The organism is Streptomyces sp. NPDC002537 (genome assembly GCF_053594975.1).
On record NZ_JBSFWT010000004.1, the window covers coordinates 57,672 to 173,014 of the forward strand.

The following is a 115,343-nucleotide window of genomic DNA, read 5'->3' on the forward strand; positions in this document are numbered from 1 at the left end:
GAGGAAGACGATGGGGTTGGGGGAGTACCCGCCGTATCTGCGGAAGTAGTGCTCGACGATGCGTACGTGCTGGAATCCGAGCCGGTCCCCGAGTTCGACGAAGTCGAGGCACCGCGCGAAATACTCGGCCGCGCCCCGGTCGCGCTCGTCGACATCGGGGAAGAAGGCCAGGCCAATATCGATCATGTCACTCCTTTCGTGTGAGGCTCGTGCGAGGCCGTCTTTGTGCGAGGCCGTCGCTCATTTCCTGGCGGCGATCACGCCGTGCGGCGTCCACGTCTTCCCGGGGAGCCGCACCACCTCGGAGAATCCGGCGTCGGTCAGCCACTCCTCGTACTGCGCCCAGTGGTAGATCATGCTGCTGCCCGTCGGGAGCGTGGCGAAGTAGACGTTGTCGAGGGCCGCGTACAGCGGGCCGTCGCCGGTCTCGTCGGACATGGCGCTGAAGATCAGGACCCGTCCGCCGTCCGGGAGCGCCTCGTAGGCCTTGCGCAGCAGGAGGCGGTTCTCCTCGGGGGACCAGATGACGAGCTGGTTGGCGAACAGCAGGCAGTCGTGGCCCTCCGGGAAGGCATCGGCGAACATGTCGCCCTCGGCGACGCCGATGCGGTCGCTCAGACCCCGGTGCCGGATCTTGTCCCGCGCGATGGCCACGGCCCCGGGCAGGTCGAACACGGTGAACGAGACACCGGGGTTGGCGGCGGCGAGCGCGATCGAGTTCACGCCGTCACCGCCGCCGACGTCGAGGACGTTCCCGACCCCGGAGAGGTCGGCGTTCTCCACCAGGATCGGGTTCGACAGCGTCGACCAGGACTTCATGCAGCGGTAGAAGAGCTGCTCCAGTCCGGGGTCGCCGGCCAGCCGCTGGTAGAGGTCGTCGGCGTCGCCGGGGATGTGCCGCAGGCCGACGTTGGTGTTCTGCCGGAGGGACGCCGCGAAGTCGAGGCTCGCGGGGCCGGTGACCTTCTGCTGGAACTCGACGAGGTCCTCGATGACGTCCCAGGCGCCTTCCCGGAACAGCCCGTCGACCAGCTCGCCGTTGCGGTAGCGGCCGTCCGTCCGGACGGTCAGGCCGAGGGCGGTCGTGCCCAGCAGCAGGATCTGCACCGGCCGAGCGGCCAGGCCCAGTTCCTCGGCCACCTGCGCCGGGGACAGCGCGGGCTGCTTCTGCAGCAGCCTGAACAGCCCCAGCTCGCAGCCGGCGTTCAGCATCTGGAACGCGCCTCCGCCGAACAGGATGCCGACCAGGTCGTCCTTCGTCAGTGGGCTCTCGGCAGTCACTGATCATTCCTCTCAGGTCACGCGGGTTGTCGCGACGGGCAGTTGTGCGTAGTCGCGGTTCTCGACGAGGGCACGCAGGCGGTCGAGGCCGTCCCGGACGTCGGTGAAGCGGGTGTAGAGCGGAGCGAGCCCGATCCGCAGCCGGTCCGGGGGCCGGAAGTCGCAGATCACCTTCATCTCCGAACGGAGCGCCCGGCAGACGAGCGACGCCTCGGGGTGGGCCAGCGCGATGTGCGCGCCACGCCGGGCCGGGTCGCGCGGGGACGCGAGCCGGAAGCCGTGCGGCGCCAGCCACTCGTCGGCCAGCCCGACCGCGAACTCGCCGAGCCGCACCGACTTCTCCCGCAGAAGACCGATCGGCACCCGCTCGACGACGTCCAGGGCGGGCTGGACCGCGGCCAGCGAGAGCAACGGGGGAGTGCCCACCAGGAACCGGTCGATGTCGCCCACCGGTTCGTACGTCTCACCCATCCCGAACTGGTCACGCTGTCCGTACCACCCCCAGACCGGCTGCCGGAGCCGCCGCTGGAGGTCCTTCCGCACATACAGGAAGGCGGGCGAACCCGGGCCGCCGTTCAGGTACTTGTACGTGGCCCCCACGGCCAGGTCCGCCCCGGTCGCGCCGAGCCGCACGGGGACCACCCCGGCCGCGTGGCTGAGATCCCAGAGGACGAGTGCCCCGGCCTGCTCGGCGGCGCCGTTGACCGCCGCCATGTCGAGGAGCGCCCCGGAGCGGTACGAGACGAGCGACAGCACCACGAGCGCGACGTCGTCGCCGAGCGCCTCGCCCAGCACGTCCAGGCCGAGCCCGTGGTCGGGATCGGAGCGCAGCGTCACCAGACGGAGCCCCCGCTGCTCGGCGAGGCCCTGCAGGATGTAGCGGTTGGTGGGGAAGTCGTCGGCGTCGGCCAGGATCGTCCCGCGCCCCGGCCTGGCGTCCAGCGCGGCGGCGGCCAGCTTGTACAGGTTCACCGACGTGGAGTCGGAGAGCACCACCTCACCCGGCCCGGCGCCCAGGGTGTGGGCCGCGAGCCGGTCGCCGAGGCGCCGGCTCCAGCCGATCCACGTCTCCCAGGACTCCACCAGCCCGCCGCCCCAGCCGTCCCGTACGGTCCGGCCCAGGAAGTCGGCCGTGGCGGCCGGCAGCCGGCCGAGCGAGTTCCCGTCGAGATAGACCGTCTCCGGGTCGTCGCAGACGAACTCGCGCCGGAACTCCCGCAGTGGATCGGCGGCATCCAGTTCCTCGGCCGTGCGGCCTTCCGCCGTGGCCCGCGCCCTCGTGTCCGCCGTACCTCCGCCGCTCACAGGGCGGACCTGATCGACCAGAGTTCGGGGAAGAACCGGTGCTCCGCGATGGCGCCGAGCCAGCTCGATCCCTCGGTACCGCCGGTGCCCGGCTTGTCGCCCAGCATCCGTTGCACGGTCAGCAGGTGGGTGTAGCGCCAGCGCGCGAACGCGTCGGCCGTGTCCGTGAGCGCCTCGGCGAGCAGGAACAGATCGCGGTACCGGGTGGGCTGCTCGTATATCAGGCGCCAGGCCGCCGCGACCTTCCCGTCCGGCCGGTACGGCAGCGAGACGTCCCGGTCTGTGTGCTCCGGCGGGATGTCCAGGCCGCGCCGGGCCAGCAGCCGGACGGCCTCGTCGTAGAGGCTCGGCTCACGCAACTGGGCCAGCACCTCGCCGTACTTCGCCGTGTCCCGGTGCGGCTCCACCAGCTGCGGGTTCTTGTTCCCGAGCAGGAACTCGAGCTTGCGGTACATGACGGACTGGAACCCGGACGCGGTACCGAGCACATCCCGGAACGAGGCGAACTCCCCCGGCGACAGGGCACTGAACGCGTCCCAGCAGGACAGCAGCGTCTGCTGCACGCGGCCGGCGCGGCGCAGCGTCCAGAGCGCGTCGTCGACACGGTCCGCCGCCAAGTGGCCGCGAGCGGTGCCGAATTCCGTGTGCAGCAGCTTGAACAGCAGTTCCTTGACCTGGCTCAGGATGATGAAGCCGGGCTCGGTCTCCGCGTCGGTCCGGGGATGCTGCAGCGACAGCAAGGTGTCCATGCAGGCGTACGCCGCATAGGGGGTGCTGCCCGGTGGGACCTGCTGTTCGCCGGACGCGTACGGGCACCCCCCGCTTCCGGACTGTGTTCCGGGCTGCGTTCCGGACTGCTGGGTGTTCGTGGGCACGTCATCCCTCCTCGGTGGACGCGGTGTCGGATGCCTGTATCTGCGCTGCCTGTGTCTGCGATGCCTGTATCTGCGCGAGCACGGCCCTGCCGAGCGCGGTGCGCGGATTCCCCAGGTCGTAGGGGAGGTCGAAGTGGTTCCGCGCCGGGCAGGTGAGCTCGGTGACCACGGCGCGCTGCCGGAGCAGCGCGGCCATGGTGTCGTGCTGGCGGACGAACTCCCCCGTCTCGCCCCCGCCGCGCGCGATGACGACCGGCGGAAGCCGCTTCGGCAGGTGGTGGACCGGGCTGTTGCGCAGTGCGGCGTCGGCATCCAGCCCCAGGACGTCGTTCACATAGGTGTGCCGCAGGGGCTCCAGGTCGTAGACGCCGCTCAGCAGAGTGGCGCCCGCGATCCGCCGTGCCTCGTCCCGGACGAGTGCCATCGCCACCAGCTGCGCGCCCGCGGAGCTCCCACTGAGATGGATGCGCCGTGGATCGATCCCGAAGCGGGCGGCGTTGGCATGGAGCCAGGCCACGGCCTCACCCACCATGGCGACGATGCCGTCGAGGGAGTACGCGGGCGCCAGTCCGTAGTCGAGCGCCGCGAACGCCGTGCCCGCGGCGATGAAGTCCGGGGCCGCGAAAGCGGATTCCTCTTTCGTGACCTCCTGCCAGTAACCGCCGTGCACGAAGACCTGGAGAGCCGACGCGCCGCCCGCCGGTGCCGCCACGGGAAACAGGTCGAGCCGCGCCTCGGGAGACGAACCGTAACGGAGGCCGGAGAGCGGTCGGTGCTTTTCCCGCGCGGCGGCGCTGAGTTCGGCGTACTCGCGCAGGTGGAGCGGCAGGCTGGGGACGACGGAACTGGGCGAGTACTCCCGGTCGAGATCCGCTCTGCTGAATCCCAGATAGCCGGTATCACCGCTCATGCGTCGACACCGTGTGCTGTACATGCACGTTGGAACAGTTCGGTGAACAACGGCTCCATGGAATCCCTGCCGGGTTTGTAGTAACCGCCGAAACGCCGACGGTACTCCAGGAACCATTCCTTCTGATTGTTGAGGAAAAGGATGTCGTGCAGGGCCATGGGGCGTATCGCCACCAGCGGCACCGGTGAGCGGCTGACAGGAAAACCGGGATTCCTGATGGCCGGCTCCTCGCACAGCGGGTGGAACTGCCCGATCATCATGCCCCGGTGCACCGCCGTCGGCTTGACCTCCCGGTGCGCGTCGTCGAGCAGACGGCACTCGGACGGCTCCAGATCGGGCAGGGCCACCAGCAGGCTCCGCAGCGCCGGGTTCGCGCCCTTCCAGTCGATCAGATCGTAGGTGTCGAGCCCCTCGAGGATCGTTTTCGCGATACTCGCGACACTGGGGTCCGGGCCGGCCGCGCACACCCGTATCTCCAGCGATCCGGCCCGTTGTGACGGCAGCACGAACGGGCAGACGGCCCCGCCGCGTCCGAGGCGGTCGTGCGGCTGGGTGATGTAGTCGCTCAGCCAGTCGTCGATCTTCGCTTCCGTGGTCATCGCTTCCGTCCTGTCGTGCGACGGGAGACCCCGGAGGCCGGGACGAGCGGTGTCGTCCGGCGCCCGGCAGTTCGCACCGGACCGGTTTTTCGCGGCCCGGTCTCCGGACTCCGCGCCGCGGAGATCGAGATTGTCGGACCGGATGTGAAATGCCGTGCGATATATGCGGCCGAGGGCTGGATGCCCGAATGAAGAGGCGCTGTGCATGAGGGGACGCGAACGCTGATCGGAGTTAAGTCTTCGTGCAGCCGTTCCTGAATACGAGCAAGTCCGTCGTCGATAGGAGATTCTCTTGCGATCCGAGCTGGAATGTACTCCATCGCACTTCCTTCAGTTACGACACCCTGGAAGTTGCTCGACAGGTTACGGGAGATCAACAAAGCGACGCCAGACCGATGATCAATGAATTCCGGAGGAACAGGAGTTACCGCATCCGCTTTAACTGACCGTGTGGAACATCCGGGCATAGGGGGCGCGAGAGGGGGGACGGACGCAACGCTTCGTCGTTCATCCAAATCTATGCGTGTCCCAGATCACATCAGGCAATCGCTTCGCGTGCGCCACAGGCGTCACATACGCAACATGCGCCACAGAGGTAGGGGGATTCAACACCCCTTACGGCGGCCCCTGATGAACGAACAACACCCGGAAGGGACGGGACATGCGGCGGAAGGGGACGGGACACGCGGCCGCGCACCCACCGCGGCCGCACCGAACCAAAAGGTCAGGACTGCCCGTAACACAGACAGAACGGATGCCCCGCAGGATCCGCGAACACCCGGAACCCGCGCACCTTCCCGCCACTGTCGTGCAGGAACACCGCCCCCAGCGCCTCCACCTCACGCTGCGCCCGCTCCACGTCCGCGATCGTGTCCACCTCGAAGTCGAGGTGGAACTGCTGCGGATGCTCCGGATCCGGCCACCGCGGCGGCCGGTGACCGGCCACCTTCTGGAAGGAGAACCGGCGCCCGTCCGGCGCGTACAGCTCCACCCACTCCGGATCGCCGTCGTCCACCCGGCCGCCGAGGATTCCCGCGTAGAAGGCGGCCAGACCGGCAGGATCAGGACAGTCGATCACCGTGCTCAGAAGTTTCGCAATCATGGTCGAATCCTGCCGCCCGGCGGCCGATAGTCCAATACCCGCCGCCCCTTTGTCCATGGTCGTCCGCACCGCACGCACCGCAAGGTGACGCCGTGCGCGGCCGCACGGACCGGCGCGGAAGGGAGAGCGGCACCATGAACCCCGCCAGCCCGCAGCCCCACCCGGCGGACCCCGGCCCCACCCGGCGGGCCGTCGTCCTCACCGCCACTGCTACCGCCGCCACTGCCCTCGTCACCACCACCGCCCTCACCGGCGGCACCGCGCACGCCGCGACAGGGGAAGCCGTCCTGCGCTCCACCGCGCTCGACGTCCGCGTCGACACCGCCTTCCCCCGGATCGTCTCGTACACCGACCGCACCACCGGCGCCGTCCTGCACGGACAGGACGAACCCGCCACCACACTCCTCGTCGACGGCACCGCCCACACCCCCGCCGTCACCGCCACCATCCGGGCCGACCGCGCCCGCTACACCCTCACCCTCACCGGCGGCGCCCGCGTCGACATCGAGATCCACGTCGACGCCTGGCTCGTCCACTGGCGCGTCACCCGCATCGCCGACACCCCCGACCTGCGCATCGGCACCCTGCAACTCCCCGGGCTCGCCCTGCTGAGCGTCCGCAGCACCCAGCCCGGGGCCGCCCTCCTCGCCGCCCGCGTCCAGCTCGACAAGAACAAGAACGGCGACACCCTCGTACACCCCGCGCCCGGCACCCCCGCCGACACCGCCCCGACCGGCTGCGCCTACGCCGTCGTCAGCACCGGCGAACTCGCCGCCGCCATCGAGACCAACACCGTGTACGACCGGCCCGACGCGGCCACCGCCTGGGAGAACGGCCGCCTGTGGTGGCAGACCCTCCGGCGCGGGACCCGCACCGAGACCCGGCTCGCCTGCGGCCAGTGGACCCACCGCGCCGCCGGGGCGGCCACCGGGGACACCGAGCCGCTGCCGTACGCGACCGTCGTCGTCACCCGCGACCGCAACGGCGACGGACGGGCGGACTGGCAGGACGCGGCGATCGCCTTCCGCGACATCATGACCGACCCGCCCGGCGCCGACGAACAGCACCTCCGCGTCGTCCCGCACATCCCTTTCAACTTCGCCAGCCAGGCCACCAACCCGTTCCTGGCCACCCTCGACCACGTCAAACGCATCGCCCTGGCCACCGACGGACTACGCCAGTTCACCCTCCTCAAGGGCTACCAGTCCGAGGGCCACGACTCCGCGCACCCCGACTACGGAGGCAACTACAACGAACGCGCCGGGGGACTCGACGACCTCAACACGCTCCTGCGCGCCGGAAAGAAGTGGAACAGCGACTTCGCCGTCCACGTCAACACCACCGAGTCCTACCCCGTCGCGCACGCCTTCTCCGAGACACTCGTCGACAAGAACGACAGACAGTGGGACTGGCTCGACCAGTCCTACCGCATCGACGCCCGCCGCGACCTCCTCTCCGGCGACATCGCCCGCCGCTTCCGGCAGCTCCGCGACGAGACCGACCCCGCACTCACCACCCTCTACATCGACGTCTTCCGCGAATCCGGCTGGACCTCCGACCGGCTCCAACGCGAACTGCGCGCACAGGGCTGGCAGATCACCACCGAATGGGGACACGGGCTGGAACGCTCCAGCCTCTGGTCGCACTGGGCCAACGAGACCGACTACGGGCCCGACACCTCACGCGGCATCAACTCCCGGCTGATCCGCTTCATCCGCCACCACCAGAAGGACGTCTTCGCCGACAAATGGCCCCTCCTGGGCACCGCGAAACTCGGCACCTTCGAAGGCTGGCAGGGCAAGACCGACTGGGCCCCCTTCTACCGGCAGCTCTGGACCGAAAACCTTCCCGCCAAGTACTTGCAGGCGTTCCCGATCCACACCTGGGAAGACCACCGGATCACCTTCGCCGGACCCACCCGCACCACCGTCACCGGCACGGCTGACACGACCGGCACCCGCCGCATCACCACCGACGGCCGCACCGTCTACGACGACGGCACCTACCTCCTGCCCTGGGAACCCCGCGAGGCCACCGACCCCGCCAAGCTCTACCACTACAACCCCCGGGGCGGCCGCACCCGGTGGACCCTGCCGCGCGGCTGGTCCCGGCAACGCACCGCCGTCCTCCACCGCCTCACCGACCAGGGCCGCACCGACCCCCGGGAACTCCCCGTACGGGACGGGAGGATCACCATCGACGCGGCCGCCGGACAGCCCTACGTCCTCACCCGGACCCGGACCCGGGACACCGCCCACGGCCGAACCGACCCCGACTGGGGCGAGGGCACCCCCCTCCACGACCCCGGCTTCCACTCCGGCACCCTCGACGGCCGGCACGTCACCGGACCCGCCACCGTCACCCTCAGCCCCCTCGGCGACCACGAACTCGTCATCGGCGCCGGAGGCCCCGCCTCCGTCAGCCAGCGCCTCACCCGCCTCACCCCCGGCGACTACGCCGCCTCCGTCCAGGTCGAGGTCGGCGCCACCGCGGGGGAGCGCCGCCGGGCCGCCCTGGAGATCCGCACCGCCGACGGCATCACCGCCGTCAACTGGACGGACACCTCCACAGCCGTCAACCACATCGCCGCCGACCGCAAACACGGCACCCGCTTCCAGTGGATGACCACCCGCTTCACCGTGCCCGCCACGGGCGGCCCCACGACCCTCGCCCTCACCGCCGCCGCGGGCGGCGCACGCATCCGGTTCGACAACATACGCGTCGTCCGCAGCCCACGACCCCGGACCGAGGACGCTCCGCTCCACCAAGACGCCCTGCTCCACGAGGACTTCGAACACGTCCCCCAAGGGTGGGGACCCTTCGTCAAAGGCGACGCGGGCGGCACCACCGACCCCCGCACCCACATCGCCCGACGGCACGCCCCCTACACGCAACGCGGCTGGAACCACAAGGCCGTCGACGACGTCATCGACGGTACCCAGTCCCTCAAATCGCGCGGCGAAAACGAAGGAGTCGTCTACCGCACCGTCCCGCACACGGCGCGCTTCACCCCCGGACACCGCTACCGGGTGACCTTCCGCTACGAGAACGAGACCGCCGGACAGTACGCCTGGATCACCGCCGTCGACACACCCGGAACCCGGGAGATCCGGCGCACACCCCTGCCGCAGGCCACCGAACCCGCCACCCACAGCTACGAGTTCACCGCACCACCCACCGGCGACACCTGGGTGGGCCTGCGCAAGACCGGCGACAACGGCACCGCGGAATTCACCCTGGACGCCTTCACCGTCCACGAGATCGGCACGTAGGCCCCACCGGCCCCGCCCCGTTGGTCACCGTCATCGGCCGGTGATCAGCGGGGAACGGGGCCGCCGTCCGCCCACGGGCACCGTCCGCCCACGGCCACCGTCCGCCCACGCGAACCATCCGGCCCACTGGCGGCCGGACACCCCATCCACGAAGATCAGTCCTGGACGAAGCCGACACGGCGGGAGGCCCGGACACATGTATCGCGCATGGATGAGGTACTTCACCCCCGGCCCGGCCCACCACCGACTCGGACTCGTCTGCCTCGGCGTCGGACTCCAGCACGGCGCACTGCCCCCCGTCGGCCCCCGCACCCTCGACCACCACGTCGCCGTCGTCATCAGCGCCGGCACCGGCTGGCTCCGCACCCCCGACGGCCGCACCCACCCCGTCACCGCCCCCGCCCTCATCTGGCTCACCCCCGGCACCCCCCACCACTACGGGGCCGCCGCCGGCACCGGCTGGGACGAGAGCTTCGTCGACTTCACCGGCCCCGCCGTCGCCGCCTACACCGAACTCGGCTGCATCGAACCCCACCGCCCCCTCGTCCCCCTCACCGACACCGTCGACGCCCGCGCCGCCATCGGCCGCATCGTCCGCGCCGCCCGCCGCGGCAACCCCCTCCTCGAACTCGAGACCTCCGCCGCCGTCCACGAACTCCTCGTCGCCCTCCGCCGCGCCCGCGCCGACACCGGACCCGGCACCGACCCCGTCCTGGCGGCCCTCGCCCGCGACGCCTTCCTGCCCCTCTCCGTCGCCCAGCACGCCGCCCGCCACGGCATGACCCCCACCGAACTGCGCACCGCCGTCCGCCGCGGCGCCGGCTGCAGCCCCAAGGACTACCTCCTGCACATCCGCCTCGGCCGCGCCAAGGAACTCCTCGCCGCCACCGAACTGCCCATAGCCGCCGTCGCCCGGCGCGTCGGCTACGACGACCCCGCCTACTTCAGCAGGCTCTTCACCCGAAGGGTCGGCACCGCCCCCGTCCGCTTCCGCCAGCGGCAGGGCCGCACCGTACCCGGCGGCTGGAGCGACCGCGTCCCCGATCCGGAGCACCCTCCGGTCATCGGACCTCGTTCTTCCGCATAGGGTCGGGGAGCATGAGTGACAGTGCCAACGACGAGTCCGTCAGCGCCGAGCTGGGACGGCTGCGCGACAGCATCGACAACATCGACGCCGCAGTGATCCACATGCTCGCCGAGCGGTTCAAATGCACCCAGCAGGTCGGCCACCTCAAGGCCGCCCACAAACTGCCCCCCGCCGACCCCGCCCGCGAGGCCCGCCAGATCGCGCGGCTGCGCGAACTGGCCACCAACGCCAAACTGGATCCCGCCTTCGCGGAGAAGTTCCTCAACTTCATCATCGCGGAAGTGATCCGCCACCACGAGACGATCGCCCGCGCATAGGTTCCCGGGGGCGCTTTCTCACCCAGGGGGCGCCCCCTGTGACCCCCGTCTGCCGCCTGCGGCGGGGGCGGCCTGCGGCCGCGTCCTCAAACGCCGGACGGGCTGGATGTGCGGGCGTTGTCCGCAGCCTGCGGGCCGCAGGCCGAAGAGCCACGGTCCGCAAATCCAGCCCGTCCGGCGTTTGAGGACAACGCGGCGAAGCCGTGTTGCGGGGCCCGGGGCGCAGCCCCGGTTCCGGGAAGGGGCGGGGTGGGGGAAGGCCCGCCGCAGGTGGAGACGGCGCCGCAAGTGGGGGACGGGACGCAGCCCCACAGGGGCGGCCGCGGGCAAGGAGCCGGGCGGCACTCTCAGCAGGTGACACGGACAAGGACCCGGGGCGCAGCCCCAGCAAGCGCCGCAGGAGGGGCCGGGGGCGCGAGCCCCGGTGGGTGGTCGTGGGCGGGGGCCGGGGAGCAACCCCGGAGGCAGGGCGAGCCCAGGAGCACAGCGCCCGCAAACCACTTCGGCACAGCGCCAGCGTTGCGGCACGATGATCCCCATGCCCGCACTGACACGCGAAGAAGCCCGGACCCGAGCCCACCTCCTCGACGTCCACCGCTACGAAGTCGACCTCGACCTCACCCACGGCGACGAGACCTTCGGCTCCACCACCGTCATCCACTTCTCCACACGCACCGCGGGCGACACCTTCGTCGAACTCCGCCCCGCCACCCTCCACCGGGCCACCCTCGACGGACACCCCCTCGACCCCACCACCCTCGACGACAACCGCCTCCCCCTCACCGGCCTCACCCAGGGCGCCCACGAACTCCGCGTCGAGGCCGACATGCGCTACTCCCGCACCGGCGAGGGCATGCACCGCTTCACCGACCCCGCCGACGGCGAGACCTACCTCTACAGCCAGGCCTTCCTCGAAGACGTCCAGCGCATCTTCGCCGCCTTCGACCAGCCCGACCTCAAGGCCCTCTTCGACGTCACCGTCACCGCACCCCCCACCTGGACCGTCCTCGGCAACAGCATCGCCACCCACCACGGCGAAGGACACTGGCGACTCGCCACCACCCCACCCCTGAGCACCTACTTCGTCGCCTTCGCCGCAGGCCCCTGGCACTCCGTACACACCGAACACGCGGGCCTGCCCTTCGCCCTGCACTGCCGCCGCTCCCTCGCCCCCCACCTCGACGCCGACGCCGAGGAAATCCTCGACATCACCCGCCGCTCCTTCGACCGCTTCCACGAGATCTTCGACGAGCCCTACCCCTTCGACTCCTACGACCAGGCCTTCGTCCCCGAATTCAACGCCGGCGCCATGGAGAACCCCGGCCTCGTCACCTTCCGCGACGAATACGTCTTCCGCTCCGCCGTCACCGACACCGAACGCCAGACCCGTGGAGTGACCATCGCCCACGAAATGGCCCACATGTGGTTCGGCGACCTCGTCACCCTCCGCTGGTGGGACGACATCTGGCTCAACGAGTCGTTCGCCGAGTACATGGGCTACCAGGTCCTCGCCGACGCCACCCGGTTCGACGGCGCCTGGACGGAATTCGCCTGTGCCCGCAAGGGCTGGGGCTACGACGCCGACCAGCGCCCCTCCACCCACCCCGTCGCCCCCACCCCCGGCGACGTCACCGACACCGCCTCCGCCCTCCTCAACTTCGACGGCATCTCCTACTCCAAGGGCGCCTCCGCCCTCCGCCAACTCGTCGCCTGGCTCGGCGAGAAGGACTTCCTCGCCGGCATCAACGACCACTTCACCCGCCACCGCTTCGGCAACGCCACCCTCGCCGACTTCATCGACTCACTCGCCCGCGCCTCCGGCCGCGACGTCCACACCTGGGCCGAAAGCTGGCTCCGCACCAGCGGCGTCGACACCCTCATCCCCACCCTCACCACCCCCGACGACAACCCCGACACCTGGCAGGCCGACCTCCACCACGACGGCACCCGCCCCCACCACCTCACCATCGGCCTCTACGACCACCACCCCCACGAACCCGGCACCCTCGTCCTTCGCGACCGCATCGCCACCGACCTCCCCGCGGGCGGCGGCCACCACACCCACACCCATCCCGGCCCCCGCCCCGCCCTGCTCCTCCTCAACGACGGCGACCTCACCTACGCCAAGGTCCGCCTCGACCCCACCTCCTGGAACACCGCCCTGCACACCCTCTCCGGCCTCCCCGACGCCCTCGGCCGCGCCGTCGTCTGGAACGCCGCCCGCGACATGGTCCGCGACGCCGAACTCGCCCCCGCCGCCTACCTCGACGCCGCCCGCGCCCACCTCCCGCACGAGACCGACACCTCCATCGCCCGGAGCGTCCTCACCTTCGCCCGCCGCGAGATCGCCGACCGCTACACCGACCCCACCGCCCGCCCCATCGCCCTCGCCACCCTCACCGAGCTCTGCCACGACCTGCTCGACCGCACCACCGACGAGCACACCGGACCCGACACCCAAGGCCTCCGCCTCACCGCTGTACGCACCCTCATCGACAGTGCCACCACCCCCGACACCCTCCGGGACTGGCTCCACCACGGCACCGTCCCCGGCGGACCCGCCCTCGACCCCGAACTCCGCTGGCGCACCCTCACCCGCCTCGCCGTCCTCGGCGCCACCACCCCCGCCGACATCGACGCCGAACTCGCCCGCGACCCCAGCGCCACCGGCCGCGAAGGCGCCGCCCGCTGCCACGCCGCCCTCCCCGACCCCGCCGCGAAAAAGGCCGCCTGGCAGGCCATGTACGACCGCGACGACCTCTCCAACTACCTCTTCATCGCCACCGCCCAAGGCTTCTGGCAGCCCGAACAGCTCGACCTCGTACGCCCCTACCGCGACCGCTATTACACCGACGCCACCGTACTCGCCACCCGCCGCGGCGCGGCCCTCGCCGACGCCGTCGGCCGCCACGGCTTCCCCCTCCCCTTCGTCGACCCCGACACCCTCCGCCTCGGCGAGGAATGCCTGCGCACCGCCGGCCTCACCCCCGCACTCCGCCGCAAACTCGTCGACCAGCTCGACGACCTCCGCCGCGCCCTGGCCGTCCGGACCGCCCGCCCGTAGGGGCCGCAAACACAACGAGGCTCCCGTGACCCTCAAGGGTCACGGGAGCCTCGGCACACTCCACGGCGGCGCACCCGCGCCGCACCGCGTCAGTCGCGCTTGTCGCCCACCACGTCCGACGGCTCGGCCGTCCGCAGCTCCTCCATGAAACGGTCGACCACACCGGTCTCCCGCGCGTGCTCCGCGACCGACTCGCCGACGATCCGGCCCGCCAGCTCCGTCGCCAGCACACCGACCTGCTCCCGCAGCTCGGCCTCCGCGACCGCCCGCTCCGCGTCGATCACGGCGTGCCCGGCGGAGATGATCTCCTCGCGCTGACGCTGGCCCTCGGCACGCAGCTCCGCGATGATCGCGGTGCCCTGCTCCACCGACTCCTGCCGCAGCCGCGCGGCCTCGTGCCGCGCCTCCGCCAGCAGCTCCTGGTACTCGGCGTGGATCCGCGCAGCCTCCGCGCGCGTCGCCTCCGCCTCGTCGAGACGCCCGTCGGTGGCCTCCTCGCGCTCCACGAGGACCTTGTTGATCCGGGGCAGCAGCACCTTCGCCATGAAGGCGAAAAGGATGAAGAAGAGGACAGCCCCGAGGATGAGCGGCGCGGGCTCGGGCTTCAGCGGCCCTACGTCGAGAGCGAGAAAGTTCATGGCCATGGGGTGCAGATTAGTCGAAGCCGCGCCCGAAGTCCGCCCCGCACCCCATTAGCAGACTCAACTCGCCGCCGCCCCACGGCATACCACCATCGGGCGAAAGCCTTCCGGACCCCGGTCACCGAGTGTGCGGCGCCAGTAACTTGATGCAGTTACTGCCTGCCCGCGCCCGCCCACAGCAGACCCGAAAAGGGACCCCGCCTTGCCCGTGGCCGACACCCACCTCCCACCCCTCACCGGCGGCACCCAAGGGCCCCACGCCCTCCGCCCCCTCCCCGACACCACCCTCGCCCACGGCGCCACCACCCGGGCCGGACCCCTCCCCACCGGCGGCCCCGACACCGCCACCGCCCGCATACGAGCCGCCGCTGGCACCGGCCCCCACGAAGCCTTCCGCACCCTCGTCCAGGCCCTCGCCGAAGGCACCGCCGACCCCCACCTCCACTGCCCGCCCCTCGCCCTCGCCACCGCCGCCCTCAACCCCTCCTTCGACTCCTGGGACCAGGCCCCCGCCGCCTCCACCCTCGAAACCCTCGCCGCCACCGGCGGCACCGAGTCCAACCACCTGGCCCTCCTCCTCGCCCGCGAAGCCGCCACCGGGCGCGGTGTGCGCGGGACCGAGAACAAGGCCCGGCGTGCCGCCGGACGGAGGGGCGGGCACGCCCCCGGACACGAGACCGCTCCCAGCGGCCCCACCCCCGGAGAACCCAGCCCCCCACGAGAACCACCAGCCCCGAAAGAGCCCCCCACTTCCGAACGGGGCGGCACCCCTGAAGGGGCACCTGCCCCTGAAGGGCTATCCGTCCTCGGGGGAGCCCTTGCCCCTGAGGGGTCACCTGCCCCTGAAGGGTCACCCGCCCCTGAAGAGGGCTTCACCCCCGCAGGGGAATCTGCCCCAGCAGGGTCACCCGTCCCCGAGTGGGCACCTGTCCCCGGAGGATCACCCGCCCCCGGAGGGGAATCTGCCCCAGCAGGGTCACCCGTCCCCGAGTGGGCACCTGTCCCCGGAGGATCACCCGTCCCCGGAGGGGAACCTGCCCCAGCAGGGGCACCCGTCCCCGAGTGGGCACCTGTCCCCGGAGGATCACCCGTCCCCGGAGGGGAACCTGCCCCAGCAGGGGCACCCGCCCCCGAGTGGGCACTCGCCCCCGGAGGGGAAGCCCGCCCCCGCAGGGGAGCCCGCCCACGAAGGGGCACCCATTCCCCGAGCGGCACCCGCCAAGGGACGGGCACCCGCCAAGGGACGGGCACCCGCCCAGGGAGCGGCACCTACCCAAGTACGGTCACGCACCCCCGGAGGGTCACGCACCCCACGCCACCCCCGACCACCTCCGCACTCTCCTCAACCTCGTGGAAGGCCACACCGATCGATGAGCAGCAGTAGCGCCAACCCCTCCAAGAAGGCCGCCGACGCCAACCCGGACATCACCCCCGAGCCCGGCCCCCGCACCACCCCCGACCAGCCCCTCGATATCGCGGGCATCGGCATCGGCCCCTTCAACCTCTCCCTCGCCGCCCTCGCCCACGGCCTCCCGGGGCTCCGCACCGCCTGCTACGACCAGACCCCCACCTTCCGCTGGCACCCCGGCCTCCTCATCGACGGCACCGCCCTCCAAGTCCCCTTCCTCGCCGACCTCGTCACCCTCGCCGACCCCACCAGCCCCTGGACCTTCCTCAGCTACCTCAAGTCCCGCGAACGCCTCTACCCCTTCTACTTCGCCGAGCGGTTCCACATCCAGCGCGCCGAATACGACGCCTACTGCCGCTGGGTCAGCCAGTCCCTCCCCGGCCTCCACTTCGGCCACCAGATCGACGCCCTCCGCTGGAACCCCGAACGCAACCTCTTCGAAATCGACTACACCCAGCTCGACGCCGAAGGCGAAGCCGAGGCCCTCGGCCGCGCCTACGCCCGCAACCTCGTCCTCGGCGTCGGCACCACCCCCCACATCCCCGAACCCCTCCGCCCCCTCGCCGAGGCCCCCGCCGTCCCCGTCATCCACTCCGCCGACTACCTCGACCACCGCGAGAAGATCCTCGCCGCCGAGCACATCACCGTCATCGGCTCCGGCCAGTCCGGCGCGGAAGTCTTCCTCGACCTCCTCCGCAACCGCCCCGTCGGCCGCGAAAAACTCCACTGGCTCGCCCGCACCCCCGGCTTCGCCCCCATGGAACACAGCAAGCTCGGGCTCGAACACTTCACCCCCGACTACACCCGCTACTTCCACGCCCTCCCCGAAGGCGTACGCAATCAACTCCTGCCCCAGCAATGGCAGCTCCACAAGGGCATCGCCGCCGAAACCCTCGCCGACATCCACGACGAGCTCTACCGCCGCAGCCTCCACGGCGGCTGGCCCGACACCGTCCTCACCCCAGGAGTCTTCGTCCGCACCGCGGGCCGCGTCGGCACCACCCGCGTCGAACTCCACCTCGAACACGCCCAACAGGGCACCCGCTCCCGCATCACCACCGACGCCGTCGTCCTCGCCACCGGCTACCGCGAACGCCGCACCGACACCCTTCTCGCCGCCCTCGACCCCTATATCCGCCGCGACCACAGCGACCGCCCCCGCATCGACGAGGACCACCGCCTGGTCCTCGACCCTCTGGTCAAGGGCGCCATCCACGTCCAGAACGCCGAACGCCACACGCACGGCATCGGCACCCCCGGCCTCGGGCTCGCCGCCTGGCGCAGTGCCGTCATCCTCAACGCGATCATGGGCAAGACCGTCTATTCGCTGCCGGAACGCACCGCCTTCACCACCTTCGGCCTGGAGCCGCGCCCCCAGCCCCGCCCCCACACCCCTACGGACGACCGCCGCCCCATCCCCCGCCAACTCCCGGTGCACTGACCCTCCGGGCAGGGCCGTCCGCGCCTGCGGCGGGCTCCGCCCCGGACCCCGAACCGCGCTCCGCGCGGTGTCCTCAAACGCCGGACGGGCTGAATTTCGCGGACCGTGGCAGCGAAACGGCGGCCCGTGGAATCAAGGACGTGGCCGGGCACAACCAGCCCGTCCGGCGTTTGAGGACGCGGCCGCTGGGGGCACCCCGGACGGAGTCTGGGGGACGCTCCCGCCGCAGGTGCAACGGACCCGCAGTCGGGAACGGAGCCCGCCGCAGGCGAAGACGTAGGCGAGGGCGCGGCCTGAGACCCTGGCCCCATGACCACACCGGCCCTCCCCTACGGGACCCCCGAAAGCCCCCGCGTAGCCGTCCGCGGTGAATCCCGCCTCGAAGTCGACCCCGAGATCGCCCATATCGGCATCACCATCAGCGCCCGCGGCACCGACCGCACCACCGCCCTCAACGACCTCACCCGCCGCAACAACCACGCCCTCGATCTCCTCAAGTCCTACGGCGACACCGTCGAAAAACTGGAGACGGGAACCTTCACCATCACCCCACAGCTCACCGAGAAGGGCCGCCACGAGCGGGTGCACGCGTACCACGGCAGCGTCCACCTCACCGCGACCCTCGGCGACTTCACCACCCTCGGTGAACTCACCACCCGCCTCGCCACCCTCGACCTCACCCGTGTCGAAGGCCCCTGGTGGGCACTCCGCCCCGACTCGCCCGCCCACCGTGAGGCCCGCCAGCAGGCCGTACGGGAAGCGGTCCAGCGGGCCCGCGAGTACGCCGGCGCGCTCGGCGCCCAGCTCGTCGCCCTGGTGGAACTCGCCGACCTCGGCGCGGAGAACACGCTCCCCGTCGCCCCGCCCCCCGCCCCCGGCGGCATGATGCGCGCCGCCGCGTACGGAGGTGCGGCCCCCGCTCCCGCGCTCGACCTGGAACCCCAGCGCCAGATGGTCTACGCGCAGGTCAACGCCCGCTTTACGATGACGCCGCCCGCGCTGTGAACCGTCGCGCGGGGAGTGCGCCGCATGCTCATCAGAGCACCCCCGCGCACGTTTCACTAATTGTCAACAACCTTTTACTCAACGGACGTTGGGCTGTGGTGGCCGACCAATTCTCTACCCGCCGGTAGGCCATATGGTCGTGCCATGCGCCGAGCGAAAATCGTCTGCACCCTGGGACCGGCCACCGACTCGTACGAGCAGATCAAGACACTCGTCGAGGCCGGAATGGACGTCGCCCGCTTCAACCTCAGTCATGGCACCCACGCCGACCACGAGGTGCGGTACCAGCGCGTACGCAAAGCCGCCGAGGAGTCCGGCCGCAGCATCGGCGTCCTCGCCGACCTTCAAGGCCCGAAGATCCGCCTGGGCCGATTCCGCGAAGGCCCCGTACTTCTTGAACGCGGCGATGAATTCACCATCACCGTCGAGGAGATCGAGGGCGACCGGCACACCTGCGGCACCACCTACGGCGGCCTCGCCGCGGACGTCGCCAGGGGCGAACGCATCCTCGTCGACGACGGCCGCGTCACCCTGGAGGTGACCGCGGTCGACGGCCCCCGCGTACGGACCGTCGTCGTCGAAGGCGGCATGGTCTCCGACCACAAGGGCCTCAACCTCCCCGGCGTCGCCGTCTCCGTCCCCGCCCTCTCCGACAAGGACGTCGAGGACCTCCGCTGGGCGATCAGGACGGGCGCCGACATCATCGCCCTCTCCTTCGTCCGCAGCGCCCGCGACATCGTGGACGTGCACCGCGTCATGGACGAGGAAGGCCGCCGTCTCCCCGTCATCGCCAAGATCGAGAAGCCGCAGGCCGTCGAGAACCTCGACGGCATCGTCGACGCCTTCGACGGCATCATGGTCGCCCGCGGCGACCTGGGCGTCGAAATGCCCCTGGAAACGGTCCCGATCGTGCAGAAGCGCGCGATCAAACTGGCCAGGCGCAATGCCAAACCGGTCATTGTCGCCACTCAGATGCTCGACTCCATGATCGACGCCTCGCGGCCCACGCGCGCGGAGGCGTCCGACGTGGCCAACGCCGTGATCGACGGCACCGACGCGGTCATGCTCTCGGGCGAGACCAGTGTCGGGAAGTACCCGATCGAGACGGTCAAGACGATGGGCCGCATCCTGCGGGCGGTGGAGGAGGACGTCCTCGCCAAGGGCCTCCCACCCCTGACCGAACGCGGCAAGCCCCGCACCCAGGGCGGCTCGGTCGCCCGTGCCGCCGCGGAAATGGGCGACTTCCTCGGGGCGAAGTTCCTGGTGGCCTTCACCCAATCCGGTGATACGGCGAGGAGGTTGTCGCGGTACCGCTCACCGATCCCGCTGCTGGCCTTCACCCCGGAGCCGGCGACGCGGGCCCAACTCAGCCTCACGTGGGGTGTGGAGACGTTCCTGGGGCCGATGGTCCAGACGACCGATGAAATGGTGAAACAGGTGGACGAACACCTGCTGAAGATCGGCCGCTGCCGGAAGGGGGACATGGTCATCATCACCGCGGGGTCCCCGCCGGGGGTGGCGGGGACGACCAATTTGGTGCGGGTGCACCACATCGGGGAGGAGTAGGTCAGTACTTGGGGCCTATGTGGGCGTCCATGAGGGCGACGGATTCTTTGCGGGCGACCGAGATGTTCTGGGCTCTCCGGCTCTGCCGGGCGGTCTTCCACTCCACGCCGACCTTGTCGAGGGTGTCGGTGAAGAGCCGGATGATGTCTTCCGACGTGTTGGTGAAGAAGTACCGCGGGTACTCGTAGCGCTTGCGCTCGCCTTTGACCAGGCGGGTGGCCCAGTTGGTGATGCGACAGCCGTCGGAGTGGATGAGACCACGGACGAACTCCCAGGGATGGGCGTCCACCAGCTGCTGTTGCCATGGCTCCAAGGCGATGAGGCGGTCGTGCTTCTTGCCGGGGCCGTGTTGGGGGAACAGGCACGGAAGGTGCTTTGAGTAGGTCTTCACGTAGATGCAGCCGACGCTCTGCACTCGGCAGACCTTGTTGTCCGGGAAGACGGTCCCCAGTGCACTTGCAGCGGCTTCGATCAGACCCGGCCAACTATCGCCGCAGGCGATGGAGAGGCTCGGTACGCGATGCTTCCGGTAGTGGACGATGTGGCCGTCGCCCAGATATAGGCCGAGCAGGTAGACGTAGGCAGCCCCCTCGCGGGGGAGGTGTGGCGCGGAGCAGCAACGCGGGCACTCAGTGGTGCGGGAGAACGGTTCGATTCTTGTTTGCCAGCTCCGGATCGCATACCGGGATATGCCGGTCTGCTTGCTCACGGAGTTGAGGCTGCGGCCTTGGTCGACGAGTGCGAGGGCGCGTTTGCGCGTATCGAGGTCGTACACGCAGCCGAGCCTGATCAGGTTTTTGCTGCCGTGAAGCTAAAACGAAGCCACGTTCACCGAGGCGAGTGAAGATCGCCAACTGTTGGCGGACCTTAGAAATGAAGGTAAAGTGCCCTGGGTGGGATTCGAACCCACGCTGTCGGTGGTTTGAGCACCGTGTCTCTCCCGCTGGACTACCAGGGCTGGCCTATGAAACCAAGGTTAGCGGAAACCCGCCGTGCATCAAACATACCGCAGCTAGGTACGCTCATGGGGCACCACCTGTCCCGATCGAGGAGACCCGTGACCGCCGCCGAGCCCCAGCCGCCCGTCGACGACGAGCAGCCGCACACCCCGCCGCACATCACCCGTGTCGTGATCGCCGAGGACGAGGCCCTCATCCGGCTCGATCTCAAAGAGATGCTCGAGGAAGAGGGCTACTCCGTAGTCGGCGAGGCGGGCGACGGCGAGACCGCGGTCGCGCTCGCCCGGGAGCACAAGCCGGACCTGGTCATCCTCGATGTGAAGATGCCGGTCCTCGACGGGATCTCCGCCGCCGAGCAGATCGCCGCGGACTCCATCGCGCCCGTGCTGATGCTCACCGCCTTCTCGCAGCGCGAGCTCGTGGAGCGGGCCCGGGACGCCGGGGCCATGGCGTACCTGGTGAAGCCGTTCAGCAAGAGCGACGTCGTGCCCGCCATCGAGATGGCGGTGTCCCGGTTCACCGAGCTGAAGGCGTTGGAGCAGGAGGTCGCCGACCTCTCCCAGCGGCTGGAGACGCGGAAGCTCGTGGACCGCGCGAAGAGCATTCTGCAGACGCAGTACGGGCTGACCGAGCCGGCCGCTTTCCGCTGGATCCAGAAGACGTCGATGGACCGTCGGCTGTCGATGCAGCAGGTCGCCGAGGCGGTCATCGAGGACGCCGAGGAGAAGAAGGCGGCGAAGGGGCAGTAGCCCGCCCCCGCCAATGCAGCAGCGAAGGGCCCGCGCCGATCCGGCGCGGGCCCTTCCGCGTATCTCCGTCCTCGCTCAGTCCTCGCCCAGGTACGCCTTGCGTACCGACTCGTCGTGCAGGAGTTCCGTGCCCGTTCCGGAGAGGACGATGCGGCCGGTTTCCATGACGTGGCCCCGGTCCGCGAGGGAGAGCGCGGCCTGGGCGTTCTGTTCGACGAGCAGGATGGTGGTGCCGGTGGATTTGAGTTCGGCGATGGTCTCCATGATTTTCTGCATCATGATCGGCGAGAGGCCCATGGAGGGCTCGTCGAGCATGAGGAGTTCGGGGCGGGACATCAGGGCGCGGCCCATGGCGAGCATCTGCTGTTCGCCGCCGGAGAGGGTGCCCGCGGCTTGTTTCGCCCGTTCGCCGAGGATGGGGAAGAGCTCGTAGGCGCGCTGGATGTCCTGCTGGATTCCGTCCGGGTCCTTGCGGAGGAATGCGCCGAGCTGGAGGTTCTCCGCGATGGTGAGGCGGGGGAAGATATGGCGGCCTTCGGGGGAGTGGGCGAGTCCGAGGGCGACGATCCGGTGGGCGGGTGTGCCGACGATGGGCTTTCCGCCGAAGAGGACGGTGCCGGCGAGCGGTTTCAGGAGTCCGGAGATCGTGCGGAGTGTGGTGGTCTTTCCCGCGCCGTTGGTGCCGATGAGGGTGACGACCTGGCCGGTTTCGACGGTGAAGCTGATTCCTTTGACGGCCTCGATCTTGCCGTAGGCGACGCGGAGGTTCTCGACCTCCAGGAGGGCGGTCATCGGTCCTCCTCCGCGCGTGCGGCGTCCGCTTCGGCGGCTTCGACTTCGGCGATTTCCTCCTGGCCGGGCGCTCCTTCGAAGGGGGTGCCGAGGTAGGCGGCGATGACGCGTTCGTCGGCCTGGACGGTCTCCGATGTTCCTTCGACGAGTTTTTCGCCCTGGACGAGGACGGCGACGCGGTCGCAGAGGTTGAAGATGAAGCGCATGTCGTGCTCGATGACGAGGACGGCGGTGCCCTGTTCCCGGATGGCGCGGACGAGGGTTTCGGTGGCGCGGGTCTCCTGGGGGTTCATTCCGGCGGTGGGTTCGTCGAGGAGGAGGAGTCCGGGGTCGCTGGCGAGGGCGCGGGCGATTTCCAGCTTGCGTTGTTCTCCGTAGGGGAGGTTGCGGGCGAGCTGGTCGGCCTTGCGGGTGAGGCCGGTGAATTCGAGGAGTTCCATGGCGCGTTGGGTGGAGGCTTTTTCGGCGCGGTGGAAGCGGGGGCTGCGGAGGAGTGCGGCGAAGAGGCCCTCGTGGGTGCGGGTGTGGCGGCCGACGAGGACGTTTTCGAGGACGGTCATATTGGCGAAGAGGCGGATGTTCTGGAAGGTGCGCGCGATTCCGGCTCGGGTGACGAGGTGGGGTTTGGGCGGGAGGACGGTGTCGCGGTAGGCGACGGTGCCTTCGGTCGGCCGGTAGAGGCCGGTGAGGCAGTTGAAGAAGGTGGTTTTTCCCGCCCCGTTGGGGCCGATGAGACCGACGATCTCGCGGTGCCGGACGGTGAGGTCGACGGCGTGTACGGCGGTGAGTCCGCCGAAGCGCATGGTGACGCCGGTGGCGGCGAGTACGGGGGCGTCCTGGGTGGTGGGCATGGTGGTCTACGCCTCCGCCTTGATGATGCCGAGGGTGCCGGGTCCGGGGTCGGTGCCGGGACCGGTTCCGGTGGTGTCCTCGTGGAATTCGAGTTGTTGCCGGCGGCTGGGGACGATTCCTTCGGGGCGGAATCGCATGAGGAGGATCAGGGCGGCGCCGAAGGCGAGGAGTTGGTAGTCGTGGAGGAATTGCAGTTTGGCGGGGATGAGGTAGAGGAGCGCGGCGCCGAGGAGGGGGCCGCGGATGGTGCCCATGCCGCCGAGGATGACGGCGGCGAGCAGGAACGCGGAGTTGGGCGGTACGGGTCCGGCGAAGACGTACTGCTCGGGCACGACGGTGTAGGCGACGTGGGCCTGTACGGTGCCGGCGAGTCCGGCGAGGGTGGCGCCGAGGGCGAAGGCGAGGAGTTTGAGGCGGAAGCTGTTGATGCCCATGGCGCCGGCGGCGGTCTCGTCCTCGCGGATGGCGATCCAGGCGCGGCCGATGCGGGAATTCCCGGCGCGGTGGAAGACGAGGACGACGAGGATCGTGATGAGGAGCATCAGGAGGTAGTAGTTGGCGAAGGGGTTGAGGGTGATTCCGGCGAGGGTGTGGGTGGCGCCGAATTTGTAGCCGAAGAGGACGAGGTCGGGGATGTTGGGAATGCCGTTGGGGCCGTTGGTCAGAGAGGGGCCGGTTATCCCGTTGAGGTTGCCGACGGTGATGCGGAAGATCTCGCCGAAGCCGAGGGTGACGATGGCGAGGTAGTCGCCGCGGAGGCGGAGGGTGGGGGCGCCGATGACGATGCCGAAGACGAGTGAGGCGGCGGCTCCGGTGAGGACGGCTGCCCAGAAGGGGAAGTGCACGCCGAGGGTGGAGGAGGCGGAGCCGGATACGAGGGCGGCGGTGTAGGCGCCGACGCCGAGGAAGGCGACGTAGCCGAGGTCGAGAAGGCCGGCGAGGCCGACGACGACGTTGAGACCCAGGGCGACGGTGGAGAAGATCAGGATGTTGACGGCGATCAGGGTGTACTGGTCGGTCGACTGGGTGAGGGGGAAGAGGGCGGCGGCGACGAAGGAGGCGGTGATGGCGATGTTGCGGTGTTTGCGGGTGAGTTGGGTGAGCCGGGTGACGAGGCCGGCTTTGCGGAGGGCGAGGGCGCCGAAGCCGGTGAGGATGAGGAAGCCGGTGAAGAGTTCGCCGTAGGCGGTGCCGATGCCGTACGTGACGAGGTAGAGGGCGAGGCCGAACGCCGCGGCGATGATGAGGATTTCGGCCCATGACGGGAGGGGCCGGGGGCTGGGGAGCTGCCGTTCGGTGCGGCCGGGTCGGATGGTGCGGAGGGTGCCGCGGAGCGTCCGGGCGAGCGGGTCGGGGGCGCCGAGGCGGCTGTTCGGGGGGTAGGAGTCGGTGGTGCGCCGGTCGATGGGGAGGCCGAGGGCGCCGGTGAGGGTGAGCAGGGTGGTGAGGGCGGCGATATAGCCGCCGGGTTCGAGGTTGGCGAGCCCGCCGAGTTGTACGGCGATGGCGATGAGGGTGTACCAGGTGGTGGCGAGGGTGCCCGCGGCGAGGTGGGCGGTGGCGTCGTGGCCTCCGGCGGGGTTGAGCCAGCGGAGTCCGGGGATGTGGGCGGCGAGGGTGTAGGCGAGGGTGAGGAGGGCGCCGGTGAGGGTGAGGAGTTGGAGTCCGCCGGGGTAGCCGTTGACGGTGAGGTTGCCGGGGAAGGCGGTGGTCCAGGTCCAGGAGAGGAAGGTGGAGGCGGCGCTGAGGACGGCTCCGGTGGCGGTGAGGGCGCGGGCCGCGCCCGGCGACAGCGGGAGGACGGGGGTGGTCTCGATGCCGGGGCGGGTGGTGTCGGTGTGTTCGTCGGTGTGTTCGGTGTGTGGGGTCATGGTGGTCACGCCCGATCCGCGACGCGTTCGCCGAGCAGTCCTTGGGGCCTGATCAGCAGGACGAGGATGAGGAGGACGAAGGCCCAGACGTCCTTCCAGCCGCCGCCTCCGAGTTGGTGCATGCCGGGGATGTTCTGGATGTAGGTGGTGGAGGCGGCTTCGGCGATGCCGAGGACGACTCCGCCGAGCATGGCGCCGTAGATGTTGCCGATGCCGCCGAGGACGGCGGCGGTGAAGGCCTTGAGGCCGAGGATGAAGCCCATGTCGAAGTTGACCTGTCCGGAGCGGAGGCCTTGGGCGACGGCGGCCACGGCGGCGAAGGCGCCGCCGATGGCGAAGGCGAGGACGATGATGCGGTCGGTGTCGATGCCCATGAGCTTCGCGGTGTCGGGGTCCTGGGCGGTGGCCTGCATGGCGCGGCCGGTGCGGCTCCTGGAGACGAAGAAGCCGAGGGCGATCATGCAGAGGGGGGCGGCGACGAGGACGAAGAGGTCGTCGCGCTGGAGGTGGATGTTGCCGGCCAGCTGGAAGGAGTCGCCGTGGAACTGGGGGAAGGAGCGGGCCTTCTTGGCGTCGGGGTAGAAGGCCCAGACGAGCTGCTGGAGGGCGAGGGAGAGGCCGATGGCGGTGATGAGCGGGGCGAGGCGGGGGGCGTCGCGCAGGGGGCGGTAGGCGAAGCGTTCGGCGGCGGTGGCGGTGGCCACGGCGGCGAGGGCGCCGCCGATGAGCATGAGGGGGAGGGCGGCGGCGAGCGGGGTGCCGCCGGGCAGCCAGAGGTGGACGGTGAGGGCGCCGAAGCCCCCGATCATGACGATCTCGCCGTGGGCGAAGTTGATGAGCTGGACGATGCCGTAGACCATGGTGTACCCGATGGCGATGAGGCCGTAGAGGGCACCGAGGGCGAGACCGCTGACCAGCGTTTGCGGCAGTGCGTGCACCGCGGTCCTCCGATGTGGTGTCGGAATGTGGGTCCGCGCGAGGGCGTGGTGGGTGTCCTCGCGCGGGGTCCTGTGGGTGCGGGGCGTGGTGCGGGTGCCCGGTCGGTCAGTCCTTGAAGGTGGCGCTCTTCTTGGATTTCCAGGTGTCGTGCTGGACTTCGTAGACCGTCAGTTGTTTGTTGGTGGTGTCGCCGAATTCATCGAAGGAGACCTTGCCGGTCACTCCGTCGAAGGAGACTTTGCCCATGGCTTCGGTGACTTTTTTGCGGGCGTCGCCGGGGAGTTTTCCGTTGTTGTCCGCGACGACCTTCTTGACGGCCTGGACGATGGCCCAGCCGGCGTCGTAGGAGTAGCCGCCGTAGGCGGCGTAGGGGTCCTTGTATCCGGCGGCGGCGTAGTTCTTGACGAAGGTCTTGGCGGAGTCGAGCTGGTCGACGGGGTAGCCGACGGAGGTGGCGAGGTCGCCGTCGTTGCTCTCGCTGGAGGCGGTGATGAAGGCGGGGTCGTAGATGCCGTCGCCGCCCATGGTGGGGATGTGTGCGCCGGCTCGTTTGACCTGGTCGGAGAGGAGGCCGCCTTCGGGGTACTGGCCGCCGAAGTAGACGATGTCGGCGCCGGAGTTCTTGACCTTGTTGGCGATGCTGGAGAAGTCGGTCTCCTTGACGGTGATGTGGTCGGTGCCGACGACCTGGCCGCCGAGGTGTTTGAATTCCTCGGCGAAGATGGAGGCGAGGCCGACGCCGTAGGTCTGTTTGTCGTCGACGACGAAGGCCTTGGTCTTCTTGGCGTCGTTGTGGGCGTACTGGGCGGCGAAGCGGCCTTGGATGATGTCGGTGGTGGCGGTGCGGAAGTAGGTGGGGAAGGGGCGTTTCTTCTGGCCCGTGAGCCAGTTGGCGCCCTGGCTGAGTTCGGGGCTGGTGTTGGCGGGGGAGACCTGGGTGAGTCCGGCCCTGGCGAAGACGCCCTGCATGGACTGGGAGACGCCGGAGTTGAGGGGGCCGACGACGCCGAGGACGTTCTGGTCGGCGACGAGGGCGGTGGCGTTCTGTTCGCCGGAGGCGGGGACGGCCTGGTCGTCGAGGGCTTCCACCTTGAAGGTGACGCCCTTGACTTCCTTGGTGTCGTTGGCGGTTCGGACGGCGAGGTCGACGGAGTTCTTGATGCCCTGGCCGAGGGCGGAGAGCGAGCCGGTCAGGGGGGCGTCGATGCCGATGGTGACAGTGGCCTTGGCGTTATCGCTGTTGTCGCTCTTGTCGCGGGATCCGCATGCGCTCAGGGTGAGTGCCCCGGTGGCTATCGCGGTGGTGAGGACGAGCAAGGATCGATGGCGCACGGTGAGTCCTTTCCCTGGCGCGGCCTCCGCCGGGCGGCGTGGAAAGGTGGTGGGTCGGGTGCGGGCCGCCCGGGGTGGTGACTGGCCGTGACTCTAGGGGTGTGCGGCGGCGGCGGGCAGAGGTACAGGCCATGATGTGACTGTCTTGTTATGGCGGGCGTCACGTCTGGGGTGTCGGTGTAGCAGTGGTGCGCAGACAGTCCGCACTTATCGGGTGAACCTCACCATCCAGATAGCGCGAAGGTTCAGTTCCGCTTATGGGTCGCCCCTCCGCGGGGCATGCGGGGGTGCGTGCCGGGTGCCGTATCTCCGGGGGGATCCCATGGGTTCTGCTTGGGGTGGGGCGCTACGCAGTGTTATGTGGGCGGTCGCCAGTTCTCCGAGCTGTGGGTCGCGCCGCCGGCGGCCGTGCAGCGCTGCTCCGTCTGACGCTCTATCAGCTTCCGTGCGGCGTCGGTGCCGTGCTGCCGCTGCTCGGTGCGGGCCGTCCGCACGATGTCGTCGAAGATGGCGAACTGGTCGTTGGAGAGGCCTTTCTGTTCCCAGTCGAGCCCGGCCCAATGGCCGCCGGTGATCGTCTCCTCGGCCCAGTAGGAGATCAGCCGGGTGCAGGTGCGGATGTCCGAGACGGCCGGTGCGGTGGTGGTGGCGGTGGCGCTCGCGCCCTCGTGCCGGGAGTCGGAGCAGCCGGAGACGAGGGCGGTCGCGACGAGCAGGGTGCAGATGGCGGCCGTTCGCCGCCGGGGCGTGGTGCGGGGCGGGTCCTTCATGGCCGAAAGGTAGGGCGGGTCGGCCGGGTGGGGAAGGGCCCGGGAAGGGTCCGGGAAGGGGGGACCGGCCCGGGTGCCGGGCCGGTCGGTTCAGGCGGTGGGGCCGGTTTCGCGGATGAGGCAGGTGAGGCGTGCGCTGCAGACGCGCCGGTCCTGGTCGTCGGTGATGACGACCTCGTACGTGGCGGTGGAGCGGCCCCGGTGGACGGGGGTGGCGGTGCCGGTGATCAGCCCGGAGCGTACGCCGCGGTGGTGGGTGCAGTTGAGGTCGACGCCGACGGCGATCCTGCCGGGGCCGCCGTGCAGCATGGCGCCGACCGAGCCGAGGGTCTCGGCGAGCACGGCGGAGGCGCCGCCGTGGAGGAGGCCGTACGGCTGGGTGTTGCCCTCGACGGGGAGGGTGCCGACGACGCGCTCGGGGGAGGCCTCGACGACCTGGAGACCCATGCGGTCGCCGAGGTGCCCGGCGGAGAAGAGGGTCGGCAGGTCGTGTCCGCTGTCGGCCCATTGGTCCAGGACCTGTTGCGGGAAGGTGGTCTGGCTCCGCTCGCCCATGTGTCCGGCTCCGATCGTCCTTGGTCGTCCTTGGTCGTTGCGTGGTGAACGTCTTATCAGGTGACCCGGCCGGCCGGGTCGGCCGGGTCGGCCGGGTCAGGCCGGACGGGCCGGTTCCACTCTGATGACCAGGGACTTGCTGGCGGGGGTGTTGCTGGTGTCGGCGGTGTGGTCGAGAGGGACGAGGACGTTGGTCTCGGGGTAGTAGGCGGCGGCGCAGCCGCGGGCGGTGGGGTAGTGGACGACGCGGAAGCCGGGTGCGCGGCGTTCGCTGCCGTCGGTCCATTCGCTGACGAGGTCGGCGTAGGAGCCGTCGGCCAGGTCGAGTTCGCGGGCGTCGTCGGGGTTGACGAGGACGACGCGGCGGCCGTTCTTGATGCCGCGGTAGCGGTCGTCGAGGCCGTAGATGGTGGTGTTGTACTGGTCGTGGGAGCGGAGGGTCTGGAGCAGCAGGCGGCCTTCGGGCGCGTGGGGGTGTTCGACGGGGGCGGCGGTGAAGTTGGCCTTGCCGGTGGTGGTGGGGAAGCGGCGTTCGTCGCGGGGGGCGTGCGGCAGGGTGAAGCCGCCGGGGCGGGCGACGCGGGCGTTGAAGTCCTCGAAGCCGGGGATGACGCGGGCGATGCGGTCGCGGATGGCGGCGTAGTCGCGTTCGAAGGTTTCCCAGGGGGTGGTGCTGGTGGTGCCGAGGACGCGGCGGGCGAGGCGGCAGACGATGGCGGGCTCGGAGAGCAGGTGGGGTCCGGCGGGCTTGAGGCGGCCGCGGGAGGCGTGGACCATGCCCATGGAGTCCTCGACGGTGACGAACTGGTCGCCGCTGTCCTGGCGGTCGCGTTCGGTGCGGCCGAGGGTGGGGAGGATGAGGGCGCGGGCGCCGGTGACCACGTGCGAGCGGTTGAGCTTGGTGGACACGTGGACGGTGAGGCGGGCGCGGCGTACGGCGGCTTCGGTGACGTCGGTGTCGGGGGTGGCGGAGACGAAGTTGCCGCCCATGGCGAAGAAGACCTTGGCCTGGCCGTCGCGGAGTGCGCGGATGGCGCGGACGACGTCAAGGCCGTGTTCCCGCGGTGGGGTGAAGCCGAATTCCTTTTCCAGGGCGTCGAGGAATTCGGGGGCGGGGCGCTCGAAGATGCCCATGGTGCGGTCGCCCTGGACGTTGCTGTGGCCGCGGACGGGGCAGACGCCGGCGCCGGGGCGGCCGATGTTGCCGCGCAGCAGGAGGAAGTTGACGATCTCCCTGATGGTGGGCACGGCGTGCTTGTGCTGGGTGAGGCCCATGGCCCAGCAGACGATGGTGCGGCGGGAGGCGAGGACCATCTCCAGGGCGCGCTCGATGTCGGCGCGTGACAGGCCTGTGGCGCGGAGGGTCTCGTCCCAGTCGGCGGCGCGGGCGGCGCGGGCGAAGTCGTCGAAGCCGTGGGTGTGTTCGGCGACGAAGCCGGTGTCGACGGCGCCCTCGGTCTCCAGGATCAGGCGGTTGAGGAGGCGGAAGAGCGCCTGGTCGCCGCCGAGGCGGATCTGGAGGAAGAGGTCGGTGAGGGGGGTGCCGACGCCGGAGAGGCCGCGGGCGTTCTGCGGGTTCTTGAAGCGTTCCAGGCCCGCTTCGGGGAGCGGGTTGACGGTGATGACGCGGGCTCCGCCGGCCTTGGCCTTTTCGAGGGCGCTGAGCATGCGGGGGTGGTTGGTGCCGGGGTTCTGTCCGGCGACGATGATGAGGTCGGCCTTGTAGAGGTCTTCGAGGAGGACGCTGCCCTTGCCGATGCCGATGGTCTCCGAGAGTGCCGAGCCGGAGGACTCGTGGCACATGTTGGAGCAGTCGGGGAGGTTGTTGGTGCCGAATTCGCGGGCGAAGAGCTGGTAGAGGAAGGCTGCTTCGTTGCTGGTGCGGCCCGAGGTGTAGAAGACGGCTTCGTCGGGTGAGGAGAGGGCGTCGAGTTCCTCGGCGATGATGTCGAAGGCGCGCTGCCAGGTGACCGGTTCGTAGTGGTCGGCGCCTTCGGCGAGGTGCATGGGCTGGGTGAGGCGGCCCTGCTGTCCGAGCCAGTAGCCGCTGCGTCCGGTGAGGTCGGAGACGGGGTGGGCGGCGAAGAACTCGGGGGTGATGCGGCGGAGGGTGGCTTCTTCGGCGACGGCCTTGGCGCCGTTCTCGCAGAATTCGGCGGTGTGCCGCTTGTCGGGCTCGGGCCAGGCGCAGCCGGGGCAGTCGAAGCCGTCCTTCTGGTTGACCTTGAGCAGGGTGAGGGCGGTGCGCCGGACGCCCATCTGCTCGTTGGCCATGCGCAGGGAGTGGGCGACGGCGGTCAGCCCGGCCGCGGCGTGCTGCGGGGCGGTGACGTCGGGTGCGTCCTGGACCGGGTCACTGGTGGGCGGCTTGCCTGCCATGTCGCTCCCCCTCGAGCGGTCGGTGGTCGCGGATCCGTGCGTGGGTGTGGTCCGCGGATGTCCGTGCGTGCTGATCCTGTCACGGGGCACTGACACGGGTGTCGCCGAGGCGGGGGCCGTGGACGTGTGGCCGGGATTGTCAGTGGGCCGTGGCAGGATCGGGGGCGTGGCAGCAAAGGCGACGAAGGCAGCGGAGATGAGCGCAGTGACCGGGTCCGAAGCGGTGGAGGGGGAGCGTCCCCGGCTGCTCCTGATGGACGGGCATTCCATGGCGTACCGGGCGTTCTTCGCGCTGCCCGCGGAGAATTTCACGACGGTCGCCGGGCAGCCGACGAATGCGGTGTACGGCTTCGCGTCGATGCTGGCGAACACGCTGCGTGATGAGAAGCCTTCGCATTTCGCGGTGGCGTTCGACGTGTCGCGGAAGACGTGGCGGTCGGACGAGTTCCCGGAGTACAAGGCGACGCGGTCGAAGACGCCGGACGAGTTCAAGGGGCAGGTCGAGCTGATCGGCGAGCTGCTCGACGCGATGCGGGTGCCGCGGTTCGCGGTGGACGGCTTCGAGGCCGACGATGTGATCGCCACGCTGGCCACGCAGGCGGAGGCGGAGGGGTTCCACGTCTCGATCGTCACGGGTGACCGTGACTCGTTCCAGCTGGTCTCGGACGATGTCACGGTGCTGTATCCGACGAAGGGCGTGTCGGAGCTGACGCGTTTCACGCCGGAGAAGGTGCAGGAGAAGTACGGGCTGAGCCCGTCGCAGTATCCGGATTTCGCGGCGCTGCGCGGTGACCCGTCGGACAACCTGCCGGGCATCCCGGGCGTCGGGGAGAAGACGGCGGCGAAGTGGATCAATCAGTTCGGTTCGTTCGCCGAGCTGGTGGAGCGGGTCGAGGAGGTCAAGGGCAAGGCCGGGCAGAATCTCCGTGACCACCTGGAGGCCGTGAAGCTCAACCGCCGGCTGACCGAGATGGTGCGGGACGTGGCGCTGCCGATGGGCCCGGAGGGTCTGGTCCGGGAGGCGTACGACCGGACGGCGCTGATCGCGTTCCTGGAGGGTCTGGAGATCCGCAACCAGGGGCTGCGGGACCGGCTGCTGGCGGCCGATCCGGGTGCGGAGGCCGAGGAGGAGGCGGCTCCGGCCGCCGGTGCCGAGGTCGACGGTGTGGTGCTCGCCGCGGGCGGGCTCGCTCCGTGGCTGGCGGAGCACGCGTCGGGGCCGCTGGGTCTTGCCATGGTCGACTCGTGGTCGCAGGGGAGCGGCCGGGTCGCCGAGATCGCTCTGGCGTCGGGCGAGGGCCCGGCGGTGTGGTTCGATCCGGCGGAGCTGGACGAGGCCGACGAGCGGGCGTTCGCGGCGTGGAGCGCGGATGCCGGGCGGCCGAAGGTGATGCACGACGCGAAGGCCGCGATGCGGGTCTTCGCCGAGCACGGCTGGTCGGTCGCGGGGGTGTCGATGGACACCGCGCTGGCCGCGTATCTGGTGAAGCCGGGGCGCCGTTCCTTCGCCCTGGACGCGCTGTCGGTCGAGTATCTGGGGCGTGAGCTGGCGACGGCCGCCGCGGCCGACGGGCAGTTGGCGTTCGGCGCGGACGAGCAGGCGGAGGCGGATGCCCTGATGGGCCGGGCCCGTACGGTCCTGGACCTGGGTGTCGCGTTCACGGGCCGGCTGCGGGAGGTCGGCGCGGCGGAGCTGCTCACGGATGTGGAGCTGCCGACGAGCGCGCTGCTGGCGCGGCTGGAGCGGGCGGGCATCGCCGCGGACCGCGGCTGGCTGGAGCAGATGGAGCAGCAGTTCGCGGCGGCGGTGCAGCAGGCCGTCACGGAGGCGCACGCGGCCGCGGGGCACGAGTTCAATCTGGGCTCGCCCAAGCAGTTGCAGGAGGTTCTCTTCGGCGAGCTGGGCCTGCCGAGGACGAAGAAGACCAAGACCGGTTACACGACGGACGCCGACGCGCTGGCGTGGCTCGCCTCCCAGACGGAGAACGAGCTTCCGGTGATCATGCTGCGGCACCGTGAGCAGTCCAAGCTGCGGTCCACGGTGGAGGGGCTGATCAAGGCGATCGCGCCGGACGGCCGGATCCACACGACGTTCAACCAGACGGTGGCGGCCACCGGGCGGCTGTCGTCCACGGAGCCCAATCTGCAGAACATCCCGGTGCGTACGGACGAGGGCCGGGCCATTCGCCGGGGCTTCGTGGTCGGTGCGGGCTTCGAGTCCCTGATGACCGCCGACTACAGCCAGATCGAGCTGCGGGTGATGGCCCACCTCTCGGAGGACGAGGGTCTGATCGAGGCGTTCGCCTCCGGTGAGGATCTGCACACCACGGTGGCCTCCCAGGTCTTCGGCGTGGCGAAGACCGAGGTCGACGCGGAGATGCGGCGGAAGATCAAGGCGATGTCGTACGGCCTGGCCTACGGTCTGTCGGCGTTCGGCCTGTCCCAGCAGCTCAATATCGCGCCGGACGAGGCGCGGCGGCTGATGGACACATTCTTCGAGCGGTTCGGCGGGGTGCGCGACTATCTCCAGCGGGTGGTGGAGGAGGCGCGTGCGACCGGTTACACGGAGACGATGCTGGGCCGTCGCCGCTATCTGCCGGATCTGAACAGCGACAACCGGCAGCGCCGTGAGATGGCGGAGCGGATGGCGCTGAACGCTCCGATCCAGGGCACGGCCGCGGACATCGTCAAGGTGGCGATGCTGCGGGTGGCGGAGGCCCTGGAGGCGGAGAAGCTCGCGTCCCGGATGCTGCTCCAGGTGCACGACGAAATCGTGCTGGAGATCGCGCCGGGCGAGCGCGAGGCGGTCGAGGCGCTGGTGCGCCGGGAGATGGCCGGTGCGGTGGAGCTGCGTGCTCCGCTGGACGTGTCGGTCGGTGTCGGCGGGGACTGGGAGTCGGCGGCGCACTGACGCCGCGCTCGCCTGTACGGGGCGGGGTTTCCGGGCGGTTCCGTGCCGCCCGGGGCTCCGCCCCGAGCGTTGCTGTCCGGTCGGGTGCGGTCCGGGGTCCGTCGCGAGCCTGCGGGCCGGTGGGGGCTGGTCGCGCCCACGCGGCGGAGCCGCAGAACAACGCTGCCCCGCGCCCCTGACGGGGCGTGGGGCAGGCGGAGCCCGGTGCAGGACCTCCGGGCGGGCCGGTATTCCGGCCCGCCCCGTTCTCATCTGCCGCTCGCGTTGCTACCGTGCCCCAGCCCTGACGTACTGTCAGTTTGGAGGCGGACGCATGCGCGCACTGGCCGCCGCGGCCATCGGAGTGGCCGCCGCCCTCGCCCTCGTGTTCACCGTCACCACGATCGGCCCGCCGGGCGGCAGCACCTCGCCGGAGCCGCTCCTCACCGCCGCCCCCGCCCACCCCTGAACGCGGGGCCGTACCGTGCGCCGCAGAGCGAGCCTGGTCCTCCTCGCCTTCGCCGTCTTCTTCGCCGTCCTGTCACCGCTGCTGCGCTGGTACGCCTTTCCCCGGCTGGCGAAGGTCCCCGCGGGCCGCTATCAGAGCGTCGTCCTGGAGGCGAAGGACGCCACCCTCATCGACTACAGCACCCTGGAACCCAAGAAGGTCCCCAGGCTCACGATGATCGAGACCCTCAAGGGCAATGTGGAGCAGGCCCGTAAGGTCAAGGACGAGACGGGGCGCGACGTCGTCGTCTGGGACGCCCTCACCTATGTCGCCGGGCCCGACGGCGCCATGGTCTCCAGGATCCCCGAGCGCTACGTCTTCGACGCCCACAGTCAGCAGCCCGTCCATGCGGGCGGCGAGCACGTCGACGGCGCACCGGTGCGCCGCGACGGCATCGAGTACAAGTGGCCCTTCCTGGTACAGAAGCGCGACTACCGGTACTTCGACATGCAGACCCGGACCTCCGCGCCGATCCACTACGGGGGGACGCGCAGCTTCCACGGCCTGAGCGTCTACTACTTCGAGCAGACCATCCCCTGGACCCGCGTGCCCGTGCCGCGCGCACTGCCCCTCGGGCTCACCCCCGACGCCGTCCGGCAGATCGGACTGGAGCGCTGGTACACCACCAAGCGCATGTTCTGGGTCGACCCCACGACCGGTGCCCCCGTCAACGGGGAGGAGATCCACCGGGAGGAGATGCGCTGGATCGACCACCCGGAGAAGAAGCCGATCACGGCCTTCGCCGGGCATGTGCGGATGCGGCCCGACTACGTCGACTCCACGGTCGCCCTCGTCACCTCCCAGCGACGCCTGGTGCTGCTGCTCACCAGTTGGCTGCCCTGGGGCTTCCTCGGGCTCGGCGCCGGACTGGCCGCGCTGGCACTGGTCCTGGAGGCCCGCTCCCGCCGTGGCCGGCCCGTCCATACCCCACTGGGAGATCGGCGTGCGCTTGCACCGGAAATGTCACACGATGGGGGGAAACCCAAACTGCCGCCCCCGGCAGGGGCCGGCCGCTGAGCAGAGGAGGCCCACCGTGAAGGAGAGCCCCGAGGACAAAACCGCCGCGTCCGGACCGAGCCGGCTGTACACCGGCGGTGAGCGGCCCTTCGACCCCGAGGACCTGGTCATGGCCTCCGGCCGGGACATCACCCCGGAGCGGGTGGAAGCGGCGAAGCGCCTGATGGAGGAGGAGGGCGCGGCCGCGATCGAGCGTTATCTGCCCTGACGGGTCCTCGCCGGACGGGCTTGCCCCGCGTCCTCGGCCCGACCCCGGCTGCGGGCAGGCTCGCCGCCTGCGGCGGGGCTTTGTTCCCAGCCCCGCCCCTTCCCGCTGTGCCGATGTGCGGCTCTGCCGCGTGAGGAGGGGAGCCGCCCGGACCCCCCAAAGCGGCTGCGCCGCTTGTCCTCAATCGCCGGACGGGCCGAAATCAGGCCGTCCGGCGATTGAGGCAGCCGCCGCCGCAGGCGGCAACGGCTCCCGGGGCGCACACCCGGTATCCCGGTTCGGGCGGAGGGAGAACTACCGGCGCGCGTTCGTCCGCCGCGTCGCCGTCGCGGTCGACGGGTCCTCCGGCCAGGGATGCCGCGGGTAACGCCCCCGCAGCTCCGCCCGGACGGCCCGGTAGCCGTCCTGCCAGAACGAGGCCAGGTCGGCGGTGACGGCCGCGGGCCGCCCCGCCGGTGACAGCAGGTGCACGAGCACGGCCACCCGCCCGCCCGCCACCCGCGGCACGTCCCGCCACCCGAAGAGCTCCTGGAGCTTGACCGCGAGCACCGGCTGCCCGCCGCCGTAGTCCACCCTGATGCGGGACCCGCTCGGCACCTCGATCCGCTCGGGGGCCAGCTCGTCCAGGCGCGCGGCGTCCCCCGACGCCCAAGGGAGCAGCCGCTCCAGCGCCTTGCCCGCGTCCAGCCGCTCCAGGTCGGCCCGCTTCCGGGCGCGGTCGAGATCCCAGCCCAGCCAGTCGTCCGTACCCGTCAGCAGCGCCTCGTCCGACATGTCGGGCCAGGGCGCGCCCAGTTCGCGGTGGAGGAACGCCAGCCGCTGCCGCAGACCGGTCGCCTCGGGCGTCCAGCGGAGCAGCCCCAGCCCCTCCCGCCGCAGCCCCTCGCGGAGGGCCTCGCGCACGAGCGCGGGGTCCGGGGCGGTCAGCGGGCGGGCGGCGAGTTCCACCGCGCCCAGGCGCTCGACCGACCGCGCCACCACGTCGCGCCGCTCCTCGGACCAGCCGACCTCCTCGCCCTTGCGGAAGAGGGCTCCGGCGGCGGCGCGGGCCGTGTCCTCGTCGATCAGCGCGCCCAGCGTCACCCGCGCCGACGCGGCCGTCACCGGCCGGTCCGCCACGGCGATCGCCAGCCACTGGCCGCTGCGCAGCCGCGAACCGTCGCCCAGCTCGGCGCCCGTACCGGACACCATGAGGTACGCGCCCTCGCCGCGCGCCCGCGCGACGCGTTCGGGGAAGGCGAGCGCGGCGACGAGCCCGGCGACGGCGTCGTCGCCCCGCGCGGACGCGGTGCCGTCGGCCCCGGCCGCCCCCCGTACCGCGCTCTCCAGCCTGCGGGCCTCCGCGCGCCAGCGGGTGGCGTACGCGTCGCCGCCGCGCCGTGCCGCGCGCCAGGCGGCGGCCAGGTCGTCGCCGTAGTCGCGCGGCGGTTCCTCGCTCAGCAGGGCCACGGCCTCGGCGGCCCGGCGCGCGCCCACCTCGTGCGCGCCGTCCAGCAGGGCGCGCGCCAGCCGGGGGTGCAGGCCGAGCCGGGCCATGCGGCGGCCCCGGTCGGTGGCCCGGCCGTCGGCGGTGACCGCCCCGGTGGCCGTGAGGACGTCGCGCGCCGCGGCCATGGCCCCGGCGGGCGGCGGGTCGAGCAGCGCGAGCCCGGACGCGTCGGGGTCGCCCCAGCACGCGGCCTGCAGGGCGAACGCCGTCAGGTCGGCGACCGTGATCTCCGCCGCCGGGAAGCGGGGGAGGCGGGTGTCGTCGGCCTCCGTCCAGCAGCGGTACACCGTGCCCGGCGCCTCGCGCCCCGCCCGGCCCGCCCGCTGCCGGGCACTGGCCCGGGACGCCCGTACGGTCGTGAGGGCGCTCAGCCCGCGCGCGTGGTCCGTGCGCGGCTCGCGGGCCAGGCCCGCGTCGACCACGACGCGCACGCCCGGGACGGTCAGGCTGGACTCGGCGACCGCGGTCGCCAGGACGACCCGGCGCGTCCCCGAGCCGCCCGCCAGCACCGCGTCCTGCACGGCGGCCGGGGCGCGCCCGTGCACCTGGAGTACCTCGGCGCCCAGCGTCTCCGGCCCGCCCAGCCGCCCGGCCACCCGCGCGATCTCGCCGACGCCCGGCAGGAAGCACAGGACATCCCCCTGGCGCTCCCGCAGGGCCTGCCGCACCACGTCCGCGACGTGCTCCAGCAGGGCGGGGTCCACCCGCATCCCGTGCGGCGGCCGGACCGGGCGCCGGGGCGGGGCCCATACGACCTCCACCGGGTGCGAGGTGCCCCGCGCCTCCACCACGGGGGCGTCGCCCAGCAGCCGTGCCCAGCCCTCGGCGTCGGTGGTCGCGGACGCCGCGACCAGCCGCAGTTCGGGCCGGAGCGCGGACCGTACGTCCAGGAGGAAGGCGGCGGCCGTGTCGGCGTCCAGGTGCCGTTCGTGGCACTCGTCGAGGACGACCGCGTCGACGCCCGCCAGCTCCGGGTCGCGCTGGAGCCGCTGCAGCAGCACACCCGTGGTGACCACCTCGACGACGGTGCCGGGCCCGGCCTTCCGCTCGCCGCGCACGGTGAAGCCGACCCGGTCGCCGACGGACTCGCCCAGCAGCCATGCCATGCGGCGGGCGGCGGCCCGCGCGGCGATCCGCCGGGGTTCGGCGACGAGGACGCGCCGCCGTGGCGCGCCGCCCCCCACGAGACCGGCTAGGACCAGGGGGACCAGCGTCGTCTTGCCGGTGCCGGGGGGCGCGCACAGGACGGCCGCGCCGTGGCCTTCGAGCGCCTCGGTGAGGGCGGGCAGGGCGGCGCGGACGGGCAGCCGGTCGAGGGCGTCGGTGTGGATCACGCGCTCCAGTCTCGCTCAGGCCGGCGGGTGCCCCGGGGTTCCGCCTTCGTGGACCGGTGCGTGGACCGGTGCGTGGTTCAGTCCCGTTCGCAGACGAAGATCGCCGTGCCCGGGATGAGGTTGCCGCGGAGGGGGGACCAGCCGCCCCACTCCTGGGTGTTCCAGGCCGGCCACTCCGGCTCGACCAGGTCGACCAGCCGGAAGCCGCCCGCGACCACGTCGCGCACGCGGTCGCCGATCGTGCGGTGGTGCTCCACATAGACGGCCCGCCCGGCCTCGTCCTGTTCGACGTAGGGCGTGCGGTCGAAATAGGAGGCGGCGACGGACAGTCCCTCCGGCCCCGGCTCGTCCGGGAACGCCCACCGGACGGGGTGCGTGACCGAGAAGACCCAGCGGCCCCCGGGCCGCAGCACCCGGTGCACCTCGCGCATCACCCGCACCGGGTCCGCGACGAACGGCACCGCGCCGTAGGCGGAGCACGCCAGGTCGAAGGAGCCGTCCGCGAAGGGCAGCGCGCCCGCGTCGGCCTCCACCAGCGGCACGTCGTCGCCGATCCGCAGGGCGTGCTGGAGCTGGCGGTGGGAGAGGTCGAGGGCCACGGGCCGGGCGCCCTGCGCCGCGAGCCAGCGCGAGCACTGCGCGGCGCCCGCGCCGATCTCCAGCACGTCGCGTCCCTTGAGCCCGCTCGCGGGTCCCAGCAGTGCGGCGTCGGCCTCGTCCAGCCCCTCCGGCCCCCAGACGAAGCGGTCGTCGCCGAGGAAGGCGCCGTGCTCGTTCTGGTACTCGTCGGCGTTGCGGTCCCACCAGCCGCGGCTGGCCCGGCTGCTCTCCGCTTCGCCGGTCGCCCGTCGGGTCGCTTCCGGCTCGTACTCTTGGATCATTTAGACCGTCGTGCCCTCGGCAGTAGTGTTCATCAGGGTTCGTCGTATCTTCTGTGCGTTCGTTCGACGCCTGAGCGTAAAGCTACGGGGTGCGGCGGGGCCCTCGTGGCCTCGCAAAACAGAAGTTGTGCCCGATATGAGGGTTTCGTCCCGGCTGGGCGTCTTCGCGCATTGACCGTGCCTCGCTGCCCCCGTATGCTACAAGTTGCGCTGCGGGCCTGCGCTCCTCAGACATAGCAGGTCGCGCTCGCACTTGTTGTATGTCCCCTCGGTTGTCGAGGCGCTTTCGATCTTCTTCGGGAGCCTTCAGGGGTCTTCGGACCTTCTGGGGCTTTCGGAAGGTGCGCCTCCAAGGCTGTCCGGCTTCGGCGGTGCGATACGGGTTCTCGGCGTAGCAGTACCTACGACTCACTGTCCGTACCGGAGCCTTTACCCACATGACGAGCAGCACCGAGACCACCGCCACCACCCCGCAGGTTGCGGTCAACGACATCGGTAACGAGGAAGCCTTCCTCGCCGCGATCGACGAGACGATCAAGTACTTCAACGACGGCGACATCGTCGACGGCGTCATCGTGAAGGTCGACCGGGACGAGGTCCTGCTCGACATCGGTTACAAGACCGAGGGTGTCATCCCCTCCCGCGAGCTCTCGATCAAGCACGACGTCGACCCGAACGAGGTCGTCAAGGTCGGCGACGAGATCGAGGCCCTGGTTCTCCAGAAGGAGGACAAGGAAGGCCGCCTGATCCTCTCGAAGAAGCGCGCCCAGTACGAGCGCGCCTGGGGCACCATCGAGAAGATCAAGGAAGAGGACGGGATCGTCACCGGTACCGTCATCGAGGTCGTCAAGGGTGGTCTCATCCTCGACATCGGCCTCCGCGGCTTCCTCCCGGCCTCCCTGGTCGAGATGCGTCGTGTCCGCGACCTCCAGCCCTACGTGGGCAAGGAGCTCGAGGCCAAGATCATCGAGCTGGACAAGAACCGCAACAACGTGGTCCTGTCCCGCCGTGCCTGGCTGGAGCAGACCCAGAGCGAGGTCCGTCAGACCTTCCTCACCACCCTGCAGAAGGGTCAGGTGCGCTCCGGCGTCGTCTCCTCCATCGTCAACTTCGGTGCCTTCGTGGACCTGGGCGGCGTCGACGGTCTCGTCCACGTCTCCGAGCTGTCCTGGAAGCACATCGACCACCCGTCCGAGGTTGTCGAGGTCGGCCAGGAAGTCACCGTCGAGGTCCTCGACGTCGACATGGACCGCGAGCGCGTCTCCCTGTCCCTCAAGGCGACGCAGGAAGACCCGTGGCAGCAGTTCGCCCGGACCCACCAGATCGGTCAGGTCGTCCCGGGTAAGGTCACCAAGCTCGTTCCGTTCGGTGCGTTCGTCCGCGTCGACGAGGGCATCGAGGGCCTGGTGCACATCTCCGAGCTGGCCGAGCGCCACGTGGAGATCCCGGAGCAGGTCGTCCAGGTCAACGACGAGATCTTCGTCAAGGTCATCGACATCGACCTCGAGCGCCGTCGCATCAGCCTCTCGCTGAAGCAGGCCAACGAGTCCTTCGGTGCCGACCCGTCCGTGGTCGAGTTCGACCCGACCCTGTACGGCATGGCCGCGTCCTACGACGACCAGGGCAACTACATCTACCCCGAGGGCTTCGACCCCGAGGCCAACGACTGGCTCGAGGGCTACGAGAAGCAGCGCGAGGAGTGGGAGCGCCAGTACGCCGAGGCGCAGCAGCGCTTCGAGCAGCACCAGGCGCAGGTCATCAAGTCCCGCGAGGCCGACGAGCAGGCCGCTGCCGAGGGCGCTGCCGCTCCGGCCGCCGCCTCCACCGGTGGCACCGTCTCCGGCGGCTCGTACTCCTCGGAGTCGGCCGACAACTCCGGCGCCCTGGCGTCGGACGAGGCGCTCGCCGCGCTCCGCGAGAAGCTGGCCGGCGGCCAGAGCTGAGGCTCCGACCGACAGCTGACAGCTGACAGCTGACTGAGGAAGGCCCGTTCCCCTCCGGGGGAGCGGGCCTTCCTCATGCCCGCACGGCCCCGCGGAGTGTGTCCGTACTGTGTCGTGATGCGGCCGCCGGGAATGAGCCGGGCCGCCATGGACGTTCCCCCGTACGGAACATGAGGAGGAGCGGTCACTGTGTTGGATCCGCAGGGTTTGTACGAATGGGAGCCCAAGGGGCTCGCCGTAGCCGACCTGGCTCTGGCCCAGGACTCGGCGGGCCTGGTCATGCTCTACCACTTCGACGGTTACATCGACGCGGGCGAGACCGGCGAACTGATCGTCGACCGGCTGCTGGACGGCCTGCCGCACCAGGTCGTCGCCCGCTTCGACCACGACCGGCTCGTCGACTACCGGGCACGCCGCCCCCTGCTCACCTTCCAGCGCGACCGCTGGAGCGCCTACGAGGCCCCGAAGATCGAGCTGCGGCTGGTGCAGGACGCCACCGGGGCCCCCTTCCTGCTGCTCTCCGGCCCCGAGCCGGACGTGGAGTGGGAGCGCTTCGCCGCCGCCGTACGGCAGTTGGTGGAGCGGCTCGGCGTACGGCTGTCCGTCAACTTCCACGGCATCCCCATGGGCGTGCCGCACACCCGGCCGGTCGGCATCACCCCGCACGGCAACCGCATCGACCTGATGCCCGGTCACCGCGGCTACTTCGACGAGGCGCAGGTGCCCGGCAGCGCCGAGGCGCTCGTCGAGTACCGGCTCGCCGAGGCGGGCCACGACGTCCTCGGCGTCGCCACGCACGTCCCGCACTACGTGGCCCGCTCGCCGTACCCCGACGCCGCCCTGACCGCCCTGGAGGCGATCACCGCGGCCACGGGCCTCGTCCTGCCGAACACCGCGCACGCGCTGCGCACCGAGGCGCTGCGCACGCAGGAGGAGATCGAGCGGCAGATCGCCGAGGGGGACGAGGAGCTCGTCGCCCTGGTGCGCGGTCTTGAGCACCAGTACGACGCGGTGGCCGGTTCGGAGACGCGCGGCAACCTCGTCGCCGAGCCCGTCGAGCTGCCGTCGGCCGATGAACTCGGCGCCGAATTCGAGCGCTTCCTCGCCGACCGGGAGGGCGACGGCGGCCACTGAACCACCGCCCGCTACCGTGGGGTCCATGGTGACGGTGGGTCTCACGGGTGGAATCGGCGCGGGCAAGAGCGAGGTGTCACGGCTGTTCGCCTCGTACGGGGCGGTGGTCGTGGACTCCGACCGGATCGCGCGGGAAGTGGTCGAGCCGGACACGCCGGGGCTGGCGGCGGTCGTCGCCGAGTTCGGGGACGGGATCCTGACGCCCGAGGGCGCGCTCGACCGGGCCCGGCTGGGCTCGCTGGTCTTCGCCGACCCGGACCGGCTCGCCGCCCTCAACGCCATCGTCCACCCGCTCGTGCGGGCACGCTCCGCCGAGCTGTCGGCGGCGGCCGCACCCGACGCGGTCGTCGTCCACGATGTGCCCCTCCTCGTCGAGAACGGCCTGGCGCCCCTCTACGACCTGGTCGTCGTCGTCGACGCCGGCACGGAGACCCGCCTCGACCGGCTCGTACGGCTGCGCGGCATGCGGCCCGAGGAGGCGCACGCGCGGATGGCCGCGCAGGCGACGCGCGAACAGCGCCTGGCCGTGGCCGACTTCGTCATCGACAACGACGGCCCGCTGGAGGCGCTGGCCCCCCAGGCCGAGAAGGTCTGGGCCCGGCTGCGGGAGCGGTCGGCCGGGTAGGAGGACAACTCCCCTTTCGGGTGAGGGAGTTCCGCGGCGGGGTCCGTGACTGCGCTAGCATGCGGCCGCGTTGACCACCGGCGACGGAAGCGAACCCTCCACATGGTGTTATCTGTACCCGCGACGGCACTGCACGACTTCGCGGACCTGCTGCGCCGGGCCGCGGACGACACCGCCGAGGCGCGCGGCTACGTACGGCGGTACGGCACCGTCACGGCCGCGGAACAGGGCCTGCTGACGCGGATCATCGACCTGCACGGCGAGCTGGCCGACACCGTGACGACCGCCATGGAGCGGCTCGAAACCTCCCTGCGGGCGTCGGCCGACGACGTCGACGCCTCGGCTGGCCATTACCGGGCGTCGGACCTGCGGGAGGCTTCCCGTATGCGTGCCGCCGAGCTGAAGGCGCGGCAGTGACGGACGGCGGCGCGGATTTCAAGGCCGCGGATTTCAAGGACGTGGGCTTCAAGGCCGCGGATTTCAAGGACGTGGTGCGGCCCACCGATCAGCTGAAGCCCCCGCGCGAACCCGAGGGTTTCGCCTCCCCGATCGACACGCTCAATGACGCCGGGGATCTGATCAGCCCGTCGTTCTGGGTGTCCGAGGTGCTGGATTTCGCGCTTTCCTTCGACCCTTTGGAGGAAGGCAGGAAATACTTCGCCGGGGACTGGGAGGCCTACGCGCGGAGTGCCGAGACCTGGGACCGTCTCGCCGCGTTCTGCGAGGGACTCGCGACCAATGTCGAGTCCGGCAACCGCGCGCTGGGCGAGGCGTGGCAGGGCGAGGGCGGCACCGCCGCGGCCGCCTATTTCACCTCTCTTTGCGGACGGCTCCGCGACATCAAGAGTTCGCTGGAGTGCATGCACCGGGAGTATCTGGTGGCGGCCCACGGCGTCTCCCTGACGGGCGAGGCCGTGGCCCAGCTCATGGGCCTGATCGGCGATGCCGCGGCGACCGCCGCGATCGCCTGGGCGGCCGGTTCGGCCACGGCGTGGACGGGCTGGGGCGCGGGCGTCGGCTACGGCCTGGCGGCCACCGAGGTCCTGCGGATCTGCGAACTCTGGGCCGAGGTGACCGAGACGGTCAACACGCTGCAATTGAGGATCGACGCCGTGTACGGGCAATTGGCGGACGTCGGCGCCGAATTGGCGAGCGTACTGCAAGGCTTTCCGCAGCCGCCCGCCTATCCCGGCCACGCGGCGATCCGGTCGGGGGCGACAGGACATGGGTGAACAGCGTGGGTGAACGGGAAGTCGGCTACGAGGAATTCCTGACCCCCGGCCGCGACCGGGCGCAGGCGCGCGCCGTTCGCGAGGCCCTCCAGGCCATGGCGAAAGGCGGCGCGGGGGAAGTGCTCCAGGAAATGGCGCGCGACATCCTCTCCGGCCGGACCGGCCTCCGGGAAGCCCTGCGCGTCGGCCCGTACGCCACCGCGCTCACCGAACGGGTGCGGGCCGCCCATGCCGAATGGCGCCGGATGCCCGCCGCCGACCGCGAGCGGCACATGGCCGAGGCCCGCCGTCTCCTCGCCGCCCGGAACGAGCAAACGCCGTGACCGCCGTTCCCCGCGTCCCAAAGGGGCGCGGGGAAGCGTCGATCTGCGGCTCCGCCGCGTGGGCGCGACCGGCCACCGACGGCCCGCAGCCGAATAACCGCACTTCCAGCGGAGCGCTCCCGGTATCGCTCCGGATCGTCGGCGAGCTCGCCGGGATCTCCGGCGCGGACTGCGGCCTCCCGGTGGCGAGCCGGCCCGTTACGGCCTGCGGTCGCGTCGCACCGGTTCGTACGGTGGCACGTCCCGGCCCGGCTGGAAGTGCGGTCCCTGCCGTATCCGCCGGATGACCACCGCGAGATCGACGGCCGTCATGACGACGAGCACCCCGCAGGCGATCGCCCACCCCGGGTGCCCGGCCAGGACGAACAGCACCGTCCCGCCGATCGCCCACGCGAGCCCCCACGCGGCGAGCCCGCACCGCAGCCGCAGCGGGCTCCGGGCGGTCATGGGTTCATTGCCGGTACGCATCGCACAACATCTCCTGCTACCAGCATCCACCCGTCGCCGCCGCGGTGGGAGGTGCCGGAGCGGGCGGCCGCGAAGACGTAGCGGCCGCCCGGCGGTGGCTAGAAGAGCGGTTCGGGAAGCACTCCTTCGAGGGACAGCAGAGCCCGTTTGATCTCCAGACCACTGCCGAATCCGCCCAGGCCGCCGTTGCTCTCGATGACGCGGTGGCACGGCACCACGACCGGCAGGGGGTTGCTGCCCATCGCCGTGCCCACGGCACGCGCGGCACCGGGTTCGCCGACGCGGTCGGCGAGGTCCTGATAGCTGACGACCTTGCCGTACGGGACGCGGTCGGCCAGTTCGCGCAGCACGCGCCGGTTGAATCCGGAGGTCAGCGACCAGTCCAGGGGGACGGAGAAGGTCTCCCGGCGGCCCGCGAAGTACGCCTCCAGCTCGGCGGACGCCTCGGCGAGGAGGTCGTGCGCGCGGGAGGGGCCGGGCGCGGGGCCGGTGCCGAGGCGGCGGGTGAGCCGGTCGACGGTCTCCGCCGCCCGCTTCCCGTCGGCACGGAAGTCGACTTCGAGGAGTCCGTCCGCCGTCGCCGCGAGGCCCAGGGGGCCGATGGAGACCTCCACCGTCGTCCAGGCCCAGTCCCGTGCTCCGGGCTGCGGGCCCGGCCGCTCCACGTCCGTCACGCCGTCCAGCCTAGGGCGTTCGCGTCACACGGGCCACGGGCGTTTCACGCCATCTCCATGGCTCGCGGGCAGGGGCGCCAAGCGCTCCGCCGACCTCGCCGGGCCCGCTCAGAGGAAGTCCAGGGTGCCCAGGAAGGAGAGCGGCAGCCCCGGCGTCGCGTAGTCCTCCTCGTCGGCCAGCGCGGCCTCGACGACCTGCGGGGCGTTGCTGATGACGGCGTCCACTCCCATCCGGGCGAGCGCGACGGCCCGGTCGCCGTCGTCGACGGTCCACGCGGAGACCTCCAGCGGCCTCCCGTGCGGTCCCCGAACCGCGTGCACGGCGCGGACCCAGGCGGCGGTGACGCCCCGCTGGCTCGGGTTGATCTGGTCGGCGAACGCCGCGTACGCGCGCAGCTGCCCGGCTCTCGGCGCGCCCAGGAAGCCCGTCTTCACGTCCGGGCGCAGTCCGTGGAACGTGCGCAGGGAGCCCACGCTGAAGCTCTGGACGACCAGGCCGTTCCGGACGTGCGGCGCGTCGAGCCACCCGGCGCGCCGCAGCTCGGCGACCAGCTGCCGTTCGATGCCCGGATAGAGCTCGGGGGCCTTGACCTCCAGCAGCAGCCGCTGGTGGTTGTGGTCGACCCGGCCGAGGTAGCGCCCGAGCGTCGGCACCCGCTCCCCGGCGAACCGGCGGTCGAACCAGCTCCCCGCGTCGAGTTTCTCGATCTCGGCGAGGGTGAAGTCCGCGACCTTCCAGGGCGCGCGGCCCGGGAAGCGCCGTCTGACGTCGGTCGTGCGCTCCAGCGTGGTGTCGTGCACGACGACCAGGGCCCCGTCCTTGGTGCGCTGGACGTCGTTCTCCACCCAGCGGACGCCGAGCCCGGCGGCCCGGTCGATCGAGGCCAGGGTGTTCTCCGGGGCCCGCACAGGGACGCCCCGGTGACCGATGGTGACGGGCACCCGGGCCCCCTCGTCGGCCCGCGCGGGCGTCGTCGCGAGCAGGAGCGCCGCCAGCCCGAGGAACACACCGGTCACGGCAGGGACGGAACGGACGCGCATACGGGCTCCTCGCGGCATGGGTCACCGGTCCCCGCGGGCGCGCGGCGGCGGGCCGGCCCCCGGCGTACGGGACGGTGCGGACAGCCAACGAATACGCGATCATGCCGGGGCAGGTACACAGGCTCCACGGTCCCCCATACCGTTCCGCGCCGCCCGCCGGCCCGGGAAAGCGGGTGGCGGCGCCGGCGGGCGGCCGTTGTCAGTGGTGCGCCGTACGGTGGTGCCATGCGGCCCGTATCGAAGATCGAACGCAAGGTGGCGCCTTTCGAGGTCGTCAGCCCCTTCCAGCCCAGTGGTGACCAGCCGACGGCCATCGCCGACCTGGAGCGGCGCATCCGCGCGGGCGAGAAGGATGTCGTCCTGCTCGGCGCGACCGGCACCGGCAAGTCGGCGACCACCGCGTGGATGATCGAGAAGCTCCAGCGGCCGACCCTGGTGATGGCGCCCAACAAGACCCTCGCGGCCCAGCTCGCGAACGAGTTCCGCGAGCTCCTGCCGAACAACGCGGTCGAGTACTTCGTCTCGTACTACGACTACTACCAGCCCGAGGCGTACGTCCCCCAGTCGGACACCTACATCGAGAAGGACTCCTCGATCAACGAGGAGGTCGAGCGGCTCCGCCACTCGGCGACGAACTCGCTGCTCACCCGGCGTGACGTGGTCGTCGTCGCCTCGGTGTCCTGCATCTACGGCCTCGGTACGCCGCAGGAGTACGTCGACCGGATGGTGCCCCTCAAGGTCGGCGAGGAGATCGACCGGGACCAGCTGCTGCGCCGCTTCGTGGAGATCCAGTACACCCGCAACGACCTGGCCTTCACCCGCGGCACCTTCCGGGTGCGCGGCGACACGATCGAGATCTTCCCGGTCTACGAGGAACTCGCCGTCCGGATCGAGATGTTCGGCGACGAGATCGAGGCACTCTCCACGCTCCACCCGCTCACCGGCGAGGTCATCTCCGACGACCGGGAGCTGTACGTCTTCCCCGCCAGCCACTACATCGCCGGCGCCGAGCGCATGGAGAAGGCCATCGCGGGGATCGAGCGCGAGCTGGACGAGACCCTCGCCCGCATGGAGAAGCAGGGCAAGCTCCTGGAGGCGCAGCGGCTCCGGATGCGCACCACGTACGACATCGAGATGATGCGGCAGATCGGCTCCTGCTCCGGCATCGAGAACTACTCGCTGCACATGGACGACCGCGAGCCCGGCTCCCCGCCCAACACCCTGCTCGACTACTTCCCCGAGGACTTCCTCCTCGTCATCGACGAGTCGCACGTCACCGTCCCGCAGATCGGCGCGATGTACGAGGGGGACGCCTCCCGCAAGCGCACGCTCGTCGAGCACGGCTTCCGGCTGCCGTCGGCCATGGACAACCGGCCGCTGAAGTGGGAGGAGTTCGTGGAGCGCATCGGGCAGACCGTCTACCTCTCGGCGACGCCCGGGAAGTACGAGCTGTCGCGCTCCGACGGCTTCGTCGAGCAGATCATCCGCCCCACCGGCCTGGTCGACCCCGAGGTCGTCGTCAAGCCGACCGAGGGGCAGATCGACGACCTGGTGCACGAGATCCGCAAGCGTACCGAGAAGGACGAGCGCGTCCTGGTCACCACCCTCACCAAGAAGATGGCGGAGGACCTCACCGACTACTTCCTGGAGCTGGGCATCCAGGTGCGCTATCTGCACAGCGACGTCGACACGCTGCGCCGCGTCGAACTGCTCCGGGAGCTGCGTGCCGGCGAGTACGACGTCCTGGTCGGCATCAACCTGCTGCGTGAGGGTCTCGACCTGCCGGAGGTGTCGCTGGTCGCCATCCTCGACGCCGACAAGGAGGGCTTCCTCCGGTCGGGGACCTCGCTGATCCAGACCATCGGCCGTGCCGCGCGCAACGTCTCCGGCCAGGTCCACATGTACGCGGACCGGGTCACCCCGGCGATGGAGAAGGCCATCGAGGAGACCAACCGCCGCCGCGAGAAGCAGGTCGCGTACAACAAGGAGCGGGGCATCGACCCGCAGCCGCTGCGGAAGAAGATCGGCGACATCGTGGCCTCCCTCGCCCGGGAGGAGATCGACACCCAGGAACTGCTGGGCACGGAGTACCGCAAGGACCAGAAGAAGGGCAGGGCCCCGGTCCCCGCGGCGTCCTCGGGCAAGGCCGGTGCGAAGGGCAAGGGGAAGACCAAGGCCAAGGCCGTGGTGGCGACGGACCGCCCCGCCGCCGAACTCGCCGAGCAGATCGAGGAGATGACGGACCGTATGCGGGCCGCCGCCGCGGAGCTCCAGTTCGAGATCGCCGCCCGGCTGCGCGACGAGGTGGGCGAACTGAAGAAGGAGCTGCGGCAGATGAAGGAGGCCGGGCTCGCCTGACGGCGGGCACCGTACCGGGCCCGGGGGCGGGTGGGGTGGATTGTCGCAGGACCGCCACAAAAGCCCGCCCGGGTGCGGGAGGCGTCCGCGGCTCTGCTTAGGGTCGGTCGTGGAGGCCGTGCGGACGCGCGGCCACGGGGAACGAACGTCACGAGAAGGGACTGCGCGTGACAGTCAACTTGTCCAAGGGTCAGGGCATCAGCCTGCAGAAGGCCGACGGGGGCACCCTGACCGCGGTGCGGATGGGGCTGGGCTGGCAGTCCGCTCCCCGCCGCGGACTGTTCGGGTCGCGCACCAAGGAGATCGACCTCGACGCCTCGGCGGTGCTCTTCGCCGGTGACCAGCCGGTGGACGTCGTCTTCTTCCGTCATCTGGTCAGCGACGACGGCTCGGTCCGGCACACCGGGGACAACCTCGTCGGCGGCGCGGGCCAGGGCGGCGACGACGAGGCGATCCTCGTCGACCTCCAGCGCGTTCCCGTGCACGTCGACCAGATCGTGTTCACGGTGAACTCGTTCACCGGCCAGACCTTCGCCGAGGTGAAGAACGCGTTCTGCCGCCTGGTCGACGAGACCACCGGCCAGGAACTGGCGCGCTACACCCTCGACGGCGGCGGCCCGTACACCGCGCAGATCATGGCCAAGGTGCACCGCGCGGGCGCGGGCTGGCAGATGACCGCGATCGGTACGCCGTCCAACGGCCGGACCTTCCAGGACCTCATGCCGGCGATCCTGCCGAGCCTGTGATCCTGCCGGGTCCGCGGGGAGCCGCCGGGCCCGGGGCACACCTTCACGAGGGGGAAGCGAGCGCATGACCGCCGAGCTGGTGCGGGGCCAGAACCATCCACTGCCGGACAGCCGGCTGGAGATCCGGGTCTCGGCGGCCGTCGCGGTCGTGGCGGGCGCCACGCTCGGCGGCGCCGACGGCAGGGTGGCGGGCGCGGAGAGCGTCGCGCACCCCGCCTCGCCCCTGCTGCCCGGCCTGGAGGTGCCCCGGCGGGCGGCCGCCGACCATCGGCTGGCCGTCGACCTGGCGGCCCTCCCGGAGTCCGTGCACCGCGTCAACGTGCTGCTCGCCCTTCCGGACGGCGTGGACGGCCCGGACCGCTTCGGCGCCGTGGCCGCCCCGTCCGTCGCCGTCACCGGGCCGGACGGCACCGGCATCGCGGGCTACACCATCACCGGCCTCGACGCCGAGTCGGCGGTCGTCGCCCTGGAGCTGTACCGCAGGCAGGGCGCCTGGAAGGTGCGCGCCGTCGGCCAGGGTTACGCGGGCGGCCTCGTCGCGATGCTGCGCGACCAGGGGCTGGAGGGCGCGGCGGCGACGGCGGCCGCGATCAACGCGGCCGTCACGAAGAGCACGACCCGGCCGCCGGCGCCCGAGCACGGTGACGGCGGAGCCCGTACGGCACCGGCCGCGGCCGGCCCGCCGCCCACGTCCCCCGGCGGCCCCGTCAGCTATCTGCACCCCGGCCGGACCCGGGCGCCCGGACCGGCCGCCGCCCTTCCGCCCATGGAACCGCGGGCGGAACAGCGGGCGGAACCCCAGGCGGAAGCGCCGGAGCCGGACCGGCCCGCGCCGCCCGTGGCCGGTGACGCCACCGGCTGGACGATGGACGAGCGGCTCTACAACCAGGTCTGGGGCATGTTCGAGGATCTGGCCCGTTCCGCGGCCGCGTACCGGAGCGCGGCCGACTTCGCGGAGTCCCGCCTGGAGCGCGAGCTGGACGAGGTGCTCTCCGACCCGCGGAACCGCGTCGGCCCCGGTGCGGAGGCCGCCGGCGCGGAGGCGCATGCCAGGCGGGACGACCTGGTCGGGCGGGCCCGCACCGTCCTCGACCGGGATCTCGACCGGCTGGAGGCGGAGTCCGAGGTCGTCGAGCACGCCCTGCCGCCCGCCTTCGCCCGCTGGGACAGCCCCGCCTGGCACGGGTACCAGATCCCGCTGGAGCGGCCCATGGCGCTGCGCCTGGGCGATCTGCACCTGCCGGAGCGCCCGGAGCTGCGGATTCCGCTGCTGGTGCGGCTGCCGCTGGAGCGCGGGCTGTGGATCGACAGCGGACGGCCGTCCGGCGGCCCGGGGGCCGGCCCGGTGGACGCGGCGGAGCTGCGCGGGCTCGCGATGGACACCGCGGTCGCCCATGCCGCCCGGCTGCTGGCCGTCCACCCGGTCGGCGACTTCACGGTGCACGTCGTCGACCCGGCGGGGGCGGCCGGGGAGGCGCTCGCGCCGCTGCTGCGGTCCGGGGCGCTGCGCGAGCCGCCCGCCGCCGGGGCCAAGGGCGTGTCCGCGCTGCTGGACCGGCTGACGCGGCACGTCGACCTGGTGCAGATGGCGGTCCGCAGCGGCGCCACGGACTCCCTCCCGCCCGACCTCGACACCGGGGAGCAACTGCTGCTCGTCAACGACTTCCCGCACGGTTTCGACGACCGGGCCGTGACTCAACTGCGCTACCTCGTGGACGAGGGGCCGTCCGTCGGGGTGCACCTGATGATGGTCGCCGACCGTGCCGACGCGCGGGCGTACGGACCGGTGCTCGACCCGCTGTGGCGCGCCCTGCTGAGGGTCCCCCCGGTCACCGACGACCACCTCGCCGACCCGTGGGTCGGGCACGCCTGGACGTACGAGCCGTCGAGGGTGCCGCAGGGGAGCGACGTGCTGCGGCAGGTGCTCCGGCGGGTGGGCCAAGCACGTCAGGCATACGACATCTGACCTGCACTTTTGGTGTTTTCTTTACCGTTACTTGGGGTTTCCTGTACTGTTTTTGGTACGGAGGCGGACCGCGGTGCGCCCGTGGGCTCCTCCGGCAGCGACGACGCTGACCAGTTGCCGTACGACATGCCGGAGGACGAGTGGACGTCTCCTTGACCCTGTGGGTGCTGACCATTCTCGGTCTGTGCGCCCTCGTGGCCGCCGACTTCTTCATCGGCGGCCGTAAACCGCACGAGGTCTCCCTCAAGGAAGCCGGGATCTGGACGGTCGTCTGGGTGGCCCTGGCCGGGCTGTTCGGGCTCGGACTGCTGGTCTTCGGCGGCGGACAGCCGGCGGGCGAGTTCTTCGCGGGCTTCATCACCGAGAAGTCGCTGAGCGTCGACAACCTCTTCGTCTTCGTCCTGATCATGGCGAAGTTCGCGGTGCCGACGATCTACCAGCAGCGCGTCCTCATGGTCGGCGTGCTCATCGCCCTCGTCCTGCGCGCCGTCTTCATCGGCGCCGGCGCGGCGATCATCGCCAACTTCTCCTGGGTCTTCTACATCTTCGGCGCCTTCCTCATCTGGACCGCCTGGAAGCTCATCCAGGAGGCGCGGGCCGATGAGGAAGAGGAGGAGTTCGAGGAGAACCGCTTCCTCAAGATGGTCGAGAAGCGCTTCCCCTCGACCGACCGCTACCACGGCACCAAGCTGTTCGTCGTCGAGAACGGCAAGCGCCTGCTGACGCCGATGCTCATCGTCATGCTGGCGATCGGCACCACCGACGTGCTCTTCGCCCTCGACTCCATCCCGGCGATCTTCGGCCTCACCCAGGACCCGTACATCGTCTTCACGGCCAACGCCTTCGCCCTCATGGGCCTGCGGCAGCTGTACTTCCTGATCGGCGGGCTGCTGAAGAAGCTGGTCCACCTCTCGTACGGCCTGTCGGTGATCCTCGGCTTCATCGGCGTCAAGCTCGTGCTGCACGCGCTGCACGAGAACGGCGTCGGGGTCCCCGAGATCAGCATCCCGGTCTCGCTCGGCGTCATCTGCGCGGTGCTGGTCGTCACCACGGTCACCAGCCTCCGCGCCTCGAAGAAGCAGGCGGCCGCCGAGGCCGTCGCCGCCGGCGACGACGCCGCGCGGGTCTGAGCCCCGGCGGCCCGCCCGCTCCCGTCAGGCGGGCGCGCCCTCGGCGACCGGCTCCGGGCCGGTCGCCGGGCGCGTCTCCGGCAGCAGCGCGAAACAGCCCAGGCTGAGCAGCGCGAGGGCGGTCAGATAGGCCGCCACCCCCCAGGGCGGGCCCTCGCCGCGGGCCACCGCCGTCGCGACGAGCGGGGTGACGGCGCCGCCCAGCACCCCGGCGAGGTTGTAGCCCACGGCCGCGCCCGTGCAGCGCACCCGGGGCTCGTACAGCTCGGGGAGATAGGCCGCGATGACGGCGAACATGGCCGTGAACGCCAGCGTCGCGACCACGAAGCCGAGCACCATCCACACCGGCCGCCCCGTGTACAGCAGGGCGATCAGCGGGACCATCCACAGCGCCACGGCGAGGCAGCCCGCGAGGCACAGCGGGCGGCGCCCGTAACGGTCGCCCAGGAGGGCGAACACCGGGGTGACCACCCCCGACACGCTGACCGCCGCCATGATGCAGCCGAGCATGACGGTCCGGTCGACGCCGAGCCGGTCGGTGGCGTACGCGAGGGACCACGTGGTGATCGTGTAGTAGACGGCGTACGCGACGGTCAGCCCGCCCGCGGTGAGCAGGACGAGCCGCCAGTGGTCGCGCACGACCTCGGCGAAGGGCAGCTCCGCCCGGTCGCCGCGGTCCGCCAGCGCACGGAACTGCGGGGTCTCGGACAGCCGGACGCGCAGCAGCAGCCCGCCGACCGCCAGCACACCGGCGAACCAGAACGGGACCCGCCAGCCCCACGACAGGAAATCCGCGTCGGAGAGCGTGGCCGACAGCGTGAGCGTCAGACCGTTGGCGAGGAGGAAGCCCACGGGCGGGCCGATCTGGGGCACGCTCGCCCATAGGGCGCGCCTGCCCGCGGGGGCGTGCTCGGCGGTCAGCAGCACCGCGCCGCCCCACTCGCCGCCCAGCCCGAAGCCCTGGGCGAACCGCAGCACGACCAGCAGGCACGGCGCGGCGACGCCGATGCTGCCGTAGCCGGGAACGAGGCCGACCGCGACGGTCGCGAGGCCGGTGAGCAGCAGGGACATGATGAGGACGGGGCGGCGGCCCCGCCGGTCGCCGATGTGCCCGAAGAACACGGAACCGAGCGGGCGGGCGACGAACCCGGCGCCGAAGGTGCCGAAGGCCGCGAGTGTGCCGACGAGCGGGGAGACCGTGGGGAAGTACAGCGGCCCGAGAACGAGGGCCGCCGCGGTGCCGTAGGCGAAGAAGTCGTAGAACTCGATGGCGGTGCCTGCCAGGGACGCGGCTGCCAGGCGGAACATGGCCGGTGGTCGGTCGTCCGGGGAACGGTCGCGTTGCATGGAGGACACAACTTCCCACGGACGCGGCAGGCAACGGGGCGTACGGGGGTGCGGCCGGGGGCGCGCGGGGAGGCCGGCGGAGCCGCGCCGTGACGTGCCGCGCAACGGGGTCCGGCCTGTGGGGGGCCGGGGAATCGGGGGCCGGGAGCCGGGGAAAGAGTAAGGACCGTCGGCCATGGCCGACGGTCCTTACCGGTCGTGTTCCCGCGCGGGTCGCCGTGCGGCTGCCGCGCCGGTGTCACCAGCCGCGTTCGCGCCACTCCGCGAGGTGCGGGCGCTCGGCGCCGAGCGTGGTGTCGGCGCCGTGCCCCGGGTAGACCCAGGTCTCGTCCGGGAGCTGCCCGAAGAGCTTGGTCCCGACGTCGTCGAGGAGGCGCGCGAACGCCTTCGGGTCGCCGTGGGTGTTGCCGACGCCGCCCGGGAAGAGGCAGTCGCCGGTGAACAGGTGCGGGTGGCCGTGCGGGTCGTCGTAGACCAGGGCGATGCTGCCCGGGGTGTGGCCGACGAGGTGGCGTGCGGTGAGCTCGACGCGGCCGACGCGGATCGTGTCGCCGTCCTCGACCGGTACGTCCGTCGGCACGGGGATGCCCTCGGCGTCGTGGCGGCCCGCGTAGGTGCGGGCGCCGGTGGCGTCCACGACCTCGCGCAGCGCCTGCCAGTGGTCGCCGTGCCGGTGGGTCGTGACGACCGAGGCGATGCCGCTGTCCCCGATCAGGGAGAGCAGGGTGTGCGGCTCGGCGGCGGCGTCGATCAGCAACTGCTCGTCCGTCGCGCGGCAGCGCAGCAGATAGGCGTTGTTGTTCATCGCCCCGACCGCGACCTTCGAGATCATCAGGTCGGTCAGCTCGTGCACATCCGCCGGGCCGCCGACCTTCACCGCTCCGCTGTACGTCATGGCTTCAGCCTATTCCTTCCGACGATCTACAGCGGGGGGAGTGCCGGGAGCGGGGCTCCGCCGGTGTCCAGGCCCGCCCCCTTGTCGCCGCGGCCCGCGAGCCAGCCGAGCAGGGCGGGGGCGGTGCCCGTGACGGTGACCGCCGGGCCCTCCGTGCCGCCCGTGTGCCACTGGCGGCCGTCGGTCGCCGTCACGGTGACGGGCGGCAGTCCGGCGCCGCCGGAGAAGCGCTTCGCGAGGTAGGTGATCTGGCGGCCGGTGAACTCCTCCGGGAGGTCCGCCAGCTCGTAGCCGATGTCCAGGTCGACGTGGTGCAGTTCGAGCTCGATCAGGCGGCGGAAGGGCACGGCGGAGGCCGTGTCGGTCACGCCGTTGCGCAGGGTGACGGTACGGGTCCAGTCGGCGCCGGGGTCGGCCTCGACGGCGGCCAGGAAGCGGGCGGCGCTCTCGCGGAGGTCGGTGAGCTGGACGTCCAGGGGCCGGGGGGCGCCGTTCTCGATGTCCTGGTCGCGGGCCTCGGCGCTCGCGTACATGGGCCGGCCGTGGAGGACGTTGGCCAGGGCGTCGGCGTTGCGGGCGAGGTGGGCCAGCAGGTGGCCGCGGGTCCAGCCGGGAAGGCGTGACGCTTCGGAGACCGCGCCGTTGTCCAGTTTCCCGGCCGAGGTGAGGAGTCGGCTGGTTGCCTCACGTACAGATGCCAGGTCGTGCACATGATCAATCATGCGGCGACGATAGCGCCGCCACTCGTCCGGGTGAAGTCCATCGACTCCGGCCATTATTCGAATGTGCGTGCTATAGGCTCGTGTGTGGCATCGCATCCGACATCCGCGTCGCGCCCCCCATACCCTGGGTCGGGGGTGCGACGCATCCCATCGTTCTCAAGAAAGGTGCCGACCGGCGTGGCTGACCGTCTCATCGTCCGTGGCGCTCGCGAGCACAACCTCAAGAACGTCTCGCTCGACCTCCCGCGCGACTCCCTCATCGTGTTCACGGGGCTCTCCGGGTCGGGCAAGTCGTCCCTCGCGTTCGACACGATCTTCGCCGAGGGGCAGCGTCGCTACGTCGAGTCGCTCTCCTCCTACGCACGGCAGTTCCTGGGGCAGATGGACAAGCCCGATGTGGACTTCATCGAGGGTCTGTCCCCGGCCGTCTCCATCGACCAGAAGTCGACCTCGCGCAACCCGCGTTCCACGGTCGGCACCATCACCGAGGTCTACGACTACCTCCGCCTGCTCTTCGCGCGGATCGGCAAGCCGCACTGCCCCGAGTGCGGCAGGCCCATCTCCCGCCAGTCGCCGCAGGCCATCGTCGACAAGGTGCTGGAGCTGCCCGAGGGCAGCCGCTTCCAGGTGCTGTCCCCGCTGGTGCGCGAGCGCAAGGGGGAGTTCGTCGACCTCTTCGCCGACCTCCAGGCCAAGGGCTACAGCAGGGCCCGCGTCGACGGCGAGACGATCCAGCTCTCCGAGCCGCCCAAGCTCAAGAAGCAGGAGAAGCACACCATCGAGGTGGTCGTCGACCGCCTCACCGTCAAGGACAGCGCCAAGCGCCGGCTCACCGACTCGGTCGAGACCGCGCTCGGTCTCTCCGGCGGCATGGTGATCCTCGACTTCGTCGACCTCGCCGCCGACGACCCCGAGCGCGAGCGGATGTACTCCGAGCACCTCTACTGCCCGTACGACGACCTGTCGTTCGAGGAGCTGGAGCCGCGCTCCTTCTCCTTCAACTCCCCCTTCGGCGCCTGCCCGGACTGCACCGGCATCGGCACCCGGATGGAGGTCGACCCGGAGCTGATCGTCCCCGACGAGGACAAGTCCCTGGACGAGGGCGCGATCAACCCCTGGTCGCACGGCCACACCAAGGACTACTTCAGCCGCCTCGTCGGCGCGCTGGCCGACGAGCTCGGCTTCCGCACGGACATCCCCTGGGCGGGGCTGCCGCTGCGGGCCAGGAAGGCGCTCCTCAACGGCCACAAGACGCAGATCGAGGTGCGCTACCGCAACCGCTACGGCCGTGAGCGCGCCTACACCACGGCCTTCGAGGGCGCGGTGCCGTTCGTCAAGCGGCGGCACTCCGAGGCGGAGAGCGACTCCAGCCGGGAGCGCTTCGAGGGCTATATGCGCGAGGTGCCCTGCCCCACCTGCGAGGGCACCCGGCTCAAGCCGATCGTCCTCGCGGTCACCGTGCAGGGGCGGTCCATCGCCGAGGTCGCCGCGATGTCGATCAGCGAATGCGCCGACTTCCTGCGGGACATGAAGCTCACCGGCCGCGAGAAGAAGATCGCCGAGCGGGTCCTCAAGGAGGTCAACGAGCGGCTGCGGTTCCTGGTCGACGTCGGCCTGGACTACCTCTCGCTCAACCGCGCCGCGGGCACCCTCTCCGGCGGCGAGGCCCAGCGCATCCGGCTTGCCACCCAGATCGGCTCCGGCCTCGTCGGCGTCCTCTACGTCCTGGACGAGCCGTCCATCGGCCTGCACCAGCGCGACAACCACCGCCTCATCGAAACCCTCGTCCGCCTGCGGGACATGGGCAACACCCTGATCGTCGTCGAGCACGACGAGGACACCATCAAGGTCGCCGACTGGGTGGTGGACATCGGCCCGGGAGCGGGCGAGCACGGCGGCAAGGTGGTGCACAGCGGTCCCCTCAAGGAGCTGCTGCGCAACAAGGAGTCGATGACCGGGCAGTACCTGTCCGGCAAGAAGGCCATCGCCACGCCCTTCGAGCGCCGCCCGGTGGACCTGGACCGGCAGCTGACGGTGCGCGGGGCCCGGGAGAACAACCTCCAGGACATCGACGTGTCCTTCCCGCTCGGCGTGCTGACGGCCGTCACCGGTGTCTCCGGCTCGGGCAAGTCCACGCTGGTCAACGACATCCTCTACACCCACCTCGCCCGCGAGCTGAACGGCGCGAGGGCCGTCCCCGGACGGCACACGCGCGTGGACGGCGACGCGCTCGTCGACAAGGTCGTCCACGTCGACCAGTCGCCCATCGGCCGTACGCCGCGCTCCAACCCCGCGACGTACACCGGGGTCTTCGACCACGTCCGCAAACTCTTCGCGGAGACGATGGAGGCGAAGGTCCGCGGCTATCTGCCCGGCCGCTTCTCCTTCAACGTCAAGGGCGGCCGCTGCGAGAACTGCTCCGGCGACGGCACCATCAAGATCGAGATGAACTTCCTGCCGGACGTGTACGTGCCGTGCGAGGTCTGCCACGGCGCCCGCTACAACCGGGAGACCCTGGAGGTCCACTACAAGGGCAAGTCCATCGCCGAGGTGCTGGACATGCCGATCGAGGAGGCTCTCGGCTTCTTCGAGGCCGTGCCGACCATCGCCCGGCACCTGCGCACCCTGCACGAGGTCGGGCTCGGGTACGTCCGCCTCGGGCAGTCCGCGCCGACGCTCTCCGGCGGTGAGGCGCAGCGGGTGAAGCTCGCCAGCGAGCTGCAGAAGCGCTCGACCGGCCGCACCGTCTATGTGCTCGACGAGCCCACCACCGGGCTGCACTTCGAGGACATCAGCAAGCTGATCTCCGTGCTGTCCGGTCTGGTCGACAAGGGCAACAGTGTCATCGTCATCGAGCACAACCTCGATGTGATCAAGACGGCGGACTGGGTCGTCGACATGGGCCCGGAAGGCGGCAGCGGCGGCGGCCTCGTCATCGCCGAGGGCACGCCGGAGGCGGTCGCCTCCGTCCCGGAGAGCCACACGGGCAAGTTCCTGCGGGAGCTGCTGGGGGATCGCGTGAGCGACTCGCCTCCGGCGGGGGCGCGGGCGAACAAGGCGCCGGCGAAGAAGGCTGCCGCGAAGAAGGCGGTGGCCAAGAAGACGGTGGCCAAGAAGGCCACCGCTCGGGCGCGGCGCGCGTAGGGGCAACCGGGGCTCGCGCCCCGGGCCCCGGCTTCCCACCGTTGCCGCCTGCGGCGGGAGCGCCCTTCGGGCGCGTCCTCAATCGCCGGACGGGCTGAATTGTTACCCGGACGGGCCGCAAGGTGTGGGCGAGGCTGCGGACTCGCTGCCACGGTCCGTGAATCCAGCCCGTCCGGCGATTGAGGACACCGCGCGCCAGCGCGGTTCGGGGTCCGGGGCGGAGCCCCGGTCAGGGGAGGGACGGAGCCCCGGTCAGGGGAGGGACGGAGCCCCGGTCAGGGGAGGGACGGAGCCCCGGTCAGGGGAGGGGCGGAGCCCCGGTCAGGGGAGGGGCGGAGCCCCGGTCAGGGGAGGAGATCCGCCGGCCACGGCGGTTCCGCTCCCGCGCGCGTGCACGTGAGTGCCGCCGCGCGGGCCGCGAAGCGCAGGAGGTGTGGCCAGTCCACCGTGGCCAGTGACCCTGGCGACAGCGCGCCGCATGCCGCCAGCCCGTGCAGCAGCGCGGCGTTCACCGTGTCGCCCGCCCCGATCGTGTCCACGACCTCCACCGCCGCCGCGGGCACGGCGTGCCGGGCACCGTCCCGGGTGTGTACGGACAGTCCCGCCGCCCCGTGGGTGACGACCACCGCGGCGGGTCCCGCCGCGAGCCACTCCCCGGGGCCGCCGCCCAGCCACCGAGCGTCCTCCGCCGACAGCTTCAGCAGCGTGACGTGCGGCAGCCAGGTGCGGAACCGGGCGCGGTAGGCGTCCGCGTCCGGGATCAGACCGGCCCGGATGTTGGGGTCGAGGAGTGTGAACACCCCGCGCCCCGCCTCCCGGCGCAGCAGCGCCTCGTACGCGGTCGCGCCCGGCTCCAGTACGAGCGAGCACGTGCCCAGGCACAGTGCCGAGACCGTCCCCGGCAGCGGCCCGGGGAGCTCGAACAGCCGGTCCGCGGTGCCCTCCGCGTAGAAGCCGTAGCCCGCGGAGCCGTCCGCGCCGACGTCGGCCACCGCGAGCGTCGTCGGCTCCGGCCCGCGCCGCACCAGCGAGACGTCGACCCCAGCCGCCCGCAGCCCGTCCAGCAGCGCCTCGCCGAAGCCGTCCGCCGACACCCGCGAGCAGAAGGCGGCCGGAGACCCCAACCGCCCCAGCGCCACAGCGGTGTTGTACGGGCCGCCGCCGCGCCGGGGGAGCAGCGGGGGCAGTGCGCCGCCCCCGCTCCCGCCGTCGGCGGGCACAAGGTCGATCAGGGCTTCACCGGCTACGACGATCACGAAGGCGTCCTCTCTGGGAAGGGCCTCAGCCTGTCATGCGGCCGCCGTTCCCGGAGGGCCCGCAAACGGAATACGGGGTGCCGGTAGGGTCGACGCGTCGTATCCGCAGTTCACCGTTGGAGCACTCATGACCAGCCCCGCCCCCGAGGCCTCTGCCACGTCTCGCCGTACCGTGCTGCGGGGAGCCGCGCTGGCCGGTGCCGCCGGGCTCGGTGTCACGGCGTGCTCCGGCGGCGGTACCAAGGGCCCGGCCACCCCCACGGCCCCGGTGGAGCTCGGGGCCCCCGCCGACGTCCCGGTCGGTGGCGCCCGGCTCTACCGGGAGCAGCGCCTGGTCGTCGCGCAGCCCGCCAAGGGGGAGTACAAGGCGTTCAGCGCGGTGTGCACGCACGCGGGCTGCGTCGTCGACAAGATCGAGGACGGGAAGATCAGCTGCCCGTGCCACGGCAGCAAGTTCGAGGCGACCACCGGAAAGGTGCTGCAGGGCCCGGCCGGCGCCCCGCTGCCCGCCGTCCAGGTCAAGCTGGCCGACGGCAAGCTGATCGCGGGCCCGGACGCCTGAGTCGCGTGGCCGCTCCAGCCCGAGCCGCGTGACCACTCCCGCCTGAGGCGCGCGGCCGGTCCGGCCCGAGCAGTGCGGCCGCTCCGGCCCGAGCCCCACGGCCGCTCCCGTCCGAGCCCCACGGCCGCTCCCGTCCGAGCCCCACGGTCGGCCGTCCGACCGTCCGACCGTCCCCGCCCGGGACCGGGACCGGACCGTCCGGGTTTCGTGATCGGTTCCGGCCTCATGACCAGTCCCAGGCGATCCCCAGGATGCCCGGACGTACCCCTTGTTCCACCAGGTGCACCCCGCGGTGCCGTCCCGCCAGTGTCAGCTCCTGCTGGCCGGCGCGGGGTGCCCCCGCGGAGCTCTGGGCGAACCGGCGGCAGCGGACCGGCAGCGCGGCGCTGTCGAAGCGGACCTGCAGGACGTACTGCCCGCCCGCGAAGCTGAACCCCCGGACGTACTCGCTGCTCGGTCCGGCGGTGCCGTCGTCGAAGCCGTAGCCGAAGACGTAGGTCTCCCCGGCCCGCAGCCGTGCGTCGAAGAGCAGTTCGGCGACGAGGACGCCCGCCTTCGCGTGCCACCGCACGCGCCCGACACGGCAGTTCTCCGTGGCCCTGACCGCCACCTGCCCGGGGTCGCACCCGAAGTCCCCGCGGTGGATGGCCACATAGCGGTCCACACCGTCCCGGTGGGCGCGCACGACGTGCTGCGAGTCGCGCTCCCGGAGTTCGCGTCCGGCGCCGATCAGGACCCGCTCCAGGTGGCAGACCGTGTGCAGCCCGCCGTCGGACGGTGACTCCAGTTCCGCCAGCAGCCGTTCCAGCGCGCGCGGCTCCTCGACCAGGGAACGGTACGAGCGGGTGGCGGGCCGTACCGCCCCGGTGCGCGGCTCCGGTGGTTCGAGCAGCCGGGTCAGGGCGTGCGGGGGCAGTTCCAGAATCTCCTCCAGCACCCTCACCGCCCGCAGGGACTCCGGCCGTCGGGGCCGCCGCGCGCCCTGCTGCCAGTAGCTGAGGCTCGTCACCCCGACCCGTACGCCGCGCTGCGCGAGCCGGTGCTGCACCCGGTGCAGGGCGAGCCCGCGCACCGTCAGGGCGGTCCGCAGGGCCAGGTGGAACGGGCCGGTGCGCAGGGCCTGTGCCAGCTCGGCCCCGCCCGCGTCCTCCGGTGCGCCACTCCGTGCCATCGCTCGCCCCTCTGTGAATATTCACCGGCGGCGGGAGCGGACCGGGCTCCCGGACCGTCGTGATCCTCTTGGCCGGGCACACGCCGTTCACATCCGGTACGCGTCGTTCACACCGGCGGCTCACCCAGCATTGAAACCTGTTGACCGAGCACTGACAACACCCGATGCTCCTGATCAGCGTCCGGACGCGCTCCTCCGTAACAACCCCCCGCCTCGGGAGGAACGTCCATGTCCCGTGCATCGGCACACCAGCAAGAGACCGGAAAGACCCGCATACGCGGCAGACGGCTCTCCGTCGCCGCACTCGTCGCCGCGGCACTGCTCGCCGTCCCCACCACGGCCAGCGCAGCCACCGGCGACCACACCACCCTGCGTGCGGCGAAACAGCTCGACATCACCATGCAGGCGCAGCAGAAGACCAACTGGTGCTGGGCCGGCTCCGGCAACACCATCGCCACCTGGTTCGGGCGCAACTACAGCCAGAACCAGTTCTGCAACGCCGCCTTCAACCGGCAGCAGGGCACGACGTGCCCCAACAACCAGGCCACCCTGGGCAATGTGCAGAATGCCCTCGACTGGGCGGGCATCAACTCCGGCTCGTACGTGTCGGGCTGGCTGCGCTACTCGACCGTGCAGAACGAGATCAGCAACAACCGCCCCGTGGAGACCCGCATCCAGTGGGCCTCGGGCGGCGGCCACATGCACGTCCTCTACGGGTACGACGACTCCAACAGCTGGGTCTACTGGGGCGACCCGTGGCCGTCCAACGACCGCTACAACTGGGCGTCGCACAGCTGGTACGTCAACAACGACCAGTTCTCCTGGACGCACTCGCTCTACGGGATCGGGGCGTGAGGACGTGACCGCACACATCAGGAGGACCGCGGCGGTCGCCGGCACCCTCACCGCCGCCCTCCTCGTACTCGCCCCCCTCGCGCACGCCGACGGGACCCCGGTCCCCGCCCCCGTCGCCCCGCCCGCCGCCGGGATCGCCGCCGCCCACGACGCGGCGGCCGCCCCCGCGACGCTCGACACGCTGTCCCGCTTCTTCGCCCGCGACGGGGCCGTCGCCGAGGCGAAGGCGCAGCCGAGGATCGACGGCGCGGCCGTGCCGGTCTACACGCTCGCCCCGGAGTTCGTGGCGGGCAAGGCGGGCGCCCCCGTGGCCGACCTCGAATTCCTCGCCAGCAAGGCGGTGTCGGCCGACGGACAGAAGGCGTCCGTATGGACGGTGAAGTCCGGGGGCACCTGGAAGGTCGTCAACATCGCCACCGGTGACGACGAGACGCGCTACGCCGCCGAGGGCGCGCGGAAGCTCGGCGGGGGCACCGTCTTCCGCGAGCCGCAGATCAACGCCTGGTACGTACAGCGCGGCGACCGGGTGCTGCCGCTCGGCGCCGACGCCACCCGCGCGATAGGGGCCGACGGCACGACCGTCGAGAAGTACCGGGCGCGCGTCCACAAGGCGTACGGCGACAAGCTGCCGGGCTCCGCCTACGCCAAGCAGGGGCTGGCCGGCGGATACGCGGAGCAGCCGGCCGCCGGGACGGCGGAGAGGTCCGCAGGGGACGGCACGGCGTCCGCGGCGCGGACCGGCGCGGGGAGCCCGCTGGACGCGGCCTCCGCCGCGACGGCCACGGGCGCGGTCCTGGCCCTCGGCGCCTCCGCCCTGGTGGTCCGCCGCAAGCGGCGCCGCGGCTGACCACCCGCACCAGAGGGGGCGGCCCCACAACGCTCCCGCTCCGGCCCCGGCGCGCACTCGCCGGGGCCGGAGGCACGACCGGCCCGGGAGCCCCCGGGAACCGCCTCCCGGCCCGCGCCCGCCGCGGTCGGGCGATGGAGTTGTCACTGCCCGCAAGTAGGGTGTGTGACATGGCCGACCCCAGCAGCTACCGACCCAAGCCGGGACAGATCCCCGACTCGCCGGGGGTCTACAGGTTCCGCGACGAGCACGGCCGCGTGATCTACGTCGGGAAGGCGAAGAGCCTGCGCCAGCGGCTCTCCTCGTACTTCCAGGATCTCGCGGGCCTGCACCCGCGCACCCGCACCATGGTCACCACCGCCGCCTCCGTCGAGTGGACCGTGGTCTCCACCGAGGTCGAGGCGCTCCAGCTCGAATACTCCTGGATCAAGGAGTACGACCCGCGCTTCAACGTCAAGTACCGCGACGACAAGAGCTACCCCTCCCTCGCCGTCACCCTGAACGAGGAGTTCCCGCGCGTGCAGGTCATGCGCGGCCCCAAGAAGAAGGGCGTGCGCTATTTCGGCCCGTACGCCCACGCCTGGGCGATCCGCGAGACCGTCGACCTGATGCTCCGGGTCTTTCCCGTACGCACCTGCTCCGCCGGGGTGTTCAAGCGCTCCGCCCAGATCGGCCGCCCCTGCCTGCTCGGCTACATCGGCAAGTGCTCCGCCCCCTGCGTCGGCCGCGTCACCCCCGAGGAGCACCGCGAACTCGCCGAGGAATTCTGCGACTTCATGGCCGGACGTACCGGTGCGTACATCCGCCGTTTGGAACAGCGGATGCATGATGCCGCCGAGGAGATGGAGTACGAGAAGGCGGCCAGGCTCCGCGACGACATAGAAGCGCTCCGCCGCGCGATGGAGAAGAACGCGGTGGTGCTCGCCGACGCGACCGACGCCGACCTGATCGCCGTCGCCGAGGACGAACTGGAAGCCGCCGTGCAGATCTTCCACGTGCGCGGCGGACGGGTGCGCGGCCAGCGCGGCTGGGTGACCGACAAGGTCGAGGCCGTCGACACCGCGGGCCTGGTCGAGCACGCCCTCCAGCAGCTCTACGGCGAGGAGACGGGCGACGCGGTCCCCAAGGAGGTCCTCGTCCCCGCCCTGCCCGACCCGGCGGAACCGGTCGTCCAGTGGCTCACCGGGCGCCGCGGCTCCCGGGTCGACCTGCGCATCCCGCAGCGCGGCGACAAGAAGGACCTGATGGCCACGGTCCAGCGCAACGCCGCACAGGCCCTCGTGCTCCACAAGACCAGGCGCGCCTCCGACCTCACCACCCGCTCCCGGGCCCTGGAGGAGATCGCGGAGGCCCTCGGGCTGGACTCCGCGCCGCTGCGCATCGAGTGCTTCGACATCTCCCACCTCCAGGGGCAGGACGTGGTCGCGTCCATGGTCGTCTTCGAGGACGGCCTCGCCCGCAAGAGCGAGTACCGCCGCTTCCAGATCAAAAGCTTCGAGGGGCAGGACGACGTCCGCTCGATGCACGAGGTCGTCGGCCGCCGCTTCCGCCGCTATCTGCTGGAGCAGCAGAAGGCGGGCGAGTGGTCCGAGGAGAACGCCGTCGAGGACACCGGGAACACCGGGAACGGAACCGCCGCCGCGGACGACAGGCCCAAGCGCTTCGCCTACCCGCCGCAGCTCGTCGTGGTCGACGGCGGACAGCCGCAGGTGGCCGCCGCCCGCAGGGCCCTCGACGACCTCGGCATCAGCGACGTGGCCGTCTGCGGCCTCGCCAAGCGCCTGGAGGAGGTCTGGCTGCCCGGCGACGACGACCCCGTCGTCCTGCCGCGCACCAGCGAGGGCCTCTACCTCCTCCAGCGCGTCCGCGACGAGGCACACCGCTTCGCCATCTCCTATCAGCGCAGCAAACGCACCAGGACCATGAAGGCCGGACCGCTCGACGCCGTCCCCGGCCTCGGCGACACCCGCAAGAAGGCACTGCTCAAGCACTTCGGGTCGGTCAAACGGCTGCGCGCCGCGACGGTCGAGCAGATCTGCGAGGCGCCCGGTATCGGCCGCAAGACGGCGGAGACGATCGCCGCCGCGCTCGCCGCGGCGGCACCGCCCGCCCCTGCCGTCAACACCGCGACAGGCGAGATCATGGACGATGCGGAGGAATGATGGACGTGGACTCCGGCGGACGGGATCGACGGTGCACGGGCACCCGGCGACGGCCGTCCGCGGCACGGACACAGGAAGACCGCAGCAGTATGGAAGACGGCGCCGCACCCGCGGCACCGTCCGCAGAACGGGGGTAGCAGCATGACCGGGACCGATCGAGACGGAGCACAGGTGAGTACGGGCACGACGGCGGACGCGGCGGGCGAGGCGGCGGGCATCCCCGAGCTGGTGATCATCTCCGGCATGTCGGGGGCGGGCCGCAGCACCGCCGCCAAGTGCCTGGAGGACCTCGGCTGGTTCGTCGTGGACAACCTGCCGCCCGCCCTGATCCCCACCATGGTGGACCTCGGCGCCCGCTCACAGGGCAACGTCGCCAGGATCGCCGTGGTCGTGGACGTCCGCGGCCGGCGCTTCTTCGACAACCTCCGCGAGTCCCTCGCGGACCTCGCCGCCAAGAAGGTCAAGCGGCGCGTGATCTTCCTGGAGGCCTCCGACGACGCCCTGGTGCGCCGCTTCGAGTCCGTCCGCCGCCCGCACCCGCTCCAGGGCTCCGGCCGTATCGTCGACGGCATCGCCGCCGAGCGCGACCTCCTGCGGGAGCTGCGCGGCGACGCCGACCTGGTGATCGACACCTCCAGCCTCAACGTCCACGAGCTGCGCGCCAAGATGGACGCCCAGTTCGCCGGCGAGGAGGAGCCCGAGCTCCGCGCCACCGTCATGTCCTTCGGCTACAAGTACGGCCTGCCCGTCGACGCCGACCTCGTGGTGGACTGCCGCTTCCTGCCCAACCCGCACTGGGTCCCCGAGCTGCGCCCCTTCACCGGGCTCAACGAGGAGGTCTCGGGCTATGTCTTCAACCAGCCGGGCGCCAAGGAGTTCCTCGACCGCTACACCGAGCTGCTCCAGCTGATCGCCGCGGGCTACCGCCGCGAGGGCAAGCGCTATGTGACCATCGCGGTCGGCTGCACCGGCGGCAAGCACCGTTCCGTCGCGATGTCCGAGAAGCTCGCCCACCGCCTGGTCTCCGAGGGCGTCGAGACCGTCGTCGTCCACCGGGACATGGGGCGCGAGTGACCGGCCGCGCGTTCCGGCTGCGCCGGGGCCGCAGGCTCGCCCCCGCCCGTGCCGACGGGCGGGGGAACGGCCGCGCGCGCCGCGGCGCGCAGCCCAAGGTCGTCGCACTCGGCGGCGGCCACGGCCTGTCCGCGTCGCTCGCCGCCCTGCGCCGGATCACCGGCGACCTCACCGCCGTCGTCACCGTCGCCGACGACGGCGGCTCCAGCGGGCGGCTCCGCGACGAGCTGGGCGTGCTGCCCCCGGGCGACCTGCGCAAGGCGCTCGCCGCGCTGTGCGGCGACGACGACTGGGGCCAGACCTGGGCCCGGGTCGTCAAGCACCGCTTCGCCAGCGAGGGCGACCTGCACGGCCACGCCGTCGGCAATCTGCTGATCGTCGCCCTGTGGGAGCAGCTCGGCGACCACGTACAGGCCCTGGACCTGGTCGGCAAGCTGCTCGGCGCGCACGGCCGGGTGCTGCCCATGTCCGCGGTGCCGCTGGAGCTCCAGGCGCTCGTCCGGGGCCACGACCCGGCCGAGCCGGACGCGGTCACCACCGTGTGCGGCCAGGCCACCGTGGCGCTCACCCCGGGCGAGGTCCAGTCCGTGCACGTCGTCCCGGAGGGCCCGCCCGCGGTGCCCGAGGCCGTCGAGGCGGTGCTCGACGCCGACTGGGTGGTGCTCGGTCCAGGCTCCTGGTTCTCCTCGGTGATCCCGCACCTCCTGGTGCCCGAGCTGCTCGACGCGCTCCAGGTGACCAAGGCCCGCCGGGTGCTCTCGCTGAACCTCGCGCCGCAGCCCGGCGAAACCGATGGCTTCTCCCCGCAGCGTCATTTGGAGGTTTTGGCCCGACACGCCCCTAAACTCGCCCTGGACGTGGTGCTGGCCGACGAGGCCGCCGTGCCCGACCGGGAGAGCCTCATCGAAGCCGCGGAGCGGCTCGGGGCCGCGGTCGAGCTGGCGCCGGTCGCCGCGCCCGACGGCTCCCCGACCCACGACCCGGAGCTGTTGGCCGCCGCGTACGACCGTATTTTTCGGATGCATGGAAGGATCGGCCCATGGCGATGACGGCAGCGGTGAAGGATGAAATCTCCCGGCTCCCCGTCACCCGGACCTGCTGCCGGAAAGCGGAGGTCTCGGCGATCCTGCGGTTCGCGGGCGGGCTGCACCTGGTCAGCGGACGCATCGTGATCGAGGCGGAGCTGGACACCGGGATCGCGGCCCGGCGGCTGCGCAAGGACATCCTGGAGATCTTCGGGCACACCTCCGACCTGGTGGTGATGGCCCCCGGCGGGCTGCGCCGCGGCAGCCGGTACGTGGTGCGGGTGGTCGCGGGCGGTGATCAGCTGGCCCGCCAGACCGGCTTGGTCGACGGCCGCGGGCGCCCGATCCGCGGGCTGCCGCCGCAGGTCGTCTCCGGTGCCACCTGTGACGCGGAGGCCGCCTGGCGCGGTGCCTTCCTGGCCCACGGCTCGCTCACCGAGCCCGGCCGCTCGTCCTCCCTGGAGGTCACCTGCCCGGGGCCGGAGGCGGCCCTCGCGCTGGTCGGCGCGGCCCGCCGGCTGCAGATCGCGGCCAAGGCGCGCGAGGTGCGCGGCGTGGACCGGGTCGTCGTCCGCGACGGTGACGCGATCGGCGCGCTGTTGACGCGGCTGGGCGCGCACGAGTCCGTGCTCGCCTGGGAGGAGCGCCGGATGCGGCGCGAGGTGCGGGCCACCGCCAACCGGCTCGCCAACTTCGACGACGCGAACCTGCGCCGTTCGGCGCGGGCCGCGGTCGCCGCCGGGGCCCGGGTGCAGCGGGCGCTGGAGATCCTCGGCGAGGAGGTCCCCGAGCACCTCGCGGCCGCCGGGCGGCTGCGGATGGAGCACAAGCAGGCCTCCCTGGAGGAGCTGGGAGCGCTCGCGGACCCGCCGCTGACCAAGGACGCCGTCGCCGGGCGCATCCGGCGGCTGCTGGCCATGGCCGACAAGCGGGCGCAGGACCTGGGCATTCCGGGTACGGAGTCGAACCTCTCCGATCTTTCGGACCTGTCGGAGGAGCTCGCGGAGGGGATGGTCGGCTAGCGCTTCCCGCTCCGCGGGGCGGGTGCGCCCACCGGGGTGTCTCTTGAGCCCGGCAGGCGGCCGCGGGTCGTGTTCGGCCGGTCGTGCAGTTCCCCGCGCCCCTGGCGGGGCGCACCCCCCTCGGGTGGCCAACTGCCGTCCGACGGTGCCCTGTTGACATGACCATGTGTGCGTCAGCAGCCTGAGCACTCCGTGCACCCACGTGCCGGATCACCGCAAGGGGGGCTCATGAGACGCAGAGCGAGATCCTTCCTCGCAGCCGCTTCGCTGCTGATCGGCAGTGTGGCGGCGGCACCCTTCGCCCACGCGCAACCCGCCCCGGGCACCACCGCGGACGGCGGCAGGCTCACCGCGTGGACCGCGAAGGTCACCTCCGCGCAACTGCCGCTGCTGCTCGCGGCGGGCGTCGACGGCCACGAGCTGGGCGAGCGGCTCACCGCCGACCGGGCCGCGCCGGTCGAGCTGATCCTCACCGGAAGCCAGGCGGCCGGCCTCCGCGAGCAGGGCGTGGAGCTCACCGAGAAGCGCGTCCCGAAGAAGACCCAGGACCGGCTGGCCGCCGCGGGCGACCACGTCTTCCGCCCGTACGGGCCCAAGGGCGGCCTCGAAGAGGAGATCGTTGACACCGGCCGCGCGCACCCCGGCCTCACCAAGGTCGTCAACATCGGCAAGACCGTGCGCGGCCAGGACATCCTCGCCCTCAAGGTCGGCAAGGACGCGGAGAGGACGCGGGACGGCGCCAAGCCGTCCGTCCTCTACCTGTCCAACCAGCACGCCCGCGAGTGGATCACGCCCGAGATGACGCGGCGGCTGATGCACTACTACATCGGCGGCTACGGCAAGGACGCCCGGATCACCAGGCTGCTGGACCGCACCGAACTGTGGTTCCTGATCTCCGCCAACCCGGACGGCTACGACTACACCTTCAAGGGCCCCGAGACCCGGCTGTGGCGCAAGAACCTGCGCGACAACAACGGCGACGGCAGGATCGGCCCCGAGGACGGCGTCGACCTCAACCGCAACTTCCCCTACAAGTGGGGCTACGACAACGAGGGCTCGTCGCCCCGGCCCGCCTCCGAGACCTACCGCGGGCCGTCGCCCGCCTCGGAGCCGGAGACCCGCGCGCTGGACGCCCTGGAGAAGCGCGTCCACTTCACGTACGCCGTCAACTACCACTCCGCCGCCGAACTGCTGCTCTACGGCGTCGGCTGGCAGGTCGCCACGTCCACCCCGGACGACGTCCTCTACCGGGCGCTGGCCGGGACCCCGGAGAAGCCCGCGATCCCCGGCTACCGCTCCGAGCTCTCCTCCGAGCTCTACACCACCAACGGCGAGGCCGACGGACACGCGGCGAACGTCAACGGCACGATGATGTTCACCCCGGAGATGTCGACCTGTCAGACGGCCTCCAAAGCGGACACCAGCGGCCGCTGGAACCCCGACGACTGCCCCTCCGTCTTCAACTTCCCCGACGACAGGAAGCTGATCGAGCGGGAGTTCACCAAGAACCTGCCGTTCGCGCTCTCCGTCGCCGAGACCGCCGCCAACGAAGCGGGCACCGACGTGCCCGTCTCCTCCGTCGGCCTGAGCGCCCCGGACTTCACCCCCGACGCGTTCACCACCTCCTACGCGCGCGGCGAGGAACAGGAAGTCGCCGTCACCGCCCGCAAGAGCCTGCGCGACAAGCGCCTCAACTACCGCGTCAACGGCGGCCGTACGCACACCGAACGGCTGGAGGCATGGCAGGGCGGCAAGCGCTTCGGCGGCCGCGACAACCTCCGCTTCGACCAGTACCGCGCGCAGGTCGAGGGCGCCGACCCCGGCGACCGCGTACAGGTCTGGTTCACCGGCCGTACGCGCGACGGCAGGCCGACCGCCGGCGAGCCGTTCACCTACACCGTGGCGGAACGCCCCCGCGCCGACACCCTGGTGCTCGCCGACGAGGGCGGCACGACGGCCTCCCGCAACGTCGCCGTCTACACCCGCGCCCTCGCCGCCAACGGCCGCAGGGCCGCGGTCTGGGACGTCGCCACGCAGGGCGCACCCCACGCGCTCGGCGTGCTCGGGCACTTCTCCACCGTGATCTGGTACTCCGGCGCGAACCGGCCGGGCGGCGACACCCTGCTCGCCGTCCGCGACTTCGTCAACGCCGGAGGCAAGCTCGTCGCCGCCGGACAGCAGGCGGGCGGCGACGCGCGCATCGGCCCGGCCGACACCAACGACTTCAGCCAGTACTACCTGGGCGCGAGCGGCAGGATCTCGTACGCCGGGCCGCCGCGCTTCGACGGCACCGGCAGGCTCAAGGGCGTGACGGCCGCCCTCGCCGACGCGCCCGGCAGCCCCCTGACCGCGGCGGGCGCCTACGGCTCCGTCTCCGACGAACTGCCCCCGGAGGCCTTCCCGCAGTTCCGCAGCGCCGCTGCGGGCGACTACGCGGGTGTGCGGTCCCCCTTCCAGCCGTACGACGGAACCTGGATGGCGGCCGCCCGGCACCAGGACCACGCCTGGATGCGGCTGGCCCGTACCGTCGACCTCACCGGGGCGACCGCGGCCGACAGGCCCGCCCTCGGCTTCTGGCTCAGCCACGACACCGAGCAGGGCTACGACAACGCCGTCCTGGAGGCGCACACCGTCGGCCGGGACGACTGGACCACCCTGCCCGACGCCCGCGGCGGCACCACCGACCAGGTGCCCCTGGACTGCGGTTCCACCCTCAAGCTCCACCCCTTCCTCGCCCACTACCTCACGCCGCGCAGCGGCGGCTGCGCGGGCCAGGGCAGCACGGGCGGCTGGCACGCCTTCACCGGCTCGTCCAACGGCTGGCGGCAGGTCTCCTTCGACCTGAGCGCGTACGCGGGCCGGAAGGTCGAGGTCGCCGTCTCCTACGTCACCGACCCGAGCAACGGCGGCCGCGGCGTCTTCGTCGACGACACCACCGTCACCGTCGGCGGCACCGCCCAGCCCACCGAGGGCTTCGAGTCCTCCCTGGGCCCCTGGACCGTGCCCGGCCCGCCGCCCGGCAGCCCCGGGAACACCGGGGACTGGGCGCGTTCGAAGGAGCTCTCCCACTACTCGGCGGCCCTCACCACCCACGACACGGTGCTGCTGGGTTTCGGTCTCGAACATGTATCAAATGGGAGAGAGCGCGCTCGTCTGCTCGGCAATGTGTTGCACGCCATTGACAGGTGACGTGAGAGGGGTCCGCCAATGTCACGTCCCTCCCCTGTTGGAGGTAGGGTCAGTGGTGGTCGGGGACATCCCATACAGATCGCCGGCGGCAACAGACCGGCATACCAACGAGGAGATCGGTTCGTGACGATCCGCGTAGGCATCAACGGCTTTGGCCGTATCGGTCGTAACTACTTCCGCGCGCTGCTGGAGCAGGGTGCGGACATTCAGATCGTCGGTGTCAACGACCTGACCGACAACGCCACCCTGGTCCACCTGCTGAAGTACGACACCATCCTGGGTCGGCTGAAGCAGGAGGTCAGCCACACCGACGACTCGATCACCGTCGGTGACATGACCTTCAAGACGATGGCCGAGCGCGACCCCGCCAACCTGCCCTGGGGCGAGCTGGGCGCCGACATCGTCATCGAGTCCACCGGCATCTTCACCAAGAAGGCCGACGCCGCCAAGCACCTCGCGGCCGGCGCCAAGAAGGTCCTGATCTCCGCGCCCGCCAAGGACGAGGACATCACGATCGTCATGGGCGTCAACCAGGACAAGTACGACGCGGCCAACCACCACGTCATCTCCAACGCCTCCTGCACCACCAACTGCGTGGCGCCGATGGCCAAGGTTCTCGACGAGAACTTCGGCATCGTCAAGGGCATGATGACCACGGTCCACGCGTACACCAACGACCAGCGCATCCTGGACTTCCCGCACTCCGACCTGCGCCGCGCCCGCGCCGCCGCGGAGAACATCATCCCGACCTCGACCGGTGCCGCCAAGGCCACCGCCCTGGTCCTCCCGCAGCTGAAGGGCAAGCTGGACGGCATCGCCATGCGCGTCCCGGTCCCGACCGGCTCGGTCACCGACCTCGTCCTGGAGCTCGGTCGCGAGACCACCAAGGAAGAGATCAACGCCGCCTTCCAGAAGGCCGCCGAGGGTCAGCTCAAGGGCATCCTGGACTACACCGAGGACGCGATCGTCTCCTCCGACATCGTGAACTGGCCGGCCTCCTGCACCTTCGACTCCTCCCTGACCATGGTCCAGGGCACCCAGGTCAAGGTCGTCGGCTGGTACGACAACGAGTGGGGCTACTCCAACCGCCTGGTCGACCTGACCGTCTTCGTCGGCGGCCAGCTCTGATCCCTGCCCGACTCGCACAGTCGCAGGCAGCAGAGATGTGAGGGACGGGCTCGTACGGCGCGATGGAGCGTCGTACGAGCCCCGTTCCATGACCTGACCCCCTACGGAAGTCACGGAGTCACTGCATGAAGACGATCGACGAGCTCCTCCAGGGTGGCGTCGAGGGCAAGCGGGTCTTCGTCCGCGCCGACCTCAACGTGCCGCTGGACGGCACCGCCATCACCGACGACGGCCGGATCCGCGCCGTCGCCCCGACGATCAAGAAGCTCGCCGAGGCGGGCGCCAAGGTGATCGTCGCCTCGCACCTGGGCCGTCCCAAGGGCGCCCCGGACCCCGCGTTCTCGCTCGCGCCCGCCGCCGTGCGGCTCGGCGAGATCCTGGGCAAGAACGTCTCGTTCGCCACCGACACGGTCGGCGACAGCGCGAAGGCCACCGTCGCCGCACTGGCGAACGGCGAGGTCACGCTGCTGGAGAACCTCCGTTTCAATGCGGGCGAGACCAGCAAGGACGACGCGGAGCGCGGCGCCTTCGCCGACGAGCTCGCGTCCCTGGCCGACCTCTACGTGGGTGACGGCTTCGGCGCCGTGCACCGCAAGCACGCCTCGGTCTTCGACCTCCCGGCGCGCCTCCCGCACGCCGCGGGCGACCTGATCGCCACCGAGGTCGGCGTCCTGAAGAAGCTCACCGAGGACGTCGCGCGCCCGTACGTCGTGGTCCTCGGCGGCGCCAAGGTCTCCGACAAGCTGGGCGTCATCGACAACCTGCTGGAGAAGGCCGACCGGATCCTCATCGGCGGCGGCATGTCGTACACCTTCCTGGCCGCCAAGGGCCACGAGGTGGGCATCTCGCTGCTCCAGAAGGACCAGATCCCGGTCTGCCTGGAGTACCTGGCACGGGCCGAGAAGCGCGGCGTGGAGTTCGTCCTCCCCGTCGACGTCCTGGTCTCGGCCGACTTCCCGGACCTGAAGACCAAGGCCCCGGCCAACCCCGAGCTCGTCGCCTCGGACGCCATCCCGGCGGACAAGGAGGGCCTGGACATCGGCCCGAAGACCCGGGAGCTGTACGCGGCGAAGCTCGCCGACGCCGGCACCGTCTTCTGGAACGGTCCGATGGGTGTCTTCGAGCACCCCGACTACGCGAACGGCACCAAGGCCGTCGCGCAGGGCCTGCTCGACAGCTCGGCCTTCACGGTCGTCGGCGGTGGCGACTCCGCCGCGGCCGTGCGCCTGCTGGGCTTCGACGAGAACGCATTCGGCCACATCTCGACCGGCGGCGGCGCCAGCCTCGAATACCTCGAGGGCAAGACGCTCCCCGGCCTCGCCGCACTGGAGGACTGAACCACCGTGAGTGACCGCACCCCGCTGATGGCGGGCAACTGGAAGATGAACCTCAACCACCTCGAGGCCATCGCCCACGTCCAGAAGCTCGCCTTCGCGCTCGCCGACAAGGACTACGACCACACCGAGGTCGCCGTCCTGCCGCCCTTCGTCGACCTGCGCTCGGTGCAGACCCTCGTCGACGGCGACAAGCTCAAGATCAAGTACGGCGCCCAGGACCTCTCGGCGTACGACTCCGGTGCCTACACCGGTGAGATCTCGGGCGGCATGCTGGCCAAGCTGAAGTGCTCCTACGTGGCCGTCGGCCACTCCGAGCGCCGCCAGTACCACGGCGAGACGGACGAGCTCTGCAACGCCAAGGTCAAGGCCGCCTTCCGGCACGGGATCACCCCGATCCTCTGCGTCGGCGAGGGCCTGGACGTCCGCAAGGCCGGCGCCCAGGTCGCGCACACCCTCGCGCAGGTCGACGGCGCCCTCAAGGACATCCCGGCCGAGCAGGCCGAGACCATCGTCATCGCCTACGAGCCCGTGTGGGCCATCGGCACCGGCGAGGTCGCCACGCCCGAGGACGCGCAGGAGGTCTGCGGTGCGATCCGCGGCCGCCTCGCCGAGCTGTACGGCCGCGAGCTGGCCGACAAGGTGCGCATCCAGTACGGCGGCTCCGTCAAGTCCGGCAACATCGCCGCGATCATGGCGCAGCCGGACGTCGACGGTGCGCTGATCGGCGGCGCCGCCCTGGACGTGGACGACTTTGTGAAGATCGTCCGGTTCCGCGACCAGTAAGCGCGCTATGACGACGGGTGCTCCCCGTCGTACCCTGTCGGGGCCGGGACCGGCGCGTTCGCGCCGCCCGGCCCCTCACCGTTCCAGTCCGAGAGAGTTGGTCCAGCCGTGGTCATGGGGTTCTCGATCGCCCTCATCGTCTTCAGCCTGCTGATGATGATGCTGGTGCTCATGCACAAGGGGAAGGGCGGCGGCCTGTCCGATATGTTCGGCGGCGGCATGCAGTCCTCCGTCGGTGGCTCCTCGGTCGCCGAGCGGAACCTCGACCGGATCACGGTGGTGGTCGGTCTGCTGTGGTTCGCGTGCATTGTCGTACTCGGTCTGCTGATGAAGCTCGATAGCTGACGTACCGTCGTCGGCGCGGCCTATCATTGAGGTCGCGTCCTCACGGCTGGGCTGTAACTCCTGCCACTGGACGCGCGTTGGGCCTTACGTAGACTGGGGCGCCCGCAGCGGAGGCGTTGTCGCGAACCGCGGCGCAGCCGCTATTTGGCACCGTGCAGCACCATCACGCAGGGAGTTACGACCGTGGCAAGTGGCAACGCGATCCGAGGAAGTCGGGTCGGAGCGGGGCCGATGGGAGAGGCCGAGCGCGGCGAGTCCGCGCCGCGTCTCCGCATCTCCTTCTGGTGCTCCAACGGGCACGAGACGCAGCCGAGCTTCGCCAGCGACGCACAGGTGCCGGACACCTGGGACTGCCCGCGCTGCGGCTTCCCGGCCGGCCAGGACCGGGACAGCCCGCCGGACCCGCCGCGCACCGAGCCGTACAAGACCCACCTGGCCTATGTGCGGGAGCGGCGCAGCGACGCGGACGGCGAGGCCATCCTCGCCGAGGCGCTCGCGAAGCTCCGCGGGGAGATCTGAGCGCGGGACACACCGAGCAGCGGCCCGGTCGCACGCCTTTCCAGGCGTGCGGCCGGGCCGCTGTCAGTGGGTGCCGCTACGGTTCTCGGCAGTCGACCATGGTGAGGGGGAACCGTGGCAGCGGTCGAGGAACCGACGGTCGTACCGGTCACATCAACGGACCGGCGGGGCACGGGAGTTCGGGGCGGCTTCGCGCGGCTCTGGGCCGCCGCGGTGGTGTCGCGTTTCGGCGACGCGCTGCGCGGGGCCGCCCTGCCCCTGCTCGCCGCGTCGCTGACGAACTCCCCGCTGCTCGTCTCCCTGGTGACGGCGAGCGGCTTCCTGCCCTGGCTCCTCTTCGGGCTGCTGGGCGGTGTGCTCGCCGACCGGTTCGACCAGCGCCGCGCGATGTGGACGGTGGACGTGCTCCGCGGCGCCCTGGTGGCGGCCTTCGCGCTCGCGGTCGGGCTGGGGCACGCCACGATCGGGCTGCTGGTGGCGCTCGCCTTCGTCCTCACCACCCTCCAGACCCTCTTCGACAACGCCGCCACGGCCCTGCTGCCCTCCGTGGTGCCCCCGGACGGGCTCGCCCGCGCCAACGCCCGGCTGATGACCGGACAACAGGTGGCCGGCGCCTTCCTCGGCGCGCCGCTGCTCCCCGTGCTGCTCGCCGTGGGCGCGGCGATGCCCTTCGCGGCCGACGCCGCGACCTATCTGCTCGCGGCCGCCCTCGTGGCGACGCTGCGGACACCGGCGCCCGCGCGGGAGCCGCGGCCCGCCGGGCGCACGCTCCGCCATGAGATGGCCCAGGGCCTGCGGGCGCTCCGGCGGGACGGCACGCTCCGGGCCCTGTGCGCCGCCACCACGCTCTGCAACGTGGGGATCGGGGCGCTCATAGCGGCCCTGCCCCTGCTGGTCACCGGCTGGCTGCGCGGCGGCGACGGGGGCTACGCCACGGTCATCGCCGCGTACGGGGTGGGCGGGGTCGCCGGGGGGCTGCTGGCGGGCCGGCTCGTGGACCGCTTCGGGCCGGTGCGGAGCATGCTGCTGGGCGGTGTCCTCCAGACGGCCTGCCTGGCCGTGCTGGGCTCGGTGCGCGAACTGCCGGTCGCCGTCGGCGCCCTGGGGCTCTTCGGCTTCGTCGGCATGGTCTGGAACGTCACCCAGACGACGCTGACGCAGCGACGTGCCCCCGAGGGGATGCTCGGCAGGATCAGCGCCGCCTTCCGCACCCTCGCGGTCGCCGGTGCGCCGTTCGGCGCCCTGGCCGGGGGAGCGGCCGCCACCGCGTGGGGGCTGAACGTCCCCGTGCTGCTGGCCGCCGGGCTCTTCGCCCTGGCGGTCCTCGCGCTCCTCCCGCGGCGGACCGCGCCATGAAGGACACGACGTCTCACAACGGACTCCGATCACATAGGTTTGGAACCGGCGGGGCAGCTACGAGAAGAATGGGCTGATGTCCGAGATGAACGCAGAGGGCCGCAACAGGCTCGACCAGATGCCTGAGTGGAACGCACTGGCCAAGCACCGGGAAGAGCTCGGGGAGGTGCACCTGCGACAGCTGTTCGCGGACGACCCCCAGCGGGCCGGGCGCTACGCGCTCACCGTCGGCGACCTGCACCTCGACTACTCCAAGCACCTGGTCACGGACGAGACGCTGCGCCTGCTCCGCGAGCTGGCCGCGGCGGCCGGGGTGGCGGAGCTGCGCGACGCGATGTTCCGCGGCGAGAAGATCAACACCACCGAGGACCGCGCCGTGCTGCACACGGCGCTGCGCGCCCCGGAGTCCGCGGTGATCAGGACGGACGGCGAGAACGTCGTCCAGGCCGTGCACGCCGTGCTGCGCAAGATGCAGGTCTTCACCGACCGCGTGCGCTCCGGTGACTGGAAGGGCCACACCGGGAAGCCCATCAAGAACGTCGTCAACATCGGCATCGGCGGTTCCGACCTCGGTCCGGCGATGGCCTACGAGGCGCTGCGGTCCTACACCGCCCGTGACATGACGTTCCGTTTCGTGTCGAACGTCGACGGCGCGGACCTGCACGAGGCCGTCCGCGACCTGGACGCCGCCGAGACGCTGTTCGTCATCGCCTCGAAGACCTTCACCACCATCGAGACGATCACCAACGCCACCTCGGCGCGCAACTGGCTGCTGACCGAGCTGGGGGCGGGCGAGGAAGCCGTCGCCAAGCACTTCGTGGCGCTGTCCACGAACGAGGAGAAGGTCTCCGAGTTCGGCATCGACCCGACCAACATGTTCGAGTTCTGGGACTGGGTCGGCGGCCGCTATTCGTACGACTCCGCCATCGGCCTCTCCCTGATGCTCGCCATCGGCCCGGACCACTTCCGGGAGATGCTCGCCGGTTTCCACCTGGTCGACGAGCACTTCCGGTGCGCGCCGCCCGAGGAGAACGTCCCGCTGCTGCTGGGCCTGCTCGGCGTCTGGTACGGGAACTTCCACGGTGCGCAGTCGCACGCGGTGCTGCCCTACAGCCACTACCTGTCGAAGTTCGCGGCCTATCTGCAGCAGTTGGACATGGAGTCCAACGGCAAGTCCGTCGACCGTGACGGCAACCCCGTCAACTGGCAGACCGGGCCGGTCGTCTGGGGCACGCCGGGCACCAACGGGCAGCACGCGTATTACCAGTTGATCCACCAGGGCACGAAGCTGATCCCGGCGGACTTCATCGGCTTCGCCAGGCCGGTGGACGACCTGATGCCTGGTCTGGTGGCCCAGCACGACCTGCTGATGGCCAACCTCTTCGCCCAGGGGCAGGCGCTCGCCTTCGGCAAGACCGCGGAGGAGGTCGCCGCGGAGGGCGTGCCGGCGGAGCTCGTCCCGCACAAGACGTTCCGGGGCAACCACCCGACGACGACGATCCTCGCGAGCGAGCTGACTCCGTCGGTGCTGGGGCAGCTGATCGCGCTCTACGAGCACAAGGTGTTCGTCCAGGGGGCGATCTGGAACATCGATTCCTTCGACCAGTGGGGGGTCGAGCTGGGGAAGGTGCTGGCGAAGAGGGTCGAGCCGGCGCTGGTTTCCGGTGCGGAGGTTCCCGGCCTGGACGCGTCCACGGCCGCGCTGGTCAAGCGCTACCGGGAGCTTCGGGGGCGCTGACCGTACCCGGGGCTCCGCCCCGGACCCCGGTCCTCAAACGCCGGACGGGCTGGTTTCGCGGACTACGGTCCGCGAAATTCAGCCCGTCCGGCGTTTGAGGACACCGCGCGTCAGCGCGGTCAGGGGGAAGCCGGGGGGTACAGCCCCCGGGGAAGGCCCGCGGCGGCAGCCGCGTCCAGCAGCCACAGGGTGCGCGAGCGCCCGTACGCCCCCGCCGCCGGGGCCTGGATCTCGCCCGCGCCCGACAGCGCCATCGCGACGGCCGCGGCCTTGTCCTCGCCCGCCGCCAGCAGCCAGACCTCGCGGGCGGCGCGGATGGCGGGCAGGGTCAGCGAGACCCGGGTCGGCGGCGGCTTCGGCGCACCGTGCACCCCGATGACGGTGCGCTCGGTCTCCCGTACGCCCGGCAGCTCGGGGAACAGCGACGCGATGTGCGTGTCCGGGCCGACGCCCAGCAGCAGCACGTCGAAGGACGGCACCGCGCCGTGGTCCTCGGGCCGCGCGGCCGCCGCGAGTTCGGCCGCGTAGGCCTCCGCCGCGGCGTCCGCGTCATTGCCGTACCGGTCACCGGCCGGGGGCATCTCGTGCACCCGGGCGGGGTCCAGCGGTACCGAGTCCAGCAGCGCCGCGCGCGCCTGGGTCGCGTTGCGCTCGGGGTCGCCCTCGGGCAGGAACCGCTCGTCGCCCCACCACAGGTCGAGCCGGGACCAGTCCACCGCGTCCCGCGCGGGCGCCTCGGCGAGGGCCGCGAGCAGCCCGTTGCCGTTGCGCCCGCCCGTGAGGACGACGGAGGCGGAGCCCCGCGCGGCCTGCGCGTCCACGATCTTCGTGATCAGCCGGGCCGCCGCGGCCTGCGCCATCAGCTCCTTGTCCCGGTGGACGACGATCTGCGGTGCGCTCACTTGCCGGCCGCCTTCCTGCCCGTGGCCTTCTTGGCGGGGGCCGGGGCGGCCTTGGCCCCGTCGGCCGGGGCCGTCTCGGCCTTCGGCGCCCCGGGGGCCGCCGCCGTGTCGGTGGCCGGCTTGCCGAGCCGGTCCACGCCGTACTTGAGCGCGGACTCGTAGGTGACGTCCGGGTCGAGACGGCGCAGTTCCTCGGCGAGCAGCTCCGAGGTGTCGCGGCGCTGGAGCGCGACGGAGCGGTCGGGCTGGCCGGGCATGCACAGGGTGGCCAGGGAACCGTTGGGGCGGTCCAGGACGACGGTGCCGTTCCCGGTCTCCAGCCGGACGGCGGTGAGGCCGGGCCCGTCCGAGACGGTCCGGGTCACCGGTACGCCGAGGCGGTCGGCGAGCCACATCGCGAGGAGTTCGCCGCTGGGGTTGTAGCCCTCGCCCTCGACCTCGGCGGAGAGGACGTCGACATGCTGCTGGTCGAGCGCGGCCGCGAGCATCGAGCGCCACGGCGTGATCCGGGTCCAGGCCAGGTCGGTGTCGCCCGGGGTGTAGTGCGCGGCGCGGGCGGTGACCTCCGCGAGGGGGTCCTCGGCGGCGTACGCGTCGGTGACCCGGCGCTGTGCGAGGGCGCCGAGGGGGTCCTTCTCCGGGTTGGCCGGGGAGCCCACCGGCCACCAGGCGACCACGGGGGCGTCGGGCAGCAGCAGCGGCAGCACGACCGACTGGGCGTGGTCGATGACGTCGCCGTACAGGCGCAGCACCACCGTTTCGCCGGTGCCGGCGGAGGTGCCCACCCGGACCTCGGCGTCGAGGCGGGCCTTGGCGCGGTCGCGCGGCGAGCGGCTGACGCGCTTGACGACGACGAGCTTGCGCGAAGGGTGTTCGCGGGAGGCCTCGTTGGCCGCCTTCAGCGCGTCGTAGGCGTGCTCCTCGTCGGTGACGATGACGAGGGTGAGCACCATGCCCAGGGCCGGGGTGCCGATGGCGCGGCGGCCCTGCACCAGGGCGTTGTTGATCTTGCTGGACGTGGTGTCCGTAAGGTCGATCTTCATGGCCGACGCCAGCTCCGTCCGTCTCGTGCCAGCATCTCGTCCGCCTCGACCGGACCCCAGGTGCCGGCCGGGTACTGCGCGGGCTTGCCGTGCTTGTCCCAGTACTCCTCGATCGGATCGAGGATCTGCCAGGAGAGCTCGACCTCCTTCAGGCGCGGGAAGAGGTTGGCGTCGCCGAGCAGGACATCGAGGATGAGCCGCTCGTACGCCTCGGGGCTGGACTCGGTGAAGGACTCGCCATAGGCGAAGTCCATCGAGACGTCCCGGACCTCCATCGAGGTGCCCGGCACCTTCGAGCCGAACCGCAGGGTGACGCCCTCGTCCGGCTGCACCCGGATGACCAGGGCGTTCTGCCCCAGCTCCTCGGTAGCGGTGTGGTCGAAGGGCGAGTGCGGGGCGCGCTGGAAAACGACCGCGATCTCGGTGACGCGGCGGCCGAGCCGCTTGCCGGTGCGGAGGTAGAAGGGGACGCCCGCCCAGCGGCGGTTGTCGATCTCCAGCTTGATCGCGGCGTAGGTGTCGGTCTTCGACTTCGGGTCGATGCCGTCCTCTTCGAGGTAGCCGACGACCTCCTCGCCGCCCTGCCAGCCGTGCGCGTACTGGCCGCGGACGGTCTCCTTGCCGAGGTCCCTGGGCAGCCGGACGGCGCCCAGCACCTTGGTCTTCTCCGCGACGAGCGCGTCCGCGTCGAAGGAGGCGGGCTCCTCCATGGCGGTCAGCGCCAGCAGCTGGAGCAGGTGGTTCTGGATGACGTCACGGGCGGCGCCGATGCCGTCGTAGTAGCCCGCGCGGCCGCCGATGCCGATGTCCTCGGCCATGGTGATCTGCACATGGTCGACGTAGGACCGGTTCCAGATCGGCTCGAAGAGGGTGTTGGCGAAGCGCAGCGCCAGGATGTTCTGGACGGTCTCCTTGCCCAGGTAGTGGTCGATCCGGAAGACCTCTTCGGGCGGGAAGACCTCGTGGACGACCTGGTTCAGCTCCTGGGCGCTCTTCAGGTCGTGGCCGAAGGGCTTCTCGATGACGGCACGCCGCCAGGAACCCTCCCGCTGCTCGGCCAGCCCGTGCTTCTTCAGCTGCTGGACGACCTTCGGGAAGAACTTCGGCGGGACGGACAGGTAGAAGGCGAAGTTGCCGCCCGTGCCCTGCGCCGCGTCGAGCTCGTGGATCGTGGTCTTGAGGGTCTCGAACGCCACGTCGTCGTCGAAGTCGCCCTGCACGAACCGGCAGCCCTGGACCAGCTGCTGCCAGACCTCCTCGCGGAAGGGCGTGCGCGCGTGCTCCTTGACCGCGTCGTGCACGATCTGGGCGAAGTCCTCGTCCTCCCAGTCGCGGCGGGCGAAGCCGATCAGCGAGAAGCCCGGCGGCAGCAGGCCGCGGTTCGCGAGGTCGTAGACCGCGGGCATCAGCTTTTTCCGGGACAAATCGCCCGTGACGCCAAAGATGACCAGGCCCGACGGCCCCGCGATACGCGGGAGCCGTCGGTCCTGAGCGTCACGCAGCGGATTGCTGCTTGTGCTCAACTCACGCCTCCGGGGCGAGGCGCTTGAGCTCCGCCTCGGTGGACTTCAGAAGGTCGTTCCAGGACTGCTCGAACTTGTCGACGCCCTCGTCCTCCAGCAGCTGGACGACCTCGTCGTAGGAGATCCCCAGCTTCGCGATCGCGTCGAGCTCGGCCTTGGCCTGCTCGTACGTGCCGCGCACCGTGTCGCCGGTGATCTGCCCGTGGTCGGCGGTGGCCTCCAGGGTGGCCTCCGGCATGGTGTTCACCGTGTTCGGGGCGACCAGGTCGTCCACGTACAGGGTGTCCTTGTAGGCCGGGTCCTTGACGCCGGTCGAGGCCCACAGCGGACGCTGCTTGTTGGCGCCCAGCTTCTCCAGGGCGGCCCAGCGGTCGGAGGAGAAGACCTCCTCGTACGCCTGGTAGGCGAGGCGGGCGTTGGCCAGCGCGGCCTTGCCGCGCAGCGCCTTGGCCTCGTCGGTGCCCAGCGCGTTCAGGCGCTTGTCGATCTCGGAGTCCACACGGGACACGAAGAAGGACGCGACCGAGTGGATCAGGGACAGGTCCAGGCCGGCGGCCTTGGCCTTCTCCAGACCGGTCAGGTAGGCGTCCATGACCGCGCGGTAGCGCTCCAGGGAGAAGATCAGCGTGACGTTGACGCTGATGCCCTTGCCGATCACCTCGGCGATGGCCGGGAGGCCCGCCTTGGTGGCCGGGATCTTGATCAGGGTGTTGGGGCGGTCCACCAGCCAGGCCAGCTGCTTGGCCTCGGCGACGGTGGCCGTCGTGTTGTGCGCCAGGCGCGGGTCGACCTCGATGGAGACCCGGCCGTCCTGGCCGTCGGTCCGGTCGAAGACCGGGCGCAGGATGTCGGCGGCGTCGCGGACGTCCGCCGTGGTGATCATGCGGATCGCCTCGTCCACGGTGACCTTGCGGGCCGCGAGGTCGGCCAGCTGCTGCTGGTAGCCCTCGCCGCCGGAGATCGCCTTCTGGAAGATCGACGGGTTGGTGGTGACACCCACGACGTGGCTCTGGTCGATCAGCTCGGCCAGGTTGCCGGACGTGATGCGCTTGCGGGACAGGTCGTCCAGCCAGATCGCGACGCCTTCGTCGGAGAGGCGCTTGAGTGCGTCTGTCATCGGGATTGCATCTCCTACTGAGTGATGAGCGGTCGCGTCAGCGACGGTTGGCGTCGACGTGCTCGATGGACTCGCGCGCGGCGGCGACGACGGCCTCGGTGGTCAGGCCGAACTCGCGGTACAGGACCTTGTAGTCCGCGGAGGCACCGAAGTGCTCCAGCGAGACGATCCGGCCGGCGTCGCCGACGTAGCGGTGCCAGGTCAGGCCGATGCCCGCCTCGACGGCCACGCGGGCCTTGACGTCCGGCAGCAGCACGCCGTCGCGGTACGCCTGGTCCTGCTCCTCGAACCACTCGACGGACGGCATGGAGACCACGCGGGTCGGGATGCCCTCCGCCTGCAGCACGTCACGGGCCTCGACGGCCAGCTGGACCTCGGAGCCGGTGCCGATCAGGATCACCTGCGGACGGCCGCCCTCGGCCTCGAACAGGACGTAACCACCCTTGGCCGCGCCCTCGTTGGCCTCGTAGGTCGGCACGTTCTGGCGGGTCAGGGCCAGACCGTGCGGCGCCGGCTTGGCGGTGTGGCGCTTGGTGATCTCGCGCCAGGCGATCGCCGTCTCGTTGGCGTCGGCCGGGCGGACCATGTTCAGGCCCGGGATGGCGCGCAGCGCGGCCATGTGCTCGACCGGCTGGTGGGTCGGGCCGTCCTCGCCGAGACCGATGGAGTCGTGCGTCCACACGTAGGTGACCGGCAGCTTCATCAGCGCGGCCAGGCGGACGGCCGGGCGCATGTAGTCGGAGAACACCAGGAAGGTGCCGCCGTAGACGCGGGTGTTGCCGTGCAGCGCGATGCCGTTCATGGTCGAACCCATGGCGTGCTCGCGGATGCCGAAGTGGATCGTGCGGCCGTACGGGTTCGCCTCGGGGAGCGGGTTGCCCTCCGGGAGGAACGACGAGGACGCGTCGATCGTGGTGTTGTTCGAGCCGGCGAGGTCGGCGGAGCCGCCCCACAGCTCGGGGATCACGCCGCCCAGCGCCTTGAGGACCTCGCCGGACGCCTTGCGGGTCGCGACGTCCTTGCCGGCCGGGAAGACCGGGATCGCGTGCTCCCAGCCGTCGGGCAGCTCGCCCGCGGCCATGCGGTCCAGCTCGGTGGCGCGCGCGGGGTTCGAGGTGCGCCACTCCTGGAGCTGCTTGTCCCAGGTCGCGTGGGCCTCGCGGCCGCGGTCGACGACCTTGCGGACGTGCGTGAAGACCTCGTCCTCGACCTGGAAGTGCTGCTCCGGGTCGAAGCCCATGACGCGCTTGGTCGCGGCGACCTCGGCCTCGCCCAGCGCGGAGCCGTGCGACGCCTCGGTGTTCTGGGCGTTGGGGGCGGGCCAGGCGATGATGGTGCGCGCCGCGATGATCGAGGGGCGCTCGGTCTCCTCCTGCGCGGCCTTCAGCGCCGCGTAGAGGGCCTGGACGTCGAAGTCGCCGTTCTCCGCCTGCTCGATGCGCTGGACGTGCCAGCCGTACGCCTCGTAGCGCTTGAGGACGTCCTCGGAGAAGGCGGTCTCGGTGTCGCCCTCGATCGAGATGTGGTTGTCGTCGTAGAGCGCGACGATGTTGCCGAGCTTCTGGTGGCCGGCCAGCGAGGACGCCTCGGCGGAGATGCCCTCCTCCAGGTCGCCGTCGGAGACGATCGCCCAGATGGTGTGGTCGAACGGGGAGGTGCCCTTCGGGGCCTCCGGGTCGAACAGGCCGCGCTCGTAGCGGGCTGCCATCGCCATGCCCACGGCGTTGGCGATGCCCTGGCCCAGCGGGCCGGTGGTCGTCTCGACACCGCGGGTGTGGCCGTGCTCCGGGTGGCCCGGGGTCTTGCTGTCCCAGGTGCGGAACGACTTCAGGTCCGCGAGCTCCAGGCCGTAACCGGCCATGAAGAGCTGCACGTAGAGCGTCAGGCTGGTGTGACCGGGGGAGAGGACGAACCGGTCCCGGCCTGCCCAGTCGGCGTCGCTCGGGTCGTGCCGCATCAGCTTCTGGAACAGCAGATAGGCGGCGGGAGCGAGGCTCATGGCCGTGCCCGGATGGCCGTTGCCGACCTTCTGCACGGAGTCCATGGCCAGGACGCGGGCGGTATCGACGGCCCGCTGGTCCAGTTCGGTCCACTCGAGGTCTGTTGTGGTCGGCTTGGTGCTCACCCTCGGTTCAGGGCTCCTCTCCACATGTTTCGTCTGCCGGGGGCGGTATGTTCCGCCACGACGCGGCGCTGTCGAGCCTACCCCGCAGGGGCGCGCGCCTTTTCGACGCGCAGTCGGCTGCCCGACGTCCCGGGCAACCGGATCCGGGCAGTGAAGATTCCCGCCGCGGGTGTGACGGCCATGGGTCCAGCCTGCCGGGCGGGCCGCCGGGCCGCCTCCCGAACGGGGCCACAGTGTCATGTTCCCCGGCGGCCGTATCCGGCGCGGACGCGTCGCGAACCGGGCGCGCTACGGTCCCAACACGACCCCACCCCGGCGAAGGCCGGGGTATCCCCTACGTCTAGAGTGGCGTGGTAAGCGCAAGCCTTTGCCGGGTTCATCCTGCCCGCGGGCTTGCTGGCCTTATCTCTGTCAGGGGTGTGCGTGACGGCCGTCGAATCCCGTCCTGCGGGGGTGCTTCCGGAAAGTCTCGGTCACCGGCCGTTCGGGGCCCGTGTCAAGGCGTTCGTGGCACTGACCAAGCCGCGGATCATCGAGCTGCTGCTGATGACGACCGTGCCGGTGATGTTCCTCGCCGCCCAGGGCGTGCCCGACCTGTGGCTGGTCCTGGCCACGTGCATCGGCGGCTACCTGTCCGCGGGCGGCGCCGGCGCGTACAACATGTACATCGACCGGGACATCGACGCGCTGATGGACCGTACGGCACAGCGCCCGCTGGTCACCGGGATCGTCTCGCCCAAGGAGTGCCTGGTCTTCGCCACGGCGCTGACCGTCGGCTCCACCCTCTGGTTCTGGTTCCTGGTCAACCCGCTGTCGGCGCTGCTGTCGCTCGGGGCCAACGCCTTCTACGTCGTCATCTACACGATGCTGCTCAAGCGCCGCACCGCGCAGAACATCGTGTGGGGCGGCATCGCGGGCTGCATGCCGGTCATCATCGGCTGGTCCGCCGTCACCGACTCGGTCTCCTGGGCCCCGGTCGTCCTCTTCCTGGTCATGTTCTTCTGGACGCCGCCGCACTACTGGCCGCTGTCGATGAAGGTCAAGGACGACTACGAGCGCGCGGGCGTGCCCATGCTGCCGGTCACCGCGGGCAACAAGGCGGTCGCCCGTCAGATCGTCCTCTACAGCTGGGTGATGGTCGGCGTCTCGCTCCTGCTCCAGCCCCTCGGCTACACCGGCTGGTTCTACACGATCGTGGCGGCCGTGCTCGGCGGCATGTGGCTCAAGGAGGCGCACGCCCTCCAGGGCCGCGCCAAGGCCGGGATCACCGGGGCGAAGCTCAAGGAGATGCGCCTCTTCCACTGGTCCATCACCTATGTGTCGCTGCTCTTCGCCGCGGTGGCCGTGGATCCCTTCCTTCGTTAATTACCGGTGGGTAGCATCTGCTTCATGGCAGACACCACCACGCAGGCCGAAGAGACCGCACTCGACAGCCGGGCCGCCCGCAGGGCTGCCCGGCTCGCCCGTCAGATCAGCGCCTTCGCCAAGAGCCACGGCGGGGGCGCCGAGGGCCAGCTGGCGCACATCGGCCGCGGCACCACCCGGATCGCCCTCGTCGGCACCAACGGCGAGTGGGGCACCCTCGTGGCGCCCTCCATGGAGACCGCGCGGAAGGCCGTCGAGCTCGCCGGCATCACCCTCCACGAGGACTTCGACGGCGAGTTCGCCGCCAAGGTCCGCACCGGCCCGTACGAGTGGACGCGCATGGCCGGCATCCAGGTCGGCGGCCCGGACAACGGCTGAGCGCCGCCGGACGGCGACGGCCGACGGTGACGGACGGCGATAACTGACAGCCCCTGTCCTCCGTTAGACCCGCCGGGAGCGGCCGCCACGGCGTGCCGCACGGGGGTACGGCACAGGGGGACAGGGTTGGACGGCTTGCCGCCGATCGTCGATCAGCACAGCCATGGCACGCTCCACGGCGAACTCGGGATCGGCGGCTTCGAGACGCACCTCGCCGCGGCCACCGGGGCCACCGGCCCCGCGCCGCCCGGCACCACCTTCTTCGACAGCCGGGCCGGGCTGGCCGTACGCCGCTGGTGCCCGCCCCTGCTCGGTCTGGAGCCGCACTGCGCGCCGGTCCGCTACCTCGCCCGGCGGCGGGAACTGGGCGCCTGGCAGGTCGGGCGACTGCTGCTGCGCGGCGCGGGCATCGGCACCTTCCTGCTGGAGTCCGGGGCGTCGGGCGGCCTCACGTCCGCCGCGGAACTGGCCAGCGCCGCCGACGGGCGCGCCCATGAGGTCGTACGCCTCGAACCGCTCGCCGAGCGGGTCGCCGACACCTCCGGAAGCGCCGACTCCTTCACCGCCCACATGGCGGAAGCCCTCTTCGTGGCGGCCCGGAGCGCCACCGCCTTCGCCTCCGGAGCCGACTCCTGCGACGGGACGCCACCGGAGCCGGCCGAGGTCCGCAGGGCCGTCGCCCGCTGGCTGCGCTCGCGCCACGCGGGCGGCCCGCCGGCCGGGCCCGTGGTGGCCCGTCATCTGCTGTGGAGCGCGGTCGCCACGGGACTTCCCGTCCAGCTGCACTGTCCCGACCCGCGGCGCCTGACGCGCTTCCTGGGCGCCACCGAGGGGTCGGGCACCGATCTGGTGCTGCTGCCCGACGCCTGGCACCACCGGCAGGCCGCCCGGCTCGCCGCGGCCTTCGCGCACGTCTACGCGGACATCGGGCCCCGGCCCGAGGAGAGCCTCGCCGAAGCGCCGTTCGGCAAGCTGCTGTTCTCCACCGGGGCGCGGGCGCTGGCGGAGCTCTACGTGGTCGGCGCCCGGTCCTTCACCCAGGCCATGGGCCGGATCGCGAACGACTGGGTCGCCGACGGGATGTGCCGGTGGGCGGAGGCGGGGCGGATCGTCTCGCTCGTCGCGGCCGGCACCGCCCGGAGGATCTACCGGCTGGACGCGGAGGCGGCCGTCTGAAGCGCCTCGTGCTCACCGGACGGGCCGGGCAGCACGGCGGCCTCGCCCCGCTCGCGCAGCGAGAGGAAGACCCGCAGCACGGCGATCCACACCAGGCAGGAGCCGAACATGTGGATGCCGACGACGAACTCCGGCGAGTCGTTGAAGTACTGGATGTAGCCGAAGACGCCCTGGAGCATGATCACGGCGAACAGCTCGACCACCGTGCGCCGGGGCGCCGCGGGCGCCTTGACGGCCCGCAGCACGAACCACAGGGCCACGGTGAGGCCGACGACGATGTAGACGAAGTCGACGTGCAGCTGGGTGATCTCACGCCAGTCGAGCGGAATGCGGCGGACGTCCTTGGCTGCGTCGCCCGCGTGCCGTCCCGAGCCGGTGACCACGGTGCCGATCACGATCAGCAGGGCACTCGCGACGACCAGCACCCAGGTCAGCTGGCGGACCGGACGGGCCACCAGGTCGCGCGGCTCGGCGTCCCCCTCGCGGGAGCGCTGCCACATCACCACCGCGACCGTCAGCAGCGCGGTGGACAGCAGGAAGTGCGCGCTGACGATGTACGGGTTCAGGCCCGTCAGCACGGTGACGCCGCCCACCACGGCGTTGCCCATGACGATCCAGAACTGCGCCCAGCCGAGCCGGGTGAGGCTGCGGCGGCGCGGGGCACGCGCGCGTGCCGCGATGATCGTCAGGCCGACGACCGCGCACAGCACGTACGTCAGCATGCGGTTGGTGAACTCGATGACGCCGTTGATGCCCATCGCGGGCGTGGGCGTCAGGCTGTCCTCCGTGCAGGTCGGCCACGTCGGGCAGCCGAGCCCGGACTGCGTGAGACGGACCGCGCCGCCGGTCACCACGATGATCACGGCCATGACCACACAGGCGAACGCCGCTCGCTGGACGAAGCGCGCGGAGGGCTGCCAGCGGTCGGCGATCAGCTGGAGGGGGTTCATGGAATTCGGCACGGGGTCATCGTAAGGGCCCGCTTGTGCATGGATTCACGAGGGGGGTGCGTGGCGAATTGTCCAGCTCGCCGTCGGCGCGTTCCGAGCGGACGGGGTGGGCCCGCTCACTCCCAGCGGAAGAAGCGGGCCGCCGCGCCCAGCCCGAGCACCGCCCAGCCGACCAGGATGCCCAGGTCGGCCCACGGCATGCCCGCGCCGTGCTGCAGCACGTCCCGCAGGCCGCCGGAGAGCGCCGAGATCGGCAGCAGTTCCAGCACCGATCGCGCGGCGCCCGGGAACTTGTCCAGCGACACGATCACCCCGCCGCCGACCAGCAGCAGAAGAAAGACGAGGTTGGCCGCGGCCAGCGTCGCCTCCGCCTTGAGCGTGCCCGCCATCAGCAGCCCCAGCCCCGAGAAGGCGGCGGTGCCGAGGGCGAGCAGCAGGACGACGGCGAACGGGTTGCCCTGCGGCGACCAGCCGAGCGCGAACGCGATCACCGTCAGCAGGACGATCTGGAGCACCTCGGTGACCAGGACGGAACAGGTCTTCGCCGTCATCAGCCCCCACCGCGGCAACGGGGACGCGCCCAGCCGCTTCAGCACCCCGTAACGGCGCTCGAAGCCCGTCGCGATGGCCTGGCCCGTAAAAGCGGTCGACAGTACGGCCAGCGCGAGGACGCCGGGCGCGAGGAAGTCGACGGCCTTGCCCTCGCCGGTGTCCACGATGTCGACCGAACTGAACAGCACCAGCAGCAGCGTGGGGATCACGACGGTCAGCAGCAGCTGCTCACCGTTGCGCAGCAGCATCCGGGTCTCCAGCGCCGCCTGCGCGCGGATCATCCGGCCCAGCGGTGCGGCACCCGGCCTCGGGGCGAAGGCCCCGGCGTTCGCGTCCGCGTTCACCTCTGCGTTCACATCCGCGCTCATGCCCGCAGCTCCTTGCCGGTCAGCTCCAAAAAGACGTCCTCCAGCGTGTGCCGCTCCACCGCTATGCGGTCCGGCATCACCCCGTGCTGCGCGCACCATATGGTCACCGTCGCCAGCAGCTGCGGGTCGATCTTGCCGCTGACCCGGTACGTACCGGGCGTCAGTTCCACCGCGGCGGAGTCGGCGGGCAGCGCCTTGAGGAGCGAGGCGAGGTCCAGGGCCGGGCGGCCGCTGAAGCGCAGCGTGTTCTCGGCGCCGCCGCGGCACAGCTCCTCGGGGCTGCCCTGGGCGATGACCTTGCCGCTGTCGATGATGGCGACGTCGTCCGCCAGGGACTCCGCCTCGTCCATGTAGTGCGTGGTCAGCACGACGGTGACGCCGTCCCGGCGCAGCTCGCGCACCAGGTCCCAGGTCGCGTGCCGGGCCTGCGGGTCGAGCCCCGCCGTCGGCTCGTCCAGGAAGACCAGCTCCGGGCGGCCGACGACGGCCATCGCGAGGGAGAGACGCTGCTGCTGCCCGCCGGACAGCCGCCGGTACGCGGTGCGGCCGCAGCTCTCCAGGCCGAGCCGCTCGATCAGCATGCCGATGTCGAGCGGGTCGGCGTGCAGGGAGGCGGTGTGGCGGAGCATCTCCTCGGCGCGGGCGCCCGCGTAGATGCCGCCGCTCTGGAGCATCACGCCGATCCGCGGGCGCAGCGCGGCCGAGTCGGCCACCGGGTCGAGCCCGAGCACCCGGACGGTGCCGGCGTCGGGGCGGCGGTAGCCCTCGCAGGTCTCGACGGTGGTGGTCTTGCCCGCCCCGTTGGGGCCGAGGACGGCGGTGAGGGAGCCGCGGGCGACGGACAGGTCGAGCCCGTCCACCGCGGTTTTCCGCCCGTACCGCTGGACCAGGCCGCGGATCTCGACCGCGGGGTCACGGCCGGGGGGCGGGGGGCCGGCCGGGCTGTCCCCCGGGAAGACGCTGCGCATGGCGGGAAGTCTACGAACCCGGAGCCGTCCGCGGCTGCCCCGGGGTGGATGTCTTCGGGGCGTTCCCGATGATCTTCACGTGGTGGTTAGGTGACCCTTAGTGATCGAGACCACCGATCGGTGACCCGGGCGAGGCTTGTCCCGCCCGAGCCAATTACGCAACAATGGTGTTGTGAAATACGCGAGCGAGGCTCCGCAGGACCCCGCGGCCCGGGTGGCCGCCGGGCCCGAGGCGCTTGCTCCCGTCCCCGCCCGGGACGAGGAGCGCGCCCACGACGAGCAGCGCGGCACGCGCAATCGCGTCGCCAGGTCCATCCTCGATCACGGTCCGTCGACCGCGGCGGAGCTGGCCGTGCGGCTGGAGCTGACCCAGGCCGCGGTCCGCCGCCACCTGGACACCCTCGCCGCCGAGGGCGTCGTCGAGCCCCGCGAGAAGCGCGTCTACGGCGCGCGCACGCGCGGGCGCCCCGCGAAGGCGTTCGCGCTCACCGACTGCGGCCGCGACGCCTTCGACCAGGCCTACGACAAGCTGGCCGGGGACGCCCTGCGCTGGATCGCCCAGTCCGCCGGCGGGGGAGAGATGGGAGAGGCCGCCGTCGCGGCCTTCGCCCGCGCCCGGATGGCCGCCCAGGCGGAGGGGTATCGCGAGGCCCTGGATGCCGTCGCCCCCGAATCCCGCGCGGAGGCCCTTGCCAGGGCATTGACCGAGGACGGGTACGCTGCTACGGCGCGTAGCGCACCGGTCGGCGAACAGCTCTGCCAGCACCACTGCCCGGTCGCCCATGTCGCCGAGCAGTTCCCGCAGCTGTGCGAGGCGGAGACCGAGGTCTTCTCCCGCCTGCTCGGGACCCATGTGCAGCGTCTTGCCACCATCGCCCACGGCGACGGTGTGTGCACGACGTTCATCCCGCGCAGCGAAACGCGGCGCACCACCAAGACCACCACAGCATCCGCCAGCACGGCCGGGAGGAACCCCGCATGACTCTCCCCACGGAGACTGCCCACCCTGAGCTCGAAGGCCTGGGCACGTACGAATACGGCTGGGCCGACCCCGACGTCGCCGGTGCCGCGGCCAAGCGCGGCCTCAACGAGGATGTCGTCCGCGACATCTCGGCGAAGAAGTCCGAGCCGGAGTGGATGCTCAAGCTGCGTCTGAAGGGCCTGCGGCTCTTCGAGAAGAAGCCCATGCCGACCTGGGGCTCCGACCTCTCCGGCATCGACTTCGACAACATCAAGTACTTCGTCCGCTCCACCGAGAAGCAGGCCGCCTCCTGGGAGGACCTGCCCGCGGACATCAAGAACACCTACGACAAGCTGGGCATCCCGGAGGCCGAGAAGCAGCGCCTCGTCGCCGGTGTCGCCGCGCAGTACGAGTCGGAGGTCGTCTACCACCAGATCCGCGAGGACCTGGAGGAGCAGGGTGTTCTCTTCCTGGACACCGACACCGCGCTCAAGGAGCACCCGGAGATCTTCCAGGAGTACTTCGGCACGGTGATCCCCGTCGGCGACAACAAGTTCGCCTCGCTGAACACCGCCGTGTGGTCCGGCGGCTCCTTCATCTACGTCCCGCCGGGCGTCCACGTCGACATCCCGCTCCAGGCCTACTTCCGTATCAACACGGAGAACATGGGCCAGTTCGAGCGCACCCTGATCATCGTCGACGAGAACGCCTACGTGCACTACGTCGAGGGCTGCACCGCCCCGATCTACTCCTCGGACTCGCTGCACAGCGCCGTGGTCGAGATCATCGTGAAGAAGGGCGGCCGCTGCCGCTACACGACCATCCAGAACTGGTCGAACAACGTCTACAACCTGGTCACCAAGCGGGCCGTGGCCTACGAGGGCGCGACCATGGAGTGGGTCGACGGCAACATCGGCTCCAAGGTGACCATGAAGTACCCGGCCGTCTACCTGATGGGCGAGCACGCCAAGGGCGAGACCCTCTCCATCGCCTTCTCCGGCGAGGGCCAGCACCAGGACGCCGGCGCCAAGATGGTCCACATGGCGCCGAACACCTCCTCCAACATCGTCTCCAAGTCGGTGGCGCGAGGCGGCGGCCGCACCTCCTACCGCGGTCTCATCGAGATCGGCGAGGGCGCCCACGGGTCCAAGTCGAACGTGCTCTGCGACGCCCTGCTGGTGGACACCATCTCCCGGTCGGACACCTACCCCTACGTCGACGTCCGCGAGGACGACGTCTCCATGGGCCACGAGGCGACCGTCTCCAAGGTCAGCGACGACCAGCTCTTCTACCTGATGAGCCGCGGTCTGACCGAGTTCGAGGCCATGGCGATGATCGTGCGCGGCTTCGTCGAGCCGATCGCCCGCGAGCTGCCCATGGAGTACGCCCTGGAGCTCAACCGGCTGATCGAGCTGCAGATGGAAGGCGCGGTCGGCTGACGGCCGACCGCCACCGGACCGCAGCGACCCCTTTGTGACAGGAAGAGAGCACGACGACAGCCATGGCTGACAACACTCCCGCCGGCAGCACGACCGACGGCGCCATCCAGGTGGGCGGGCCCCAGCAGCCCATCGACGCGCGCGTCAGCGCCCCCGCCTCGTACGACGTCGCGGACTTCCCCGTGCCGCACGGCCGCGAGGAGGAGTGGCGGTTCACCCCGCTGGAGCGCCTCCGCGGCCTGCACGACGGCACCGCCGTGGCGGACGGCGGCGTCAAGGTCGACGTGACCGCCCCCGAGGGCGTCACCGTCGAGACCGTCGGCCGGGACGACGCCCGCCTCGGCCGCGCCGGAAAGCCGGTCGACCGGGTCGCCGCCCAGGCGTACAGCTCCTTCGAGAAGGCCACGGTCGTCTCGGTCCCCAAGGACACGGTGCTCACCGAGCCCGTCCGGATCTCCGTGCAGGGCGAGGGCGGGGTGGCCTTCGGCCACCAGGTCATCGAGCTCGGCGCCTTCGCCGAGGCCGTCGTGGTCCTCGACCACACCGGCGACGCCACCCTCGCCGCCAACGTGGAGTACCTGATCGGCGACGGCGCCAAGCTCACCGTCGTCTCCGTCCAGGACTGGGACGCCACCGCGGTGCACGCCGCCCAGCACTCCGCGCTGGTCGGCCGTGACGCCTCCTTCAAGTCCGTCATCGTCACCTTCGGCGGCGACCTGGTCCGGCTCCACCCGCGGGTCGTCTACGGCGCCCCCGGCGGCGAGGCCGAGCTCTACGGCCTCTACTTCACGGACGAGGGCCAGCACCAGGAGCACCGCCTCCTCGTCGACCACGACACCCCGCACTGCCGCTCCAACGTGGCCTACAAGGGCGCCCTCCAGGGCGAGAACGCCCACGCGGTCTGGATCGGCGACGTCCTCATCCGCGCCGCCGCCGAGGGCACCGACACCTACGAGCTCAACCGCAACCTCGTCCTCACCGACGGCGCCCGGGTCGACTCCGTGCCCAACCTGGAGATCGAGACCGGTGAGATCGTCGGCGCCGGCCACGCCTCGGCGACCGGCCGCTTCGACGACGAGCAGCTCTTCTACCTGATGGCCCGCGGCATCCCCGCCGACGAGGCCCGCCGCCTCGTCGTCCGCGGCTTCTTCGCCGAGCTCGTCCAGCAGATCGGCATCCCCGAGCTGGAGGAGCGCCTCATCGCCAAGATCGAGTCCGAGCTGGAAGCGGCGGTGGCATGAGCGAGCCCACCTACGTCCGCGCCTGCGGGCTGAGCGACCTGGAGGAGGACACCCCCACCCGGGTCGAGCTCGACGGCACCCCCGTCGCGCTCGTCCGCACCGAGGGCGAGGTGTTCGCCATCAACGACATCTGCTCGCACGCGAACGTCTCGCTGTCCGAGGGCGAGGTGGAGGACTGCGCCATCGAGTGCTGGCTGCACGGCTCCAGCTTCGACCTGCGCACCGGCAAGCCCTCCGGCCTGCCCGCCACGCGCCCCGTCCCCGTATACCCCGTCAAGATCGAAGGGGACGACGTGCTCGTCTCCGTCACCCAGGAGTCCTGAGTTCCCCATGGCAACGCTTGAGATCCACGACCTGCACGTCTCCGTCGAGGCCGAGAACGGCCCCCGGGAGATCCTGCGCGGCGTCGACCTGACCGTGAAGCAGGGCGAGACCCACGCCATCATGGGCCCCAACGGCTCCGGCAAGTCGACCCTGGCGTACTCCCTGGCCGGCCACCCCAAGTACACGATCACCGGCGGCACCGTCACCCTCGACGGCGAGGACGTCCTGGAGATGTCCGTCGACGAGCGCGCCCGCGCCGGCGTCTTCCTCGCCATGCAGTACCCGGTCGAGGTCCCCGGCGTCTCGGTCTCCAACTTCCTGCGCACCTCCGCCACCGCCATCCGCGGCGAGGCCCCCAAGCTGCGCACCTGGGTGAAGGAGGTCAAGGAGGCCATGGAGCGCCTCAACATGGACCCCGCCTTCGCCGAGCGCAACGTCAACGAGGGCTTCTCCGGCGGTGAGAAGAAGCGCCACGAGATCCTCCAGCTGGAGCTCCTCAAGCCGAAGATCGCGATCCTCGACGAGACCGACTCCGGCCTGGACGTCGACGCGCTGCGCCAGGTCTCCGAGGGCGTCAACCGGGTCCGCGAGACCGGTGAGGTCGGCACCCTGCTGATCACCCACTACACGCGCATCCTGCGCTACATCAAGCCCGACTTCGTCCACGTCTTCTCCGGCGGCCGCATCGTCGAGTCCGGCGGCGCCGAGCTGGCCGACAAGCTGGAGAACGAGGGCTACGAGGCCTACCAGACGAAGGGCGGCCCCGTGAGCGGAGCGAACTCAAAGGAGGACGTCGCGTGACGATACTGCCGGGGCTCCTCGACACCGAGGCGATCCGTAAGGACTTCCCGATCCTGGACCGCACGGTCCACGACGGCAAGAAGATCGTTTACCTGGACTCGGCGGCGACCTCCCAGAAGCCGCGCCAGGTGCTCGACGCCCTCAGCGCGTACTACGAGCAGCACAACGCCAATGTCCACCGCGGCGTCTACACGATCGCCGAGGAGGCCACGGCGCTGTACGAGGGCGCCCGTGACAAGGTCGCGGCCTTCGTCAACGCCCCCAGCCGCGACGAGGTGATCTTCACCAAGAACGCCTCGGAGTCGCTCAACCTCGTGGCCAACATGCTGGGCTGGGCCGACGAGCCCTACCGCGTGGACCACGACACCGAGATCGTCATCACGGAGATGGAGCACCACTCCAACATCGTGCCGTGGCAGCTGCTCTCGCAGCGCACCGGCGCGAAGCTGAAGTGGTTCGGCCTCACCGACGACGGCCGCCTCGACCTGTCGAACATCGACGAGATCATCACCGAGAAGACCAAGGTCGTCTCCTTCGTGCTGGTCTCCAACATCATGGGCACGATCAACCCGGTCGAGGCGATCGTCCGCCGCGCCCAGGAGGTCGGCGCGCTCGTCGTCGTCGACGCCTCCCAGGCCGCCCCGCACATGGTGCTGGACGTCCAGGCGCTCCAGGCCGACTTCGTGGCCTTCACCGGCCACAAGATGTGCGGGCCGACGGGCATCGGCGTGCTGTGGGGCCGCCAGGAGCTCCTGGAGGACCTGCCGCCCTTCCTCGGCGGCGGCGAGATGATCGAGACCGTCTCGATGCACTCCTCCACCTACGCCCCCGCGCCGCACAAGTTCGAGGCGGGCACGCCCCCGATCGCCCAGGCCGTCGGCCTCGGCGCCGCGGTGGACTACCTCACCGCGATCGGCATGGAGAACATCGCCCGCCACGAGCACGCGATCACCGAGTACGCGGTGCGCAAGCTCCAGCAGGTGCCCGACCTGCGGATCATCGGCCCGACCACGGCCGAGGACCGCGGGGCGACGATCTCCTTCACGCTCGGGGACATCCACCCGCACGACGTCGGCCAGGTGCTGGACGAGCAGGGCATCGCGGTCCGGGTGGGCCACCACTGCGCGCGGCCCGTCTGCCTGCGGTACGGAATTCCCGCGACCACGCGAGCGTCGTTCTACCTGTACTCCACGCCCGCCGAGGTCGACGCTCTGGTCGAGGGCCTGGAGCACGTACGGAACTTCTTCGGCTGAGACACGGACGAGGCTGCTGACTGTGAAGCTTGATTCGATGTACCAGGACGTCATCCTGGACCACTACAAGCACCCGCACGGCCGGGGCTTGCGGGCCGGTGACGCCGAGGCGCACCACGTCAACCCGACGTGCGGCGACGAGATCACCGTGCGGGTCCGGCTCTCCGGGGAGACGATCGAAGACGTCTCGTACGAGGGCCAGGGCTGCTCCATCAGCCAGGCGAGCGCTTCCGTGCTCAACGAGCTGCTGGTCGGCAAGGACCTCACCGAGGCCCGTCGGATCCAGGAGACCTTCCTGGAGCTGATGCAGTCCAAGGGCCGGGTCGAGCCGGACGACGCGATGGAGGAGGTGCTGGAGGACGCGGTCGCGTTCGCCGGTGTCTCCAAGTACCCGGCACGGGTGAAGTGCGCGCTGTTGAGCTGGATGGCGTGGAAGGACGCGACGGCGCAGGCGCTGTCCGAAGGGAAGACCGCATGAGCGACAACGTGGAAGCGACGACCACCAAGCCGGCCACCGAGGAGGAGGTCCGCGAGGCGCTGTACGACGTGGTCGACCCCGAGCTGGGCATCGACGTCGTCAACCTCGGCCTCATCTACGGCATCCACATCGACGACGCCAATATCGCCACCCTCGACATGACGCTGACGTCGGCGGCCTGCCCGCTGACCGATGTGATCGAGGACCAGGCGCGGTCCGCGACCGACGGCATCGTCAACGAGCTCCGGATCAACTGGGTCTGGATGCCGCCGTGGGGCCCGGACAAGATCACGGACGACGGCCGTGAGCAGCTCCGGGCGCTCGGCTTCAACGTCTGAGCCCCGCGCTTTTCGGCAGCAGCCCGCCCCCTGGCCCCGGTCAGGCGGCGGGCTGCTGCTGTGTGGCGCAGTGGATGCCGCCGCCGCCCTCGGCGAGGTCGTGGATCTCGACGGGGCGGACGGCACGGCCGGGATAGAGGTCGGCGAGGAGGGCCGCGGCGCGGCCGTCGGAGCGGCGGTCGCCGAAGCGGGGCAGGAGCACCGCGCCGTTGGCCACGAAGTAGTTGACGTAGGAGCCGAGGAAGTCCTCGCCGCGTCCGCCCAGCCCGGCGGGGTCGGCCTCGGGCAGCTCCACGATCTCCAGGGCCCGGCCGCGGGCGTCGGTGGCGCTCTCCAGGACCGTACGGGCCTGCTCGTACACGCGGGTCCACACGTCGGGCCACGCCCCGGCGGGCGGGCTGCTGAGGACGACGGTGCCGGGCCCCGCGAAGCGGGCCAGGGCGTCGACGTGGCAGTCGGTGACGTCCTCGCCGCGCACGCCCGGCAGCCAGATCACCCGGGTGACGCCCAGCAGCTCCTTCAGGACGGCCTCGATGTCGTCCCGGGAGCGGCCGGGGTTGCGGTTGTCGTTGACGAGGGAGCTCTCGGTGACCAGCAGGGTGCCCTCCCCGTCGGTCTCCAGCGAGCCGCCCTCCGCGACGATCGGCGCCTCGATCCGGGGCGTCCCGAACTCCTCCAGCAGCCGCCGGGCGACCAGGCCGTCGCGCGGGTGGGCCTGCTTGCCGCCCCAGCCGTTGAAGCGGAAGTCGATGCCCGCGGGCCCGCCGTCCGGTCCGGTGACGAAGACCGGGCCCGAGTCCCGCAGCCACAGGTCGTCGACCGGCACGGGGACGATCCCGACGGCGCCGCCGCACGCCTTGCGGGCGCCGTCGGCGTCCTCCGGCGCGGCGAGGAGCACCACGGGCTCGTACTCCGCGAGCGTGCGGGCGAGGGCGGCCACGTCGCGCCGTACGCCGCGGGTCCAGCGCCCCCAGACGGAGTCGGCGGGCGGCCAGCCGAGGAAGGTGCGGGCGTGGGGCAGTGACTCGGAGGGGAGGCGGTTCATCCGGTCATCCTGTCACCGGCCGCGTCGGGCCATCCGGAAGTCGGGCCATCCGAGAAGTCAGGCCATCCAGAAGAAGACGGCCGTCATGCGCTTCTCCTCCAGGGTCCGGCCCCAGTAGGCGGTGGCGCTGTGCATCATGTTGGCGGTGTAGAGGAGGAGCCGGTTGTACCGGTGCGGGACGCGGACGTCCTCCACGAAGGAGTCCGGCGGGACGAAGCGGGTGCCGAGCGCGTCGACCAGGTTGTTGTGCGGTGCCGTCACCATGTTGCCGCCGAGCCTGCCGTCGGGCAGCTGCTGCCGGTAGAAGCTGGTGCCGCAGCCCTTGGGGACGCCGGGGTTGAGGTAGAGCACCGCGGCGTAGCGGCACAGCGAGCGGGAGTCGGTGTGCGGGCGGGGTTCGCTCTCGCCCTCGCCGACGACCTGGACGCAGTTGTGGTTCAGCGTGCCGCCGCCGGGCGTCGTCTCCCGCCAGATCCGCCGGGCCCCGGTCGCCTTCCTGACCAGCCGCTCGACCCGGTCCAGCTCCGCCGGCTCCAGCCCCGGCATGGTCCGCAGACCGGGCCAGCTCTCGGGCTTGTGCGGGTACCCCTCGACCCAGTCCTCCTTGGCGAGGCAGCGCGCCCGCACCTCGTCCGCGCCGGGCAGCACGTCGTCCAGCACCCAGTAGTCGCGGCCGGGCGTGGGCTTGCGGTAGGGGAGCACCGGCAGTGCCGGTCTCCGCGCGGGGTCGGGTGACATGCGGCCGACCATACAGTCGGCAACTGCCAGCTCTTGCTAGTGAATTGGTCAACATTGACCCAAGTCGACCGGCCCGGCGGCGCGTGTCGGCGGGGTGCCGCCCGTCGTCTCCGGTGTCGCCGCCGGTTCGCATTGACCGGCCCCGTCCGGTTAGCTTTCGACCATGACCGATGCAGTTGCTTCCCGTACCGATGCCCGTCTTGGTGGCGCCGTCGCCGCCGGCCTCGCCACGATCACCGAGGACGGCACCGTCCTCGACACCTGGTTCCCGGCCCCCGAACTGGCCGCCGAGCCCGGCCCGGCCGGGACCGAGCGGCTGACCGCCGAGCGTGCCGCGGAACTGCTGGGCGAGGGCGCCCTCAAGGCGCTCGGTCCCGACCCGCGCCGCGGTGTCGAGGTCGTCGCCGTCCGTACGGTCATCGCCTCGCTGGACGCCAAGCCGCTCGACGCGCACGACGCCTACCTCCGGCTGCACCTGCTCTCCCACCGCCTGGTCAGGCCGCACGGCCAGAACCTGGACGGCATCTTCGGCCTGCTCGCGAACGTCGCCTGGACCTCGCTCGGCCCCGTCGCCGTCGACCAGGTCGAGAAGGCCCGCCTGGCCGCGCGCGCCGAGGGCCTGCACCTGCAGGTGACCAGCATCGACAAGTTCCCGCGCATGACCGACTACGTCGCCCCGTCCGGCGTCCGCATCGCCGACGCCGACCGGGCCCGTCTCGGCGCGCACCTGGCGCCCGGCACCACCGTCATGCACGAGGGCTTCGTCAACTTCAACGCGGGCACCCTCGGCACCTCCATGGTCGAGGGCCGCATCAGCGCGGGCGTCGTCGTCGGCGACGGCACCGACATCGGCGGCGGCGCGTCGATCATGGGCACCCTGTCCGGCGGCGGCAAGCAGATCATCTCCATCGGCGAGCGCTGCCTGCTCGGCGCCGAGGCCGGTCTCGGCATCGCGCTGGGCGACGACTGCATCGTCGAGGCCGGTCTGTACGTCACCGCGGGCACCCGGGTGACCCTGCCGGACGGCGAGATCGTCAAGGCGCTGGACCTCTCCGGCGCCAACAACCTCCTCTTCCGCCGCAACTCCACCACCGGCCGCGTGGAGGCCCTCCCGCGCTCCGGCTCCTGGGGCGGCCTGAACGAGGCGCTGCACAGCCACAACTGATATCCGCGGGGCGTCTTCGGGGCGGGCGGGGGTCTCCCCCGCCCGCCCCTTCCTCATGTCACGCCCCTGACATCGCCCGGTACGCCGTCAGCAGCTCCCGCACCCGCTCCGGCACCGCCGCCCGCAGCGGTGCCCGGACCGGGCCGCCCGGCAGGCCCAGCGCGCCCAGCAGGGCCTTCGCCGTCACCGTGCCGGGCAGGCCCGCGGCCATCATCAGCCCGACCAGTGGCAGCACGCGCTGGTGGTGGCGGGTCGCCTCCGCCGTCGCACCGCGGTCGTACGCGTCCAGGACCGCCGCGACCGCGGGGCCCGCGACGTTGGCGACCGTGCTGACGTACCCCACCGCGCCGACCGCCCGGAGCGGGAGGTTCAGCTCCTCCACGCCGGAGTAGTACGCGAGGCCGCTCTCCGCGATCACCCTGGAGCTGCCGAGCAGGTCGTACGAGCAGTCCTTCACCCCGGCGATCCGCGGGTGCTCGGCCAGCCGCAGCAGGGTGTCCACCTCGATGCGGGTGCCCGTGCGCCCCGGGATGTCGTAGAGCATCACCGGCACCCCGACCGCGTCCGCGACCGTCCGGAAGTGTTCCGCGATGTCCTCCTGGGGCGGCCTGCTGTAGTACGGCGTCACCACGAGGACCCCGTGCGCCCCGGCGGCCTCGGCCGCCCGTGCCAGGGCGACCGTGTGCCGGGTGTCGGCGGAGCCGACGCCCGCGGTGATCCGCGCCCGGTCGCCGACCGCCCCGGACACGGCCCGGATCAGCGCGCTCTTCTCCTCGTCGGTGGTCGTCGGGGACTCGCCCGTCGTCCCGCTCAGCACCAGGCCGTCGCAGCCGCCCGCCTCGACCAGGTGGGTGGCGAGGCGCCGCGCGCCGTCGAGATCGAGGGAACCGTCCTCGGTGAAGGGGGTGGCCATCGCGCAGACGGTACGGCCGAAAGGGCCGGTGGGCGGCATGAGCGTCACTCTCCGGGTAGGGGTTCCCCGGAGTCTGGCCGCCTCTGGCCGTACAGGTCTATTTAATTGTTCTCCGAGCGACCAGTAAGCGTTGCTACGACTTCCGGCGCAGTTGTCAAGGTTCCGTAAGCATTCCGCCGGTGTCCGTCAGCCGACGGGCTGACGGACCGGGCGGCAGGCGGGAAAACCCGTCTACGCTTGGGCACCGCGCGCCCCATCGTTCCGGCGGCCGCTGTTCACCACGAGGAGATGACCCCCCTGATGTCCGGAGACCGCCCGACCATGCCGCCGGTGCGGCTCCCTTCCGACGCGGAGCTCGCGCGGGACGCGCTGTCCTCGCCGTTGCTCACCCGCGCCGCCAGGCTGGCCCGCTGGGCGGGCGAGGGGACCCCGGTCGGCGCGGGCGGCGAGCTGCTCGCCGAGCAGCTGCGCGCCGCGACCGAGCTCCTGGACCTCGCGGGGGACGAGGACGGCCCCGCGTACGCCGCCGAGGCGTGGCAGCACGCGCTGGACACCGGCCTGGTGGAGTTCACCGAGAACCCGGACGAGGCCGAGGACGCCGACCCCGACCAGCCCTCCGGCGTCGCCGCCACGGGCGAGGAGCTGGCCACCCTCACCTCCGGCAGCCCCGCCGAGATCCTCGAACTCTGGCTCGGTGGCGTGGAGAACGTCCTCGCCGACGCGGCCGCCCCCGACCTCGGCGACATCGTCGAGCAGCTCTCCGAGGGCGGCGACCTCGACCTCGACGCCCTCGACTGGAACCCCGAGGAGGAGGCCGACTTCCTCGACGGCGTCCTCGGCAACCTCTACCTGCTGACCACGCTGGACGAGAGCGCCGCCGACCGGCCCGTGCCGCTGCCCGCGCTCGCCGCCTCCATGATCGTCCCGGATGACATGGACGAGCCCACCGACGACGTCCTCGAAGAGGTCTCCGACGCGATGATGCGCCTGGACGACCAGTTCCGGATGCTCGCGCCGACCGGGCTCGTGGCGTACCAGCCCGTCGACGAGGCCCTCATCGAGGAGGTCGACGGCGAGGGGCACATCCGCGAGTCCGTCGACGGCGTGGCCTCCGAGAGCCCCGAGGAGGAGGACGTCAGCCGCTACGGCCTGGTCACCCTCACCCCGCTCGGCCTCTTCGCGGTGCGCACCCGGATGCTCGACGCCGGGATCGACGCGCCCGCCGTCGGCGACCTCGCCGAGCAGGGCGCCGACGTTCTCCTCGCCGCGCTCCCCGGCCACCCCGCCGCGGCCGCGCGCGCCGAGACCGAGCTGTGGCTGGCCCGCCGCACACCCCTCGACGCCGCCCGCGAGCTGCTGGCCGCCGCCCGCGGTACGGACGCGGACGAGGACGGTCCGGTCCGCAGGCTGTCCTGCCAGCAGACCCTCTCCCTGGTCGGCCCGGATGCCGAACCCGCGCTGCGCGAGGTCCTCGACGACCGCCGGCTCGGCGGGCTCGCCCGCGTCTGGCTCGCCGAGCACGGCGCGGCGGACATCCCCGAGCCCGACGAGGCGATGGTCTTCTGGCTGACCATCGACACGATCGCCGCCCAGCTCGCGGCCGACGGCGACTCCGAGGAACTGCGCGCCCTGGTCACGGACCTCGTGGACCGCCACAGCGGCTTCTTCGACTCGGCGTGGCGGGTGGACCACCCGGCGACGGCCGACGTCCTGGAGGCCATGGGCCGCCTCCACCCGGACAAGAAGACGGCGAAGGAGGCCCGCAAGTCGGCCTTCAAGGCCAGGTCGCTCCGCTAGGTCGCTCGCGCTGGGCGCACCCGAATCGGCGGGGGTGGGGCCGGGCTCGGCACCGCCGCCCCTTTGCCGTGCGGCGAGTCGGTGCGGTGGGGTGCCCCCGCGTTACGTGCGGGTTACCGCTGCGCTTGCCTCGGCCCTGCGGCGGCGCTGCTGCCGCCTACGGGCTCGGTCGGTAGGGCAGCCGGCGACTGCGGGTCCGTCGTGGCTGATCGCGCAGTTCCCCGCGCCCCTGACGGGGCGCGCCCGTCGGCCGAGCTTGCGCGTGGGGTCTGGGGCCTCGTCCCCGGACCCCTCGCTGCGCGGCGGGGCCGCCGCGGTGGGAGTGTTCCCCCGGTGTCGGCCGCGTGGTGACCGCTGTGCCCGCGGCCGGGCGGAAACCGTCCGTCGGATTCGGTCACTGCCGCCGCGGTGGGAATCTTCGTCGGGCGCCTGTGTTGTAGCAAGGGTGACCGTACGCATGCGCAGCACCCGGTTCTCCGTTCTCGACCGGTCCCGGACCCGGCAGGGGCGGGAGCCCGCCGAGGCGTTGCGGGAGAGTGTGCGGTTCGCGCGGGACGTCGAGGCGCTGGGGTACCACCGGTTCTGGGTGTCGGAGCACCACAGCGTGCCCGGGGTGGCCGGCTCCGCCCCCACCGTGCTGGCCGCGGCCGTCGCGGCCGCCACCTCGCGGATACGCGTCGGCACCGGCGGGGTGATGCTGCCCAACCACCGCACCCTGGTCGTGGCCGAGCAGTTCGGGGTGCTGGAGGCACTCTTCCCCGGCCGGATCGACATGGGCCTGGGCCGCTCCGTCGGCTTCACCGACGGCATCCGGCGCGCCCTCGGCACCGAGAAGGACGCGATGGCGGACTTCGGGGCCGAACTCGCCGAGCTGGCCGCCTACTTCACCGGCGGCCGCCGTGCCCACCCCGAGGTCCACGCCCGGCCCGCGGAGGGCCTGCGGGTGCCCATGTTCGTCCTCGCCAACGAGGCGGGCGCGGACATCGCCGCCGAGGCGGGCGCGGCCCTGGTCATCGGCGGCATCACCGGCGAGGACAGGACGCTCGCCGCCATCGACCGCTACCGGGCCGCCTTCCGGCCCTCGGAGCTGCGCGAGCGCCCCTACGTCGTCGTCGCGGGCAATGTCGCCGTCGCGGAGACGGAGGAGGAGGCCCGCCGCCTGCTGGTGCCGGAGGCCTGGGCGCTCGCCCACTCCCGTACGCGCGGTGTTTTCCCGCCGCTGTCCCCGGCGGAGGAGATCGGGTCCCTGGCCATGACGGACCGGGAGCGCGGCTTCTACGAGGCCGGGCTGCGCGGCCATGTCCACGGCACGGAGGACGAGGTCGCCGCCGCGCTCGACTCGTTGATCGGGCGCAGCGGCGCCGACGAGGTGCTCGTCACCACCGCCTCGTACGACAGGGCGGCGCTGCTGGGCTCCTACCGCCGGCTGGCCCGCCTCGCCGGGCTGCCGGCCGCGGGGTCAGAGGGCCATGGCGGCCGGCTGGATCAGGTCGCGCACCGTCTTTGACTTCACATACTCGCCGATGGCCGTCATCTCCCACTCGCCCGAGTACTGCCGGACGAACTTGCACATGAGGACGCCCGTCTTCGCCTCGGAGCCGGTGAGGTCGAAGCGCACCAGTTCCTCGCCCGTACGGGCGTCGAGCAGGCGGCAGTAGGCCTTCGCGACCTGGGTGAACTTCTGGCCGTTGAAGGAGCTGACGGTGAACACCAGGCCCGTCACCTCCGGCGGCAGGCCGTCCATGTGGACGGTGATCGACTCGTCGTCGCCCGCGCCCTCGCCGGTGAGGTTGTCACCGGAGTGCTGGATCGCGCCGTTGAGGATCTGGAGCTTGCCGAAGTAGCAGGCGTCGATCATGTTGCGGTCGGGGCCGTAGGCGATCACCGAGGCGTCGAGGTCGATGGCCCGGCTGTGCCAGGCGGGCTCCCAGCCGAGACCCATCCGCACGGACTGGGTGAGCGGGCGGCCGCCCTTGACGAGGGAGACCGTCTGGTTCTTCTGGAGGCTGACCCGGCCCTTGTCGAGGTTGATCTTCCCGGTCGGGGCCGGGAAGACGGGCGGCGCGGGCGGCGCGGGCGGCATGACCGGAGCCGCCACGGGCGGAGCCACCGCCGGGGCCACCGGCGGGGCGGCCGGGGCGGGGGCGGGTGCCGGGGCCGCGGGCTCCTCCACGCTCACGCCGAAGTCCGTGGCGATGCCCGCCAGGCCGTTCGCGTAACCCTGGCCGACCGCGCGGACCTTCCAGGCGCCGGCGCGCCGGTAGACCTCGACGACCACCAGCGCCGTCTCCGGACCCAGCCCCGGCGGGGTGAACGTGGCGAGCACGGAGCCGTCGTCCGCGCTGCGCACGGTCGCGGTCGGCTCGGTGCCCGCGAAGGTCGCACCGGCGGCGTCCGGGCTCGCGGTCACCACGATCTTGTCGATCCCGGCGGGCACCGCGCCGGTGTCCACGGTGATCGAGTCGGGCGTGGCGCCGGAGGCGGCACGGTGGGTCACGCCGGGACCGGTGGGCTGGTTGTAGAAGACGAAGTCGTCGTCGGAGCGCACCTTGCCGTCGCCGGTGAGCAGCAGGCCCGAAACGTCGAGCCGCACCGGTGCGGTGACGTCCACCGTCACACGGGTGACGGAGAGCGGAATGTTCGAGCCAGGTGTCATAGCGGTCATGTCCCGGGTAACGAGTGGCCGCGCTTTGCGGTTCCATTACCGAACGCCGAATTCCCGGCCGTCTCCGGCGCCTCGGGGGTCAGCGTCGCAGGGTGGGCGGGCTGTCCGTGCAGAAGTCGCCGCCCAGCCAGGCGCCGCCCCGCGCCGGGCCCTCGCCCTCGGCGGCGATCAGGGCGGCGGCGTACGGTTCGGAGTCGTCCCGCGGCTCGTAGCCGAGGGCGAGGGCGCCCGACAGGTCCCACCACAGGCGGGTGTTGGCGGAGCTGCCGTGGACGACGGTGTGGCCCACCCCGTCCGCCGTGAGCGAGGCGTGCAGCAGCCGGGCGCAGTCGTCGGGGCTCAGCCAGGTGGACAGCATGCGGACGTTCCGGGGCGCGTCGAAGCAGGAACCGATGCGCAGGCAGACCGACTCGATGCCGTGCCGGTGCCAGTAGAGGGCGGCGAGATCCTCGCCGAAGCACTTGGAGAGCCCGTAGAACGTGTCGGGGCGGTGCGGGGTCTCCACGGGGATCAGGGGTCCGCCGGGGGCCGGGACCGGGGTGAAACCGACGGCATGGTTGCTGGAGGCGAGGACGATCCGCCGTACGTTCTCCGCCCGCGCCGCCTCGTAAAGCCGGTGGGTGCCCTCGATGTTGGCGCGGAGGATCTCCTCGAAGGGGGCTTCCAGGGAGATACCGGCCAGGTGGACGACGGCGTCGACGCCCTTCAGCGCGGCGCGCAGTGCGGTGTCGTCGTGGAGCTCCGCGGTGACGGCGTCCGGTTCGTCCGGGATGGGGGATCTGTCGAACAGGCGGAGTTCATGGCCGTATTGGGGGAGGCGGGTGCGCATCATCGTGCCGATGTTGCCTGCGGCGCCGGTGAGGAGGATGCGGCTCGGTTTGGGCATGGGGTTTCTTTCCCCAGCCCCGCCCTTTCCCGAAACTGGGGCTCGTGCCCCAGGCCCCCGGCTGCGGGCCGGTGGTGGCCACAACCGTGGGGACGGAATATCCAAGTGGTTCGCGTGGCTCCACTCCCCGTTGAAGGAACGTTGCGCTTTAGGTTGAGCTTTAAGGGGAGTGCTCATGTCAGAGAAGGTTGTCGCCCAGGGGACCGTGGCCGAGGGGTACGAAGCGGTGCGGGAGGTGTTCGAGGGCACGCTCGCCGAGGAGCGGGAGGGGCACTCCGCGCAGCTCGCCGCCTATGTGGACGGGGAGCGGGTCGTCGACCTGTGGGGCGGGCCCGGGATCGGGGCGGACTCCCTCACCGGGGTGTTCTCCTCGACCAAGGGCGCGGCCCACCTCGTGGTGGCGATGCTCGTCCAGGACGGCACGCTCGACCTGGACCGGGAAGTGAGCCACTACTGGCCCGAGTTCGCCGCCCAGGGCAAGGGGCGCATCACGCTGCGGGAGCTGCTCACCCACCGCGCGGGCCTTGTCGGCGTCGACGGCGGCTTCACCGTCGAGGAGCTCGCGGACGACCGGGTGATCGCCGAGCGGCTGGCCGCCGAGCGCCCGCGCTGGCGGCCCGGCAGCGCCTTCGGCTACCACGCCCTGGTCATCGGCGCCCTCACCGGTGAAGTCGTCCGCCGCGTCACCGGCCTGACGATGCAGGAGTTCTACGAGACCCGGATCCGCGCCCCGTACGGCATCGACTTCTACATGGGCCTGCCCGAGGACCAGGAGCACCGGGTGCTCGACACCCAGCCCATGGACCCGACGCCCGAGCAGAAGAGGGAGCTCCTGGCGGGCGCGGCCGGGCCGGAGAGCCTCCAGAGCATCGCGTTCAACCGCAACCACCCCGAGCCGACCCTCCTGGAGACGCTGCCCAACCTGCGCGTCGTCCGCGCTGGTGGCCCCGCGTCCGTCGGCGGGATGGCCTCCGCGCGGGGCCTCGCCCGGCTGTACGCGGCGGCCATCGGCGTCGACGGCAAGGAACCGCTGCTGACGCCCGGCACGGCCGCCGAGTTCGCCCAGATCCACTCTGCGGGCTACGACGTGGTGCTGCGCCAGCAGATGGTCTTCGCCCTGGGCTTCTCCGCGGTCTCGGACGTCTACCCGTTCCTGGGCGCGGGGGCCTTCGGGCACAGCGGCGCGGCCGGCTCGCAGGCGTTCGCCGACCCGGGCCGCAGGCTCGCCTTCGGCTACAACCGCCGCCGCTTCGCCTTCCCGGGCGGCGCGGCCCCGGAGACCGCGTGCCTCGCCGAGGCCGTGTACGACTGCGCGTCCGGACGCTGACGCCGTCGTGCCCCCGGGCCGCCCGCCGCGCCCGGGGGCGCGTCAGCGCACCACCTTCCCGCGGAGCACCACCCGCCGGGGCGTGCCCAGTACCCTGACGTCCTGCCGGGGGTCGCTGTCGTAGACGACCAGGTCCGCGGGCGCGCCCTCCTCCAGACCGGGGCGCCCGAGCCAGGCGCGGGCGCCCCAGGCGGCGGCTGTGAGCGCCGCCGTCGCCGGGAGGCCCGCCTTGACGAGCTCCGCGACCTCTTCGGCGACCAGGCCGTGCGCGAGCGAGCCGCCCGCGTCCGTGCCGACGAAAACGGGCACGCCCGCGTCGTACGCGGCGCCCACCGTCGCGTAGCGCCGCTCGTGCAGCCGCCGCATGTGGGCCGCCCAGCGCGGGAACTTCGCCTCGCCGCCCTGCGCGAGCTTCGGGAACGTCGCGATGTTGACCAGGGTCGGTACGATCGCCACCCCCCGCTCGGCGAACAGCGGGATCGTCTCCTCGGTCAGCCCGGTCGCGTGCTCGACGCAGTCGATGCCCGCCTCCACCAGGGGCGCCAGGGACTCCTCGGCGAAGCAGTGCGCGGTGACCCGCGCGCCCAGCCGGTGCGCCTCCGCGATGGCCGCCTCGACCTCGCCGCGCGGCCAGCAGGACGACAGGTCGCCCGACTCCCGGTCGATCCAGTCGCCGACGAGCTTGACCCAGCCGTCACCGCGCCGCGCCTCGCGCGCCACATAGGCGACGAGGTCCTCCGGCTCGATCTCGTGCGCGTAGTTGCGGATGTAGCGGCGGGTGCGGGCGATGTGACGGCCCGCCCGGACGATGCGGGGGAGGTCCTCGCGGTCGTCGATCCACCGGGTGTCCGACGGGGAGCCCGCGTCGCGCAGCAGCAGCGCGCCCGCGTCGCGATCCGTCAACGCCTGCTTCTCGCTGGTCGATTCGTCGACCGGGCCGTGCGCGTCCAGGCCCACGTGGCAGTGCGCGTCCACGAGGCCGGGCAGCACCCACCCCTCGATGGTGGTGACGTCGCGCACCCCCATGGGACGGTCGAAGGTGATCCGGCCGTCCACGGCCCACAGCTCGTCCCGGACGTCCCCCTCCGGGGGCGGGCCGGTGAGGATCCGGCCTTTGATGTGCAGCGTCTCGCCGTCGCTCATGGGGCCACTGTATTCGGGGGCGTGTTCGGGCGCGGCGCCGCCGCCGGAACCGCGCCCCGGCGGTCACTTGCGGGCGACGACCATCGACTCGTAGCCGCCCAGCGGGCGTACCCGGCTGCTGGAGAAGCCGGCGTCGGCCAGCCAGCCCTGACAGTCCGCGCCCGTGTAGTCGAAGCCCCCGGTGGTCTCGACGAGCATGTTGAGGGACATCAGCAGCCCCGGCAGGTTCTCGCAGCGGTCGTCGTCGATGAGCATCTCGTAGACGACCACGACACCGCCCGCGGGCAGCGCGTCGTACGCCTTGCGCAGCAGCATCCGCTTGGTGGGCAGGTCCCAGTCGTGCAGGATGTGGCCGAAGACCAGCGCGTCGGCCCGGGGGAGCGGGTCGGTGAAGAAGTCGCCGCCGGTGAACTCCAGCCGGTCGGTGAGGCCGAAGCGTTCGGCGCGGCGCTCGAAGTGGGGGCGCACGGGCTCCAGGTCGAAGCCGATGCCCCGCAGATGCGGGTGGCGCAGCAGCAGGGGGCCGAGGGTGCCGCCCTCGGCGCAGCCGATGTCGGCGACGACGCGGTGCGCGGACCAGTCGAGGGTGTCGGCGATGGCGTGGGCGGAGCGCATCGACAGGCCGGTCATGGCCCGCAGGAACTCGCCGAGGCGCTCGGGGTCCCGGTAGAGGGTGCCGAAGAAGTCGTCGCCGCCGTTCTTGAGCTCGCTCTGCGGCCGGCCCGTGCGCAGCCCGTCGATGAGGGTGCCCCAGGAGTCGTAGAGCCTGGTGTCGGCCATCTCCAGGAAGCCGCCCAGGTAGGTGGCCCGGCCGCGGTCGAGGTAGCGGGCGGTGACGGAGGTGTTGGCGTAGCCCTTGTCGTCGCGGTCCAGCAGGCCGAGGGCCACGAGCGCGTCGAAGAAGTCCCGGGCGGACCGGGAGTGCAGCCCGAGCCGGACGCGCAGCTCCTCGTAGGGCACGGGCCCCTCGGCCAGCTCCGTGAACAGTCCGAGACGGACCGCGCTGAGCAGGACCTTCGACGCCTGGAAGCCCATGGCGATGCCGAGTATCGCGTCGAGGGCGGCCTCGTGGTCGTTGCGGTCCTGCTCGCTGCGCGCAGTGCTCATGAGCTCTCCTCGGGACGGAAGCGGCGACTGCCCACCAGGGGCTCTCCCGTCCTACCCACTCACTCCCGCGCGAGCACCTCCAGCAGCCTGTCGACATCGGCGGCGGTGTTGTGGAGATGGAAGGCGGCGCGGAGGTTCCCGGCCCGCGCGCTGACCTGTACCCCCGCCGCCGTGAGCCGCCCGGCCGCGCTCCCGAGCCCGGGGACCGCGACGATCGCCGAGCCCGGGGCGGGCACCGGCGTGTGCCCGAGCGCCGCGAGCCCGGCGCGGAAGCGGTCGGCGAGCGCCCGGTCGTGCGCGCCGATGCGTTCGACGCCCAGCTCCTCCACCAGGGCGAGGCTCTCGCGGGCGCCCACGTACGAGAAGACGGGCACGTTCTGGTCGAAGCGGCGTGCGGAGGCGGCGAGTTGCCCGACCCGCCCGTAGCAGCTCTCCCACGGGTCCTCGCCCGAGGTCCACCCGGCGAAGACCGGTGTGAGGCCGCCGAGGTCCTCGGGGACGGTGAGGAAGGCGGTGCCGCGGGGACACGTCAGCCACTTGTAGCCGACGCCGACGGTGTAGTCGTGGTCGCCCGCGGCGAGGGGCAGCCAGCCCGCCGCCTGGCTGACGTCGACGAGCGTGCGGGCGCCGTGGGCGCGGGCGGCGGCCCCGATCGCGTCGAGGCCGGCGATCCGGCCGTCCGCCGACTGGACGGCGCTGACCGCGACCAGGGCCGTGCCGGGGCGCACCTCGTCGGCGAGCTTCTCCAGCGGGACGGTGCGCACGCGAAGGCCGGTGCGTACGTGGAAGGGATTGACCAGGGAGGTGAAGTCGCCCTCGGCGACGAGGACTTCGGCGCCGGGCGGCAGGGATTGGGCGATCAGCCCGCTGTGGACGGCCACCGAGCTTCCGGTGGCCACCCGCTCCGCGGGCACGCCGAGCAGCCGCCCGTAGGCGGCGCGGGCCGCCTCCACCGCCGCGTGGAACGTCTCCTCCTGGAGGAGGCCGGTGGTCGCCGCGGCGGCGGCCTCCGCCATCGCGGTGGCGGCAGGCGTGGGGAGCAGTCCCCAGGACGCGGTGTTGAGGTAGGTGGTCCCGGGGCTGAAGTGATCGGGCGCGAGGCTCTTCATGCCTGCCGACTTTCCCCGGACGGTGGCGGGGCTGTCCAAGGCCAATGGGAAATCCCTGGCCCTGAGGGTGATTTCGGACCGTCGGGTGTCTTACTCAAGGACGAGGCGAAGATCGGTCCCGCGGTGGAGAGGGTCCGCCGCTGAGGCCGACGCGCCGCGTGCCCGCCTCCGGAAGTCTGTTCCCATGAACCGTACGACAGTGTCAACCGTGTCAACGCACCACCGGACCACCGCCGATGACCACGTCACCGCCCGCCGCGCGGTGCGCGCGGTGTCGGGGGACGACCATGTGACGGTGTTCCCCGGGCCGTCCGGCCGTCACTCCCGCTTCGCGCGGGACATCCACGCGGCCACCGCCGCGCCCGAGACGTTGTGCCACACCGAGAACACGGCCGCGGGCAGGGCCGCCGCCGGACTGAAGTGCGCCGTGGCCAGGGAGGCCGCGAGCCCCGAGTTCTGCATGCCGACCTCGAAGGCCATGGCCCGGCTCGCCGGCCGGCCCAGCCGGGCCAGCCGTCCCGTCGTGTAACCGAGGGCCAGGCCGAGGGCGTTGTGCAGGACGACGGCCAGGAACACCAGGCCCGCGGCGTCCTTGATCCTGGCCGCGCTGCCCGACACCACGATGAGCACGAGAACGGCGACCGTCAGCGCCGACAGCCACGGCAGGACGCGCAGCACCCGGTCGACGTACCGGCCGAAGAGCATACGGACGAGCACCCCGCCGAGGACCGGGACGAGCACCGTCTTGAGAATGTCGGTGACCATCGCCCCCGTGTCCACGTCCAGGAACCGGCCGGCGAGCAGCAGCGCGAGCGGCGGGGTCACCAGCGGGGCCACCAGGGTCGAGACCGTCGCGACCGACACCGACAGCGCGACGTCGCCCCGGGCGAGGTAGGTGACCACGTTGGAGGCCGTGCCGCTCGGCGCGCAGCCGACCAGGATCACCCCGGCGGCCAGTTGCGGCGGCAGGTCGAGCACGGTGGCGATCAGCCAGCCCAGCCCCGGCATGATCACATAGTGGGCGACGAGACCGAGTCCCACCGCCCAGGGGCGCCTGGCGACGGCCCGGAAGTCCGGCGCCGTCAGCGTGAGTCCCATCGTGAACATCACCACGCCGAGCAACTGGGGCACCGCCGGTGCCCAGCCGGTGAAGTGCGAGGGGGCCGCGAGCCCCACCCCGCCCGCGGCGAGCACCAGCAGCGGGAAGACGGTCACGGCCAGCCGCGCCGCCCGGTCGCTGGCGGCGGTGCCGGTCCCGGTATCGGTCCCAGTATCGGTATCGGCGGGAACGGTACGGGGCTTCGGGGTGGTCCGCTCGGTTGGCATACGGCGGAACCTAGCGATCACCTCGGCCGCCGAACAGGGGTAACGCAGGTGACGAGAATCAACTCTCGCGCCGGGCGAATCGAATGCGACAGCGAAACCTGCTCGTTGGAGTGAACTGCTGTCAGTGGGCCGCCCATTCACCCTCCAGGGGTCAAATATGGCGGGGTCCCGCCGTCGGCGCGTGCTGTCCCCCGTAGACCGCGCCGACGGCATCACACCTCTTGTGGGGGTTCCACACACGTGTACAGCACCACCAGCGCTTCCTTCGGCATGCCCTTACGCCGCCTCGCCGCGGTCGTCGCGGCGGCAGCCGCGACCGCCACCGCCGTCGCGGTCCCCGCGCATGCCACCGGAGGCGGAACGGGCGGCGAGGGCACCTCCGGCGCGGCCGTCCTGCGCGCCGGACTCGACGTCGCCCTGCTCGACAAGACCGTCCGCGTCCCGCTCCACACCTCCCTGAACGAGGTGCACGCGCCGGCCGACGCCGACGAGACGGCCCTCACCGTCACCCTCGACGGCGTCGAACACGGCACGCCCGTCAACGTCCTGCGCGCCGACACCGCGACCGCCCGCGCCACCGCCGACCACAACAGGTCCGAGGGCTACGCCAACCTCGTCCACGCCCGGGTGCACGTCCCCGGACTGCCGTTCCTCTCGCTCGTCGAGGTCCAGCAGGTGACCTCCAAAGCGGTCTGCGAGGCGGGCCGGAAGCCCACGGCCACGGCGAACCTGCTCGGCGGCGTCACGGTGCTCGGCGAGAAGGTCACGCTCACCACGGGCGGACCCACGAAGGTCGACGTACCCGGGGTGGGACAGGTACGGCTGGACCTCTCCCGCACGGCGACCACCTCACGGACGGCCGCCGCCGGCGCGCTCTCGCTGCGCGTCGCCGTCAATCCGCTGAAGCTGAACGTCGCGGAGGTCTCGGGCGAGGTGACCCTGGCGGAGGCGACCTGCGAGACGCCGGCGGCGGCACCCGGTGCACCCGGCGCTTCCCCCGCGGGCACCAAACAGCAGACGGCTGCCCGTACGCCCGCCAAGGACTTGGCGGAGACCGGTGGTGGCTCCGCCACGCCGTATGTGGCCGGGGCGGCGGCGGTGCTTCTCGCGGCGGGAGGCGGGGCGTTCGCGCTCGCGCGCCGCCGCAGGTCCCCTCGGGCCTGAGCCGGGGGAGACCCCCGGACCCCGCAACACGGCTTCGCCGCGTTGTCCTCAAACGCCGGACGGGCTGATTTTCCGGACTGTGGGCTTTTATCTGCGGGCCCGCAGATTACGGACTACGTCCGCATATCCAGCCCGTCCGGC

Annotated in this window: 98 protein-coding genes, 1 tRNA gene and 1 pseudogene (1 of these 100 only partly in view); 55 read left to right on the forward strand and 45 right to left on the reverse strand. The window is 71.5% G+C overall.

Going from position 1 to position 115,343, the window contains the following annotated elements; genetic code table 11:
* The 7 genes from ACWD4A_RS03020 to ACWD4A_RS03050 form a co-directional block, all read right to left on the reverse strand.
* Positions 1–186 carry the 5' end (the start) of an LLM class flavin-dependent oxidoreductase gene (locus tag ACWD4A_RS03020; RefSeq protein WP_451188632.1) on the reverse strand. It extends 876 nt beyond the left edge of the window, so 186 of the gene's 1,062 nt are visible here — the first part of the coding sequence; it begins with the start codon at positions 184–186; its stop codon lies beyond the left edge, outside the window.
* Between the two features lie 54 nt (positions 187–240).
* Complete coding sequence (locus ACWD4A_RS03025) at positions 241–1,281, reverse strand: methyltransferase (RefSeq protein ID WP_451188635.1); 1,041 nt, start codon at positions 1,279–1,281, stop codon at positions 241–243.
* A gap of 12 nt (positions 1,282–1,293) precedes the next feature.
* The gene (locus ACWD4A_RS03030; RefSeq protein ID WP_451188638.1) at positions 1,294–2,586 is read right to left on the reverse strand and encodes a kynureninase; all 1,293 of its coding nucleotides are present in this window, start codon (positions 2,584–2,586) and stop codon (positions 1,294–1,296) included.
* The gene (locus tag ACWD4A_RS03035) at positions 2,583–3,461 is read right to left on the reverse strand and encodes a tryptophan 2,3-dioxygenase (RefSeq protein WP_451188641.1); all 879 of its coding nucleotides are present in this window, start codon (positions 3,459–3,461) and stop codon (positions 2,583–2,585) included. Before ACWD4A_RS03035 ends, ACWD4A_RS03030 begins: the two co-directional genes overlap by 4 nt.
* A 1-nt stretch (position 3,462) precedes the next feature.
* Complete coding sequence (locus ACWD4A_RS03040; protein ID WP_451188644.1) at positions 3,463–4,371, reverse strand: alpha/beta hydrolase; 909 nt, start codon at positions 4,369–4,371, stop codon at positions 3,463–3,465.
* The gene (locus ACWD4A_RS03045) at positions 4,368–4,970 is read right to left on the reverse strand and encodes a DUF6875 domain-containing protein (RefSeq protein WP_451188647.1); all 603 of its coding nucleotides are present in this window, start codon (positions 4,968–4,970) and stop codon (positions 4,368–4,370) included. The genes ACWD4A_RS03040 and ACWD4A_RS03045 overlap by 4 nt, the downstream gene beginning before the upstream one ends.
* Before the next feature lie 724 nt (positions 4,971–5,694).
* Complete coding sequence (locus ACWD4A_RS03050; protein WP_451188651.1) at positions 5,695–6,072, reverse strand: VOC family protein; 378 nt, start codon at positions 6,070–6,072, stop codon at positions 5,695–5,697.
* Between the two features lie 134 nt (positions 6,073–6,206).
* Between ACWD4A_RS03050 and ACWD4A_RS03055 the strand changes: the two genes are divergently transcribed.
* From ACWD4A_RS03055 to pepN, 4 genes are all read left to right on the forward strand, one after another.
* The gene (locus ACWD4A_RS03055) at positions 6,207–9,344 is read left to right on the forward strand and encodes an endo-alpha-N-acetylgalactosaminidase family protein (RefSeq protein WP_451188654.1); all 3,138 of its coding nucleotides are present in this window, start codon (positions 6,207–6,209) and stop codon (positions 9,342–9,344) included.
* Between the two features lie 196 nt (positions 9,345–9,540).
* The gene (locus ACWD4A_RS03060; RefSeq protein ID WP_451188657.1) at positions 9,541–10,431 is read left to right on the forward strand and encodes a helix-turn-helix domain-containing protein; all 891 of its coding nucleotides are present in this window, start codon (positions 9,541–9,543) and stop codon (positions 10,429–10,431) included.
* Between the two features lie 11 nt (positions 10,432–10,442).
* Positions 10,443–10,748 carry a chorismate mutase gene (locus tag ACWD4A_RS03065; protein WP_451188660.1) on the forward strand — a complete coding sequence of 102 codons (306 nt, stop codon included), beginning with the start codon at positions 10,443–10,445 and terminating at the stop codon, positions 10,746–10,748.
* Between the two features lie 538 nt (positions 10,749–11,286).
* Positions 11,287–13,812, forward strand: coding sequence for an aminopeptidase N (gene pepN / locus ACWD4A_RS03070; RefSeq protein WP_451188663.1), 2,526 nt, complete (start codon positions 11,287–11,289; stop codon positions 13,810–13,812).
* Positions 13,813–13,901: 89 nt separating this feature from the next.
* Here the strand turns inward: pepN and atpF are convergent, their stop codons facing one another.
* A complete protein-coding gene (atpF, locus tag ACWD4A_RS03075) occupies positions 13,902–14,456 on the reverse strand; it encodes a F0F1 ATP synthase subunit B (protein ID WP_451188666.1) in 555 nt (184 codons plus the stop codon).
* 205 nt (positions 14,457–14,661) lie between these two features.
* Between atpF and ACWD4A_RS03080 the strand changes: the two are divergent.
* The 4 genes and pseudogenes from ACWD4A_RS03080 to pyk form a co-directional block, all read left to right on the forward strand.
* Positions 14,662–15,144: pseudogene (locus ACWD4A_RS03080) on the forward strand (aspartate aminotransferase family protein); the annotation flags it as partial.
* Positions 15,145–15,823: 679 nt separating this feature from the next.
* Positions 15,824–17,302: a lysine N(6)-hydroxylase/L-ornithine N(5)-oxygenase family protein gene (locus ACWD4A_RS03085; protein WP_451188669.1), complete on the forward strand. Its 1,479-nt coding sequence runs from the start codon at positions 15,824–15,826 to the stop codon at positions 17,300–17,302.
* A gap of 309 nt (positions 17,303–17,611) precedes the next feature.
* Positions 17,612–18,307 (forward strand): SIMPL domain-containing protein, encoded by a 696-nt coding sequence (locus ACWD4A_RS03090; protein ID WP_451188671.1) that lies wholly within the window; start codon positions 17,612–17,614, stop codon positions 18,305–18,307.
* A gap of 144 nt (positions 18,308–18,451) precedes the next feature.
* Entirely contained in the window at positions 18,452–19,873 is a 1,422-nt protein-coding gene (pyk, locus tag ACWD4A_RS03095; protein ID WP_451188674.1) for a pyruvate kinase, read from the forward strand.
* Position 19,874: 1 nt separating this feature from the next.
* Here the strand turns inward: pyk and ACWD4A_RS03100 are convergent, their stop codons facing one another.
* Positions 19,875–20,648, reverse strand: coding sequence for a transcriptional regulator (locus ACWD4A_RS03100; protein ID WP_451188677.1), 774 nt, complete (start codon positions 20,646–20,648; stop codon positions 19,875–19,877).
* A gap of 110 nt (positions 20,649–20,758) precedes the next feature.
* Positions 20,759–20,831 (reverse strand) — tRNA-Leu (locus ACWD4A_RS03105).
* A 99-nt stretch (positions 20,832–20,930) separates the two neighbouring features.
* Here ACWD4A_RS03105 and ACWD4A_RS03110 point away from each other — a divergent pair.
* The gene (locus ACWD4A_RS03110) at positions 20,931–21,581 is read left to right on the forward strand and encodes an ANTAR domain-containing response regulator (RefSeq protein WP_451188680.1); all 651 of its coding nucleotides are present in this window, start codon (positions 20,931–20,933) and stop codon (positions 21,579–21,581) included.
* A gap of 75 nt (positions 21,582–21,656) precedes the next feature.
* Here ACWD4A_RS03110 and ACWD4A_RS03115 read toward each other — a convergent pair whose 3' ends face one another.
* The 8 genes from ACWD4A_RS03115 to ACWD4A_RS03150 form a co-directional block, all read right to left on the reverse strand.
* A complete protein-coding gene (locus tag ACWD4A_RS03115) occupies positions 21,657–22,373 on the reverse strand; it encodes an ABC transporter ATP-binding protein (RefSeq protein WP_451188683.1) in 717 nt (238 codons plus the stop codon).
* Entirely contained in the window at positions 22,370–23,224 is an 855-nt protein-coding gene (locus ACWD4A_RS03120) for an ABC transporter ATP-binding protein (RefSeq protein ID WP_451188686.1), read from the reverse strand. The genes ACWD4A_RS03115 and ACWD4A_RS03120 overlap by 4 nt, the downstream gene beginning before the upstream one ends.
* A 6-nt stretch (positions 23,225–23,230) precedes the next feature.
* Entirely contained in the window at positions 23,231–25,096 is a 1,866-nt protein-coding gene (locus ACWD4A_RS03125) for a branched-chain amino acid ABC transporter permease (protein ID WP_451188925.1), read from the reverse strand.
* Between the two features lie 5 nt (positions 25,097–25,101).
* On the reverse strand, positions 25,102–26,034 hold the full coding sequence (locus tag ACWD4A_RS03130) for a branched-chain amino acid ABC transporter permease (RefSeq protein ID WP_451188689.1): 933 nt from the start codon (positions 26,032–26,034) through the stop codon (positions 25,102–25,104).
* Positions 26,035–26,140: 106 nt separating this feature from the next.
* Positions 26,141–27,367 carry a branched-chain amino acid ABC transporter substrate-binding protein gene (locus tag ACWD4A_RS03135; protein WP_451188692.1) on the reverse strand — a complete coding sequence of 409 codons (1,227 nt, stop codon included), beginning with the start codon at positions 27,365–27,367 and terminating at the stop codon, positions 26,141–26,143.
* 356 nt (positions 27,368–27,723) lie between these two features.
* Positions 27,724–28,137, reverse strand: a complete 414-nt coding sequence (locus ACWD4A_RS03140; protein WP_451188695.1) for a hypothetical protein — start codon at positions 28,135–28,137, stop codon at positions 27,724–27,726.
* 90 nt (positions 28,138–28,227) lie between these two features.
* Positions 28,228–28,692, reverse strand: a complete 465-nt coding sequence (locus tag ACWD4A_RS03145) for a PaaI family thioesterase (protein WP_451188699.1) — start codon at positions 28,690–28,692, stop codon at positions 28,228–28,230.
* Between the two features lie 96 nt (positions 28,693–28,788).
* Complete coding sequence (locus ACWD4A_RS03150; protein WP_451188702.1) at positions 28,789–31,071, reverse strand: FdhF/YdeP family oxidoreductase; 2,283 nt, start codon at positions 31,069–31,071, stop codon at positions 28,789–28,791.
* Between the two features lie 196 nt (positions 31,072–31,267).
* Here ACWD4A_RS03150 and polA point away from each other — a divergent pair, with 196 nt between their 5' ends.
* The 4 genes from polA (at position 31,268) to ACWD4A_RS03170 (ending at position 35,694) form a co-directional block, all read left to right on the forward strand.
* A complete protein-coding gene (polA, locus tag ACWD4A_RS03155) occupies positions 31,268–33,982 on the forward strand; it encodes a DNA polymerase I (RefSeq protein ID WP_451188705.1) in 2,715 nt (904 codons plus the stop codon).
* 313 nt (positions 33,983–34,295) lie between these two features.
* A complete protein-coding gene (locus ACWD4A_RS03160; RefSeq protein WP_451188708.1) occupies positions 34,296–34,430 on the forward strand; it encodes an SPW_0924 family protein in 135 nt (44 codons plus the stop codon).
* Between the two features lie 15 nt (positions 34,431–34,445).
* The gene (locus ACWD4A_RS03165) at positions 34,446–35,486 is read left to right on the forward strand and encodes a DUF3068 domain-containing protein (RefSeq protein ID WP_451188710.1); all 1,041 of its coding nucleotides are present in this window, start codon (positions 34,446–34,448) and stop codon (positions 35,484–35,486) included.
* 16 nt (positions 35,487–35,502) lie between these two features.
* Complete coding sequence (locus ACWD4A_RS03170) at positions 35,503–35,694, forward strand: hypothetical protein (RefSeq protein ID WP_451188712.1); 192 nt, start codon at positions 35,503–35,505, stop codon at positions 35,692–35,694.
* Positions 35,695–35,988: 294 nt separating this feature from the next.
* Here ACWD4A_RS03170 and hrpB read toward each other — a convergent pair whose 3' ends face one another.
* Positions 35,989–38,517 carry an ATP-dependent helicase HrpB gene (gene hrpB / locus ACWD4A_RS03175; RefSeq protein ID WP_451188715.1) on the reverse strand — a complete coding sequence of 843 codons (2,529 nt, stop codon included), beginning with the start codon at positions 38,515–38,517 and terminating at the stop codon, positions 35,989–35,991.
* A gap of 77 nt (positions 38,518–38,594) precedes the next feature.
* On the reverse strand, positions 38,595–39,398 hold the full coding sequence (locus ACWD4A_RS03180) for a class I SAM-dependent methyltransferase (protein ID WP_451188718.1): 804 nt from the start codon (positions 39,396–39,398) through the stop codon (positions 38,595–38,597).
* 437 nt (positions 39,399–39,835) lie between these two features.
* Between ACWD4A_RS03180 and rpsA the strand changes: the two genes are divergently transcribed.
* From rpsA to ACWD4A_RS03210, 6 genes are all read left to right on the forward strand, one after another.
* Positions 39,836–41,341 (forward strand): 30S ribosomal protein S1, encoded by a 1,506-nt coding sequence (rpsA, locus tag ACWD4A_RS03185; RefSeq protein WP_451188721.1) that lies wholly within the window; start codon positions 39,836–39,838, stop codon positions 41,339–41,341.
* A 189-nt stretch (positions 41,342–41,530) separates the two neighbouring features.
* A complete protein-coding gene (locus ACWD4A_RS03190) occupies positions 41,531–42,475 on the forward strand; it encodes a PAC2 family protein (RefSeq protein WP_451188724.1) in 945 nt (314 codons plus the stop codon).
* Positions 42,476–42,500: 25 nt separating this feature from the next.
* On the forward strand, positions 42,501–43,100 hold the full coding sequence (gene coaE, locus ACWD4A_RS03195; RefSeq protein WP_451188727.1) for a dephospho-CoA kinase: 600 nt from the start codon (positions 42,501–42,503) through the stop codon (positions 43,098–43,100).
* A gap of 102 nt (positions 43,101–43,202) precedes the next feature.
* Positions 43,203–43,517 (forward strand): hypothetical protein, encoded by a 315-nt coding sequence (locus ACWD4A_RS03200; RefSeq protein ID WP_451188730.1) that lies wholly within the window; start codon positions 43,203–43,205, stop codon positions 43,515–43,517.
* Positions 43,514–44,332 carry a hypothetical protein gene (locus ACWD4A_RS03205; RefSeq protein WP_451188733.1) on the forward strand — a complete coding sequence of 273 codons (819 nt, stop codon included), beginning with the start codon at positions 43,514–43,516 and terminating at the stop codon, positions 44,330–44,332. Before ACWD4A_RS03200 ends, ACWD4A_RS03205 begins: the two co-directional genes overlap by 4 nt.
* Positions 44,333–44,337: 5 nt before the next feature.
* On the forward strand, positions 44,338–44,655 hold the full coding sequence (locus tag ACWD4A_RS03210; protein WP_451188736.1) for a hypothetical protein: 318 nt from the start codon (positions 44,338–44,340) through the stop codon (positions 44,653–44,655).
* Between the two features lie 198 nt (positions 44,656–44,853).
* Here ACWD4A_RS03210 and ACWD4A_RS03215 read toward each other — a convergent pair whose 3' ends face one another.
* The 3 genes from ACWD4A_RS03215 to ACWD4A_RS03225 all read right to left on the reverse strand — a co-directional run bounded on the left by ACWD4A_RS03215 (position 44,854) and on the right by ACWD4A_RS03225 (position 46,838).
* Positions 44,854–45,123 (reverse strand): DUF6343 family protein, encoded by a 270-nt coding sequence (locus ACWD4A_RS03215; RefSeq protein WP_451188739.1) that lies wholly within the window; start codon positions 45,121–45,123, stop codon positions 44,854–44,856.
* A 98-nt stretch (positions 45,124–45,221) separates the two neighbouring features.
* Entirely contained in the window at positions 45,222–45,788 is a 567-nt protein-coding gene (locus ACWD4A_RS03220) for a methylated-DNA--[protein]-cysteine S-methyltransferase (protein WP_451188929.1), read from the reverse strand.
* A gap of 117 nt (positions 45,789–45,905) precedes the next feature.
* Positions 45,906–46,838 carry a glycerophosphodiester phosphodiesterase gene (locus tag ACWD4A_RS03225; RefSeq protein WP_451188742.1) on the reverse strand — a complete coding sequence of 311 codons (933 nt, stop codon included), beginning with the start codon at positions 46,836–46,838 and terminating at the stop codon, positions 45,906–45,908.
* 225 nt (positions 46,839–47,063) lie between these two features.
* On the opposite strand from ACWD4A_RS03225, the gene uvrB reads away from it, so the two are divergent.
* From uvrB to ACWD4A_RS03245, 4 genes are all read left to right on the forward strand, one after another.
* Positions 47,064–49,196, forward strand: coding sequence for an excinuclease ABC subunit UvrB (gene uvrB, locus ACWD4A_RS03230; protein ID WP_451188746.1), 2,133 nt, complete (start codon positions 47,064–47,066; stop codon positions 49,194–49,196).
* 167 nt (positions 49,197–49,363) lie between these two features.
* Positions 49,364–49,942, forward strand: coding sequence for a TerD family protein (locus ACWD4A_RS03235; protein WP_451188749.1), 579 nt, complete (start codon positions 49,364–49,366; stop codon positions 49,940–49,942).
* Between the two features lie 64 nt (positions 49,943–50,006).
* On the forward strand, positions 50,007–51,908 hold the full coding sequence (locus ACWD4A_RS03240; protein ID WP_451188752.1) for a TerD family protein: 1,902 nt from the start codon (positions 50,007–50,009) through the stop codon (positions 51,906–51,908).
* Positions 51,909–52,048: 140 nt separating this feature from the next.
* Positions 52,049–53,038 (forward strand): TerC family protein, encoded by a 990-nt coding sequence (locus ACWD4A_RS03245; protein WP_451188755.1) that lies wholly within the window; start codon positions 52,049–52,051, stop codon positions 53,036–53,038.
* Positions 53,039–53,062: 24 nt separating this feature from the next.
* Here the strand turns inward: ACWD4A_RS03245 and ACWD4A_RS03250 are convergent, their stop codons facing one another.
* The 3 genes from ACWD4A_RS03250 to ACWD4A_RS03260 all read right to left on the reverse strand — a co-directional run bounded on the left by ACWD4A_RS03250 (position 53,063) and on the right by ACWD4A_RS03260 (position 56,002).
* The gene (locus tag ACWD4A_RS03250; protein ID WP_451188932.1) at positions 53,063–54,346 is read right to left on the reverse strand and encodes an MFS transporter; all 1,284 of its coding nucleotides are present in this window, start codon (positions 54,344–54,346) and stop codon (positions 53,063–53,065) included.
* Positions 54,347–54,623: 277 nt separating this feature from the next.
* The gene (locus tag ACWD4A_RS03255; protein ID WP_451188758.1) at positions 54,624–55,280 is read right to left on the reverse strand and encodes an MBL fold metallo-hydrolase; all 657 of its coding nucleotides are present in this window, start codon (positions 55,278–55,280) and stop codon (positions 54,624–54,626) included.
* Positions 55,281–55,306: 26 nt separating this feature from the next.
* Positions 55,307–56,002, reverse strand: coding sequence for a maleylpyruvate isomerase family mycothiol-dependent enzyme (locus ACWD4A_RS03260; protein WP_451188761.1), 696 nt, complete (start codon positions 56,000–56,002; stop codon positions 55,307–55,309).
* A gap of 177 nt (positions 56,003–56,179) precedes the next feature.
* On the opposite strand from ACWD4A_RS03260, the gene uvrA reads away from it, so the two are divergent.
* Positions 56,180–59,146 (forward strand): excinuclease ABC subunit UvrA, encoded by a 2,967-nt coding sequence (gene uvrA / locus ACWD4A_RS03265; protein ID WP_451188764.1) that lies wholly within the window; start codon positions 56,180–56,182, stop codon positions 59,144–59,146.
* 344 nt (positions 59,147–59,490) lie between these two features.
* On the opposite strand, the gene ACWD4A_RS03270 is transcribed toward uvrA, so the two are convergent.
* On the reverse strand, positions 59,491–60,402 hold the full coding sequence (locus ACWD4A_RS03270) for a carbohydrate kinase family protein (protein WP_451188767.1): 912 nt from the start codon (positions 60,400–60,402) through the stop codon (positions 59,491–59,493).
* Positions 60,403–60,529: 127 nt separating this feature from the next.
* On the opposite strand from ACWD4A_RS03270, the gene ACWD4A_RS03275 reads away from it, so the two are divergent.
* The gene (locus ACWD4A_RS03275) at positions 60,530–60,964 is read left to right on the forward strand and encodes a Rieske (2Fe-2S) protein (RefSeq protein WP_451188770.1); all 435 of its coding nucleotides are present in this window, start codon (positions 60,530–60,532) and stop codon (positions 60,962–60,964) included.
* Between the two features lie 223 nt (positions 60,965–61,187).
* Here ACWD4A_RS03275 and ACWD4A_RS03280 read toward each other — a convergent pair whose 3' ends face one another.
* Complete coding sequence (locus ACWD4A_RS03280) at positions 61,188–62,135, reverse strand: hypothetical protein (RefSeq protein WP_451188773.1); 948 nt, start codon at positions 62,133–62,135, stop codon at positions 61,188–61,190.
* Between the two features lie 228 nt (positions 62,136–62,363).
* Here ACWD4A_RS03280 and ACWD4A_RS03285 point away from each other — a divergent pair, with 228 nt between their 5' ends.
* The 14 genes from ACWD4A_RS03285 (at position 62,364) to pgi (ending at position 79,515) form a co-directional block, all read left to right on the forward strand.
* On the forward strand, positions 62,364–62,990 hold the full coding sequence (locus ACWD4A_RS03285) for a papain-like cysteine protease family protein (RefSeq protein WP_451188776.1): 627 nt from the start codon (positions 62,364–62,366) through the stop codon (positions 62,988–62,990).
* A 4-nt stretch (positions 62,991–62,994) separates the two neighbouring features.
* A complete protein-coding gene (locus ACWD4A_RS03290) occupies positions 62,995–63,837 on the forward strand; it encodes a hypothetical protein (RefSeq protein WP_451188779.1) in 843 nt (280 codons plus the stop codon).
* Between the two features lie 170 nt (positions 63,838–64,007).
* A complete protein-coding gene (gene uvrC / locus ACWD4A_RS03295; RefSeq protein WP_451188782.1) occupies positions 64,008–65,999 on the forward strand; it encodes an excinuclease ABC subunit UvrC in 1,992 nt (663 codons plus the stop codon).
* Between the two features lie 141 nt (positions 66,000–66,140).
* Positions 66,141–67,073 carry an RNase adapter RapZ gene (gene rapZ / locus ACWD4A_RS03300; RefSeq protein ID WP_451188786.1) on the forward strand — a complete coding sequence of 311 codons (933 nt, stop codon included), beginning with the start codon at positions 66,141–66,143 and terminating at the stop codon, positions 67,071–67,073.
* Positions 67,070–68,122, forward strand: a complete 1,053-nt coding sequence (locus ACWD4A_RS03305; protein WP_451188789.1) for a gluconeogenesis factor YvcK family protein — start codon at positions 67,070–67,072, stop codon at positions 68,120–68,122. Before rapZ ends, ACWD4A_RS03305 begins: the two co-directional genes overlap by 4 nt.
* The gene (whiA, locus tag ACWD4A_RS03310) at positions 68,113–69,120 is read left to right on the forward strand and encodes a DNA-binding protein WhiA (RefSeq protein WP_116211143.1); all 1,008 of its coding nucleotides are present in this window, start codon (positions 68,113–68,115) and stop codon (positions 69,118–69,120) included. Before ACWD4A_RS03305 ends, whiA begins: the two co-directional genes overlap by 10 nt.
* A 228-nt stretch (positions 69,121–69,348) precedes the next feature.
* Positions 69,349–72,309 (forward strand): M14 family zinc carboxypeptidase, encoded by a 2,961-nt coding sequence (locus ACWD4A_RS03315; protein ID WP_451188793.1) that lies wholly within the window; start codon positions 69,349–69,351, stop codon positions 72,307–72,309.
* A gap of 123 nt (positions 72,310–72,432) precedes the next feature.
* Entirely contained in the window at positions 72,433–73,437 is a 1,005-nt protein-coding gene (gene gap / locus ACWD4A_RS03320) for a type I glyceraldehyde-3-phosphate dehydrogenase (protein ID WP_451188796.1), read from the forward strand.
* 125 nt (positions 73,438–73,562) lie between these two features.
* Entirely contained in the window at positions 73,563–74,774 is a 1,212-nt protein-coding gene (locus tag ACWD4A_RS03325; protein ID WP_451188799.1) for a phosphoglycerate kinase, read from the forward strand.
* A 6-nt stretch (positions 74,775–74,780) separates the two neighbouring features.
* A complete protein-coding gene (tpiA, locus tag ACWD4A_RS03330) occupies positions 74,781–75,557 on the forward strand; it encodes a triose-phosphate isomerase (RefSeq protein ID WP_451188802.1) in 777 nt (258 codons plus the stop codon).
* Positions 75,558–75,671: 114 nt separating this feature from the next.
* Positions 75,672–75,902, forward strand: coding sequence for a preprotein translocase subunit SecG (gene secG, locus ACWD4A_RS03335; RefSeq protein WP_183147250.1), 231 nt, complete (start codon positions 75,672–75,674; stop codon positions 75,900–75,902).
* 183 nt (positions 75,903–76,085) lie between these two features.
* Positions 76,086–76,421, forward strand: coding sequence for an RNA polymerase-binding protein RbpA (locus tag ACWD4A_RS03340; protein WP_079110552.1), 336 nt, complete (start codon positions 76,086–76,088; stop codon positions 76,419–76,421).
* A gap of 114 nt (positions 76,422–76,535) precedes the next feature.
* Positions 76,536–77,777, forward strand: coding sequence for an MFS transporter (locus ACWD4A_RS03345; protein ID WP_451188808.1), 1,242 nt, complete (start codon positions 76,536–76,538; stop codon positions 77,775–77,777).
* A gap of 85 nt (positions 77,778–77,862) precedes the next feature.
* A complete protein-coding gene (pgi, locus tag ACWD4A_RS03350) occupies positions 77,863–79,515 on the forward strand; it encodes a glucose-6-phosphate isomerase (protein ID WP_451188934.1) in 1,653 nt (550 codons plus the stop codon).
* A gap of 119 nt (positions 79,516–79,634) precedes the next feature.
* On the opposite strand, the gene pgl is transcribed toward pgi, so the two are convergent.
* Genes pgl through tkt form a run of 5 tightly spaced genes read right to left on the reverse strand, consistent with a single transcriptional unit; the run spans position 79,635 to position 86,225 of the window.
* Positions 79,635–80,417: a 6-phosphogluconolactonase gene (gene pgl, locus ACWD4A_RS03355; protein WP_451188811.1), complete on the reverse strand. Its 783-nt coding sequence runs from the start codon at positions 80,415–80,417 to the stop codon at positions 79,635–79,637.
* On the reverse strand, positions 80,414–81,460 hold the full coding sequence (opcA, locus tag ACWD4A_RS03360; protein WP_451188814.1) for a glucose-6-phosphate dehydrogenase assembly protein OpcA: 1,047 nt from the start codon (positions 81,458–81,460) through the stop codon (positions 80,414–80,416). The genes pgl and opcA overlap by 4 nt, the downstream gene beginning before the upstream one ends.
* Positions 81,457–82,983, reverse strand: a complete 1,527-nt coding sequence (gene zwf, locus ACWD4A_RS03365; RefSeq protein ID WP_451188817.1) for a glucose-6-phosphate dehydrogenase — start codon at positions 82,981–82,983, stop codon at positions 81,457–81,459. The genes opcA and zwf overlap by 4 nt, the downstream gene beginning before the upstream one ends.
* 1 nt (position 82,984) lies before the next feature.
* Positions 82,985–84,100 (reverse strand): transaldolase, encoded by a 1,116-nt coding sequence (tal, locus tag ACWD4A_RS03370; RefSeq protein WP_451188820.1) that lies wholly within the window; start codon positions 84,098–84,100, stop codon positions 82,985–82,987.
* Between the two features lie 37 nt (positions 84,101–84,137).
* Positions 84,138–86,225 carry a transketolase gene (tkt, locus tag ACWD4A_RS03375; protein ID WP_451188823.1) on the reverse strand — a complete coding sequence of 696 codons (2,088 nt, stop codon included), beginning with the start codon at positions 86,223–86,225 and terminating at the stop codon, positions 84,138–84,140.
* A 423-nt stretch (positions 86,226–86,648) separates the two neighbouring features.
* Here tkt and ACWD4A_RS03380 point away from each other — a divergent pair, with 423 nt between their 5' ends.
* The 3 genes from ACWD4A_RS03380 (at position 86,649) to ACWD4A_RS03390 (ending at position 89,144) form a co-directional block, all read left to right on the forward strand.
* Positions 86,649–87,590: a heme o synthase gene (locus ACWD4A_RS03380; RefSeq protein WP_451188826.1), complete on the forward strand. Its 942-nt coding sequence runs from the start codon at positions 86,649–86,651 to the stop codon at positions 87,588–87,590.
* Positions 87,591–87,614: 24 nt separating this feature from the next.
* Positions 87,615–87,968, forward strand: coding sequence for a hypothetical protein (locus ACWD4A_RS03385; RefSeq protein WP_451188829.1), 354 nt, complete (start codon positions 87,615–87,617; stop codon positions 87,966–87,968).
* 126 nt (positions 87,969–88,094) lie between these two features.
* The gene (locus ACWD4A_RS03390; protein WP_451188832.1) at positions 88,095–89,144 is read left to right on the forward strand and encodes an amidohydrolase; all 1,050 of its coding nucleotides are present in this window, start codon (positions 88,095–88,097) and stop codon (positions 89,142–89,144) included.
* Here the strand turns inward: ACWD4A_RS03390 and ACWD4A_RS03395 are convergent.
* The 3 genes from ACWD4A_RS03395 to ACWD4A_RS03405 all read right to left on the reverse strand — a co-directional run bounded on the left by ACWD4A_RS03395 (position 89,114) and on the right by ACWD4A_RS03405 (position 91,982).
* Entirely contained in the window at positions 89,114–90,106 is a 993-nt protein-coding gene (locus tag ACWD4A_RS03395) for a COX15/CtaA family protein (RefSeq protein WP_451188835.1), read from the reverse strand. The two genes, ACWD4A_RS03390 and ACWD4A_RS03395, sit on opposite strands and share 31 nt — an antisense overlap.
* Positions 90,107–90,210: 104 nt before the next feature.
* Entirely contained in the window at positions 90,211–91,014 is an 804-nt protein-coding gene (locus ACWD4A_RS03400; RefSeq protein WP_451188839.1) for an ABC transporter permease, read from the reverse strand.
* On the reverse strand, positions 91,011–91,982 hold the full coding sequence (locus ACWD4A_RS03405; RefSeq protein ID WP_451188841.1) for an ABC transporter ATP-binding protein: 972 nt from the start codon (positions 91,980–91,982) through the stop codon (positions 91,011–91,013). Before ACWD4A_RS03405 ends, ACWD4A_RS03400 begins: the two co-directional genes overlap by 4 nt.
* A gap of 172 nt (positions 91,983–92,154) precedes the next feature.
* Between ACWD4A_RS03405 and ACWD4A_RS03410 the strand changes: the two genes are divergently transcribed.
* The 8 genes from ACWD4A_RS03410 to ACWD4A_RS03445 all read left to right on the forward strand — a co-directional run bounded on the left by ACWD4A_RS03410 (position 92,155) and on the right by ACWD4A_RS03445 (position 98,817).
* Complete coding sequence (locus ACWD4A_RS03410) at positions 92,155–92,964, forward strand: helix-turn-helix transcriptional regulator (protein WP_451188843.1); 810 nt, start codon at positions 92,155–92,157, stop codon at positions 92,962–92,964.
* Positions 92,961–94,382, forward strand: coding sequence for a Fe-S cluster assembly protein SufB (gene sufB, locus ACWD4A_RS03415; RefSeq protein ID WP_451188845.1), 1,422 nt, complete (start codon positions 92,961–92,963; stop codon positions 94,380–94,382). Before ACWD4A_RS03410 ends, sufB begins: the two co-directional genes overlap by 4 nt.
* 62 nt (positions 94,383–94,444) lie before the next feature.
* A complete protein-coding gene (gene sufD / locus ACWD4A_RS03420) occupies positions 94,445–95,623 on the forward strand; it encodes a Fe-S cluster assembly protein SufD (protein ID WP_451188848.1) in 1,179 nt (392 codons plus the stop codon).
* A complete protein-coding gene (locus tag ACWD4A_RS03425; protein WP_451188851.1) occupies positions 95,620–95,946 on the forward strand; it encodes a bifunctional 3-phenylpropionate/cinnamic acid dioxygenase ferredoxin subunit in 327 nt (108 codons plus the stop codon). The genes sufD and ACWD4A_RS03425 overlap by 4 nt, the downstream gene beginning before the upstream one ends.
* A gap of 7 nt (positions 95,947–95,953) precedes the next feature.
* Positions 95,954–96,748, forward strand: a complete 795-nt coding sequence (gene sufC, locus ACWD4A_RS03430; protein ID WP_451188853.1) for a Fe-S cluster assembly ATPase SufC — start codon at positions 95,954–95,956, stop codon at positions 96,746–96,748.
* On the forward strand, positions 96,745–98,001 hold the full coding sequence (locus ACWD4A_RS03435) for a cysteine desulfurase (RefSeq protein ID WP_451188856.1): 1,257 nt from the start codon (positions 96,745–96,747) through the stop codon (positions 97,999–98,001). The genes sufC and ACWD4A_RS03435 overlap by 4 nt, the downstream gene beginning before the upstream one ends.
* A 22-nt stretch (positions 98,002–98,023) precedes the next feature.
* Positions 98,024–98,479: a Fe-S cluster assembly sulfur transfer protein SufU gene (gene sufU, locus ACWD4A_RS03440; protein WP_451188858.1), complete on the forward strand. Its 456-nt coding sequence runs from the start codon at positions 98,024–98,026 to the stop codon at positions 98,477–98,479.
* Positions 98,476–98,817, forward strand: coding sequence for a metal-sulfur cluster assembly factor (locus ACWD4A_RS03445; protein ID WP_451188862.1), 342 nt, complete (start codon positions 98,476–98,478; stop codon positions 98,815–98,817). Before sufU ends, ACWD4A_RS03445 begins: the two co-directional genes overlap by 4 nt.
* A 40-nt stretch (positions 98,818–98,857) precedes the next feature.
* Here ACWD4A_RS03445 and ACWD4A_RS03450 read toward each other — a convergent pair whose 3' ends face one another.
* Together ACWD4A_RS03450 and ACWD4A_RS03455 are read right to left on the reverse strand one after the other, a co-directional pair.
* Positions 98,858–99,862: an agmatine deiminase family protein gene (locus ACWD4A_RS03450; RefSeq protein WP_451188865.1), complete on the reverse strand. Its 1,005-nt coding sequence runs from the start codon at positions 99,860–99,862 to the stop codon at positions 98,858–98,860.
* Positions 99,863–99,919: 57 nt separating this feature from the next.
* Complete coding sequence (locus ACWD4A_RS03455) at positions 99,920–100,600, reverse strand: DUF6445 family protein (protein ID WP_451188868.1); 681 nt, start codon at positions 100,598–100,600, stop codon at positions 99,920–99,922.
* A 163-nt stretch (positions 100,601–100,763) separates the two neighbouring features.
* On the opposite strand from ACWD4A_RS03455, the gene dapD reads away from it, so the two are divergent.
* A complete protein-coding gene (gene dapD, locus ACWD4A_RS03460) occupies positions 100,764–101,765 on the forward strand; it encodes a 2,3,4,5-tetrahydropyridine-2,6-dicarboxylate N-succinyltransferase (RefSeq protein ID WP_451188870.1) in 1,002 nt (333 codons plus the stop codon).
* Between the two features lie 58 nt (positions 101,766–101,823).
* Here the strand turns inward: dapD and dapA are convergent, their stop codons facing one another.
* Complete coding sequence (dapA, locus tag ACWD4A_RS03465; RefSeq protein ID WP_451188873.1) at positions 101,824–102,678, reverse strand: 4-hydroxy-tetrahydrodipicolinate synthase; 855 nt, start codon at positions 102,676–102,678, stop codon at positions 101,824–101,826.
* 300 nt (positions 102,679–102,978) lie between these two features.
* Between dapA and ACWD4A_RS03470 the strand changes: the two genes are divergently transcribed.
* Together ACWD4A_RS03470 and ACWD4A_RS03475 are read left to right on the forward strand one after the other, a co-directional pair.
* Positions 102,979–104,475, forward strand: coding sequence for a hypothetical protein (locus ACWD4A_RS03470; protein ID WP_451188875.1), 1,497 nt, complete (start codon positions 102,979–102,981; stop codon positions 104,473–104,475).
* A gap of 457 nt (positions 104,476–104,932) precedes the next feature.
* Complete coding sequence (locus ACWD4A_RS03475) at positions 104,933–105,982, forward strand: MsnO8 family LLM class oxidoreductase (RefSeq protein ID WP_451188878.1); 1,050 nt, start codon at positions 104,933–104,935, stop codon at positions 105,980–105,982.
* Here ACWD4A_RS03475 and ACWD4A_RS03480 read toward each other — a convergent pair.
* Together ACWD4A_RS03480 and ACWD4A_RS03485 are read right to left on the reverse strand one after the other, a co-directional pair.
* On the reverse strand, positions 105,935–107,131 hold the full coding sequence (locus ACWD4A_RS03480; protein ID WP_451188881.1) for a TerD family protein: 1,197 nt from the start codon (positions 107,129–107,131) through the stop codon (positions 105,935–105,937). The genes ACWD4A_RS03475 and ACWD4A_RS03480 overlap by 48 nt on opposite strands.
* Before the next feature lie 88 nt (positions 107,132–107,219).
* Positions 107,220–108,026 (reverse strand): NAD-dependent epimerase/dehydratase family protein, encoded by an 807-nt coding sequence (locus tag ACWD4A_RS03485; RefSeq protein ID WP_451188884.1) that lies wholly within the window; start codon positions 108,024–108,026, stop codon positions 107,220–107,222.
* Between the two features lie 175 nt (positions 108,027–108,201).
* On the opposite strand from ACWD4A_RS03485, the gene ACWD4A_RS03490 reads away from it, so the two are divergent.
* Complete coding sequence (locus ACWD4A_RS03490; protein WP_451188888.1) at positions 108,202–109,353, forward strand: serine hydrolase domain-containing protein; 1,152 nt, start codon at positions 108,202–108,204, stop codon at positions 109,351–109,353.
* A 42-nt stretch (positions 109,354–109,395) separates the two neighbouring features.
* On the opposite strand, the gene ACWD4A_RS03495 is transcribed toward ACWD4A_RS03490, so the two are convergent.
* The 4 genes from ACWD4A_RS03495 to ACWD4A_RS03510 form a co-directional block, all read right to left on the reverse strand.
* Positions 109,396–110,496, reverse strand: coding sequence for an amidohydrolase family protein (locus ACWD4A_RS03495; protein ID WP_451188891.1), 1,101 nt, complete (start codon positions 110,494–110,496; stop codon positions 109,396–109,398).
* Positions 110,497–110,559: 63 nt separating this feature from the next.
* Positions 110,560–111,603, reverse strand: a complete 1,044-nt coding sequence (locus ACWD4A_RS03500; RefSeq protein WP_451188893.1) for a methyltransferase — start codon at positions 111,601–111,603, stop codon at positions 110,560–110,562.
* 59 nt (positions 111,604–111,662) lie between these two features.
* A complete protein-coding gene (locus ACWD4A_RS03505; protein ID WP_451188895.1) occupies positions 111,663–112,712 on the reverse strand; it encodes an aminotransferase class V-fold PLP-dependent enzyme in 1,050 nt (349 codons plus the stop codon).
* A 318-nt stretch (positions 112,713–113,030) separates the two neighbouring features.
* Positions 113,031–114,038, reverse strand: coding sequence for a bile acid:sodium symporter family protein (locus tag ACWD4A_RS03510; RefSeq protein ID WP_451188898.1), 1,008 nt, complete (start codon positions 114,036–114,038; stop codon positions 113,031–113,033).
* 270 nt (positions 114,039–114,308) lie between these two features.
* Between ACWD4A_RS03510 and ACWD4A_RS03515 the strand changes: the two genes are divergently transcribed.
* The gene (locus ACWD4A_RS03515; RefSeq protein WP_451188937.1) at positions 114,309–115,202 is read left to right on the forward strand and encodes an SCO1860 family LAETG-anchored protein; all 894 of its coding nucleotides are present in this window, start codon (positions 114,309–114,311) and stop codon (positions 115,200–115,202) included.
* The last annotated feature ends 141 nt before the right edge of the window (positions 115,203–115,343 follow it).

Excerpts from the sequence above, each read along its gene's own strand:
- ACWD4A_RS03040 (WP_451188644.1), bottom strand. The coding sequence starts at position 4,371 with ATGAGCGGTGATACCGGCTATCTGGGATTCAGCAGAGCGGATCTCGAC.
- ACWD4A_RS03450 (WP_451188865.1), bottom strand. The coding sequence starts at position 99,862 with ATGAACCGCCTCCCCTCCGAGTCACTGCCCCACGCCCGCACCTTCCTC.
- ACWD4A_RS03475 (WP_451188878.1), top strand. The coding sequence starts at position 104,933 with ATGCGCAGCACCCGGTTCTCCGTTCTCGACCGGTCCCGGACCCGGCAG.
- ACWD4A_RS03150 (WP_451188702.1), bottom strand. The coding sequence starts at position 31,071 with ATGGCAGGCAAGCCGCCCACCAGTGACCCGGTCCAGGACGCACCCGAC.
- ACWD4A_RS03060 (WP_451188657.1), top strand. The coding sequence starts at position 9,541 with ATGTATCGCGCATGGATGAGGTACTTCACCCCCGGCCCGGCCCACCAC.
- ACWD4A_RS03315 (WP_451188793.1), top strand. The coding sequence starts at position 69,349 with ATGAGACGCAGAGCGAGATCCTTCCTCGCAGCCGCTTCGCTGCTGATC.
- ACWD4A_RS03120 (WP_451188686.1), bottom strand. The coding sequence starts at position 23,224 with ATGCCCACCACCCAGGACGCCCCCGTACTCGCCGCCACCGGCGTCACC.
- ACWD4A_RS03045 (WP_451188647.1), bottom strand. The coding sequence starts at position 4,970 with ATGACCACGGAAGCGAAGATCGACGACTGGCTGAGCGACTACATCACC.
- ACWD4A_RS03400 (WP_451188839.1), bottom strand. The coding sequence starts at position 91,014 with ATGAGCGCGGATGTGAACGCAGAGGTGAACGCGGACGCGAACGCCGGG.
- ACWD4A_RS03240 (WP_451188752.1), top strand. The coding sequence starts at position 50,007 with ATGACCGCCGAGCTGGTGCGGGGCCAGAACCATCCACTGCCGGACAGC.
- ACWD4A_RS03255 (WP_451188758.1), bottom strand. The coding sequence starts at position 55,280 with ATGACGTACAGCGGAGCGGTGAAGGTCGGCGGCCCGGCGGATGTGCAC.
- rpsA (WP_451188721.1), top strand. The coding sequence starts at position 39,836 with ATGACGAGCAGCACCGAGACCACCGCCACCACCCCGCAGGTTGCGGTC.
- dapD (WP_451188870.1), top strand. The coding sequence starts at position 100,764 with ATGACCGATGCAGTTGCTTCCCGTACCGATGCCCGTCTTGGTGGCGCC.
- rapZ (WP_451188786.1), top strand. The coding sequence starts at position 66,141 with ATGACCGGGACCGATCGAGACGGAGCACAGGTGAGTACGGGCACGACG.
- atpF (WP_451188666.1), bottom strand. The coding sequence starts at position 14,456 with ATGGCCATGAACTTTCTCGCTCTCGACGTAGGGCCGCTGAAGCCCGAG.
- ACWD4A_RS03140 (WP_451188695.1), bottom strand. The coding sequence starts at position 28,137 with ATGAAGGACCCGCCCCGCACCACGCCCCGGCGGCGAACGGCCGCCATC.
- ACWD4A_RS03510 (WP_451188898.1), bottom strand. The coding sequence starts at position 114,038 with ATGCCAACCGAGCGGACCACCCCGAAGCCCCGTACCGTTCCCGCCGAT.
- ACWD4A_RS03425 (WP_451188851.1), top strand. The coding sequence starts at position 95,620 with ATGAGCGAGCCCACCTACGTCCGCGCCTGCGGGCTGAGCGACCTGGAG.
- dapA (WP_451188873.1), bottom strand. The coding sequence starts at position 102,678 with ATGGCCACCCCCTTCACCGAGGACGGTTCCCTCGATCTCGACGGCGCG.
- secG (WP_183147250.1), top strand. The coding sequence starts at position 75,672 with ATGGGGTTCTCGATCGCCCTCATCGTCTTCAGCCTGCTGATGATGATG.
- ACWD4A_RS03125 (WP_451188925.1), bottom strand. The coding sequence starts at position 25,096 with ATGACCCCACACACCGAACACACCGACGAACACACCGACACCACCCGC.
- ACWD4A_RS03055 (WP_451188654.1), top strand. The coding sequence starts at position 6,207 with ATGAACCCCGCCAGCCCGCAGCCCCACCCGGCGGACCCCGGCCCCACC.
- ACWD4A_RS03385 (WP_451188829.1), top strand. The coding sequence starts at position 87,615 with ATGGCAGACACCACCACGCAGGCCGAAGAGACCGCACTCGACAGCCGG.
- ACWD4A_RS03515 (WP_451188937.1), top strand. The coding sequence starts at position 114,309 with ATGCCCTTACGCCGCCTCGCCGCGGTCGTCGCGGCGGCAGCCGCGACC.
- coaE (WP_451188727.1), top strand. The coding sequence starts at position 42,501 with ATGGTGACGGTGGGTCTCACGGGTGGAATCGGCGCGGGCAAGAGCGAG.
- ACWD4A_RS03260 (WP_451188761.1), bottom strand. The coding sequence starts at position 56,002 with ATGATTGATCATGTGCACGACCTGGCATCTGTACGTGAGGCAACCAGC.
- ACWD4A_RS03145 (WP_451188699.1), bottom strand. The coding sequence starts at position 28,692 with ATGGGCGAGCGGAGCCAGACCACCTTCCCGCAACAGGTCCTGGACCAA.
- ACWD4A_RS03090 (WP_451188671.1), top strand. The coding sequence starts at position 17,612 with ATGACCACACCGGCCCTCCCCTACGGGACCCCCGAAAGCCCCCGCGTA.
- ACWD4A_RS03325 (WP_451188799.1), top strand. The coding sequence starts at position 73,563 with ATGAAGACGATCGACGAGCTCCTCCAGGGTGGCGTCGAGGGCAAGCGG.
- sufD (WP_451188848.1), top strand. The coding sequence starts at position 94,445 with ATGGCTGACAACACTCCCGCCGGCAGCACGACCGACGGCGCCATCCAG.
- ACWD4A_RS03050 (WP_451188651.1), bottom strand. The coding sequence starts at position 6,072 with ATGATTGCGAAACTTCTGAGCACGGTGATCGACTGTCCTGATCCTGCC.
- whiA (WP_116211143.1), top strand. The coding sequence starts at position 68,113 with ATGGCGATGACGGCAGCGGTGAAGGATGAAATCTCCCGGCTCCCCGTC.
- ACWD4A_RS03280 (WP_451188773.1), bottom strand. The coding sequence starts at position 62,135 with ATGGCACGGAGTGGCGCACCGGAGGACGCGGGCGGGGCCGAGCTGGCA.
- ACWD4A_RS03500 (WP_451188893.1), bottom strand. The coding sequence starts at position 111,603 with ATGAGCACTGCGCGCAGCGAGCAGGACCGCAACGACCACGAGGCCGCC.
- ACWD4A_RS03160 (WP_451188708.1), top strand. The coding sequence starts at position 34,296 with ATGCGCGCACTGGCCGCCGCGGCCATCGGAGTGGCCGCCGCCCTCGCC.
- ACWD4A_RS03115 (WP_451188683.1), bottom strand. The coding sequence starts at position 22,373 with ATGACCGCCCTCCTGGAGGTCGAGAACCTCCGCGTCGCCTACGGCAAG.
- ACWD4A_RS03275 (WP_451188770.1), top strand. The coding sequence starts at position 60,530 with ATGACCAGCCCCGCCCCCGAGGCCTCTGCCACGTCTCGCCGTACCGTG.
- pyk (WP_451188674.1), top strand. The coding sequence starts at position 18,452 with ATGCGCCGAGCGAAAATCGTCTGCACCCTGGGACCGGCCACCGACTCG.
- uvrB (WP_451188746.1), top strand. The coding sequence starts at position 47,064 with ATGCGGCCCGTATCGAAGATCGAACGCAAGGTGGCGCCTTTCGAGGTC.
- ACWD4A_RS03405 (WP_451188841.1), bottom strand. The coding sequence starts at position 91,982 with ATGCGCAGCGTCTTCCCGGGGGACAGCCCGGCCGGCCCCCCGCCCCCC.
- ACWD4A_RS03180 (WP_451188718.1), bottom strand. The coding sequence starts at position 39,398 with ATGATCCAAGAGTACGAGCCGGAAGCGACCCGACGGGCGACCGGCGAA.
- ACWD4A_RS03470 (WP_451188875.1), top strand. The coding sequence starts at position 102,979 with ATGTCCGGAGACCGCCCGACCATGCCGCCGGTGCGGCTCCCTTCCGAC.
- pepN (WP_451188663.1), top strand. The coding sequence starts at position 11,287 with ATGCCCGCACTGACACGCGAAGAAGCCCGGACCCGAGCCCACCTCCTC.
- ACWD4A_RS03485 (WP_451188884.1), bottom strand. The coding sequence starts at position 108,026 with ATGCCCAAACCGAGCCGCATCCTCCTCACCGGCGCCGCAGGCAACATC.
- tal (WP_451188820.1), bottom strand. The coding sequence starts at position 84,100 with ATGACAGACGCACTCAAGCGCCTCTCCGACGAAGGCGTCGCGATCTGG.
- ACWD4A_RS03200 (WP_451188730.1), top strand. The coding sequence starts at position 43,203 with ATGGTGTTATCTGTACCCGCGACGGCACTGCACGACTTCGCGGACCTG.
- polA (WP_451188705.1), top strand. The coding sequence starts at position 31,268 with ATGAGCGCAGTGACCGGGTCCGAAGCGGTGGAGGGGGAGCGTCCCCGG.
- pgi (WP_451188934.1), top strand. The coding sequence starts at position 77,863 with ATGAACGCAGAGGGCCGCAACAGGCTCGACCAGATGCCTGAGTGGAAC.
- ACWD4A_RS03445 (WP_451188862.1), top strand. The coding sequence starts at position 98,476 with ATGAGCGACAACGTGGAAGCGACGACCACCAAGCCGGCCACCGAGGAG.
- ACWD4A_RS03215 (WP_451188739.1), bottom strand. The coding sequence starts at position 45,123 with ATGCGTACCGGCAATGAACCCATGACCGCCCGGAGCCCGCTGCGGCTG.
- ACWD4A_RS03225 (WP_451188742.1), bottom strand. The coding sequence starts at position 46,838 with ATGCGCGTCCGTTCCGTCCCTGCCGTGACCGGTGTGTTCCTCGGGCTG.
- ACWD4A_RS03455 (WP_451188868.1), bottom strand. The coding sequence starts at position 100,600 with ATGTCACCCGACCCCGCGCGGAGACCGGCACTGCCGGTGCTCCCCTAC.
- ACWD4A_RS03285 (WP_451188776.1), top strand. The coding sequence starts at position 62,364 with ATGTCCCGTGCATCGGCACACCAGCAAGAGACCGGAAAGACCCGCATA.
- ACWD4A_RS03505 (WP_451188895.1), bottom strand. The coding sequence starts at position 112,712 with ATGAAGAGCCTCGCGCCCGATCACTTCAGCCCCGGGACCACCTACCTC.
- sufC (WP_451188853.1), top strand. The coding sequence starts at position 95,954 with ATGGCAACGCTTGAGATCCACGACCTGCACGTCTCCGTCGAGGCCGAG.
- ACWD4A_RS03065 (WP_451188660.1), top strand. The coding sequence starts at position 10,443 with ATGAGTGACAGTGCCAACGACGAGTCCGTCAGCGCCGAGCTGGGACGG.
- ACWD4A_RS03490 (WP_451188888.1), top strand. The coding sequence starts at position 108,202 with ATGTCAGAGAAGGTTGTCGCCCAGGGGACCGTGGCCGAGGGGTACGAA.
- ACWD4A_RS03085 (WP_451188669.1), top strand. The coding sequence starts at position 15,824 with ATGAGCAGCAGTAGCGCCAACCCCTCCAAGAAGGCCGCCGACGCCAAC.
- sufB (WP_451188845.1), top strand. The coding sequence starts at position 92,961 with ATGACTCTCCCCACGGAGACTGCCCACCCTGAGCTCGAAGGCCTGGGC.
- opcA (WP_451188814.1), bottom strand. The coding sequence starts at position 81,460 with ATGAAGATCGACCTTACGGACACCACGTCCAGCAAGATCAACAACGCC.
- ACWD4A_RS03495 (WP_451188891.1), bottom strand. The coding sequence starts at position 110,496 with ATGAGCGACGGCGAGACGCTGCACATCAAAGGCCGGATCCTCACCGGC.
- ACWD4A_RS03250 (WP_451188932.1), bottom strand. The coding sequence starts at position 54,346 with ATGTTCCGCCTGGCAGCCGCGTCCCTGGCAGGCACCGCCATCGAGTTC.
- ACWD4A_RS03480 (WP_451188881.1), bottom strand. The coding sequence starts at position 107,131 with ATGACACCTGGCTCGAACATTCCGCTCTCCGTCACCCGTGTGACGGTG.
- uvrC (WP_451188782.1), top strand. The coding sequence starts at position 64,008 with ATGGCCGACCCCAGCAGCTACCGACCCAAGCCGGGACAGATCCCCGAC.